The following is a 115,343-nucleotide window of genomic DNA, read 5'->3' on the forward strand; positions in this document are numbered from 1 at the left end:
TCGCAGATTTTTATAACATTGGACAGTGCTTCTCCTTTTTCACAATACACACACTTGTTCATAGATACTCCCACTTTCTCCAAACGTCTTTTTTATAGCATTGATATACCTTATGCTTCTTTTTTCTGCTCCATATGTGATTGCAGCAGCACTGCAAGCAGCAAAATGGTGCCGGTGATAATGTTTTGCCAAAACGCACTGATCGTTCCATTCAGGTTAATGAGATTGCTGATCAGCCCCACAAACATAACCCCAAAGAATACCCCTTCGATTTTGCCAACACCGCCCCGCACCCGGGTGCCGCCGATCACAATAGCTGCCATAATGGTCATCTCCCAGCCAGTGCCTGCTCCGGGCTGTGCTGCGGCAAGACGTCCGGTAACAATGATGCCTGCAATGGCTCCTGCAATGCCGCTGATCATAAAGGCAAGCGTTTTGGAACGGTCTACCCGGACACCCATCATGGCGGCGGCTTCTTCGCTGCCGCCTATGGCGTATAGGGAGCGCCCAAATGAGGTGTTGCGGGTTATAAATATCGATATCAGAATCAGTGCGATAAAGATAGCGGCAGGCATTGGCAAAAATTCGCCAAACACATAACCCCTGCCGATAAATCGCAGTACCTCGGCTTCATCCGCCAGTGGCAGCGATAGTTCGTTGTTCATCAGCAGGGCAAGCCCGCGTATGCCAAGCTGTGTGCCCAGTGTCGCAATAAAAGGCTGCACCTTCAGCTTGGTAATGATCAAGCCGTTCATGATGCCTATAGCCGCTCCCACCGCAAGTGCCGCCAAAATCGATATCCAAAATCCATAAGGGCTGAGCTTTGCCACAATCATACCGCAAAGCGCTGTTGTGGCACCGATAGAAAGATCCCTTGCTCCAATTAAAAACAGAAAATTAACGCCAATCGCCGCAATACCCATCAACGAAGCCTGCCGCAATACGTTGGAAAGATTATTTTCGTACGAAAGAAAGGTCGGCCCAAAAGCAAAGCCTCCAAATATGCACATTGCCAATACCGCAAGCAAGGCCGGCTGACTCATGGCAAAATCTTGTGCACGTTGTGCTATGAGGTCTTTTTTCTTTACTTGTTGCTTCATTTTTTCTTTCACATCCTATGCTGTGCGTTCGCGTTGTATTGCCAATGCACCAATAATAATAACCGCCTTGATCAGGTTAGCCGCAGCAAATGGAATGTTATTCATGTTCACCGTGATCCCGATGAGCACCATAATGATTGCCCCTGCAATGGAACCTACAACATTGGCCATGCCGCCTTTCATAGAGGTACCCCCAATTGCAACCGCTGCAATTGCGTCCAGATCATACATCATACCAAGCTCATTGGGGTCCACTGCGGAGGAACGGGCCAGTTCAATCACACCGCACAGGCTCGCAAGCACAGAGGAGAGCGCATAGGTGATCACAATGATCTTTACAGTATGCAGCCCGGAAAGCCTTGCGGCCCGGGTGTTTTCTCCAATGGATTCAACATAAGTGCCAAAGGTTGTTTTCTTGATGGCAAAAATACTCACAACAGCCACAACAACAAAAAATATACTCTGAATGGGTACGACACCGTTAATGCGGTAGAGTCCCAGCGCAGAGATCACAGGGTATTTTCCCAGAGAAAATACACTGGATTTGGCGATTAAAACGGCGACTCCGCGGATAACAATTTGCATGACAAGAGTAAGTATGACCGGCTGAACATTGTATTTTGCGATCATAACGCCGTTAAACATACCCACTAAAGCGCACACACCCACGGCCACAAACAGCCACAGGAGAAAGTTTCCGCCGGTAGTGGTCATTCCCTGAGCAATGATAACCCCACACAGTGCCATGATAGAGCCGGTAGAAATATCGATGCCCCCAATAGAGATGACCAAAGTCATTCCAATGGCCATACACAGCGGCCCCGCCGATTGCTTAATCACCAGGTACAGTGTATTGATCGATGCAAAATTGGGCGTAAAAATTATATTGAATAAAATCAAACCCAGCAATACTGCCAGAGCGCCGAATTGTATAAAGAACTCCCGCCCGCTCATACGGATCCGGGGCGGGTCCGTCAGTCCCGCCCGCTTTATTGAACTGCCCATTGATTCACCTCCAGATTTGCGCCTTCAGGTGTATCTTCCGGCCCGCTTTCGGCAATTGCCTTCATAATATTCCTTTCAGAAATGGCGTCTCCCACAATTTCCGCCTTCTTTCTGCCTTCCTGCAAAATGACCACCCGATCACATCCCCGCACTAATTCCTCTATTTCTGAAGAAATATACAGCACGCTGATGCCCTGATTGGAAATTTGCTGGATTAGTGCCTCTATTTCTCCTTTAGCGCCAACGTCAATGCCCCGGGTAGGCTCATCCATAATGATCAGCTGCGGCTTTGTTACAAGCCATTTGGACAGCACCACCTTTTGCTGGTTGCCACCGCTCAAATTCTTGATCCTTGTCATGGCAGAGGGAGTGCGGATGTCGATTTTTTTTATGTACTCATTGGCAATTTCCAATTGTTTTGCCCTATTGACAATGCCAAATCGGCTAATTCGGCCCATAACAGTGATAGAAATATTGTCCATGATGCTTAAATTGGGGAAAATCCCCTCAACCTTGCGGTCTTCAGTACAAAAGGCTTCACCTTTTTTTATAGCGTCACTGGGATCTTTAAAACGCACCGCCTGTCCGCCATAGAAGATTTCCCCCTCATACTGAACATCATCACCAAAAATCACCTTGGCAAGCTCGGTGCGGCCGGAGCCAAGCAGACCAGCCAGCCCGACCACTTCCCCTTTGCGGATGATTAAATCCACACCATTGAGGCGGTGCCCGCATTTGATGGCTTTTACTTCACACAAAACTTCCGCCTTTTGCTTTTCTGGCTGGTATTCTTTCTTTTTGTTGACCAGATCGGTTGCGTCCCGACCAATCATTTTGGAGACAAGTTCCAGTTTAGATAGTTCCTTGGCGGGGTAACAGCCAACAAACTCACCGTCCTTCAAAATGGTGATGTTGTCGCATATTCTATACACCTCATCCATGCGGTGGGTAATAAAAACTGTGGAGATACCACGTTCTTTCAAGCCGGTAACCACATCAAACAGAATCTGTGTTTCCCGAGCGTCCAACGAAGAAGTCGCTTCATCCATCACCAAAAGCTTTGTGTCTATGGAAAGTGCCCGGGCAATGGCCACCATCTGCTGGATAGCGGTGCTGTATCGATTGAGAGGCTTGCTTACATCCACATCAACGCCCAGCTCTGCCATGGCCTTTTTCGCATCCGCCCGCATCTTTTTCCAATCGATAGAGCCAAACTTCTTGGGAGCGTTACCAAGATAGATATTTTCTGCAATGCTGAGAAAGGGGCTTAAATTCAACTCTTGGTAGATCGTGCTTATCCCCAGCCGCTGCGCTTCCAGCGGGCTGCCAACATGCACCGGTTCACCCTGAAAAATCATTTCGCCTTCATCTTTCCGATACAGACCAGTGATAATTTTTATCAGTGTGGATTTGCCGGCTCCATTTTCCCCCATTAAGGCCATTATTTCACCCTTATGCACAGAGAATGAAACGTTGGACAGCGCCCTCACACCGGGAAATGACTTGCTTATATTCTTCATTTCCAACAACACAGCGTGTTCCATAAACAACCCTCCCAGAGGATAAGCGAGCAGAATCGCATTTGCAAAAGCTCTGCTCGCTGCCTCGATTTTTTTACCAGTTTTTACCGAGATACTGCTCTACGTTTTCCTTTGTATAGAAGGTGTCGTTGGACCATACAAGCGGTTCAATGGTGTCACCCGCTTCAGCGGCCAGAATCACTTCCAGACATTGCTGGGCATACAACATGTTGTTTTGGGAACATGCCGCAACCTCTCCGCCATTGATGGCCTCAAGCATGTCGTTGCTTCCATCACCCACAGACAGTACCAGGATATCTGTGCCGGGAGTAAGCCCCATGGATTTTATGCCCTGAATGGCGCCAAAGGTCATTTCGTCATTGTGGGTGTACACAGCATCGATTTTGTCACCGTGGGCCTGAATCATGGCCTCCATGGCAGCCTGGGCTTCTGTGCGCATGTTATTCCCAACCTGCGAGGCCAGCAAGACCATATCGGGATGCTCTTCCATCACTTTTTTAAAGCCATTGCTGCGATCCATGGCGGTGGTGGAACCGGGTGAGCCGAAGATTTCCACAACGTTGCATTTTCCGTCCGTTTGCTTAGCCAGCCACTCAGCACACCATTCCCCTTGCGCTATGGCATTGGAGCGAATGGCCGTGAGGTAATCCTCTCCGGCTACCCCGCGGGAGGTGCGGTCAATGAGTATAACAGGCACACCTGCTTTTTTTGCCGCATCCAGTGCGGGAACCAATCCCTCTTCCTCTTTGGGGCACAGGATCAGGTAGTCAATTCCCTGAGCGAGAAGGTCTTCCACATCGGCGTTTTGTTTGTTGGTGTCGTTGTTGGCATCGGTAATCACAATATCAAGACCAGCTGCGCCAAAAATATCCCGCATATCCTGAGATTGTGCAATGCGGCCATTGTTGGTGGTATGTACTTGGGCAAACCCGATTTTCAAGGTTTTTTCTGCGCCGCCATCTGTACTCTGACTGCTGGCGGCGGTAGGCGACGTACTGCTGGGGTTGCTGCTTGCTGTAGTGCCACAAGCGGTCAAACCAAGAACCAGCGCAAGTGCTAACAGGGTGGATGTTGCTTTTTTCATACTGAATCTCCTCTTTTTTTGTGATTTAGAACCGGGAACTTTTGTATAATTGGCCCATTATAAAACGTAAAGCGTTTTTAAATAGAGGCTGATGGGTGTCGGCATACCTCCTGTGTACTGCTGACTATGCAGCAAGGTTAACGCACCTATCTAGCGCTGCACAACATACGCAGCAATTCAAAAATGCTTTATCATTTTTTGGTTAACTGGATATATCTGAGCAAGCAACAGGCGATATAGAAACATAATAAATCCGGTATCCCCCATAGCGATAATATCCATCTTACCCAAACGCTTGTCATGGCTTAAGACTTTGATATATCTTAATAAACGTTTATTTAAATCGACACTATTTTTTAGTTTTTCTTAGATAATTTTAGATAAAATTTAAAAATTCTTGATTTCAGCTTACCATGGTGATTGATATTTTGCAATAAATAATAATCGTTTATCTAATTTATCCTTTTATTCAACAATTTATTTAAACAATTTTTGTGCACATAATTATTAATTTTCTTTTAATTTCACATTATTATTTAAATTACTATCTTTACAGTGGCTTTTGTTCCGTGTATTATAATATAAGATAAACCATTATCCAATTTTTGATTAATAAACGATTATTTAAATCGTCATAAATAAAGGAGTATTCTGCCATGGCCTGCACTTTGAAGGACATTGCCCAACGTGCGGGTGTGTCCACAGTTACTGTACACAAATCCATTTACGGAAAACCCGGCATCGGAGAAGCCACTCGCAAACGGGTGTTAGAAATTGTGAAGGAAATGAACTACTCGGTCAATCCTGTTGCTTCCTCCTTAAAGAGGGATGCACTCAACATTGCGGTTATTTCACCTACACTGGAATCTCAGTTCAATTATTTCTTCAGGGCCATAGATACAGGTATCCAAAACGCCGAAAAAGAGCTGCGCAGTTTCAAGGTATCTGTCTTACGCTATTCCTGCGGGGACACATGGCAAAGCCAGACACGTATTTTAGATGATATTTTGCAGCATAGTGATATTCATGGCGTGGTGATATATTGCTGGGACGATACTAAGCTCAATGCACATTTTGAAAAATTGCATCAAAAAGGCATTCCGGTGATCACATTTCATTCCGACGCCATCAATTCTTGCCGCATTGCCTGTGTATCGGCCCCTAACGAGAACACAGGTTACCTGGCGGCGGAACTGATGAGCCATATCACCCCCCAAGGCGGTCGGATTATTGTTATGGGCGGCAACAAAATGTTAAAGGTACTGCGGGATAATACACTTGGCTTTTATAGCTGCATCCAGCGCTATCGTTCTGATTTGTCCCTTTTGGAGATAAACGATAAAAATTCTCTCGAAAATTTAAAATCTGAACTGAGAAAGCTGTTTTGCGCTTTTGACAATATTGTGGGCGTTTATTGCAACAGTGCCCGTAACAATATACCGCTTTGTGAGGTGCTCCATGAGATGGCCCTTAACAATAAAATCAAGGTCATTTGCAGCGATGTTTTCGAGGAACTGGCTCCCTATTTTGAAGATGGAACCATTACCGCCACTATGTGGCAGGACCCGCAATCGCAATCCTACAAAGCCATAAAGCTCATGTATGAATACCTGACTACCCGTACAAGCTCTACCGATAGAAGCGATGTGCGTATTGGCATTGTGATGAAAAGCAATTTTGTTGATTATTTGGGAACCCCGCTGCCGTCTGCAATGTATATGGAGGGGCTAAAAAAGATCTGATAAGGATGCAAATTATTAAACCATTGAACCAGGATTGCATACTCATTACTGGCTCTATGTTTTTGGGGCAACAAAAGGCGGATAGCCGAAACCATCCGCCTTTTATCCCGTATTTTCAGGTGGCTTATAAAGGGTCTACGCTGTTGCGAACCAGTTCTTTCAGTTCGTCCTTAATTATTCCCTCATTCAGCTGTATGATTTTCTCAGGCTTAGTCGCAATCTCCTTTGCAGAACAGCCTATCGCCCTGGTTTTCCCCTTTTTACGCCGTCACTGGCGCTTTTATACTCCTTGACAGAGGTGTAATGAATAAATGACAAAGGAGGATTTCGCCCGTACTGTTCAGATAAAGGAGAGTATTCGCCAGTATGTGGAGCAGCAGCCGGGTGATACTTTTGCAGATAAGTTTGAAAACATGGAGCGGGAGAAGGAAATAAAAAAAACTGCCGCTCAGAAAGAGCAGCAGCTCAAGCAGTTACAGAATCGGATAGCCAGCTTGCACAGGTAGAACGAAAGCCCATGATGATTCATCTAGCAGTAGATCGGGCAGTGGATACCTGTAAAAATATATAGAGTATGTGGCAGAAGCCTGCCCCAAAGTTCTTTTACAAATAAGCTGTCAATGCACAAAAACATTTATATAACAGGGTTGGGTGTCTAGCCGCACCCTCCCTTTATATACTTGTTATATTGCAAAAAGGCCTATCCGAAGATAGACCTTTCTACAATATAATATGGCTGGGCTAGATGGATTCGAACCATCGAGTGACGGAGTCAAAGTCCGTTGCCTTACCGCTTGGCGATAGCCCATCGAAAACTTTATTTAGATATAAAAAAAGGACAAAAACATGTCCTTTTATCAGCAAATGGGGTGGATAATGAGAATCGAACTCACGACCTCCAGAGCCACAATCTGGCGCTCTAACCAACTGAGCTATATCCACCATAAACTGGCGCGCTGTAAGGGATTCGAACCCCTGGCCTACTGCTTAGAAGGCAGTTGCTCTATCCGACTGAGCTAACAGCGCATATGGCCCTAAAAGACCGTGGAGCGGGTGATGGGAATCGAACCCACGTAACCAGCTTGGAAGGCTGGAATTCTACCATTGAACTACACCCGCAGATAAAGAAGCGCTCTTGCTTCCAGACGACTGCAACGCTAGTTATTATAACTTATAATAAAAAGTTTGTCAACGTGTTTCTGCAAATTCCTTGGTTTGTGCACAAAAGAGTTTAACAATGGTTATTATATGGTATTGACAGCCCTGTGGTTTGGTGATAGTATAGCATCAATCGGCTATACTAACTGTATCTTTATGGAAAACAGCCGTTTGTTTAAACTTTAAAATGACTGCTTAAATCGCTGACAGGGACCTGCGGAAAACCGATTGTTTTTTACCAGAGAGAGCGGTGCTTGGTGAAAGCCGCTTTAAAAAACCTTTTCCGCTTACCACCCTAGAGTGAATGGGAAGCCTTCGGGCGAAAGCATTTCGCATGCCCTGCGTTATCGGGGTTAAAAGTGATGTCTTTCGGGGCATAATTTGGGTGGAACCGTGGAGCTTGACTTCATCCCTTTTGGGATGGGGTTTTTTTGTTTTTTGCCGCTTGAGGAGCCGAAACACAGCAGAGTTTTTCTGCGGGCGGCATTGTTCGGCCATTTTAAACCGAAACTGTTATGAAGGAGAAAGCATAATGATTAAAATCACACTGAAGGATGGAAGCTTTAAGGAATATGACGCCGGCACCACAGTGGGCGAGGTTGCCAAGGCCTTGGGAGCCGGGCTCTATAAGGCCGCCTGCTGCGGAATCGTAAACGGCGAGACTGTGGACCTGCGCACGCCTCTCACTGAGGATTGCGAACTGGCCATTGCCACCTTTGATCAGATCGAAGGCAAAAAGGCATTCTGGCACACCGCCAGCCATGTCATGGCACAGGCTGTCCGCAGGCTGTATCCTGCCGCCAAGCTGGCCATTGGCCCCGCCATCGACAATGGCTTTTACTACGACTTTGATATAGAGACCCCCTTCACCCCCGATGACTTGGAGAAAATTCAGGCCGAGATGGTCAAAATCGTCAAGGAAGCTCTGCCTCTGGAGCGCTTTGAGCTCCCCGCTGGGGAAGCCATCCAGCTGATGAAGGATGAGCCTTATAAGGTAGAGCTGATTGAGGAACACGGCTCCCAAGGCGAGGCCATCAGCTTTTATAAACAGGGTGATTTCACCGACCTGTGCGCCGGCCCTCATCTGCCGGATACCAGCCGGATCAAGGCGATCAAGCTTACCTCCTCCACAGGTGCCTACTGGCGTGGCAGCGAGAAAAACAAAATGCTCTGCCGCATCTACGGCATTGCTTTCCCCAAAGCCAGCCAGCTGACGGAATATCTGGAGATGCTGGAAGAAGCCAAAAAGCGGGATCACCGCAAGCTGGGCAAGGAGCTGGAGCTGTTTACCTTTATGGATGAAGGCCCGGGCTTTCCTTTCTTCCTGCCCAAAGGTATGCTGCTGAAAAATACGCTCATTGATTACTGGCGCCAGCTGCACCGGGATGCCGGCTACAGCGAAATCTCCACTCCTATTATTCTCAGCCAGAACCTGTGGGAAAACAGCGGCCACTGGGGCCACTACCAGAACAATATGTATACCACCACCATCGATGACAGCAACTTCTGCATCAAGCCCATGAACTGCCCAGGCGGTATGCTGGTCTACAAAACTAAGATGCACTCCTATCGTGAGCTGCCTCTGCGTATGGGCGAGCTGGGTCTGGTTCACCGCCATGAGCTTTCCGGCGCTCTCCACGGCCTGATGCGGGTGCGCTGCTTCACACAGGACGATGCCCACATCTTTATGACCAAGGATCAGATTAAGGATGAAATCAAGGGTGTTGTCAACCTGATTGACACCGTTTATAATACCTTCGGTTTTTCTTATCACATTGAGCTTTCCACCCAGCCGGAGGATTCCATGGGCGCCAAGGAAGATTGGGATACCGCTACCGAGGCTTTACGTGAGGCCATTGTGGAAATGGGCTACGATTACAAAATCAACGAAGGCGACGGCGCTTTCTATGGCCCCAAGTTGGATTTCCACCTGACCGACTGCTTGGGAAGAACTTGGCAGTGCGGCACCATCCAGCTGGATTTTCAAATGCCGGAGCGCTTCGATCTGGAATACACCGGCGCAGACGACCAAAAGCACCGCCCCATTATGATTCACCGGGTGGTTTTTGGTTCCATCGAGCGGTTTATCGGTATTCTTACCGAGCATTTCGCCGGAGCCTTCCCTCTCTGGCTGGCACCTGTTCAAATGCGGGTGATGCCCATTGCCGACCGGCACATCGAACACGCACAGAAGGTGATGGCTGCGCTGGAAGCACAGGGTATGCGTGTGGAAATGGATACCCGCAACGAAAAAATCGGCTACAAGATCCGTGAGGGCCAAATGCAGAAGATTCCTTACATGCTGGTGATTGGCGATCAGGAGGTCGAGGCTGATTCGGTGGCAGTCCGCTCCCGTCGGGACGGCGATCGTGGTGCCATGTCGGTATCGGATTTTGCCGCTCTTGCTTTGGAGGAAATCCGCACCAAGGCTATCTAATTTCGTTATGTTGGCAAAAGTCCAAGGCCGCAGGAAAATATCCTGCGGCCTTGGACTGTAGACATAACAGCCTTTAACTTGAAAACCTTATGGTTTTAATGCGTAATTCTTCCGCAGTTGAATTGATTTCGACGCAGGAATCCTACTTTTTGCGCCGGAGCGGTGCAATCCGGGGGGAATATGGGGGGCATTGGATGCCCCCCATAGAGAGTGTAGACTTTTGTCTGCACTCTCAGGCCGCAGGAAAATATCCTGCGGCCTTTTCTTATTCCAGAGCATCTTGGGATTCCAGCTGCCTTTCCAGCCCCACAAAAAAGTCACTGTAGCTGCATTTAAAAAGCATCTTGAGGGCTACAATCAGGCCCACAGGGACATTGAGCCGCTTGAGCTCAATCATGGACAGCCGCGAGCGGGATATATTCAGCCCCATGGTTTGAAGCTGGATGGAAACATAGCTTTGTGTCATTCCGCTGGCTTTCCGCAGCCTCACAATATTATCGGAAATATCCAAATCTGTAATCAAATACTGTCCCATAAAAAGCCCTCCTGATTCCACCTATTGTATAGTCAGTCACGCTTAAAGCTCATATATACAAAAAGATGTGCCTGCCTCACATACAAATGACCATACAAGCAGTTGCATTAAACATCAGTATATGCTAATATGAGAAAAAATATGCCTATGTACATAGGCATTCAGAAGGACATTCAGCCGAATGCATAGGGCTGTTTTTAGTGATCCTGCATGATCGTGTGACCAATCTGAGAATTTCAGCTTTGCTCGTTATGCTGTTCCCGATAAACGCTGCGGTAAAATTGCAGAAGCTGCTCCACCTCTAAAGTGGCGGCCTTCAGTCCACGGCTGACTGCCGAATCGCTCAGCCCCAGCCTGCTGGCTATTTCGGTTTTGCGCAGTCCCTCGCCATAATGCAGATGAACCAGACAGCGCTTGGCATCCGGCAGGCCTTTGACAGCCACTTTGGCAGCTATCCGCAGAGCCTCCAGCTCCTTTGTGTTATCCCGGGAAATCATCCAATCTGGCATCAATCGAGGATCCGTTTTAAGATCTGGCAGCAGCTCAGAGCAATTCATTTCAGGTGAATCGTGGGGATTGGCAGATCGGTTAAATTGGCTTTTCATTTAGGCTCCTTTCCATTGACAATCCATTTTCTTTGGGTTAGACTTTTATTCAAATGAGAAAATATAGTTTTTCAACTCAACTAGGAATATTAAGGTTTGGTTTAAATGCCACACCGACTAAAGCAACAATACTCTTATATATATAAGTATAGTTCGTTTTTTTGGACCAGTCAATTCTATTGCAGTATTTTGTCTGACCAATGACCAAGGAGGGGGTTTTTATGCTGTTTGCACAGGTGCTCGGCAACCTTCTGGAGCAAAAAGAGATTACAGCCTATCGTCTGGCCAAAGAAACAGGTCTTTCTCAAAGCCTGATTTCAGATTGGCGCAAGGGAAAAACCATTCCCAGCAGCGATAAGCTTATGACTTTATCTCGTTTTTTTGGTGTTTCCATCGATTATTTGCTGGATAATCCCCCAGCAGCCTTTCAGCCAACCGAGGCAGTGCGGATTCCTATATACGGCTCAATCTTCTCTGCCGAAACCCTGGGCAGTGGCAAAGGCATCGAGCGCTACATTGACGCCCAAGTGGAAAATCCCGAGGAATATTTCTATCTTTCTATGGCTGGAAGCAGCATGTCCGCTTCTGGAATTTTAAGCAACGCCACCGTTTTGGTTCATCGGCAGGATACAGCCTGCGATGGTCAGATTGTTGCTTGCCTGCCGATGGGAAAAACGGCAACATTTCGCCGTTTCCGCTGTTGCGGCGATGCGGCTCTTCTGCTGCCGGAAGGCGCTCCCGCCGATTCTTTTGTCTGGTCCGGCACTTCACCTGACTTGAGCGAGGCCGCTTTGCTGGGTGTAGCCGTTTCTTCACTGAACCCTCTATAGAAAAAGTAGGTTTCTGCTACAGTTTCAGCCTTCCCTCTCCGATATATGAAATAGGAGGGGGGTTTTCTTATGGACATTAAAAAGATACAATATCCTGGGCAAAGCACCCCGCTTACACAGCCTATGGAAGCATCCTCCACCGAGCAGGAACAGGGGCAATTCAAACAACAGCCTGTTTTGCTTGAAACCGACCAGCTGGCCTCCTTTCAGGATTGGCTGAAAGAAATGGAAGAACGGCAGCTTCAAGCTGATACAGAATGGGAAGCCCTTTACCAAGCCACCAAACGTGAGCTTGCTGCTTCTAAAAGCAATTGGTCGGCTTTGGAGATAAAACCCAAGCCAATCCCTACAACGGTCGGGCTTTCTTCCCGCATCGCAAGCCGTCTGCTTTCAGAGCATGGCTTTCGGGTAGCCGTAACCGCCGCTGAATACAGCGACAGCATCCCGGAAGGGGATGTGATTATCACAGTTCCCATGCCCGGTTCCAGTGCGGCCGAGGGCTCCGGTATTAAGCTGATTGTCAGCAAAGGCCCTGCCCCAAAGGGTCACGAAAAAGCACCCCAGGATTTGCTGGCCTTGGGCGAATTGGGGGGCTCCAAAAAGAAGGATGGAGACGATACCCACAAAATCTACACGCCTTTTCCAAAACCGGCGGAACGCACTTTATCCAATACCGCATCGGAAGAAGCATCCCCGGCAGGTGAAGCCACCATTTCCCCTCAATAGCGGCTTTTCCCTTCTCTACCGGTTAAGCTTCAATCATCGGGCAGATACTGCCGCTTTTTGTAAAACATACATTTTAATACTGAGAGAAGAGGTATGAATGTGACTCCTTCCCCTGATTCTAACAAGAAGGAATCGCTTTTTTCAATGTTAAAGGAATTGCTGCGATTTCGCATTAAAATAAGAAAAATTCATGTAGACAGTATTGAGGATACTCCCCCGAAACGGCGCTCTAAATCTCTTGTCAAGGATGAGAGCAAACAAAACACGGATAGGCAAAAGGAGCAACGGAGCTTTCCCTCAAATCAAAGCCGTGCAGACAATGCTGTGGATACTCCCTTAAAACAACCCATTCAAGCTTCCGATGGGGCTGTGGATAAGCACAACACGGATACACAAAAGGACTTGTCGAATCTTCCTTTAAGCACCATTCAAGCGGGCGATATTAACACCGCTTCTGTAAAGCATCCTTTTAAAGCTTCTGATACAGCCGTGAGTGAGAGCCCAGTTGATACAAAAAAAAGCAAACGGAACTTCTTTCTGAAAAAAGCCCATGTTGAAGATGCTCCTTTGAAACCATTCTTCAACGTTCTTGATCCGGCAGAAAAGGAAAGCAGCGCAGATACTCGAAAAGGCAAAAGAAAAAAAATCTTCAGGCTGGCTATTGGTATAGGCGGGGCTTTGTTGCTGGTTACTTGCGGTACTGCCGCCTTTATGATAATAACGGCCGATACTGCACTGGCCCGATTGGAAAAAGCCAATGAGCTGGTCGAAGAAAATGAGCTGGAAAAAGCAATTCCCGCCTTTAACAAGGTTGTTGAAAAAGACGAGACCATGGTGGAGGCCTATCTGGGTCTGGCTGATGTGGGTCTGGCGCTGGAAGCACCCGAAACCGTAATGGATTCGGTTTCAGCCGGTTATTATGTAACCGGCGATGCCCAGTTAAAGGAGAAGCTGCTCCAATTGGAGGCTTTGGAGGATAATTTAGCCGGGCGGTCCAATACACCCACCATTCCCTCCACTTCCCCGGACATAACAAATTTGGGCGACGAAGCCTCCGAGGAAGAAAGCGTTCCTGTAACCCCGCCGCCACCAACTCCTGTTACAGTCTGGTCAGACAAAGCCTTTGAGCAGATGATTCGGTTGGCTCTGGACAAAGGCCCCAACGAAACCATCACCACCGATGAGCTAGCCGCTATCCGCAGCCTGAAAATTGTCGGGAGCTCCCATGCGGCTGTGAATCAGGTGCTGCAGGTATTCAATTACAGCGGCTATTATATTGTGGAGGGCGTGAAATACGATACACCCGGTGAAATTCGAAATCTGGGGGATTTGGCCTATTTCAAAGGGCTCACTTCTCTGACAATCAGCTACAACAGCATTCAGGATCTTTCCGGGCTGGAAGACCTCAGCTCTTTGACCACTCTGGGGCTGTATAACAACCAGATCACCGATCTTTCGCCCCTTGCCGGCCTTTCCGGGCTGAAATGGCTGTTTCTTTATAACAACGATATTTCCGAGCTTTCCTCTCTAAACCGGCTCACTGCCCTTGAAGAGCTTTGGCTCTCAAACAATCAAATCGCGGATCTCTCACCCATTGCCGGGCTGGCCAATCTGCGCTCCCTGTTTTTGGATGGCAATCAGATTGCGGATTTGGAGCCTCTTGCTCAAATGAGCAATTTAAGGATTTTATCCGCCAATAACAACCAGATCACCCGCATTGATGTTGTGGCAGGGTTGAGCCAGCTGACCGATGTCTCTTTTAAAGGCAACAACATCCTCAATTACGGCCCCACCAAAGCCATTAAGAATGTCAACCAAGACCTTTATTTCGGGATAAAATCATTCTAAAAAGCTTGTTACAGCGCAAAGTCCGGTATCTGCCCTGATTTCAGTGGCAGTGCCGGACTTTTTTATATTTCCGACTAAATTTTAGGGAATTTTCAAGAATCGGCATCACCGCATCGATTCATGGGAAGGATATATACATTCACATATATAGAGGCGGAATATGAGCTGTAATTTTCATCTGCGCACCAGGCTCAGGCAAAAGTAAGTCTTTACTTCCCGGGCGGCTTAGGGTAAAATAGGTGAGAAGAAGCCCGGGCCCGCCTCTGTTCTGCGTGTGCTTTTATAGGAGTGGGTGTATACTGGTATGCCCTTCGGTCAGATTGTCTGCCCGGAGGCAGCGGTTTGCCGCAGCAAGTATAAACAGGCTTGGAAGCAAAAAAATTCCATTAGGATTAGGAGTGGAACTGTGCCGGCAAAATACAAAAGGATTTTGCTCAAACTGAGCGGAGAGGCCCTGGCTGGAGACGGCAAATTTGGCCTTGATTATGATGTGGTTTTCAACATCTGTAAAAGTATTAAGAAATGCGCCGATTTAGGCGTACAAATGGGCATTGTAGTTGGAGGAGGTAACTTCTGGCGGGGCCGTACCAGCGGCAAGATGGACCGCACCCGTGCCGATCATATGGGCATGCTGGCCACTGTGATGAATTCGCTGGCTTTGGCCGATGCTCTGGAATCCCACGGCGTGGATGTCCGGGTGCAGACCGCTATCCCCATGACCACCATTGCAGAGCCCTATATTCGCAACAAGGCGGTTCGCCATATGGAGAAAGGCCGTGTTGTGGTTTTTGGCTGCGGCACCGGCAATCCCTTCTTCTCCACCGATTCCGCCTCCTCCCTGCGTGGATTGGAAATCGAAGCGGATATCATATTCAAAGCCACTCTGGTAGATGGTGTCTACAACAAAGACCCCAACAAATACCCCGATGCAGTTAAGCTGGATAGCCTCACCTTTGGTCAGGTTCTCAGCGAAGGCTTGCAGGTTATGGATTCCACAGCCGCCTCTATGTGCCGGGATAACGGCTTGCCCATCCTGGTTTTCAGCATAAAGGATCCCGATAACATTGTCAGAGCCGTTTGCGGCGAAAATATTGGTACGATTGTGAAGGAGGAAGACAAATGAGCGAATCTGTAAAGCCTTATGAGGAAAAAATGAGTAAGTCCGTCGCCGTTTTGGAGCAGGAGTTTTCCGCCATCCGGGCAGGAAGGGCCAACCCCAGCGTCTTGGATAAGATCACAGTGGATTACTATGGCACCCCCACCCCCATCCAGCAGATGGCCGCCATTTCGGTTGCCGAGGCCCGTATCCTGAATATCCAGCCTTGGGATAAGAGCACTGTCAATATGATTGAAAAGGCAATCCAGAAATCGGATATCGGCATTAACCCCACCAGTGACGGCAACGTGATCCGCATCGCTTTCCCCCCGCTGACTGAGGATCGCCGCAAGGAAATCTGCAAAGAAATAAGCAAGATGGCGGAAGAATCCAAGATTGCCATTCGCTCCATTCGGCGGGATGCCAACGATAAATTCAAGGCCGCTAAGAAAAAGAGTGAACTGACCGAGGATGATGTAAAGGGCCTTGAAAAGGATATTCAAACCCTTACCGACAACTTCATCAAGGAAATTGATAAGCTGGCCCAGAAAAAGGAAAAAGAAATTCTCGAAATCTAATTCTCCTTTGTACATTTTATCCACCGGAAAGGGGCACATCTGTGAATACTTCTCCAAGGCAGCCCGTTAAAATTCCCCGCCACCTCGGTTTAATTATGGATGGCAATGGCCGCTGGGCCAAAAAGAGGGGACTCCCTGTCAAGCTGGGCCACAAAAAAGGCTCGGATACTCTAAAGGTTATTGTAAACCGCTGCCGGGAGCTGGGGATTGAGTATCTCACTGTGTATGCCTTTTCCACCGAAAACTGGAAGCGCCCCAAGGATGAGGTGGAAAGCCTCATGGCCCTTTTGGAGGATTTTCTGCTGAATTGGCGCAAGCTTTATAAAGAAGATAAGCGCCCGGATAAAATCCGCACCATTCTGCTGGGGGATCCGGCGCCTCTTTCCATTCGGCTTCAAGCTCTAACCCGGGAAATTGAAAGCGAAACCGCCGACAATACCGGTTTGACTTTAAACATAGCCTTTAATTATGGTGGACGGGATGAAATTCTCCGTGCCGCAAAGCTGCTCATTAAGGATTGCGGGGAAGGGCTTCTTTCCCCGCTTTCTGTCAATGAGGAAGAACTGAGCCGGCGGCTTTATACGAAAGGCCAGCCGGATGTTGATTTGATTATTCGCCCCAGCGGCGAGCAGCGCCTTTCTAACTTTATGATCTGGCAAAGCGCCTATGCGGAATTTGTCTTTATGGATGTTCTGTGGCCGGATTTCAGCCCTGCACATCTGGATACCGCTTTGGAGGAGTTTGCCTCCCGTGACCGCCGTTTTGGCGGAAGATGATGGCCTTTGCTTTTATTTTGCAAGCCCCGCGGCTTTAAACGCCCTTTTGGATAGATTTTCGGAGCCCCTTGCGGAGGGCTCAGTGGTTTTTGCCGTGTTTCAACCACCTTTTTCGGTGGAAGGAACCTAACTATGTTTCTAAGCAAAGCGGCAAATCCGGACAAGGAAGGTTTGAATAACACAATGAAAACACGCATTATTTCAGCCATGGTGGGTCTTGTGATACTGGCTGTGGTTTTGATTTTTTTTGATACGCTTCTGCTCAATGCCGTGGTGGCTTTCATTTCTCTTATTGCGGTTCATGAGCTTCTGAAAGCGACCGGTATCACCCGGCATCCTGCTCTCACCGCTGTGGGGATTTCTTTGGCCGCAGCTATTCCCATGGCACAGCTTGGTGTTTTTCAGCGGTTTTTACCCGTAGTATTTCTGTTTGTCATCTCTCTCTTCCTGATCTTGTTTCGGCAGCATGCTCTCATCACCATTCAACAGGTAGCCATGACCTTTTTCTTTTCCATGATTATCCCTCTCTTCTTTGTTTGCATCGTCTTTTTCCGGGATCATTACGGGCCCCAGCAAGGGCTTTTCTATGTACTTATTTCCCTCTGTGCCGCATGGCTGTGCGATTCCGGCGCCTATTTTGTGGGCCGTGCCTTCGGCAAACATAAGCTGGCACCCCAAATCAGCCCGAAAAAGACCATCGAAGGCTCGGTGGGCGGCGCTCTTGTGGCCACTCTGCTTGTCTTCCCGGTTTCTTTGGGTTTTCAATGGGGCATGGCGAAGCTGGGCTACAACGTAACCGTGAATTTTCTTGCCCTTGGCATTACCTTTCCTCTTTTCTGCATAGCCGGTATGGTGGGGGATTTATCTCTTTCGGTGATCAAGCGGCAGTTCAACGTGAAGGATTACGGAAAAATTATGCCCGGCCACGGTGGAATTCTGGATCGGTTTGACAGTGTCCTGTTTGTTCTGCCTCTGGTTTATACCGTTTGCGGCTACTGGCCCTTGGTGAGCATGTAAGCAATCGTTACCGGATACCCGAGTACTATTTTTCTATGAAAGCGGATACACTAGATTAGTGTTGTTTTTTTATGCAGGATGCGGCACACCCGCTCAGACATTTGACCCGGCATCAGCAAGGGAGCGATTCCAATGCAAAAGCTTACAATTTTAGGCTCCACCGGCTCCATCGGCACCCAGACCTTGGAGGTGTGCGAGAATCTGGGCTATCAGGCAGCGGCTCTCACCGCACATTCCAATACTGCTTTGCTGGAACAGCAGGCACGGCGCTTTTTGCCTGAGGCCGTTGCTGTAAGCCGCCCGGAGCTTTATCTTGATCTAAAAAGCAGGCTGGCGGATACCTCCACCAAGGTGCTGGCCGGTCAGGAGGCAGTCTGCGAGCTGGCCGCCCAGCCGGAAACCACTCTTGTCAACGCCATTGTGGGCATTGCGGGCCTTCGCCCCACCCTTACAGCGCTGGAGGCGGGCAAAACCGTGGCACTGGCCAACAAAGAAACTCTGGTTGCCGGCGGCGGGCTGGTTTCACAGGCTATTCGGGATTTTGGCGGGCGGGTTCTCCCCATTGACAGCGAGCATTCGGCTATTTTGCAGTGCTTACAGGCCGGGGAACGAAACCAGCTTGAGGGTGTGGTGCTCACCGCTTCCGGCGGCCCTTTTTACGGCAAAACCCGTGCGGAACTGACTGCTGTAACCGTGGAGCAGGCTCTGCGCCACCCCACTTGGTCCATGGGGGCAAAAATCACCATTGACAGCGCCACCCTCATGAACAAAGGGCTGGAATTCATTGAGGCCATGTGGTTTTTTGATCTGCGCCCGGAGCAGATTGAGGTGCTGGTGCATCGGGAAAGTGTCATCCATTCGGCGGTGCTGTTTGCGGATGGCTCTCTCATTGCCCAACTGGGTGTACCGGATATGAAGCTGGCCATTCAATATGCCCTCACCTTCCCCCGGCATCTGCCTCTTGGCGGCAAGCGGCTTTCGCTGGCGGATTATGGGCGGCTCAGCTTCGGTCATGCGGATACCGAAACCTTTGTCTGCCTGAAAGCCTGTATACGGGCCGCCGGGCTGGGAGGCCTTGCCCCCTGTGTGGCAAACGGTGCTAACGAGCAGGCTGTGGCACTTTTTTTAGAAGGTAAAATTTCATTTTTAGAGATCGGCGAATTGGTGTGGGGTGCTGTTGAGGAGGTCAAAACCTTAGATGGGCAAAACCTGTCGGCTGTTGAGCAGGCAGATGCGGCTGCCCGTGAATATGTCAAACAAAAGGTGGGCCAGATATAGATGAATTTTGATTTTTGGGGTATTATCATCGCTATCGCTGTATTCAGCTTCCTCATTTTTATCCATGAGCTGGGGCATTTTCTTGCCGCCCGCTGGGCCGGAGTCCAAGTGAATGAATTTGCCTTGGGTATGGGCCCTGCTCTTTTCAAAAAGGAGCATAAAGGCACTGTCTATGCCCTGCGTGCTTTCCCCATCGGCGGCTTTTGCGCCATGGAGGGCGAGGACAGCGAGGGCGAAACGGAAAACGAAAACGCCTTCGGCAAAAAGCCGGTTTTAAAGCGTATTGTGATTATTGTGGCCGGAGCAACCATGAACCTGCTCCTTGGCTTTTTGGTTCTTACCGGCCTGACTATGCAGCAGCCGCTGATCGGAACCAACCAAATTGCCCAATTTCATGAGAACTCCACCTCAAGCCAGTGGTTACAGGTGGGGGATACAATCAACAAGATCAACTACCATCGGGTTCACACCAACAACGATGTCATTTACGAGCTGGTGCGGGATGCCGACGGCGTTATGGATATACAGGTCACCCGGAATGGGGAGAGTATCCTGCTGGAAGGGGTCACCTTCCGCATGGAAGAAGTGCAGGAAGGCATGCAGGCCATTGATATGGACTTTATCTTTCTCGGCACTCCCGAAAAGACGGTAACCGGCGTTCTTTCCCATTCTCTCAACTGGACCCAATCCCTTGCCAAGCAGATTTGGGGGTCTTTGGTGGATTTGGTGCGTGGTCGGTATAAGATCAACCAGCTTTCCGGCGTGGTGGGGGTCACCTCCGCCATCGGTGAGGCTTCTAAAGTGGGCCTGCGGCCTCTCATGGTCATGGTGGCCTTTATCACCATCAATCTGGGGGTATTCAATCTGCTCCCTCTCCCCGCTTTGGATGGCGGGCGGCTGATTTTCCTGCTTATTGAGCTGGTGGCAAGGCGGCCGGTCAACCCCAAATACGAGGGGCTGGTGCATACAGTGGGGCTGGTTCTGCTCATGTGCCTGATGATTTTTGTAACCTTTAACGATGTTCTGCGGCTGTTCTAGGGGGTATTCTCAATGACCAAGACCGTTGTTGCAGGCGGTGTAAAAATCGGCGGTGAAAGCCCGGTAACCATTCAATCCATGCTGGCTGTGCCCGCCGAGGATGTAGCTGGGAATGTGGCGCAGGCCATCCAGCTGGAGCAGGCTGGCTGCCAGATTCTGCGGGTTGCTATCCCCAATCGGGAAAGCATTCGCCTTATTCCAGCCATCAAGGAGGCTATCTCCATCCCTCTGGTGGCGGATATTCATTTTGATTACCGCCTTGCGCTGGAATCCGTTGCCGCTGGTATTGATAAAATCCGCCTGAACCCCGGCAACATCGGCGGGGAGGATCGGGTGGCACAAGTGGCCAAGGCCTGTGGGCAAAAGGGCATTCCCATCCGCATCGGGGTTAACTCCGGCTCGCTGGAAAAGGAAATTCTGGCAAGGCACGGCAGCCCCACCCCCCAGGCGCTGGTGGAAAGCGCCCTTTTTCATGCTTCCCTGCTGGAAAAGTTTGATTTTGACAGCATTGTGCTTTCCATAAAATCCAGCGATGTGCCTTCTATGATACAGGCCTACCGTTTGGCGGCAGAGCAGTGCGATTATCCACTGCATCTGGGGGTAACTGAGGCAGGAACCAAGCGAATGGGGATTCTGAAATCCGCTGTGGGTATCGGTTCCCTGCTGGTGGATGGCATCGGCAGCACCTTCCGCATTTCTCTCACCGATCACCCGGTGGAGGAAATCAAGGCCGCCAAGGATTTGCTGCTGGCTATCGGGCTGGGGCAAGGCCCCACCATTGTTTCCTGCCCAACCTGCGGGCGCACCCGGGTGGATTTGATTCCCCTCGCCCAACAGGTGGAGACAGCCTTGGAGGGCTGCACCCTTAACATTAAGGTGGCGGTTATGGGCTGTGTAGTCAATGGCCCCGGTGAAGCCCGGGGGGCAGATGTTGGCGTAGCCTGTGGTGACAAGTGCGGCCTGCTTTTCCGCAAAGGAGAAGTGGTCAAAAAGGTTCCTCAGGAGGAAATCCTTCCCGCTTTGATGGAGTTGATTGCCCAAATGGAAAAGGAGCAATAATCCACACGAAGGCTTGTCGGATTTTGATATATTTCCAATTTTATATACTTACAGTATTTATTTTGCAAGAACATTTTAGCCGGGCTTATTTTTCGTTTGGGGCCACGGGCCCCTTATTTTTTTCAAAGAAGGAGTGCAGTGAATTTGGGTACCTTTGGAACGCTCATCGCTGATTATTTGGAAAGACCCCTTTCCCCCGCTTTGGCTGATGCAGAAATCCTACATATAGCGTTGGATCGGGATAAGGCCATTTTGTCTGTTCAAATAAAGCCGGGCAGTCTGGTATCCAAAACTGAGCTAAGCCACATTGCCTCTGTTTTGGGAGATAAGCTCTCTCTCACCGGCTGTACTCTAATCCCCCGGTATGCGCCCCAGCTTTTTCAGGCCTCCTATTTTCAAGACCTCATTGATGCAGTCCGCAAAAAGGGTGTGCCGGTCAACGGCTTTTTTGACGGAGCCGCCGCCTCCTTTGCCGATGATACCCTAACCATTCAGTTGGCAGGAGCGGGAGCAGATTTTTTGGAGGGCCTCAATTGCCCCAAGCTATTGGAGCAGGCCATTAAAGAGGAATTCTCCCGGGCTGTGGCCGTAGTGTTTGTTGCAGGCCAGCAGAGTGAGGAGGAAGACTTCACCCAAGTGCGGGAGGCGGAGATCGCCCAGACCGCCCGGATGCAAATGGCCACCACCCGCAGTGAAAAAGCGGCGGCGGATGCCAAGGGCGGCGGCGAGAAAAAGGCCGCCCCAGTCAGCGTGGTCACCTTTGATGTGGACAAGCTCCCCCTTGACCCGGATTTCATGCAGATCATCAAGGGCAAGGCGATCCGCACCACGCCACTCCCCCTCAACGAGGTTACAGCCGAAAGCGGCACCGTGGCTGTGTGGGGTGAGGTTTTCTCGGTGGATAAACGGGTCACCCGGGATGGCTCCAAGGCCATCTATTCCATGAACTTCACCGATTACACCAGCTCCAACACCCTCAAAATTTTTGAGGAGGTTGCCAAGTGTGAACCACTGGACAGCCTTTCCCCCGGTGCTGTTATTGCCGCCCGTGGCGAAGCCAGCTACGATAAATACGACCGTGAGGTCAACATCCGGGTCAATGATCTGGCTTTGCTGAAAAAGCTGAACGTTACCGATATAGCCCCCGAAAAACGGGTGGAGCTCCACTGCCACAGCAACATGTCCTCCATGGATGGCCTTGCCCCGGTGGAAAAGCTCATCAACCGTGCCTACCAGTGGGGCCACAAAGCCATCGCCATCACCGATCACGGCGTGGTGCAGGCCTTCCCCGAGGCCATGAACGCAGTGGAAGCCATCCGCAAAAAGGGCGGGGACTTCAAGGTTCTGTATGGGGTGGAAAGCTATTTTGTCAACGATATGATTCCCATTGTTGCCGGGCTGGGGGATATCCCCTTTGACGGCACCTTTATTGTATTCGATATAGAAACCACCGGCCTTTCCGCCAACACCGAGCGTATGACTGAAATTGGTGCTGTCCGGGTGGTGAACCGGCAGGTTGAGGAAATTTTCTCCACCTTTGTAGACCCGGAAAAGGCCATTCCCGCCGAGATCAGCCGCCTGACCGGCATCACCGACGAAATGGTCAAGGATGCCCCCAGCGAAAAAGAAGCCATGGAAAAATTCTATGAATTCTGCGGCGGGGATAACGCCATTCTGGTGGCCCACAATGCGGGCTTTGATACCGGGTTTATCGCCAAGGCGGCCGCCCGGTGCGGCATGAGCTACGCCTTCACCTCCATCGATACGGTGCCCATCAGCCGGGCGCTCTATAAGGAGCTGAAAAACCACAAGCTAAATACCGTGGCTAAGCACCTGAAACTGCCGGATTTCAACCATCACCGGGCTTCTGACGATGCCAAGGTGCTGGCCGATATCTTCCTTTTGATGCTGGAGCAGATCAGCGGTGAAACAGGTGCCGGGCATGTTTCTCAGATTAATACGGTGCTTTCCGGCAACGACCCGAAAAAAAGCCCCAGCTTCCACCAGATTCTCATTGCCAAAAACTTGGTGGGGCTGAAAAACCTTTACCGTCTAATTTCCGCCGCCCATCTGGAATATTACCACAAGCGGCCCCGCATTCCCAAAAGCCTGCTGGTGCGCCACCGGGAGGGCCTGCTGGTGGGCAGTGCCTGCGAGGCAGGCGAGCTGTTCCGAGCGGTGGTGGAGGGCAAAAGCTGGAACGCCCTGTGCGAAATCGCCAAGTTTTATGATTTCCTTGAAATCCAGCCCATTGCCAACAACGCTTTTATGCTGCGGGATGGCAAGGTGGACAGCGAAGAAACCCTGCGGGAATACAACCGCACCATCGTTAAGCTGGGGGAACGGCTGAACATTCCCGTTGTAGCCACGGGCGATGTGCACTTTCTGGATAAAAAGGATGCTGTTGGCCGGGAAATCCTCATGACCGGCATGGGCTTTAAGGATGCGGCTCAGCAGTCCCCCCTTTATTTACATACCACACAGGAAATGCTGGATGAATTCGCCTATCTGGGTCAGGAAAAGGCCTTGGAACTGGTGGTGGAAAACCCGGGCAAGCTGGCCGAACTGGTGGAATATTTCAAGCCTATCCCGGATGGCACCTTCACCCCCACCATCGAAGGAGCGGAGGAGGATTTACAGCGCATCACATGGGATAAGGCCCGTGAGGTTTACGGTGACCCTATCCCCGAGATTGTCTCCAAGCGGCTGGATCGGGAACTGGGCTCTATTATCAAGCACGGCTTTTCGGTGCTGTATATGATCGCTCAGAAGCTGGTGCAAAAATCCGAGCAGGATGGCTATTTGGTTGGCTCCCGTGGCTCGGTTGGCTCCTCCTTTGTGGCCACCATGGCGGGCATCTCGGAGGTTAACCCGCTGGCTCCCCATTATGTTTGCCCCAACTGCCGCCACAGCGAATTCATCGAGGATGGCTCGGTGGGCTCCGGCTTTGACCTGCCCGCCAAAAACTGCCCCAAATGCGGCACCCTCTTTAAGCAGGACGGCCACGACATCCCCTTCGAAACCTTTCTGGGCTTCGATGGCGATAAGGCCCCCGATATCGACTTGAACTTTTCCGGTGAATACCAATCCCAAGCCCACAAATACACCGAGGAGCTGTTCGGCTCCTCCCATGTGTTCAAGGCCGGGACGATCTCCACCGTTGCGGATAAAACCGCCTATGGCTTTGTGAAAAAGTATCTGGATGAGCAGGGCCGCATCCTCCACCGGGCGGAGGAAAACCGTCTGGTGCTGGGCTGCACCGGCGTGAAGCGCACCACCGGCCAGCATCCCGGCGGCATGGTGGTTGTTCCGGCGGATTACGAGGTCTATGATTTCACTCCGGTTCAGCACCCGGCGGATGACCCCAACTCGGATGTGATCACCACTCACTTCGACTTCCATTCCCTTCATGATACCATTCTGAAGCTGGATATTCTGGGGCACGACGTGCCGACCCTGTATAAACGGCTGGAGGAAATAACCGGCCTGACCATCGCCGATGTTCCCATGAGCGACCCCAAGGTTTTCAGCCTGTTCACCACCCCGGAGGCGCTGGGGGTTACCGAGGAGGAAATCGACTGCAACACCGGCACCCTTGGCCTGCCGGAAATGGGAACCAGCTTTGTCCGCCAGATGCTGGGTGAAGCACGGCCCAAGAACTTCTCCGACCTTTTGCAGATTTCCGGCCTTTCCCACGGCACCGACGTTTGGCTGGGCAATGCGCAGGATTTGATCCGAAGCGGCACCTGCGATATCTCACAGGTGATCGGTACTCGTGACAGCATCATGACCACTTTGCTCTACAAGGGGCTGGAGCCGAAAATGGCCTTCCAGATCATGGAGATCACCCGTAAGGGCAAGGCGCCCAAGCTGCTGACACAGGATCACATCGACGCCATGCTGAAAAACAATGTGCCCCAGTGGTACATTGACAGCTGTATGAAAATCAAGTATATGTTCCCCAAGGCTCATGCGGCGGCCTATGTTATTGCGGCTATCCGGCTGGGCTGGTTCAAGATTTATCACCCGCTGGCTTTTTATGCCGCTGTTTATACCGTGCGGGGAGCCGATCTGGATGCACAGGCGGCTATTGGCGGCAAAAATGCCGTTGCCCTGAAAATGGATGCTCTGCGCCAGCTGGGCAACGAGCGGACAACCAAGGAAAACGACCAGCTTGCCACCTTGCAGATCATGGCGGAAACGCTGGCACGAGGCATCAAATTTTTGCCGGTGGATTTGTTTATTTCCCACGCCACCCGGTATCAGGTGGAGGATGGCAACATCCGCCTGCCCTTCTCGGCTTTGAAGGGGCTGGGGGAAAACGCCGCCAAAAGCTTGATGGAGGCCGGAAAGCAGGGGCCTTATATTTCTTGTGACGAGGTAATCACCCGGGCGGGCATCTCCAAATCGGTGATGGAAACCCTGCGGGAGGCGGGCAGCCTGGCAGGCCTGCCGGAAAGCAGCCAGATTTCACTGTTTTAGGGCAATTACATGGCACATAGATGCCCCCGGATAGCGCCCCACAGTAAAGAACTACCCTCCCAAAGTCCCGGTGGGACTTTTCGGCAAACTGAGGAATCCCGCGTTTACAGCGTGGGATTCCTTTTTTATCTCTAAGGTTTTTTAGTATAAGCGGTGACCTTCATCCTGATTTCGCCGATAAGGTAAAAAAAGGGGCCTGTTGACACTACCTAAAGCCTCATAGTTTTTGTGTCTGCTGTGCAGCAAAGGGCTTCTTGGAATGAGCGCAAAAAAGCAGGGCAAATTCTTGCCCTGCTTTTTTAGAAGAAGATTCGCCCTAACCGCATGATTATGACCCCATGATAGCAGAGCACTGAACTAGAAAGCGTTATGTCTCTCGCATGCTTAATAGCTTTAATGGCTCGCTTCTCAAGTTGCTTTGAATCCCCACCATAGCAATTGCCGCCGACAAAATAAGAATAAACGATCCGGTTACTACGCAGATTATGGGGTCGGCAGGAGAATCACCTAGTTGTATATCCAGTTTTTTATGAGCGGTATCAGCCCAGCTGCTGTATTCTGTGTTGAATCTTTCGTTTTGCGTTTGGGATGTAAAAAGCTTCATGGCCCTGCCTGACAAAAAATATCCAGCTGAACTGCCTGCTATGGAGCCAAGCAATGCTATTACAAGGATACCCGACAGCAGGGAAAGTGAACACTGTGCCCTGCTCATCCCTAAACAGCGCTCAATGGCTGTGCGTTTTTTCTGCTTGCCGATAAACATCTGACAGAAAAACAGTAAAATGATAGTTGCAATAAACGTTCCCGCAACAAACAGAGCCAACGCAACCCCCTTGATTTTATCCAGCCCCTCTTTTAGCTGTGTATACCCTCTATCGTAAAAGGTAATTTCAAGATCGTCAGCACCTTGCTTTTCCCAAGCCTCCATAAATGGCCCGATGGTTCCGTTGGGAATTTGGAAAACAGTGTTGTAATCCATCATGGGGCCATAATCCAAAATGTTGTTCTCATCACTGTTTTTCACCGATGCGGCGGGAATCACCACCCCATTCGCCGGCATATCGAAACCCGAAGAGCGCGTTACCTTATTGATCTCGTTATAAATTCCAACGATGGTGTATTCGTTCTCCTCAAAAACCTCGTAGCACTTTCCTTGCGCATTTAGGAGGTGATCCGGTATCCCCAGAAGAACGTCACCGGGAGAAAAATCCCGACCGGCCGAGTCTCGGTAATCCGCATAATACAAGGGGAGCGCCAGCTGGTCCCCCACCGAGAAGCCATTGAGACTTGCAAATTCTTGCGTAATCAGGCAAACCCGATCTCCTGTTCTATACTCCTCTTTGGTGATATCTCGCCCTTGGGTAACGTTGGAGTTGCCGTTGTAAAAGGACATCAGCAATTCAGTGCTGTCGGTAGGTATAACGGGAATGGTGTATTCAGCTCGATGCATCGATTTTGCATATTCCAGCCATCTGAGCCCCCTTGGGGTATCATAAAAGCCCTCCGTAACCTCATCCCACGGAGCAGTTATGGCAAAGCTGTCGGGAATGCGTTCCCCGTCTGGGCGGTACTGGGTGGAAGCAATGGCCCATTCCTCATAACGGGGCGAGGCACGATGCTCTCTCAAATTATAATCATAAGCACTGGGGAAAAACTCCCCTGAAAACCGTGGGAAGTCTGCATGCTCCGGCTTCCAATCCAATGCCATAATATAGGTTTTTCCGGCATACAGAGGCAAGGGATCTGGGTTGTAGTGGTCGCACAGCCAAAGGCCCTCCCAGCCATCTACCGGCCTTTCAAAATAAAGTCTCTTTTTTATGTTCATACGCACGGGGTGATCAGGCACACAATCCTCAACCGGTTCCAGCTCCAAAACCGGATAGTTTTCCCGCCACTGTGCAATAAGTGTGACAGACCAATCCTCATTATGTACTTTCCAATCAAAATTATATGCACCATAATAGGGTCTTCGCACCGGAGAATGTATATAATTGGCTCCCTCGAAATGCAGCACATCAACCGGAACTATGGAAGCATATTCTGCTTGAGATCCCCGGGTAATATACTCTTTTTTTTCCGCATCCCATGTTTCACGCTCATAAACCCTTGTTGATTTCTGCCGCACTGTGCCAATGGTAACAAAAACGTCTTCCAATCGCTTTGTGTTTTCCGAGCTGAGCAGATAAAGCCCACCGCCCAGCGAGAGCAGCGAAGCTGCCAATGCAATTAAAACCAAAAACAGTGCCGATCGCACCGGCGTGCGCAGCATCTGCCGTATACTTTTCGCGATGATTCTCATGTGCGCATCGCCCCCGGAGCCTCAACGTGATCGATCCGCAGTTGGCCGTCTCCCATCCAATAGACAGCGTCGGCATGGTTGCCAACATACTGGTTGTGTGTGATCACGATTACCAGGTATCCCCGGTGGTGAGCCAACTCTTTTAACAGCTCCACCACGTTTGCCTCGTTTGCCGAATCAAGGTTACCGGTGGGTTCGTCAGCCAACAATATTTTACCTCCCGCTGCAAGGGCTCGTGCAATCGCAACACGCTGCTGCTCACCGCCACTCATCATGACCGGAAATTGCTTGTAGGATTTCTCGCCAAGGCCTACCTCTGAAATAAGCCGCTTTGCGGTTTCCGCCGCTTCACACTTTTTTTTACCCAATAGTTCCATGGGGTACATTACGTTTTCCAACGCCGTAAGCAGAGGGAAAAGGTTAAAGGATTGATAGACTACCGAGGCCGTTTCAAGCCTATAACGATCACGATTCAGAGAAGCCATTGACCTGCCCTCCACCAATATCTCACCGGAGGTTGGCAGATCCAAACCAGCCAACAGGGATAGAAGTGTGCTTTTTCCGCTGCCGGATGGCCCCATAACAGCATACAGTTTGCCTGCACTGAAATCGCAGCTAACATGCTTGAGCGCTTCAATGGATTGATATTTGCTCTGATATATATATCCGACATCATTTACGGCTAACATATTTTATTCTCCCCTCCGTTACTCTAGGGCTGCGAGAACTGCCATCACGCTGAATCTTCCGATAATCACCAATGCCGCCGCTGTTCCCGCCATATAACAGGCAAAAAACAGAGCCACAACCGTTACCGCCAGGGCCGCACTCATTTGAGCAAAAAGGGTGGCCGCTAGTATACCAAGAGAACTGCCCACTAATTCCAATATAAAGTTTTCCAGAAAAAGCATTGCGAAACACTTTCCGCGGCTCATGCCCATAGAGCGCATAATGGCTATTTCCGGCTTTCTGCTGTTCATCAGCAGGTAAGATACCACAAAACCAACGAGGCCCACTATTACACAAACAAAAGGCGTGAATACCCGCATCAGCGTAATATTATCCATTAGGCGGCTGGCCGCCCGCACAAAGACTTCATCGTTTACTGTCAACGCATTTCCCCTGTGGGAATGTTGAGCCTGAGAGATAACGGGCATAAGCTGTAATTCTTTCATTTGCGCTTTAAAAGCATTGAGTTCTAAAGGATGGGCCACCCGGAACCGTGCCGAATCTGCAAAAAACATGATGCCAGCGTCTTTGTGCAGCCTTTGTATCCACTTAGCCGGGAAAATGATTTGGGAAGGTATGCTTCCATCGGCGGAATCTCCCACATCTCCGCGGCTGCCCACTATTTTCACCTCAAACATTCCCAGCCATTTATAGGTGAGGTCGTATCGATCGTTTGGATAGGTTGCGTAAAATAGCGTCATCCAAACACGGTCGCCAAGCTCAAGATTATTTCTTTCCATATCGCCGTTACGGATAATACACAGGGCTTCCTCACCTTCCAGAAACTCTGGACCTGCGCCATCAATAAAGGTGATATTCTCCGGCAGCAAACCGGGGCAAGCAATGAGCCCATTTGCACCGGCAGCCAAGGGAAAGGTAAGATCGCCTGTCTTCATATCCTGCATACCTTGTTCAGTTATACGCCCTAACGCCACCCCTAACGGTACAGTATAGGCAAGCTCTGTCACATGGGGAGAATCCGTTAAGGTATTGATTACATTTTCCTTAATTAATATTCCCCCGGAATTCATTGTGCCATTGAGGTTGCTGATCCGTGCGTATACCGGCATAGCATCCGGTAGGTTGGCAAGCTGGATCTGGTTGGCCTGCATACTGCCTATGTAAAGAAACAAGAATAATACAATCAGTGTGCAGACAGCCACCATAAGAAGGCTTTTCACCTTGTGCCGTCTCACATTTAATATAGCTTTTTGAAGATAAAACATAATATACCACCCAATCACATTTCAAATACTCTCTGAAAAGGTATGGCGCAGTAGATAAATCTTTTTTGCATGCGTCATTTACGAAAAAGCATTTTTAATTCTAAGATATCTTTATTGTATCATATTAAATAAATATAAACAACAAAATTTGTTAAAATTATTTATAAAAACGACATAATAGTATTGCAATCGAAGCAGTGGGGTTCCAGCCCGCTGTCTGGGCCATAGCTATCGGACTAAAACAGAAGCGAATTTACATTTGTTTCAGCCCGCTTTTTAATATATAATTAAAAAGGTTTGTTAACTTCAATATTGTTTATATAATGAGAAGCTTGCGTAAACGCAGACTTGAGGAGGTCGCCGAATGCAGTATAGAAAAAGCAATTTAAAGGATTGCAAAGCAATTTATTCTTTGATCTGTGATATGGAAAACAAGGAACTTTCTTATGACAGGTTTTGCTCAATCTATCAGGATCAAATAAGTGACCACCACTACTATTGCCTGGTCTGTGAGCACGAAGATGCAGTGGTTGGCGCTTTGAATATGCGGTTTGAATTGCAATTGCATCATACAGAGCAGATCGCAGAAATTCTCGAATTTGCAGTTGCCGCTGAATGCCGTAACAAAGGGATAGGAAACGAAATGTTCGCCCACAGCTGCCGAATTGCAAGAGATAACGGCTGTTCACAAATTGAGGTAGCCTGTAATCAGTTACGCAAAGATACGCATCGCTTTTATATTCGAGAAGATATGCATAACTTTCATTTCAAGTTCTCCAAACGACTGATTGGTGATAACATTCAGCAGAATGCGCTCGGAAGATAAATACACATTTTTGCTGTATGGCAAGCAATCTTCCATTCTATATAAGCGAAAAAAGATGGGGAGTTAATCACTGTTTATTGGCAGCTTGCATTGCAATCCCCCAAAAAGAAAATGCAGCCAGCGAGCCTTGACTTTTTTTACGCGCAGTAGTATCATGAGAGCAATTTGGAACAGAGGCTGTTCCACGGTGGGTAAGGTACATATGGATTGGCATTATATTTTCAAGGAAAAGGTTTCTTAGATGCAATGGAAACGCTTGGAGGTATAGTGTTTTTGCTATTTTTAAGGCTTTTTATTGTGTGTGGGCAATAATCGGATAATCCCCCCGCTAAATTCTTCATTTATAAAAAGAAAGCTTTAATTGAAACAATCTCCTTTATTTATAAGGATATTATTTCAATTTGCATAGAAAGGTGATCAGTCCTTATGGCTATGCCAGTTTGGCTTAAAAAGTTTCAGCAGGCACTTTCCCCCGCGCAAATCATTGCTCTGAGCTTTTTGTTTGTTATCCTCCTTGGCGGGTTTCTTTTATCCTTGCCGATTTCTCACCAAGAAAATGTGGATGTCCCGGTCTTGGATGCTTTCTTCACCGCAGTTTCTGCCGTTTGTGTAACCGGCCTTGTAACCGTGACAACAGCCTCTACTTGGAGCCTTTTTGGAAAGCTGGTCATCCTCTTTTTAATACAGATCGGTGGCCTGAGTTTAATTACTCTGCTAACCTATTTTATGGTCAACTTTGGAAAAAAGGTTTCACTCAAAGACCGGCTCATGATTCAAACAGCTTTTAACCACTCCTCTTTAGGGGGGATGGTCAAAATGGTGCTTCTGGTCATTAAAGGCACCCTTGTTTGTGAAGCGCTTGGCGCGGCGATTCTATTTTTTTCTTTTGCTCATCAGGGTGTTGCTTGGCATAAAGCCTTGTTTTATGGCATCTTCCATGCCATATCGGCTTTTTGCAATGCAGGCTTTGATATAATAGGAGACCAAAGCCTGATTCCCTATTCTGCCAATTTACCCATTAATGTGGTAATCATGGCACTCATTATCATAGGCGGTATCGGATTCACCGTTTGGAAAGACTTTGTAAGCAAAATCATGTACTTCTTTTCTGCCCACATCAAGCAAAGGTATCATTTTTCTCTTCATACAAAGCTGGCGCTAATCACGACCATCGCCCTGATTGTAGGCGGAATGTTATTTTTTCTTATAGCGGAATACAACAATCCCCAAACCATTGGTGGCTTTTCACTGCCGCATAAGCTGTTGGCGGCGCTGTTTCAATCCGTTACGCTTCGAACAGCGGGGTTTGCAACCATTGCACAAAACGGCTTAACAGAAGCCTCTAAGCTGATTTCCAGCTTGTTGATGCTGGTTGGCGGTTCGCCGGGAGGAACGGCAGGCGGTATGAAAACCGTTACGCTGGCTATCATTGTATGCAGCGTTTGGTCCATTATAAAAGGCCGAAAAAACATTGTGGTTCTAAAGCGCACCATATCGGTTATTACCCTTCAAAAATCCCTGACCGTGATTGTGTTGATGCTGCTTCTGTTATTCATCGGAACCGCGATCCTTTCCGCAACAGAAGATCACACCGTATTTCCACACGGCATTTCCGATTTGCTGTTCGAGGTTTCATCGGCGCTGGGAACGGTTGGCCTTACTACAGGCATCACGCCCTACCTTTCGTCAATAGGCAAAAATGTTTTGATGCTGTGCATGTTTATTGGCAGAATCGGCCCCATAACCCTCATTATTTCATTGTCCCACAAAGTTCACAATGGGGATGATTTGTTGGGATACCCTGCTGAAGAAGTCATGATAGGATAAATTTTATTACTCCGAAAGGAACGTCTACCCATGAAGGATCAACTGTTGAACAGCATACAGGTTTCCCCCCATACACAATTTGCCGTGCTGGGCCTGGGAAAATTCGGCCGCAGCATAACCAAAACACTCTATGAAAATGGTCTGAATGTTTTATGCTGTGATTTGGATGAACATAAGGTGCAGGATGCTGCCGGTTATTCAACACATGCCTTCCAAGCTGATGTGTCGGAAAAAGCGGCTCTTGAAAAAATCGGGATCGGCAATTTCGATGTGGTGATCATTGCATTCAGCTCTGATTTTGAAGCAGCGGCTATTACCGCAACCATCGTTAAAGAGATGGGCGTGGGCTTTATTCTGGCAAAGGCCAACGGGCTGCGCCAAAAACAAATATTGGAATCCATCGGGGTTGATCGTGTTGTTCTGCCAGAAAAAGAAATGGGTGAACGAATTGCCTATGGCTTTATCACCAATGATTTGTTGGATTACATCCATCGGTCAGATAAATACGATATTATCGAAATGAAGCCCCTTCCCAAATGGATTGGAATCAGTCTACAAAAGCTTAGATTGCGCCAGACCGAGGGCATCAATATCATTGCTATTATCCGGGATAACGATGTGATGGCGGTTCTTGATGCACAAACAGAGCTGTTTACCACCGATAATCTGATTGTTTTAAAATCAAGACAGTAAGTGCTTGCTGCCAGCCTTTATTCTGGCCTGCCCTCATTAGAAAAATCGGGTTAAAACGGATGCTTTCTGGTATCCTTTTTAGCCCGATAATTCTGCTCTGAGGCAGCCGATACATTGTCTAAGGAGATACCCAATGGAGATTAAAAAGATCGCCCATGCATTTTCAGTGTGCAAACTCAACGATACAGCCGGATTGGACTTCACCCACGAATTTTTCTTCCTGAGCAAAACCGATGAAGAAATATCCCTGGTCTGCCCCACAGAGCATGTGCCCGCCAACACAACCGATCGAGACGATGGATGGAAAGCCTTTCGCATAGAGGGCACCTTGGATTTTTCTCTCATTGGGATTCTGGCCAAGCTTTCGGCTCTATTGGCAGAGAACCAAATCGGTATTTTTGCTATATCCACCTACAACACCGATTATATCCTGACCAAAGCCGAGAATTACTTAAAAGCATTGGCTATACTGGAGCAAGCAGGCTACCAGATTTGCTGAATGCATCCAATTTTCGCATGACCAAAACTGCAGCTAAAGCTACGTAAGTTATGGCTTAATTAAGAGTTGACTTATATATTTAGCAAGGCTATACTGTTAGAGGCTCATTATAGCTGTATAGGATTAAAACCGCAGCGTGGTTTTAAACAGCGGCAATCTGCCGCTAACCGCCTTCATGCTCATCTGCACCCAGTGCGTGTTCCCGGGCAAAGCCTGGGGCTTGAAAATTGCATAACCGTTTTGAAGCTATGTGAGCATAAAAGAAAGGGGTTTTTCTATGGAGCATATGAGGCAACTGAAAGCCTTGGCAGACAGCAGCCGTTACCAGATTATCCAGCTGCTGCTTCAAAAAACCTATTGTGTAAGAGCGTTGGCTAAAAAGCTATCCCTTTCAGCACCGGCCATTTCACAGCACTTAGCTGTCCTCAAGGAAGCCGGACTGATCGACAGCGGCAAACGAGGCTACCACACTCATTACACAGTCAACACCAAGGAACTTAAAGCCCTCTCCGCTGCTATTTGCTGCTTGGCTAAGGTGGAGCCGGACTACTGCAAAAGCAGCAACTGCGATGCTTTTGATGAAAAATTCTGCCAAAAAAAAGAATTCTGACAAGAAAAAAGGAGAAGAAATGCTGAAACGATTTTTATCCTATTACAAACCGCATAAACGCATATTTACACTGGATATGCTGGCTTCGCTGGCCATTGCACTGATTGCCATGGTTTATCCCATTGTCACCCGGCGCATGATGAACGATCTTATACCCAATAAGAATTATTCCATGATTTTGATGTATGGCAGTATGCTTTTGCTGGCTTATATCCTGCGGGCACTGCTGAAATATTTTGTGCAGTATTATGGTCACGTTATGGGTGTTGAAATACAGGCCGAGATGCGCCGGGATATGTTCCGGCATCAGGAAAAGCTGCCCTTTGCTTTCTTTGACAGCCACGAAACCGGCAACCTTATGTCCCGTATGACCAACGACCTGATGGATATTAGTGAGCTTGCCCACCACGGGCCGGAAAACATCATTATTTCCACCATCTCCATTGTGGCATCCTTTCTTTACTTATCCCACATCAACCTGATTTTAACCATCATCATTTTTAGCTGCTTGCCTTTATTGGCTGTGATTTCGGTTCACCTGCACCGCAGAATGCGCAGAGCCTTTGCCGACAGCCGCAAAAGCACTGGTGAAATCAATGCCTCACTGGAAAACAGCATCTCCGGCATTCGGGTTACTAAAGCCTTTACCAATGCCGAAAAAGAGCTGGAAAAGTTTGAAAAAGGCAATACCCGTTTTGTACAGGCCAAGGTGGATGCCTATAAGGCAATGGGGATGTTTTTTTCCTCCACCTCCTTTATCACCGATGTCTTTAACGTGATTGTTCTCATGGCAGGGGGCTTCTTCCTTTACCGCAACCAGATCAGCTTTGGGGATTATTCTGCCTTTATTGTATCCATCAATATTTTCATCACCCCGGTCAACTCGCTGATTCAGTTTATGGAGCAGTATCAGAACGGCATTACCGGCTTTGAGCGCTTTTTGGAAATTATGGATGCCCAGCCCGAATACCAGAATCCCGATGCCACCCCGCTGGAAAATGTGCAGGGTGATATTGTCTTTGAGGGAGTCACCTTCTCCTATGAGCAGGACGAAGCCGTTCTGGACAATCTCAGCCTTCATGTGGAAAGCGGCAAAACCTTGGCACTGGTGGGGCCTTCCGGTGGCGGCAAAACCACCATCTGCCACATCATTCCCAACTTTTATCAGATAGAATCCGGCCGTGTTCTTATTGACGGGCAGGATATCCGCAGCCTCACGCTGGATTCCCTGCGCAAAAACATTGGAATCGTGCAGCAGGATATTTATCTTTTCAACGCCAGCATTCGGGAGAATATCCACTATGGCCGCTTGGATGCCACCGACGAAGAAATTATTGAGGCTGCCAAAATGGCCAACATCCATGACTATATCATGAGCCTTGAGGATGGCTACGACACCCAGATCGGCGAGCGGGGTGCCCGGCTTTCCGGCGGGCAGAAGCAGCGGCTGAGCATCGCCCGGGTATTCCTGAAAAATCCGCCCATCCTGATTCTGGATGAGGCCACCAGCGCACTGGATAACACCACCGAAATCCTCATTCAGGAAGCTCTGGATAAGCTGTGCAAAGGGCGCACCACCATTGTGGTTGCCCACCGCCTTTCCACCATCAAAAACGCCCATGAAATCGCTGTGATTGACAACGGCCACATTGTGGAGCTGGGCACTCATGAGGCCCTTGTGGGGCTGGAGGGTGTTTACAGCAAGCTCTATAACATGCAGTTCCGGGGATAGTAATCAACGCTCCCCCTTGGGAGAAGACATAACTGCCTTTAACTTGAAGGCCTTATGGTTTTGATGCGTGATTCTTCCGAAGTCGAATTGATTTCGACGCAGGAATCCCATTTTTTTGCGCCCGAGCGGCGCAATCCGGGGGGCTATGGGGGGGCATTGGATGCCCCCCATAGAGGGTGTAGACTTTTGTCTACACCCTCAGAAGACCTGTTGAAACCTTGTGTTTCAGCAGGTCTTCTCTTTTTTCTTGGGGAAATATATTTGCCTTGCCAATGGTTATACTAAATCCATGGATAAAAAAGGATGGAATAGGGGGTTGCATGTGAAATCCTTATGGATGAACGATGATCAGGCAGACCACAGCGGCTCTGTGCTGCGGGGCAGCATTGAAACGGATACCGCCATTGTAGGCGGCGGGCTGGCCGGGGTGCTGTGCGCCACCATGCTCCGGGAGCGAGGCATCCCCAGCATTGTGGTGGAGGCCAAGCGGATCGGCATGGGTGTAACCGGCAACACCACAGCCAAGGTTACCGCTCAGCACGGCCTGATTTACCAGCAGGTTGCCAAACAATATGGACTGGGAGCGGCTAAAGCCTATTTGGCCGCCAACCAAGAAGCAGTGGAAAGCTACCGGCGGTTAGCCCAGAACCTGCCCTGTGATTTTGAGGAAAAAACCGCTTATGTTTACAGCCGGGATAACCGGCAAAAGCTGCGGGAAGAGGCAAACATCTACCGGCAAATAGGGGTAGCCCCCATTGTTCAGGAAAAGCCACCCCTCCCCATCCAAACGGTGGGGGCCTTGGGTATGGAAAGACAGGCTCAGTTCCATCCGCTGAAATTTCTCAGAGCTATAGCCGAAGGGCTGGAGATTTATGAAAACACTTTTGCTCGGGAAATTAAGCCGGGCAAAATTCTTACCGACCGAGGCAGCATTTCGGCTCGACGAATTATTCTGGCTACCCATTATCCCATGGTAAATGTGCGGGGGCTTTATTTCATGAAGCTTTATCAGCACCGTTCCTATGTTCTGGCGCTGACCGGAGCAAAAGACCCGGGCGGTATGTATATCGATGAGCAGGAAGGCGGGCTTTCCTTCCGCACCTACAAGGATTACCTGCTTCTGGGGGGCGGTGGTCACCAGACCGGCAAGAAGGGTGGCGGCTGGGATACTCTCCGGCAGGTAGCCCGCACGGCCTATCCCGGTGCGCAGGAGGAGTATGCCTGGGCCACCCAGGACTGCATGACACTGGATGCCATACCCTATATCGGCAGGCACCGAAAAAACAACCGAGAGCTTTATGTGACAACCGGCTTTAACAAATGGGGCATGACCGGCTCCATGGCGGCGGCAAAGCTGCTCAGTGATTTGATTGCCGAAGGGTCAAGCCGCTATGAGGCTCTCTTCTCCCCTTCCCGCTCTATGCTGCACCCACAGCTTTTCCTGAATATGGGGCAGGCTGCGGCGGGGCTGCTCACCTTCGGGAAAAAGTGCCCCCATATGGGCTGTACCCTGAAATGGAATTCCATGGAGCATACATGGGATTGCCCCTGCCACGGCTCCCGCTTTGATAAAGCAGGCAACCTAATCGATAATCCTGCCAAAAGGGGGCTTCACATTGAGTAGCTTTTTTCAGGGATGGTACTTCAAGCATCAAAAGGATGCGGAAACCCTTTCGATTATAGCAGGCCGGGCCGAGGAAAGCGCCTTTATGCAGGTCATCACACAGGAGGGCTCCTACCGTGTGCCCTATCCCCTCTCGGCATACCGCAAGGAAAGATCCCTCTGGCTGGCGGGGAACTATTTTTCCCCCAGCGGTATTCATCTCGCAGTCAGCCATAAAGATCTGGAGCTGACCGGCACTCTGCGATACACCGATCTCTCCCCTGCCGAGGGCGATATCATGGGGCCTTTCCGGTTTTTGCCCATGCAGTGCAGGCACGTTGTCATCAGTATGAACCATACTCTGACCGGAAAGCTCCGCCTCAATGGCCGTGAGCTTGATTTTACCGGAGGCAGGGGCTATATCGAAGGCGATTCCGGGCACTCCTTCCCCAAAAGCTACACATGGGTTCAGTGCAACCATTTCAAGCAAAACTGCTCCATTATGGCCTCGGTGGCCCACATTCCCTTTGCCGGGTCTTGGTTTTGGGGCTGTATCTGTGTAGTCTGGCTGGATGGCGTGCAGTATCGCTTGGCCACCTACCGGGGCGCGGAAATTAAGTGGCGAGATCATGAACAGCTTTGGCTTACACAAAAGGATTTGAGCCTGAAAATCCGCTTCTTGGAGCCTGCCGCCGGGCATGTGCTGGATGCACCCTTTGAGGGAAAAATGGATCGGCTGATTCGAGAAACACCCGCTACTCCTGCTTCTTTTGAATTCAAGCAGGGTGACCAAATCCTTTTTGAAGAGGAAAGCAAATTTGCCAGCTTTGAACACGTTTTATACTAAAAACGAAAGGAGCCGACTCTATGCAGCCACAGCCCCACGAAACCTTCCCCGCCCAGCATCAGAACCGGCAGCCCGGCCGGGAATCCGAAATGAACCCACAGCCTCAATACGATAACCCGGCCTATAAAGCCGCCGGCAAGCTGAGCGGCAAAAAGGCCCTCATAACAGGAGGCGACAGCGGAATCGGACGGGCAGTAGCGGTGGCATATGCCAAGGAAGGCGCCGACATCGCCATTGTTCATCTCTGCGAAAACCAGGATGCCGCCGACACAGCCCGTGCTGTAGAAAACCTTGGCCGAAAATGTGCGGTAATCCAAGCTGACCTGCGTGTGGAACAGAACGCTTTCCTAGCTACCCGGCAGGCAGTCGATGCATTGGGCACAGTGGATATCCTGATCAACAACGCAGCGGTTCAATACCCGCAGAACAGTATACTGGATATTACCAAGGAACAGCTTCTGAGCACCTTTGAAAGCAATTTCTTCTCCTGCTTCTATATGACCAAGGCGGCTTTGCCTCACCTTTCCAGCGGATGCACCATCATCAACACCGCCTCCATTACAGCCTTTGAAGGCAAGCCTACCCTCATCGATTATTCATCCACCAAGGGAGCCATTGTTTCCTTCACCCGTTCGATGGCTCTTTCCCTCATGGGGCTAGGAATCCGTGTCAATGCGGTGGCGCCCGGCCCGGTGTGGACTCCCCTGATTCCGGCCAGCTTCTCCCCACAGGAGGTGCAGACCTTTGGCTCCACCAGCCCCATGCAACGGGCCGCTCAGCCCTATGAGCTTGCGCCGGTTTATGTATTTTTGGGGTGTGAGGATTCCTCCAATGTATCCGGTCAGGTTTTTCATGTAAACAGCGGCACCATCATCAACTAGCTTCCAAATTCACTGCTTCACCTGAGCGCATTCCTTTCAAGCCCTAAGCGGCAGCTATTTTTTCCATCTAAAAAAACTCCACCCATATGGGCGGAGTTTTCTTGTATGGTCACCGTTGCTGTCAGCCTATACGGGTGCCTCTTTTGCCGATGCACAGGTATTGATAGCGTGCCGTATCCAGTGTGGCGGTAAGAACCGATTCAGGAGTGCTGTTCCGTTGTATCTGCTTTGCCAGTGCCTCCAGCAGAATCGGGCTGTTTCGGCTGAACAGGGGCTGTCTGCTAACGGAGGCGAAAAGCTTTGCAAGGTGCTTCTCCACCTCCGCAGGGTTTAAATAGCAAAGCCGCTCCTGTGCAATGGGAAAGCCTAACGCAGAAAACCACTGGTAATTCACGGCACACAGCGCATTGGAAAGTGAAAACAACAGCACCCCTCCCGGTTTGAGGCGCTTATGCAGCAGACCCAGCAGCCGTTTCCAACCGGCATATTGCTCCAAAGGGGAGGAGACATAAATATAATCGTACCGCTGATTTTCAAAGCCTTCGTGAAGGAAATCCAGCAGCTGCTGCTCGTGGCTGACAAACAGTGATTGATCACAAACAGCCTCCATATCCTCCCGGTACTGCTTCTGGGATGTGATGCCGTGCAGTGTGCAGGCAATTCCCCTTGACCGCAGCAGGTTGGATACCTGCAAGATCGTATCCCCAAAGCCGCAATCCACTCCCAAAACAGCGGCCGGGGTATTGACGGACGAAATGGTGGGCCAGATCTGATTCATCCCTATATAATCGTAATAAGCGCCGTTTTCCCATGGGTCCACCCCATGCTTCTCTACAAACATGCGGCGGCCTTTTTCCAGCGAGTTTTCCTGCAATTGTGCCTGCCTGCCGGTGACACTTCCATAGTGATGGCAAAATACATTGCGGCAAAGCATCTGCTTATAGCCCGCCCGACGGGCCCGAAGAGAAAAATCATCGTCCCAGAATTCCATTGTTTCAAAAAAGCGATCTGCAAAGCCGATTCGATTGAGCTTTTCGATGTCGTATACCGCAATAACCGGCATAATCCGGGCTCGCCGCTCCCACTTTTGCGGGTCGCTGTGGTTGTAAGACTCCGCAAACCGGGTCATTTCCTCCATGGTCTGGTAGTGCTCGGGGATTCCCTGCATATTGGATACATTGGGGGTGGTGGGTGTGGCGCTGACAATGGTGCTATCCGATTTCAGGCACTGCAAAAGCAGGGTAAGCCAATCCTTGGTGACAACGGTATCATTGCTGACAAAGGCGGCATAACGCCCCTCACAAACCCGGAAAGCGGCGGAAAACATAATCATGCGGACATTTTCTTTAAAGTGCAGCACCTTGGCCCCGGGGATGGATTCAAAGTAGACTTGGGTCTCATCCTGGCTGCCGTGATTGATGAGAATCAGCTCGTAGGAAAGATTGGTGTCGGTTTCCCGCAGGATGCTTTCCACGCACTGCCGGGTATATTCCAGCTTATCCTTTGCCGGAACAAAGATGGATACCTCCAGCGGCTTTTGCCTGCGGGCATAAAAGGTGTTGGCATGGTTGGGGGCGAATTCCTCCCGGTAATACCGGTGCATCCTTTTGGGATAAGGGCGCACATAAGCCCGGAAATAGATTTCCTCCCGCAGCTCCTGCAAAAAGCAGGGCAGCTGCAATGCGATCAAGCTCTTGGCGCTCGCTTCCTGCTCCTGCTGAAGGTTGAGGCGAATTTTTTCTAAGGTAAAGTGTACATTTTCCAGCTGGTTTTTCCAGACAGCTTCACCCTCAAGGTTTGGCAGGTGGCTGGCAATTTGCTCCGCCTCCTCCAGTTTTGTGGAAATTTGGATGGGAATTTCCACATCACAGGGGCTTTCTTTCCAGTCATCCGCCAGCTCCAGCATAGTGGCAAAGGCCTTCATAAGCTCAGTTCCCTGCACATCGGAGGCAAAGCGATAGGAAGGGGCTGTTTCTTGAATCATAACACTTTCTCCTTGCTGTATCGTTGTGATTGCTGTGGGGCTTACAGTATGAAAGCGTCCCCTTCCCGGTATTCCCGGAAGGATTGAAGCTCTAAATCCCGTTGGGAGAGGATCACCTGCTCCACCTGTTCCAAGGGCCACTCAATCCCCAGCTCCGGATCATCCCAGCGGATACCGGTATCCGCCTCGGGAAGAAAATCCCCGGCACACTGGTAGCCCACCAGAGCCTTTTGAGAAAGCACCAGAAAGCCATGGGCAAAGCCGGGAGGAATATACAGGGAAAGGCGATTGTCATAGCTCAGCTCATACCCTTCCCACTGGCCAAAGGTGGGGGAGCTTTTGCGGATATCCACAGCCACATCAAAAATGCGGCCCTGCAAAACACGAACCAGCTTTGCCTGAGGTGCCCGGTGCTGGAAATGCAGCCCCCGCACCACCCCATGGCGTGAAAAAGTCTCAAAGGTTTCAGAAAGCACCATAGCGGCACCCGACTGGGCAAAAATCCGGCGTTCAAAGCCTTTTTGAAAATAGCCTCGCTCATCTTCCGAGAAAAAAGCGGTAATCAAATACACCCCGGGTAAACGTCCTTTTTCAAACGAGATAGGCGGCATCAAATCATCCCTCCAAAGGACCGTTTTGTTCAAGAATCCAATCCATGGTACGGCACAGCCCCTGTTCAAAGGAAATCTCCGGAATAAATCCGGTATCCTCCCGCAGGTCAGCTGTATCAAAGGCCTGCAAGGGCAGGCTGACACCTTCAAAGGGAGCCTGCCCAAAGGAGGCGGACGCTTTTGGCGCCAGAAGCGCAAGCATCTGCTGAATAAATTCCCACAAGGGCTTTGCCTGACCGCTTCCAATGACATATTGGCAGAAGGGCCTTCCCCTTTGCCCCAGCAGCCGCAGAGCACGGGCTGCATCCTGCACATGAATAAAGTCGTAGTTCTGCGATGCCTTTGAGAACACCAAGGGCTCACCCATAGCTATTTTTCGCAGAGTGGTGTTTAGAAAGCGTGGGGAGCTTTCCCCCTCACCATAGGCATTGGTCAGAATGGGCCAGATGTGGCCAATTCCCCGCTCCACAGCGGCGGCTTCGCTGAAAAGGTGAGCCGCCAGCTTAGCAGAGGCATAGGCATGCCCCGGGCCGGGGCGTATCCCCCGCTCCTCCGATACGGCAAGAGCTTCCTTTTCCATAATGCTGCCTGCACCTATAAAGACTTGGCAGCCCAGCTTCGCCGCTGTATGAACAGCCTCTGCCGTATGCGCCGCATTGTCCATTTGAAGGCGAATATCCCGGCGGCTCTCCCCCGCTGTTCCTTCCCAGGCCAAATGATAGAAGCAATCCCATTCTCCCCGCACCAAAGCAGGGAGACCGTGCAGATTGGATAATTCCAACGCCACTGTCTGAAGAAGAGGATGTTCCGGAGCCTGCCTGCCCTCTCGAACCACAGCCAGAACCGGGATGCCGCAGGCAAGCAATTCGGCCACCAAAGCCCGGCCTACAAAACCGCCTGCGCCGGTAACCACTGCCCCCCGCATCAGAACCCCTCCGCCAGCGCCCGCCCCACGGTCTGGGCCATCACTTGCAGGTGCTTCTCCTCCAGCCCGGGATATACCCCGATCCAGAAGGAATCGTGAAGCACCCGCTCGGTTTCGGTCAGCTCCCCCACCACCCGGTAATGGGAAGTCCCCCGAATGTGATCAAAGCAAGGGTGCTTAATGATGTTGCCTGCAAAAAGGGTGCGGGTCTGGATGCCATGCTCTTCCAGATAGCCGGTAACCTGATTCCGAATAACACCTTCCCGGCAGGTCATGAGATATCCAAACCAGCTGGGCCGGGAATCCGGGCAGGGCCGGGGCAGAATCAGCCGGTGTGCATAAGGGGTGAGCAGCTCCTCCAGCCGGGCAAAATTTCCCCGGCGGCGCTGGACAAAATCCGGCAGCTTTTCCAGCTGGGCCACACCAATAGAGGCCTGTAAATCGGTGGCCTTTAAATTGTAGCCAAGGTGAGAATAGACATACTTATGATCATATCCCAGCGGCAGCTGGCCGAACTGGCGGCTGAACCGGCATCCGCAGCAGTTATCCTGCCCGGAAGCGCAAATACAATCCCGCCCCCAATCCCGCAGGGAACGTATAACCTTATGCAGCAACGGGTTGGAGGTATAAACCGCTCCCCCCTCCCCCATGGTGATGTGGTGGGGCGGGTAAAAGCTGGAGGTTCCAATATCCCCCATACTGCCGGTTTTGCCCCACGCCCCATCCAGACAGTATTCACTGCCCAGAGCATCGCAGTTATCTTCAATGAGCCAAAGATTGTTCCGGTCACAGAAAGCCTTGACAGCCGCTATATTAAAGGGGTTACCCAGTGTATGGGCTGCCATCACCGCCCGGGTTTTAGGGGTAAGCGCTTCTTCCAGCTGGGTGACATCAAGATTATATTGCCCCGGGGTCAAGTCGATGAAAACCGGCACCGCTCCGTATTGCAGAATGGGTGCAACAGTAGTGGGAAAACAGGCCGCCACCGTGATCACCTCATCGCCGGGCAGAATGCGCCGCTCCTTTAGCAAGGGGGAGGTCAGCGCCATAAAAGCCAGCAGGTTGGCTGAGGATCCAGAATTAACCAGACTGCAAAAACGTACCCCCAGATACTTCGCCAGCTCTTTTTCAAAGCGATCGGTATACTCTCCTGAGGTCAGCCAGAAATCCAGAGCGCCGTCTGTCAGGTTTTGCATTTCTTTCTGGTCATAGACTCGGGATGCATAGGGAATTCGAGTCGTTTTGATTCCTTTTTTTTGATGAAAGGCTGTATAATACTCCCCCACTGCTTCCAAAATCTTTTGCTTTGCCTGCTCCTGTGTAAGATTTTCCAGCATAGCTTAGGCTCCCTCCTCCATAAATTCTTGGATTTGGCGGTCCATCATAGCTGGGATATCCCCAGCCGCAAAATATTCCCGTGTCCATTCCACTGTTTTTTCCACAGCCTTTTTAATATCCCAGCGAGGCTTCCAGCCAAATGCAGAGCGGAGCAGAGAGCAATCCAGCCGCAAAAAATTCGCCTCAGGGAAAGCATCCTGCCGGGAAAGGGCCTCCCACCGGGCATCTTGCCCCCAATCCTTGCAAAACAGTTCTGCCAATGTCTGATTGTTTACACACCCTTCATCCCCGGGGCCTATGTTGTAACAGCCCGCTTTGGCAGGCTGCTGCGCCTGCTCCGCCGCCACCAGCAGATAGGCGTAAAGAGGTTCCAGCACGTGCTGATAAGGGCGGGTGGAGCGCGGATTGCGCAGCAAAACCGGCTGCTTCGCCTGCACCGCCCGCACACAATCGGGAATCAGGCGGTTTTCTGCAAAATCGCCGCCGCCGATTACATTGCCTGCCCGCATGGTGGAAACGGCAGGCCCGCCATCCGAAAAATATGTATCCCGAAAACAGTGGGTTACCAGCTCTGAACAGGATTTGCTGTTGGAATAGGGATCGTGGCCATCCAGTGTGTCGGTTTCCCGGTAGCCCCAACACCATTCCTTGTTTTGATAGACCTTATCGGTGGTGACATTGATAAAGGAACCGGCCCATTTCATCCGGCGCAGGCATTCCAGCAGCTTGACCGTGCCCATTACATTAACCTCGTAGGTTTCAAGGGGATTTTTAAACCCCTCCTGCACCAAGGGCTGGGCCGCAAGGTGCAGCACCACCTCCGGGCGGGCGGCTTTCAGCGCTTTGGAGAGCGTGTCCATATCCCGGATATCCCCCATCACAGAACAAATTTCCCTTTCCAGCCCGGACAACTCAAAAAGATTTTCCCCCTCCGGTGCCAAGGCGTAGCCAGTTACCTGAGCCCCAAGCCCCACTAGCATCCGGCAGAGCCACGAGCCTTTAAACCCGGTATGCCCGGTTACAAAAACCCGCTTGCCGCTGTAGAATTTTTCTAGTTCCAAAGCTTCCAAGGCGCACCTCCTGTTTCCCATAGCTGTTCCAAATGGGCTTTATCCCGCTGGGTATCCATACACTGCCAGAAGCCGGTGTGTTTATAGGCGGCTAATTGGCGTTCACGAGCCAGATTTTTCAGCGGCTCTCTTTCAAATATACTCTCGTCGCCGCCAATATATTCAAATACCTGAGGCTCCAGCACCATAAACCCGCCGTTGATCCAGCCCATATCCACAGCGGATTTTTCCCGAAAGGCTGTGATCTCGTCCTCCTCAATATCGGCCATTCCAAAGCGCCCCTCCGGCTGCACCACCGTAATGGTTGCCAGCTTTCCCTTTTCCTGATGAAAAGCCAGCAGTTTTTGGATATCCACATCCGAAACGCCGTCTCCATAGGTCACCATAAAAGGCTGGTTTTCCGTGTATTCCCGGATGCGCCGGATACGCCCGCCGGTCATGGTATGCAGGCCGGTGTCAATGAGCGTGACCTTCCACGGCTCCGCTGCGCTGGTATGGATCTCCATGGAGTTTCCATCCCGGTAATCAAAGGTGACATCGCACTGGTGGAGAAAATAATCGGCAAAATAGCGCTTGATCACCTCTGCCTTATAGCCGCAGCAAATGATGAATTCATGAAAGCCGTGGGCCGCATAGCTTTTCATAATATGCCAGAGAATGGGCTTTCCTCCTATCTCGATCATGGGCTTGGGCCGCAGATGGGATTCCTCAGCAATACGGGTTCCAAAGCCACCGGCCAGCAATACAACTTTCATTCTCTATGCCTCCGTTCTGCCTGATGAACAGGCTCTTTGCAGGTTAATCTGCCTGATTCAATTTATGCATAAGTTCTCTTCTCTGTGAAAATGCCTTGTACATTCGGAGGGTTCTTCGCAGGCCCTAAGATTTTAAGGTTATTTTAATTTGCCCCGTTTATTCTGAACACATAGTCGAAAAAAGCGGCTTTAGATGCATAGAGCAGGGGGTAACAATCTTTGACACAAAAGCTAAATAAGCCTATACGCAAAAAGGTGATCAGCCTTTCGGCCATCGCACTGGCTGGCGGCCTGGTGGCACTTTCCGCCTTCACCTTCGGCAATCAAAAGGAAGAAACAACCGAAACAGTTTATCGGGAAAATACAGTAACCAGAGGCGATCTGGTTGTGGGTGTAACCGAATCGGCCACGGCCACACTCAAAACCCACAACATCACCTTTGATACCTCTGCGGAGATTGAGGAAGTCTTTGTCAAGGCGGGGCAAAGAGTTTCGGAGGGAGACCCCATTGTGAGCCTTTCGCTTGAAAGCCTTCAGGAAAATTATGAATCGCTGCAAACGGATTATAAAAAGCTCCAGTTGGAATATGAGCAAGCCAAAGTTGATCAGCAGCTGGGCCAGATCGAGGCTAAGCAGACCTACGATAGCGCTGTGGCCAAATCCGGCAACGCCGATTCTACATACAGCCTGACCATTGAAAAGCTGGAGCTGGCAATCACCCGGGCTAAAACCTCCATGTCTGAAATCCGCACCAAAATTCGCTCCTATACCAAGGCCATCAACGACATGGACGATGGCTACTACGATGATCTGGACGATGCCAAGGAAGAATATGAAGCCGTTAAGGCAGAGCTTACAGCGGCTAAAAAAGAGCTGCTCAAAGCAACCGATCAGGATGAGATCGATGCCCTTTCTGAAAAGGTTAACGACCTTGAAGCAGCGACCGATTATGCCGAGGCAGTCTATGAAGGCCTCAGCGATGAGGTTACCACCGATTATTCCAACATGACCACAGAGGAATTGATCTCCAAACGCCAGACCGCCAAGGAAGATTTGGAGGATGCCTATACCTCGCTGGAAGAGGCAGAAAACAATCTGGAGCTGAAAAAGCTGGAGGCGGAGCAAACCAAGGATAATACCCTCAGCTCCGGCGATAATGCCCAGATTGTTTATGATATGACCCTTTCACAGCTGCAAAATTCGCTCACCAGCAAGGAGCTGTCTTTGAATAGCGCCAAGAAATCTTTGGATGAGGTTGCGGCCTATCTGAATAATGGGGTTCTCACGGCACCCTGTGATGGTGTGGTAGCCTCGGTCAGCTATTCAGCCGGTGATACCGCCCCCGCAAACAACGCAATTGCGGTGATTTCCGACAGCAGCAATGTGTTTGTGTATGTCTCGGTGGCACAGGATGATATTTCCAGCATTTCGCTGGGTCAGGAAGCTACACTGACCATGGATGCCTTTGAGGATGAAACCTTCACCGGCATTATCGACAGTATCTCCACCACACCGGCCCGAAGTGCCTCCGGCACGGCCAGCTACAATGTAACGGTAAAAGTGGAGGGTGATGTTGCTCAGATTTTTGAGGGCATGACCGGCTCCCTGACCTTGATTACACGGCAGCAGCAGAATGTTCTGTATGTCTCCAACCGTACCGTATATGAAAAGGACGGCCAGCAATATGTCAAAGTAAAAACCGAAAGCGGCGAAATCAGCGAAGCTTTGGTGGAAACCGGCTTTTCGGATGGTCGGAACGTAGAAATCACTTCTGGACTTGAAGAAGGGCAGACTGTCCTGATTGAAAGTCAGGTGGTGTCCGCCCAATGACCTTCTCAGAGATTTTCCACTTGGTATGGCTGAATATTATCGAGAACAAATTCAAGGTTGTGCTCACATCCATCGGCATCATTGTCGGTTCCGCTACCATTGTGCTGGTTATTGCAGTGGGCCGGGGCGGCCGTATGGATGTGGAGGATCAGTTTAAAAACCTCAACGCCGCATCCATTGAAATTTCCACCACCTCCACCTCCTCCGGCAGAGCTGGTGGAGGTGGTATGCCGGGTGGCGGCGGAGGTGGAGGTATGGCCAGAGGGGGCAGCGGCGGCGGAGCCCGAACCGGCGGTGCCAATCCGGGCGGCGGCGGTATGGAGGGTGGCCCGCCTATGATGGATTTCTTTGGCAGCTTCCGTGAAGTTGCCGCTACCCTGACCTATGAGGATGCAGAGGATATCCAGCTGTTTATCTCTAATGTTTCAGCGGCAACTATATCCGCCTCCACCAAAAGTGATGTGCTGGGCGGCAATCTGGAAGAAGCCGAGGAACACACCATCGCCGGGGTGAAGCCCGAATATGCCCAGATCAGCAACCTGAGCCTGTATATCGGCGATTTTATCACCAGCGATGATGAAGAAAACAAGGCTAAAAACTGTGTGTTGGGCTATGAGCTGGCTTTGAAACTGTTTGATACGGTAGCCGAAGCCTATGACAGCGTGATCACCATCAACGATGTCAGCTTTGTGGTCAGCGGTATCTTGCAGGAAATGGGCACGGTTTCTTCCGGCATCAGCCCCGATGAGGCGGTGTATATCCCTTATTCCGCAGCAGAGAAATACATCCTCAGCCGGGATGCTTCCCCGCAGCTAACCGTGGTTGCGGCCAATGTAAGCGATGTGGAAAAAGTCAGCGAAAATGTAAAAATTCTTCTGGATGAAAACTACCCCGGTGCACCCTTCACTATTTCGGATGCGGGCAGCAAGATGGAGGCAGCCGCAAAATCTTCCGAGACCCTCTCCATGCTGCTGGGCGCTGTGGCTCTCATTGTATTTTTGGTGGGCGGCATCGGCATCATGAACGTTTTGTTTGTATCGGTCAAAGAGCGTACCAAGGAAATCGGCATCCTGAAAGCCTTGGGAATGTCCCGCAAAGACGTGCTGCTGGAATTTTTGCTGGAGGCTACTATGATCAGCGTGTTCGGGGGCGCAGCCGGAGTGGCCCTGAGCCTTGGGGTGATTCCCATTGCCCGCACCTTTGGTGTGCGTATGGAGCCTATCTTCTATGGCTATTTAATCGCTTTTCTTTTTGCGGTTGCTACCGGCACCATTTTCGGTTTTTATCCTGCTAATAAAGCATCAACTTTAGTACCTGTGGAGGCACTCAATCATGAATAAAAAATGCAGAGCATTTCTTGGTCTTTCCATCGCCGTTCTACTGCTTTCTACCGGCTGCTCCACCGGGGCCCAGCCCCAGGAGGCACAGTCTTCCCAACAGGCCACCAAGCAGATATACGGCAAAATCACCACCATCAACGGCAACGAGATCACCTTAAAGGTGGGAACCCTGCGCCAGCAGCAAAGGCAAGGTCCAGAAGGCGAGGGTGAGCGCTCCCGCCCGGACCGCAGTCAGGAAAATGCCTCTGGTTCGGAGGAGGTAGCTGGGCAGGATGAAAGCAGACCCGAGGGCTCCCGCCCCAGTGGCAGCCGGCCGGAAGGCGCAGGCGGTGAAGGCAGGCAGGGCCGCCCCGGAGGAAACGTTCAGGCCGATGCTTCCGGCGAGGAACAGCCGGCCAGCCCGGATGGACAGCAAGCAGTTCCTGAAGACGGTGAGCAAGGCGGCCCCGAGGGCGGCCAAGGCAGGCCGGGTGGTCAGGGTGGCCCCGGTGGCGGTCAAGGCGGGATGCGCAATACCGTGAAGCTGGAATATACCGGTGAAGAAACCACTTGGCTCATTCCTGTTTCTGCCACCATCACAGCCGGTGAGGGCGACAGCGCCAGTGAAGTTCGTTTCACCCAGCTTGCCGTGGATAACATTGTCTGCCTGACTGTGCCGGAGGAAGACCCCGCTTCCATTCTCTCCGTTCAGGTGTTACAATAATGGGAGAGGCAACCACACAGTCTGTCATCCAAATGGAGGGCATCTGCAAGGGGTATCAAATGGGTGCTCAAGCCTTGCAGGTGCTCAAGAACATCGATTTTCATGTGCAGGAGGGGGAATTTGTGGCTGTGCTTGGCCCTTCCGGGTCAGGAAAATCCACCCTCATGAATATTATCGGCTGCATGGATACAGCGGATACCGGTGAATATTTCATCTCAGGCAGCGCAGTCCATGCCATGTCGCAGGCAGAGCTGGCCAATTTGCGCAACGCCAAAATCGGGTTTATTTTTCAGAAATACCATTTGATCCCCCAATATTCTGTTTTGCAAAACATCATCATGCCGCTGCTGATTCGGGGCATTCCCCGCAGGCAGGCCCAGCAGGACGCCATGGAAACCATTGAAATGCTCGGCATGCAGGAACGCCTTGCCCACAAGCCCTCGGAGCTTTCCGGCGGCCAGCAGCAGCGTGTTGCAGTGGCCCGAGCCTTGGTGGGGCACCCCCGCCTGCTTCTGGCCGATGAACCCACCGGTGCGCTGGATTCCACAACCGGGCAGGATGTTTTGGGGCTTTTCAAAAAACTGAACCAAGCGGGGCATACTATTATTATGATCACCCATGATCTCACAGTAGCGGCTCATGCTCAGCGCATTGTCAAGATCATTGACGGCGAGCTTTTTATTTAAAAACAGTTTGGCTAATCATCGGTACCCCCGGAGAGAGGAGAGCGGTCTATGCGTGCGTTGGTTATTGAGGACGATGTCCACCTTTCGGACGCAATCTGCACCAGTATCGCCGAATTGGCGGAAACCCAGCAAGCCTTTGACGGTGACGAAGGGCTTTTTCAAGCCATGCAGAATATTTTTGATATCATCATTCTGGATATTATGCTGCCCGGTATGAATGGCTACGAGGTGCTCAGCGCCCTGCGCCGGGGAGGTATTTCCACCCCCGTTCTGATCCTCACCGCCAAGGATGGGCTGGATGATAAAATCAAAGGCTTTCAGCTGGGTGCAGATGATTATTTGCCCAAGCCCTTTCACCGGGAAGAGCTTCTCCTGCGATTGGAGGCAATTCTGCGCCGCACCAGCAGCGGCTTCCGGGAACACAGCCTTATTTTCAAGGAGCTGGCTCTCGATCCGCTTACCCGTGCTGTCACCATCGGCGGCGAGGCGGTGGAGCTGCACGGCAAGCAGTTTGATATTCTTGAATACCTGATCGCAAACCAGAATATCATCCTCACCCGGGAGCAAATTTTTGATCGGGTGTGGGGCTTTGATTCCGAAACCGGCACCAATGTGCTGGAGGTTTACGCCAGCAATCTGCGCAAGACCCTCAAGCTCTACGGCTACGACCGCTATATCCAGACTGTCCGGGGTATGGGTTATATCCTGCGTGACCGGGGGGATGAGCATGCGTGATACGGTGGCGAGAAAGCAGCAGCTCAAGCATACCCTCTATAATTTTATCGCTTTTTCTTTTATCTTCGCCGTATTTGGGCTGATTCTGTTTTTCCAGCTCCAAACCTCCATCTTCTCCAAGATTGACCGGGATTTGGAGAGGGCCCACAGCGAAATTCTGGATCGAGCGGATTTTATTGAGGATCAGACCACTTTCGATTTTGATGCTGCCAACAAGCTTCACGGAGAACCCCCGCAAGGGCGGCGGGGCCTGATGATTCCGCCCCGCATCACACCCATTGTGCGGGATAGCAGCGGCACCATCCAAAACCAGCGCTCGCTGGGCCGCATTTTCTATGAAAGTGATTTGGCCTTGCTTTCCTTCAGCCCTGCCATGGGCGAAAAGCCCATGACTATCCGGCTGGAGAATCAGTTTTATTACCGCTGCATCACCTTCCCTGTAACAGACAGTCAGGGTGTGCAGTATTATGTTCAGCTGGTATCCAACGTGGATGGCGAGCGCAGTGTTGTGGATCACTTTCTGCGCTGGCTGTTGATCTGTCTGGGTGTGTTCATCCCGCTGTCTATCGGGGCCAGCTATGTTCTTTCTCAGCAAACCATGCGCCCTGTCCTTGAAGCGTGGAAAAGGCAGACTGAATTTGTTCAGGATGCCTCCCATGAGCTGCGCACCCCTCTCACTGTGATACAAAACAAGCTGGAAACCCTGCTCACCATGCCGGATGCCCGCATTTTGGAACAATCGGGCAGCATCGTGCTTTCGCTGACCGAGACCCGCCGCCTCACCAAGCTCACCGCAGACCTGATGACACTGGCCCGTTCCGACAGCGGCCAGACCATGCTGGAAAAGGAAACTCTTCAGCTGGATGAAATTGCAGCCACCGTTGCCGAGCCTTATATCGAGCTGGCGGAGCTGCAAAGCAAAGTCATGGAGCTTCAGCTTGGCTTTGGGGGTTCTCTTTGCGCTGACCGTGGGCGTATCCAGCAGCTCTTGGTGATTCTCATGGATAATGCCCTCAAATACACCGAGCAGGGCGATACCATCACAGTCAGCACCCGGGGGGATGGCAACTGGGTTTCCATTCAAGTGCGTGACACCGGCATCGGCATCAGCGAAGCGGGGCGCAGCCGGGTGTTTGACCGTTTTTACCGGGAGGATAAAGCCCGTTCCCGTGCGGGGGGCGGCACCGGGCTGGGGCTTTCCATCGCCAAGTGGATTGTGGAGCAGCATGTAGGCTCTATTAAAATTGAAGCCAATTACCCAAAAGGAACGGCTGTTACCGTTAAGCTGCCACACTAAAATCTTAGAAATACAGAAAAAGCTGTTGACAAATCGGATGCGATGACATATAATACCAACAAATTAAGAAACCTTTGAGCAAGAAAAGTAGGATTAATCGGGTGTATCCAGAGAGTTGCCTATTGGTGCGAAGGCAGCAGCACAGATTCTTTTGAATGGTCTTGCGAGGGCGGCTTGAAACCTTTTTGGGAGTAGACGCTGACGGGATCCCCTGCCGTTATCAGTGGGGTGCATATGATGGTATGCAAAATGAGTGGATGAATTTATTTTCATCAATTTGGGTGGTATCGCAGAAGCCTTCAAGCTTTTGTCCCTGTATGGGGACAAAGGCTTTTTTATTACCCAAAAACACTCGCAAAATAAATAGAAAGGAGTTTTCATCCCATCGATTGATGAAACCAAGGTGAAGTTTATGATGGTTCCAAGCTGTGAGAGAATTGAGGAGCTGGCTAAGGAATACCCCGTTGTCCCTGTCTGCAAAGAGCTGTATGCGGATATCATCACCCCCATTGCACTGCTGCGAAAGCTTGCCCAGAGCAGCAAACGGTATTTTCTGCTGGAAAGTGTTGAGGGCGGCGAGCGCTGGAGCCGCTATTCCTTTTTGGGCTTTGACCCGGTTCTGCGAATCACCTGCAAAAACGGAGTGGTTTCGATCACGGGGGAGAAAATTGAAACCTTTCAGACCGATCACCCGCTGGAAGCGGTGCGCAGCCTGATGAAGAGGTACCGTGCGCCCCAGATTCCCGGCCTGCCTCCCTTTTCCGGCGGCCTTGTGGGGTATTTTGCCTATTCCATGATGGGCTACGCCGAACCAACCCTGCACATCAAGGAAGGCGAGCTCAATGATTTTGATCTGCTGCTGTATGACAAGGTCATCGCCTTCGACCAGCTGCGGCAGAAAATCTGCGTCGTGGTCAACATGAAAACCGATAAGCTGATGGAAAACTACGGTAAAGCCTCCGGTGAGGTGGAGCGCATCATCCGCATGATTCAGGAGCCCTCCTCCCTGCCCGCCATTTCCATAGACAGCGCTGTGGACTTCCACTGCAATGTAACCAAAGAGGAATACTGCCAGCTGGTGGAACGAACGAAAGAATACATACGCAGCGGGGATATTTTTCAGGCGGTGATTTCCCGCCGGTTCCAAAGCCCTTATACCGGCAGTCTGCTCAGCGCCTACCGTGTTCTGCGCACCACCAACCCCTCTCCCTACATGGTTTACCTAAATATCGATGGCACCGAGGTGGTCAGCGCCTCCCCAGAAACACTGGTACGCTTGCAGGATGGCCGCCTCACCACCTTCCCGGTGGCCGGTTCACGGCCAAGGGGAGCCACCGAGCAGCAGGATAGAGAGCTGGAAGCCGAGCTTCTGGCAGACCAAAAGGAACTGGCGGAACACAATATGCTGGTGGATTTAGCCCGAAACGATCTGGGGCGCATCTCCAAGTTTTCCACGGTGGAGGTCACCCGCTACCAGATGATCCACCGCTATTCCAAGATCATGCACATCACCTCCTGCGTGGAGGGAAATATCCGGGAAGATCGGGATGCCTGCGATGCCATTGAGGCTGTACTCCCCGCCGGAACCCTTTCGGGTGCTCCTAAAATCCGGGCCTGCGAAATCATTGAGGAAATGGAAGCCGAACCAAGAGGCATCTATGGCGGGGCGCTGGGCTACCTTGATTTTTCCGGCAATCTGGATACCTGCATTGCCATCCGCATGGCGGTAAATCACGGCGGAACGGTTACTGTTCAGGCAGGAGGCGGCATCGTAGCCGACAGCGTGCCGGAGATGGAATACGAAGAGGCAGGCAACAAGGCCCAAGCCATTATTAACGCCATTATGCAGGCCGGGGAGGTGGATCGCTGATGATACTGCTTATTGATAATTACGACAGCTTTTCCTACAATCTGGTGCAGGTCACCGGTGGCCTGAACCCGGATATTCAGGTGGTGCGCAACGATAAAACCACCCCCCAGCAGATTCGGGAGCAAAACCCCAGCCACATCATTCTTTCCCCCGGCCCGGGGTATCCGGCGGATGCGGGCATCTGCGAGGATGTCATCCGGGAGCTGGGCGGCGAAATCCCCATTCTGGGGGTATGCCTTGGGCATCAGGCAATCTGCGAGGCCTTCGGTGGTGAAATCATCCGGGCAAGGCAGCTGATGCACGGCAAACAGAGCCGCATCCGTCTGGATACAGCCTGCCCCCTCTTTCAGGGACTCCCCGAGGAAATCATGGCCGCCCGCTATCACTCGCTGGTGGCAAGAGCGGATGCCATTCCCACTGAGCTGGAGGTCATCTCCACAGAACCGGGCGGCGAGGTTATGGCGGTTCGCCACCGCAACTACAACATTTACGGGCTGCAATTTCACCCAGAATCCATTCTCACCCCACAGGGTGAAACCATCATCCGCAATTTCTTGAATATGGAGGGCGGCACGCATGATTAAACAGGCAATCAGTCAGGCCATTCAGGGCAATCATCTCACCTATGAAGAAGCAAGGCTTTCCATGCAGGAGATCATGCAGGGTGAGGCAACACAGGCTCAAATCGCCGCTTTTCTCACCGCTTTGCGGATGAAGGGCGAAACCATTGATGAAATCACGGCCTGCGCCAGTGTCATGCGGGAGTGCGGCGCCAAGCTGGCTCAACAGGGCGACCTGCTGGAGGTTGTGGGCACCGGCGGAGACGAGGCCTATACTTTCAACATTTCCACCGTATCCGCTTTTGTAACAGCGGCGGCTGGGGTTCGGGTGGCAAAGCACGGCAACCGCAGTGTATCCAGCAAATGCGGAGCGGCCGATGTTCTGGAGGCTTTAGGCGCAAAACTGGATTTAACCGCCGAGCAAAGCGCATGTGTGCTGGAAAAAACGGGTATCTGCTTTTTGTTTGCACCGGTCTATCACGCCTCCATGAAGCACGCCGCCCCGGTGCGCCGGGAAATGGGCGCCCGCACCATCTTTAACATTCTGGGGCCCATGGCCAACCCCGCCAGTGCCACGATCCAGCTCTTGGGGGTTTACGATGAAAAGCTGGTGGAGCCTCTTGCACAGGTACTGGCCAATCTGGGGGTTAAGCGGGCCATGGTCGTCCATGGCAACGATGGTCTGGATGAAATCTCCCTGCACGCCCCCACCACGGTCTGCGAGGTGAATGCCGGCTCCTTCAAAAGCTATACCCTGGACCCCCGAGAGTTTGGCTTTGCGCTTTGTCCCTCCGAGGAGCTGACCGGTGGCGATGCGGCACAAAACGCCGAGATTGCCCTGCACATTTTGGAGGGAGAGCCGGGAGCCAAGCGGAATGTGGTGCTGCTGAACGCAGGGGCCTGCCTTTATCTGGCGGGCTGTGCCGAGGATTTAAAAAGCGGTGTGGCTTTGGCTGGCGAAATGATCGACAGCGGCAAGGCTTTGGAAACCTTGCAGGCCTTTATAGCGGCCACAAAGGAGGCACAGCCGTGATACTGGAAAAAATCGCCGCCGCCACAAAACTGCGAGTAAATCAGGCGAAAAAAAAGCGCCCCCTCGAAGTGGTTCGGGAACAGGCACTTGCCCTGCCGGCCGCTTCCCTCCCTTTTGAGCAGGCATTGGGCAGACCGGGAATCTCCTTTATTTGCGAGGTAAAGAAAGCTTCTCCCTCCAAGGGTTTGATTGCCCGGGAGTTCCCCTATGTGCAGATTGCCAAGGATTATGAAGCCGCCGGAGCGGCGGCTGTTTCGGTGCTCACGGAGCCCTTTTTCTTTCAGGGAAGCGACCGGTATCTCACCGAAATCAGCCGAAACATCTCACTGCCTATTCTACGGAAGGATTTCACAGTGGATGAATACCAGCTTTACGAAGCCAAGCTAATTGGAGCGGATGCCATCCTGCTCATCTGCGCTCTTCTGGATACCGATACCCTGCGGCAGTATCTTGCAATCTGCCGTACACTCGGCCTTTCGGCGCTGGTGGAGGCCCACACCCCCGAGGAGATAGAGTCCGCCCTTGAGGCGGGGGCTTCCATCATCGGGGTCAACAACCGGAACCTGAAAACCTTTCAGGTGGATTTGAGCATTTCCCAAGAACTGCGCACACTGGTGCCCTCGGAGATTCTGTTTGTGGCGGAAAGCGGTGTGCATACAGCACAAGATGTGGCCGCACTTTCCACCGCACAGGTGGATGCCATTCTGCTGGGAGAAGCCCTCATGCGCAGTCACGATAAGGCCGCCAAGCTGGCCGACCTGCGGGAAGGGATTGCAGTATGACCAAAGTCAAGTTCTGCGGCCTTCGCCGCATGGAGGATATCCAAGCGGCAAACGCCCTTTTGCCCGATTATATTGGCTTTGTTTTTGCCCCCAGTCCCCGGCAGGTTACTCCAGAGCTGGCAAAAAGCCTTCGGCAAAAGCTGGATCGCTCCATTGCTTCGGTAGGCGTATTCGTGGATGCGGCTATTGAGGATATTGCCGCCCTGTGTGAAAGCGGGGTCATCACCCACATTCAGCTCCACGGCCACGAGGATGAAGCCTATCTCACACAGCTCAGGAGCCGGATAAAGGCTCCCATCATCAAGGCGATACGGGTGCAGAGCCGGGAGCAGGTGCTGGCCGCTCAGGCGCTCCCTTGCGAATATCTCCTTCTGGATTCCTATCATGATAAGAAAATGGGCGGGAGCGGCAAGGCTCTTGATCTCAGCTTGATTCCACCCTTAACCAAGCCCTTTTTTTTGGCAGGGGGATTGGATGCAGGCAATGTAAAAGAGCGTATCGCCGCCTGCCGCCCCTATGGCGTGGATGTGAGCAGCGGTGTGGAAACAGCAGGCTTTAAAGACCCTGAAAAGATGCGAGAATTTATAAATGCGGTATACTCATATAGCTTAAAAACAAGGAGTGAAGTATCGTGAAAAAAGGACGTTTTGGCCAGCATGGCGGCCAATTTATTCCCGAAACCCTGATGAACGCTGTCATCGAGTTGGAAGAAGCCTATGAGGGCTTTCGCCGTGACCCTGCCTTCATACAGGAGCTGGATGCGCTGTTAAACCAATATGCCGGCCGACCCTCCCTGCTCTATTTTGCGGAGAAAATGACCCGGGAGCTGGGCGGAGCCAAAATCTACCTCAAGCGGGAGGATCTCAACCACACAGGCTCCCACAAAATCAACAATGTGCTGGGGCAAGTGCTTATGGCCAAGAAAATGGGCAAGACCCGGGTCATCGCCGAAACCGGAGCCGGTCAGCATGGGGTTGCCACCGCCACCGCCGCCGCGCTCATGGATATGGAATGTGAAGTGTTCATGGGCAAGGAGGATACCGACCGGCAGGCCCTGAATGTTTACCGCATGGAGCTGCTGGGAGCCAAGGTTCACCCGGTGACCAGCGGCACCCAAACCCTCAAGGATGCAGTCAACGAAACCATGCGGGAATGGACCTCCCGTTTAGAGGATACCCACTATGTGCTGGGCTCGGTCATGGGGCCTCACCCCTTCCCCACCATTGTGCGGGATTTCCAGAGTGTTATCGGCCGGGAGGTGCGGGCGCAAATGCTGGAGCGGGAGGGAAAGCTCCCGGATACCCTCATTGCCTGTGTAGGCGGCGGCAGCAACGCCATGGGGCTGTTCTACGAATTTTTGGAGGATTCGTCCGTTGCGCTGATTGGCTGTGAGGCGGCGGGGCTGGGTGTGGATACCCCCCAGAATGCAGCCACCGTTGCCAACGGAACGCAGGGAATCTTCCATGGCATGAAATCCTATTTCTGTCAGGATGAATACGGGCAGATTGCACCGGTCTATTCCATCTCTGCGGGGCTGGATTATCCCGGGATCGGGCCGGAGCACGCAAACCTTTACGACATGGGGCGGGCCAAATATGTCCCGGTTACCGACGACGAAGCGGTGGATGCCTTTGAGTATCTTTCCCGCACTGAGGGCATCATCCCGGCTATTGAAAGCGCCCATGCCGTGGCCTATGCCCAAAAGCTGGCCCCAACCATGGGCCGGGAGCAAATCATAGTGGTGAATCTATCCGGGCGGGGCGACAAGGATGTGGCCGCCATCGCCCGCTACAGGGGGAAAAAGCTTTATGAATAACATACAGAAAGCCTTTGCAGCCGGAAAAGCCTTTATACCCTTTCTCACAGCGGGAGACCCCTCCCTTGCGGTAACCGAGCGCTTGGTGATCGCTATGGCCGAAGAAGGAGCCGATCTCATTGAGCTGGGTATCCCTTTTTCTGACCCGGTGGCCGAGGGTCCGGTGATTCAGCGGGCGGATGAAAGAGCCCTTTTAGCTGGAACCACCTTGGATGGCATCTTTGAAATGGTCAGCCGGGTGCGGGAACAGTCCGCCATCCCCTTGGCCTTCATGACCTACATCAACCCTGTGTTTGTCTATGGGGCTGAGAAATTTTTCAGCCGGTGCGCCGACTGCGGCGTGGGTGCGGTGATTGTGCCTGATCTGCCTTTTGAGGAACGGGAGGAGCTTCTCTCCTTTAGCCGATCCCACAATGTGGCGCTGATTCCGCTGATTGCCCCCACCTCCAAGGAGCGCATCCGGGCTATTGCCCGGGAGGCAGAAGGCTTTGTCTACTGCGTTTCCTCCATGGGGGTTACCGGGGTGCGGGAGAATATCAAAACCGATCTTGCCGGTATGGTTCAGCTTGTAAAAGAGGAGCAGGATATTCCCTGTGCCATTGGCTTTGGTATCTCCACCCCAGAGCAGGCCGCCGAAATCGGGCAATATGGTGATGGCGTGATCGTGGGCAGCGCCATTGTAAAGCTCATTGAGCAGTATGGTGAAGGAGCCGAACCCCATGTTCGTACCTATGCCGCACAAATGAAGGCGGCCGTTTCGGCGGCGAAGCAGCCTGTATAAGGCTGCCTTGCTATCTCTCTGCTAATTGGATATACTGAGTCAAAACCGCCCGCTAAGCCGGGGATTGTCAACACAAAGCAAAAGCCCGGCCAACAGGTTCAATCCTGTAGGCCGGGCTTTTTGGTGTGCTTCTATTCGTCTGCTTGATCCAGCTTTCGGGCAAGGCCGGTGATTTCACTGTAAAGAGAAAAGGCGGCGGCCGGGGCATAGCCATAGATCAGGAACACATCCAATACAAAAGGCGAATAGGGCAGACCTGTCAGCTCCCGGGCAAACGCCATCCCAGCAATCTCGCTGAGACTGCGAATGGTGGAGCGGTTATGGAGTGGCCACGGCGCCCAAAGCTCCACCTTGCGGGTACGGGTGAAAATTTCGGATTTGTTTTTTTCTTCCACCACATGGAACAGCTCGTGGGCAAGGAGGATATCTTCTACCGTAATGTTGCCCATAATCTGGCGTACCTGACTATCCTCCAGCACCTGTTCCGCCTTTTCCAAGCCGTGGCGGAAGATGGAGATGGTGCCCGGGGGCGCGAACTGGGCGAAGGTCACCCGGTCGGTTCCAGTAGGCTGACTGGGTTTTTCCACCTTGATATCCAACGCCTTGGCTATAGCCTGTGGACTGCTGGTTCCATGTTCCTTTGCAGTAGACTGGGCATATTCCCGCCCGCACTGGCCTGCCTGCTGGGTGAGGGTATCCATCTTTTCGGGGGAAAACTTACCCCGCAAGGGGTCACGGGAAAAGGCATACCGGCCAAAGACACGATCGTCCAGCTGAATCAGCTCTGCCAGCATCTCCCCAATAGGGGGGATGCTTTCCGGCGAAGGGGGTGGGGCAGGTGTTTGCGGTTTGCCCAGAAAGGCTTCAAGCAGCCGCTGGAGAGTTCTTTCCTCGCTCATATCTGGTTAATGGCGCCCACAACCAGGATATCCACATCCGGTTCCAGATCGGCCACCTCCAGATCCATGAGCATATAAATCTGCTCCAAATCAATGGAGCCTGCAAAATCCATCACCCGGGCGCCAATGCACAGGTAATAATCTGGGCGCAGAATGCTGTCGGTCTTAAAGGTGGAAAGCTTCTCCCACATGGTTTTGACCACTTCACGGTAATCGGTGGCCTTGACTGACACAGCCTGGGCATCTGCCCGCTGCACCTTGATAAATCCCTTTTTATCCATAATGCGCACCATCTGCTGATCGCCCCGCTTGCAGCCGAATACATAACAGTATTTGGTTTCGCAAAGCTTCTCCACCTCGGCCGCCTTAATCTCGGGGCCAAAATCAGCCCGGGCCAGCTCCTTTGCCTCCTCTTCGGAGCATTCCTTGAGCAGGTCGGTGGTTTTCACCTCGGTGGAGCCCATAGCGATGGCGGTTACCTTAGAAGTCTGGGGATCAATCTCAATGTGTACCTCCACGCTTTCCGGGTCGGCTCCGCTGCCGATGGCCTTGTCGATGGCCTCCTTCTTAATGCTGGTGATATCCTGCTGGGAGGGGTTGGGTATGATGCGCTCCACCACATCCCGCACCATAGCCAGCGCAACACCAATGGAAGAGATAACCTCGGCGTTTTCGGGAATGCTGTAGCGCAGCTTCATTTTATCGGCGCTGTAGCAAATCAGAGAGGCCGCTCCCCCGCCTACACCCACCAGAGAAATCTGGTCGTGCTCCAGCCGGTATTTCTGAGCCAAATCCAGAATGACCGGCTCAATTTTTTCGTGGGCCTTTTGGAGAATCTGGGCGGCAACCTCCTCCACCGAAATCCCCAGATGGTCGGCCAAGGGCTGCATGGCCTTGCGAGCGGAGTTTACATTGCCGTAGGAAAAATGCTCCGGCTTCACCAGCCCCAGCACGTTGGCGGCACAGCTGTTGGTAATGGTCACCCGCTTGCCACTGGCAAGGCGGATGGCTACATAGTCATCGGGATCGCCCTTGCGGGGCGAGAAAAACTCCAGCTTGGGGTCTACAATCTCCGATTCATCGGTAAACACCGCATAATCCATACCGGCAATGTGAGCGCTTCGGGGGCCAACATCCACCACCTGCTTCTGGTTGGCCCGCACCATGCTGCCGCCGGCAACACCCAGCACCCGCACATCCAGCGAGCTGATGTAGGTGCTGTGCCCACCTACCACCGAGTAATCGATGGCCGGGCGGCCGTTTTTGATAACGCCAATGTTGGTGGAGGTGCCGCCCACCTCAAAATACACGCCGTTGGAGGCCCGCAGATACATGAGCGAACCCATAACGCTGGCCGCCGGGCCGGAAAGCATGGTCAGCACCGGGCGCTTTTTCATCTCGGAGCAATCCATAACGCCGCCATCGCCCCGCATGATCATCAGCGGCACCGTTACCCCCGCCTCCCGGACGCTGGATTCTGTGGAATTGGCTGTATCCAGCATCTTCGGCAGTATGCTGGCGTTGATAGCCGCTGTACGGGTACGGCGGGTCAGGCCGTAAAGCTTGGTGATATCCGAAGCAATGGTGGTGAACAGCCCCATCTCCTGGGCAATGCGGTGGATGTGCTCTTCTTCTGCAATGCTGTCTACCCCAAAAGCCATGGAGGAAACAATCACGTTGGCTCCCTGCGCTTTTAGCTCGTTAACCGTTTTGCGAATCAGCTCATCCTCCAGCTGCTTTTTCTTCAGGAAGGTGTTGCAGATAGAAATTTTCCGCCCGGTTCCCAAATCGATGTCATCCAACCGGGTCTGCCGCTTGGCGAGCCAGCCTTCGAGGCCGCCGCCCGCCACACCAATCACACCTACTTTAGCCACATCGCCTTCCAGCAGGGCATTGGTGGCTTGGGTGGTGCTGTGGGCTACGAACACAACATCATCGGGCGAAATTCCGTTTTGGGCCATACAATTTTGAAAGGCCTCCACCACACCAGCCGCTACACCTTTTTCATGGGAGTGGGTGGTTTTGACCGAGGATTTTCCGATTATCTGATGGGTGCTGTTATCCAGTGCAACAGCCTTGGTGTGGGTGCCGCCCACATCAATGCCCATGCGTACAAGTCTCTTAGACATTTTGTTTCCCCCAAAGTTTTGTGGTATATCCGACCGTTTCCAGTGGAATCCGTCGGAAAGCCAAAAGTGCCGGAAGCATGGGAGGAATCCCACGCCTCCGGCAAAATCGCTGATACAAAGTACTGCTCTAGGCCGGGATAGGCACTAAGCCGTTGCCGAACACCAAAAATGTAACAATATATAGGAGTATGGAAACGATGATGCCATTGGGCACCGTATACCGCAGCAAATCTTTGCCTTCCACCTTGGTGTAGGCAAGACCCCAAGCCACCCAAGACTGGGTGATACAGCTGCCAACGTTCATGGTAATGGTTGGAATAGCAAAGCAGGCATACAGGAAAGGAACGGTAAAGGCCGAGATGCCCAAATTGCTGACCACACCCAAGGTTGCGGCGCCGCAGCCAACCAGAGTCATAGGGCCACGGAACAGGCCCAATGGGGATAGAATTGCGAACAGGATGCAGAGCACAAGGGTGGTTTTTGGCATAACAGGGCCAACAACCGCTTTAAAGTAAGGTGCGCAAAGCTCGGCGGCTTTGTTAAACATAGGCAGAGTCAGCAGAAAGCCGATGAGGGGCGCAGTATCCACAACGCCATCGTAATACATTTTATTAACAAGCTGGCAGCTTTCTTTAAAGTGTTTGAGTTTGCCGCAAACAAACAAAGCGAAAAAGCCGCAAAGCACAAAGCCCAGGATAACAGGAATTTTCAGGAAGATGACACCCAGCACAGGAAGAATAGGGGTGATCAGGGCAATACCGGGAACCTGCTTGGTATCCTCCACCTGCCCGGTCTGGGCAGCCCAGCTGTGAACCGGCTTCTTGGCCTTTAAATAGAAGGCTGTGCCGATTGTGGTAACCAGCAGCATGATGATAATTGCATAGATTCCCCACTTCTGAACATACCAGGTGAAGCTGAATTCAGGCATTTGATCAGCCGCAAGGTGAAATGCCCTATACTGCGCAAAATAAACAGGATTCATGTAGCTGCCTGCGCCTACCGCACCCACAAAGGTAAACAGGGCGAGAGGCTTGGGGATGCCCAGAGACATCAGGATAGGCAGCACAATAACACCGATAGCAATAACAGGCCCAGCGCCTGTCATAGAGGTAAAAATAACGGTAGTTACAAAATTCAGCAGAGATACGGTAATAATAGGACGGTCACCGCCCAATTCAACCGTCTTGCGAATGATGGTGGCTGCAATGCCGGTTTCCATAAGCACCCGACCAAACCAGGCACCCCACAGCACATTGACCAGAATGGTGCCCCAGCCCTCTGGCGCACTCTGAAATATCTTAGCAAGAGAAGCCGCTAGTGCCTCCCACGAGGCGATGCCGGCAATGCCGTTTGCCTCCAAAAAGGCGGGACTGGAAATCTGATTGCCAATCAGCGGCAGGGCAGTCCATAGAAAAGACATGATCAGGAATCCGATCATCAGATTGTGGCCCTTGAAGCAGTAGTAGGCTAACCAGAAGAAAGAAATAAGCAACAGTATACCAATTAGATATTCCACAAAAAAAGCCTCCTCAATATATTTTTGTATTAGTCGAAGCAGGGGCCCCTGCCTGCGCTATTACCTAAGCGGTTCTTTCCGGGGAGTGCTTTGCAAACGGGTTTATACCGGCACCTTGATGACCAGCTTTTTCACCTTTTCGGGCTGCCCCGCCATGCACCGGGGTTTATGGGCATCCTCGGGAGCCACAAGGGCAAACTGGCCTTCCTTTAAAAGAATATAGCCGCAATACGCCGGCTCCTTATAGAAAGCCATATCTTTTTCGCTGTCATAAGGGGTCTGGATTTCCAGCTCAGAGCGGTCGGCAATACCAAACAGCTCTTGGCCCGAAACCATATACTGAATATCAAAAAAGCGCTCGTGGGTTTCAAACTTGCCCGTGTTGGGGGGGATTGTATCGTATTCCTGCACCTGAACGGTGATATCCTCGGTGAGCTTGATAGCCCCTTCCGGCAGATCAGCCAGATCGCTTCTGCGGAGGAACTCATAGCAGATTTTGAATTTCTCCTCCAAGTAATTGTATTTTTCCGCTAAGGCAATGGATGTATAAAGCATTTTTCTTCCTCCTGTATAATAAAGTTTCGTTTTATAGCCACTAAACTTGAAAACGAAACCATCGTTTTCAAAAGCAAGCTCTGCTTGCTTTGCACCAAAGGCGCAGTTTTGCCTCTTAGTATGCCATTCTGCCGCTATAGGCTTAGGTGCTTTCCCGAATCACCAGCTGACATGGAATCACACAAGGGTCCAGCAGGGTTTCACCATCCAGCAGGCGCTTGAGAAGATTAGCCGCCGCCGCTCCGCTTTCCTTAGCCCGGTTATCGATGCTGGTGAGGCTGGGCCGGGAAAGCTGGGCATAGATGGAGTTGTTGATCCCCATAACCGAAACATCCTTCGGAACCTCATAGCCCATTTCCAACAGGGCATACATCCCGGTGACAGCAAGCAAATCCTTGGTATAAATCAGTGCATCGGTTCTGGGGGCCATTCGCATCAGCTCCTTGGTCGCAGCCGAAACCCCATCCAGTTCGCTGGAAATCGAATATTCGGTGATCTCGTTTTCCAGCCCATTGCGGCGCATACCCTCCCGGTAGCCCTGCCGTTTTCTTTTTTCACTCACAGTATCCTCATCGAAAATCAGCACAAGCTTTTTTCGGCCCCGCTCCCGCACCAGATAATTCACAGCCTCCACATAGGCGGCCTCCTCGCTGGTGAGCACACAGGCAAAATTGGGATGGGGCAGCAATGCGTTGACAATGGCACAAGGGAAATCGATCCCTTTATCCTCAATCTGCTTGCGGCAGTCGGGATCGGCAAAAATAGAGCCTACAAACACAATGCCATCCACCTGCCGGGTAACCAGCATCTCAAGATAATCGCCAAACCTCTTTTTTTTGCCGCCCAGATTGCAGACAATGGCGCTGTAGCCATATTGGCTCATGGCACGCTCCACTTCATAAACAATATTGGCGTGGTGATTATCCCGTATATCCACCGACATAATGCCAATGGTTTTTGTGGTTTTGCTGGCAAGCCCTCTGGCAAGCTGGCTGGGGGAATAACCGTATTCATCCAAAATGTTCTGAATATGCTGTTTGGTCTTTTCGCTGACTTCACCTTTTTTGTTGAGAACCCGGGAAACAGTTGTAATGGATACCCCGGCTTTTTGCGCTATGTCGTAGATGGTTAACGCCATTCGGGGTACCTCTGCCGGTATTCTCTGAGTAAGTCATCCACAATTTTCACATTGTTGGCGGCGCTTTGCATATCCGCCCCTGAGGGAACTGCGCCAGTCATCTCATTGACAATCCGCTGGATATAAGGCTGGGCCACATGCTCCGGCTCAGGGAAATCCAGAAGCTCTTCCCTGCCCTGCACCGTTACCCGCACCGGGCCGTAAAAGAGGCCGGTTGTGCGGATGTGGCCTTTTTCACCCACAATCAGCATTTCTTCCTCGTTGTGATCGGCCACATAGCACCACATTCCGCTGACCACCACACCGCTTTCACACCGCATCACAGCGCTGAGGGTATCCTCCACCGGATAGAACCCGCCCAAATTATCCGCCACACCCTGCACATGCGTGATTTTCCCGAAAAGAAAATCCACCACATCCAGAACATGGGTGGCCATATCCACAAATTTGCCGCCAAAGGTAGCACTGGGTGTTAGCCGCCAAGGGAGGTTTTCCCGATCCAGATCGGTTGCCTCCAGCTCCATAAAATGGGAAAGGCGGACAAACCGAATGCTTCCCAGCGCACCGGAATCAATCAGCTCCTTGATTTTCAGGTACTTTTCCATACCCCGGCGATAAAAGGCCACATAAACAGGGAGCCGTGCCTTTCCGGCCGCTTCCATGACTTCTAAGCATTCTTCATATCGCAAGGCCATGGGCTTTTCTATGTAGGGGATTTTGCCTGCCCCAAGGCACCGCAGGGCGTATTCTTTGTGAAAGCGCGGCGGTGTCGGCAGATAAACCGCTGTAATTTCTGGATCATTCAAAATATTCTCCACGGTTCGGGCAACAACCGGTACCCCGTGGCGGCGGGCATAGTCACAAGCTTTTTCATAGTCAAGATCGTAAACCGCTTTCAGCCGGGAGTTTGCTGACTTATAAAGCCCGGGGCCGCTCTTTTTTTCGGTAACCGCACCGCATCCCACCATGCCCCAGCATACTTCATTCATATCCATCTTCCTCCGTGTTGAGAGATCTCTCCGAAAACGCTTTCAATTATTATATTTATTGGACTTGCCACGGCAGAACCGAAAATAGCCTGTATAGTCAATAAACTTGAAAACGAAACCATCGTTTTCACAAGCAGGCTTTGCTTGCCTTGCGCCAAAACCGCAGTTTTGCCTCTTAATATGCCATTTTCCCGCTTCTCCAAAGCGAGAGAACACAGCGGAATGCTGTGTTCTTGAGAGCAAGCGCACTTGTTTTCAAGTTCGATTCCTATAAAAACATAGAATAAATGCTCTTTACAGCAATGGATTCTTCTGCATTCCCTGTTTCCGAAAGCGCTTTCGTTTTTTTCTGTATTTAAAATATAGCACAGCCCTCCTTACTATACAATCCACATATAACAAAAAAATAGTTTATATTTGTTGTTTAATATTTATAAATAAGGCTATAAATTCGTAAATTTTAGTTTTTTATTTTCCGCATTCAAAATTTTTTATACTGTTTTTTAGATATTTTTTATTGGTACAAATTCTTATTTTATTTATAAAAGGTTTTATTGGATAGAAAAAAAGCCCGAACCCCACACAATGGAAAAGTGAAGGATTCAAGCCTTTTAATATTCGATGCAATATGTAGTGCATGAAGATCTGCCAATACAAAAGTAAGAGCCGTGTGTTAATATAAATTACGGATTACATTGAAGATGCAAAAGCCCAAGACAATAACCTGCACCCCATTAAAGCAAATTTCCACTGTTTTTTCCGGCAGTTTTTTGTTCAGCCACGAGCCGATAAACCCGCCCAGAATGGCTCCGATAATCATAACGGGGATCTTAGAAAGATCATACACAGCAAACCCCGTGGCTACACCAACTGAAATCAGCTTGGAAATCTGGGCAAAAAGAATGGTAATAATAGAATAGACTGTCGCTGTTTTGGTATTGAAGGCAAAGACAAAAATTAGCAAAGCCACATTGATAGGCCCACCGCCAATCCCCAAAAAGGAGGAAAGAAACCCAAGAAACACACCGGTCAAGCCAGAGGCAATCATTCCGGTTGCCCCCAGCATTTTTATCCTGTTTTTATAGAGCATATAAACAAACACGCCGATAACCAAAAGAGCCAGCACAATGTTCTGGACTGCCAAAACCATACGGTTACTGCCCAGCTGCCGGATAATGGCGGAAAGAATCTGCTGGCCGATGTTTCCGCCCAGCACCGAACCAAGCGATAACGGCAAGGCAATTTTGAAGTTGATCGCGGCCTTCTGCCGCATCTGCCGGATAATGGAAACAATAGCCATGGCAAATACAGTAAAGCAGGATAATATCCCGATGGTAGCCGCATCATAGTCCCCCAGCACATCCAGCACCGGTTTAATGATGACACCGCCCCCCATACCGGTCATGGCACCTGCTGTGGTGGCCGCAATGGAAATGAGAAAATAAACAATATGCTCCAAGGCCGATCTTTCCTCCCTATATTTTTCGGATGTGCAACCCAATTTAAGTGAGCTTTGCGCAGCTTTCACGCTTAATGAGGCTAAAGGGAATCACAATTTTCACCGGTACCTGGTGCCCACCCTGAATGCGATCCAGCAGCGTTTTCACTGTGAAATGCCCCAAATCCTCCCGGGGTATATGGATGCTGGTGAGCATCGGGGTGCTGTATTGGCAAAGCTCGATGTTATCGATGCTGATCACCGAAATATCCCCCGGAATCTGGAGGCCTTTTTCCCGCAGGGCCTTGATTACACCGATAGCCGTGATATCGTTGGCACAAAACAGAGCCGTGGGGCGTTTTTCCGAGCGAAGAAGCTTGAGGCCGCTTTGATAGCCGCCCTGAATGGATTGGCTGGTGTTGAAAATCCACTGGTGCTCAATAGGGTGCCCAAGCTCCTTCACCGCATCATAGTAGCCCCGGTAGCGTGCCTCTTCCGATTGCTCCCCAATATACCCGATGCGGCTGTGCCCCAGCTGGCTCAAAACCTGCACTGCATGGCGGGCCGCCTCATAACCATCACAAATCACCTGATCACAGCTGTTATCCCGCAGGCTGTTGAGCCCCACCATCACAATGTTTTTGCATTGTCCCCGAATGTGGGCCAGCAGGCCTTTTGAGCAGCGCCCCAAAATAATCACGCCATCCGAAGGGGGCACTTCTGGGAAAACAGGCAGCTTGCCCTCTTCCACTGCGGGAAAAACGCCGGTAATTCGGCAGGCCTGCTGGATGCATTTCTGCTCTATAATGCGGTAAAGCTCCGAGAAAAACTGCCCGGATTCACTGTCACTGGTGCGGGCAAAGATACAGGTAATCACCGGCACAGCCCCGGTTTGCCGGGAGAGGCTTCCCTTTTTCAGACCTTGTGCATTGCTGTTTGGGATATAGCCTGTCTCATGCACCTTTTGCCAGATTTTATCCGCAACCTGAGCGCTGGCCGCGTGGCTCTTGTTCCCGTTGACTACCCGGGAAACAGTGGAGACCGATACACCGCACAGACTTGCCAGCTCTTTCAGGGTCATGATATTTTCTCCTTGCGTTTTAAGCATAGTATAACACAAAGGCATCGCTTTCATTTGTTTTTTAACGCAAACGTTTGCATAATTTTCTGAACTAAAAAAAAATGGATATGGTATGATGGAATCAATCAAGCTGGAACCGAATTAGGTTTCAGCCAGCACAATGTAATACCCGCTCTCAGGGGCGAAAAACTACAAATATACTCAAACAGATTAAAAACCAAAAGAAGTTTTCAATCATCGGGTAAAACCCGATGCGCAAAGCGCTATTTGAGTATGTAGTAAGAATAGGCCGCTTTGCGGCCTGCGGCCCTTGGCCGCATAAATAAAACTACATTTTATTTCTATTCAACTATAAAACAGGAGGGTATGTTCTATGAAGTACATCTTTCTCAACCTCAAGCGGTTTGATATTCCCAAGGAATTGGGCGGGGTCAACAGCATTGCTCCCATGAAAAACTGGGCAAGCTATATTGTGAGCAACACACAAAATCAGCTGGCCAAATACAATCAGGACGAAGTGGAATTCGTGGTGTATTTTCCCGAAGCGCACCTGATCGGGGCGGTGGATGCACTCTGTGAAAACAGCCCTCTCAAGATCGGCTGTCAGGGTGTTTTCCGGGATGATACAGCGGTAGGCGGCAATTTTGGCGCTTTCACCAGCAACCGTACAGCCAACGCTGCAAAGGCCATTGGATGCGGCGGCACAATGATTGGCCACTGCGAAGAACGCCGGGATAAAATGGGCATTTTGCAGGAGGCCGGTGCTACCGATCCAGATGCAGTCAATCGTTTGCTTAACAAAGAGATTAAGTGTGCCACCCAAGCAGGGCTTTATGTGCTCTACTGCATCGGCGAAACTGCCGAAGAACAGCCCCACTGGCAGGAAACCCTGAAAAAACAGCTCGAGATCGGGCTGGAGGGCGTGGATACCAGCAAGGTGGTAATCGCCTATGAGCCGGTCTGGGCCATCGGGCCGGGCAAAACACCCCCGGATGCCGACTATATCCAGATGATCGCCAAGTTTGTCAAGGAAACCACCCATGGTCTCTCGGTGGTCTATGGCGGCGGTCTTAAGGTGGAAAACGCCGAAATGCTGGCTTCGATTCCTGAAATAGACGGCGGCCTTATCGCTCTTACCCGTTTTTCCGGTGAGATCGGTTTTTATCCCGATGAGTACTTGGAAATCATCCGCACTTACTTGGGCAAGTAACCCAACGATTTATAAAAACAGAAAGGACTGTGCTGTATGAAGCTGTCATTTGAATATGGGCAGGGCACCATGGATGCCAATCTCCCTGATTCCACCGATGTATTTGTCCCCGGCGAAACCGTTCCCGATCCTCCCTGTATCCCTGAGGAGCAGCTGGTGGAGAAAACCCGAGAGTCTATCCTGAATCCTGTGGGCATCGAGCCCCTTTCCAAGCTGGGCTTTAAAGGTGCCAAGTGCGTTATAATCTTCCCTGACCGTGTCAAGGGAGGCGAGCAGCCCACCGCTCATCGGAAGGTTTCCATCCCCATTGTTCTGGAGGAGCTTTATAAGACCGGCGTGGAGAAAAAGAATATTATGCTCATCTGCTCCAACGGCCTCCACAGAAAGAACACCAAGCAGGAAATCCAAAACGTTCTGGGCGAGGAGCTCTTCAACGAGTTCTGGTATAGCCACCAGATTCTTAACCACGACAGTGAGGATTATGACCACCTTGTGGATTTGGGCACAACCGAGCGGGGCGACCCGGTTCTCATGAACAAATATGTTTTTGATTCCGATGTGGCTGTGCTGATCGGGCATACCCAAGGCAACCCTTACGGCGGCTATTCAGGCGGCTATAAGCACTGCACCACCGGCATCACCCATTGGCGCTCCATTGCCTCTCATCATGTGCCGGAGGTTATGCACCGGAAGGATTTTACCCCGGTCAGCAGCAATTCCCTTATGCGCACCAAGTTTGATGAAATCGGCGAATACATGGAAGAAAAAATGGGCAAAAAATTCTTCTGCTGTGACGCTGTGCTGGATACCAAGTCTCGTCAAATTGAAATCAACAGCGGCTGCGCCAAGGATATCCAGCCTATTTCATGGAAAACAGCCGACAAGCGCACCTATGTGCACTGGGCAGAGAAAAAATACGACATTATGGTTTTTGGTATGCCCCAGTTCTTCCATTATGGCGATGGCATGGGCACCAATCCCATTATGATGATGCAGGCCCTTTCGGCTCAGATCATCCGGCATAAGCGGGTTATGAGCGATAAGTGCGTCATCATCTGCTCCTCTGCCTGCAACGGCTATTTCCACGATGAGCTGTTCACCGGCTACCGCAAGGTTTACGAAATGTTCCAGCACGACCATATGGATACACTGGCGGATATGAACCGCTACGGCGAATATTTTGCCACCAACGAGGAATACATCCGCATGTACCGCCACTGCAACGCCTTCCATCCCTTCCATGCCTTTTCCATGATCAGCTGTGGTCATATTGCTGAGATGAACACCTCCGCTATCTATATTGTAGGTGCCGAAGAGCCGGGCTACGCCAGATCAATGGGGCTGAAAACCAGAGCCACCTTTGAGGAAGCTCTCACCGATGCTATGAAAAAATACACCGGCCCCAACCCCAATATTTTGGCTCTGCCCCGCACCTTTAAGACTGCCGCTGTGCATCTGTGCATGAAGAATCAGACACAAGGAAATTATGGCGTGGATTTCTGCCACGGTGTATAATCTCCTTCGCAGCAAGATTTAAAATTGTAAAGCACCTGTGTATTTTAAAAAATACACAGGTGCTTTTTTGTAACCCATAGATTTACCCACAGGTCGATTTATGATACAATAACAAAACTGAATATTTATTAAAATCAAGGCACAATGGCCTATCAATCAGCCTTCATACTTTCTGGCAAAAAAAGCTTCGTATATAGGCTGGCAATATGCTTATAGTAATGAAGGACATCTTTATGGAAGGAACGGAATACGGAATGATGAAAAAATTCGCAGCAGCTTTTTGCGCTTTTATGATATTGCTTACCGGCTGTCGAAGCCGTGAAAATAATCCCGCACAGGAGAGCTCCATCGGCCAGAACTCTGTCATTGCAAGCCAGCTGGAAGCCATTGAAGCGACCACCATGCCGGAGCATTCGGTTCAGGAGTTCGGCGAACCGGAGGCAATCATGGAATATGGGGGCTATTTTGCCTGCAAGGTGCTTTATCCTGTAACCGGTATTCCGGAAGTGGATAAAGTAATTGCCAAGTGGGCTAAAGGGCTCTACGAGGATGTTTCTGAGCAGGTGAAGGAAATACGAAAGACCCTGAAGGATGCCACCGGCACCCTGACAGTCAACTACAATTCCTACCGCATCGGTGAGCGTTTCGCCAGTGTGGAAGAGCTTGGTTTTTACACCTACAACGGTTTGGCGCATCCTGTGGAGCCAGTTAAAGTGTTTAACATTGATCTCAAAGAAAAGCGCATTATCTCGGGTAAGGAGCTTTTCACATCCCAAGGCACCGAAACAGTCTTAAAGATGCTGGCGGATAAAATACTGGAAACCGATGCCTCCCTTGCCTCTTTTGTGGAAGAAATGAACCCCCAATGGCTGGAAAATGCCCTTCTTAAGCCCGATGGCATCGAAATTATATTGGAGCGTGGAGGCTATCTTCCCGGCTATCTGGGCACACAGCGTTTTTTCTTTTCTTATGAGGAGCTGGGTGATTCCCTTGCTTTTGCCAGTGAGCTGGGGCTCACCTCCTCCAGCTCAGAAAATGAAGCCGCCGAACCAGCCCGGGCTCCCGCCTCTCAGGCGGAAATAGACCCGGAAAAACCCATGCTGGCCCTTACCTTCGATGATGGGCCCAGTGCGTCAACGGCACGCATCCTGAGCCTCTTGGAGCAAAATGGGGCGCGGGCTACTTTTTTTGTCATTGGCAACAGCGTCCAGAATCGGGCGGAGGTGATTCGCCAGATTGTGGAGCAGGGCAGTGAGGTTGCCAACCATACATGGAACCATTTGGAGCTGACCCGCCTTTCTGAAGAAGAGATGAAACAAGAGGTGCAGTCCACCAACGATCTTGTGGAGAAAATTACCGGGGTGCGGCCTATTTTTTTGCGTCCTCCTTATGGCTCTTTTAATGCTCAAGTGAAGCAAAATGCCGCCAATATGGGAATCCCCATGGTTAAATGGTCGGTGGATACCTTAGACTGGGAAAGCCAGAACGCAAAGAAGGTTCACGATGCCATTATGCGGGATGCTAAAAACGGAAGCATTATTTTATGCCATGACCTTTATTCTTCCACCGGGGAAGCTATGGAAACGGTGATTCCAGAACTGATTGCCCAAGGCTATCAGCTGGTGACCGTTTCAGAGCTGCTGGAACACTCCCAAGAAAGCATAGAGGCTGGAATGGTCTATTACAGCACAACCCTAAAAAAATAGTGTAAACATATAGAGCCACTTTTACCCACAAAAAAACCACCTTCCGGTGGTTTTTTCTTATACTGTCTTGTTTATTTGGCATCCTTACGCAAGGCGGCACGGCGGATTTTGCCGCTGATGGTTTTGGGCAGCTCCTCCACAAATTCCACAATACGGGGATATTTATAGGGTGCCGTCTGTTTTTTCACATAGGCTTGCAGCTCTTTAATCAGGTCGCTGCTCTGTTGATAGGCCTTGGTCAGCACAATAGTGGCCTTAACCACAGTGCCGCGAACCGGGTCGGGAGCACCGGTTACGGCACACTCCATAACCGCCGGATGCTCCATAAGCACACTTTCAATTTCAAAGGGCCCGATGCGATAGCCGGAAGCCTTGATGATATCGTCGGTGCGGCCTACATACCACAGGTAGCCGTTCTCATCCTTCCAAGCGGTATCGCCTGTATGATAAATGCCATCGTGCCAAACCTGACGGGTCAGCTTTTCATCCTTGTAATAGCCTCTGTAAAGGCCAACCATGGGCTTGCCTTCGGGCGCACGGATCACAAGCTCCCCTACCTCGCCGGGAGGCACAGGCATACCGTCCTCATCCACCAAATCCATGTTATAAAGAGGCGAGGGCTTGCCCATAGAGCCGGGAATTGGCTCGGTTCCCACCGTGTTCAGCGCCATGACCGTGGTTTCGGTCTGGCCAAAGGCTTCCATCAGCCGCAGGCCAGTCATTTCATAAAACTTATTGTAGACCTCGGGGTTCAGTGCTTCACCTGCTGTGGTGGCGTATTTGACTGAGGAAAAATCATAATCCCCCAGCCCTTCCTTGATGAAAAAGCGGTAAATGGTGGGCGGTGCGCAAAAGCTGGTCACCTTGTATTTGGCAATGCGGGAGAGCAGCTCCCCGGGAACAAACTTATCCATATCATAGACAAAAATGGCCGCAGCCGCAAACCATTGGCCATACAGCTTGCCCCAAACCGATTTAGCCCAACCGGTTTCGGAAACAGTGAGATGCAGGCCATCCGCCTGTACATTGTGCCAGTATTTGGCGGTGAGAATATGAGCGATGGGATAGGTGTGGTCATGGTAAACCATTTTGGGATAGCCGGTTGTGCCCGAGGTAAAATACAGCAGCAGGCTATCCTCTGTGCTGGTGGGAACACGCTCCAGAGAAGGCTCTTGGGCCGCCATCTCACTGTCAAAGCTGATCCAACCCTCACGGTCACCCCGAACCACAAAGCGGGCTTTCAGCCCCTTGTAGCTTTGGGCAGCCTCCTCCACGGCGGCGGTAACCTCTCCTTCCGCTGTGGCAACAATATGGCTGATTTCCGCCGCCTCGAAGCGGTAGATATAATCCTTAACGGTCAGCAGGTTGGTGGCCGGCACACCCACAGCACCCAGCTTGTGGAGAGCCAGCACAGCAAACCAGAACTGGTAATGGCGCTTGAGCACCAGCATCACCTTATCACCCCGGCCAATGCCATGTTTCTGGAAAAGGCGGGCTGTCTGGTCGCTGTAGGTTTTCATTTCCCCATAGGTAAAGACATGCTCTTCACCATGATCGTTGCACCAGACCATGGCCCGGCGGCCCGGCTCACGGCGGGCAATCTCATCCACTACATCGTAAGCAAAGTTGAAGCCCTCGGGAACCACCGGCTCAAAGCCGCAGAGGATCCCCTTTTCATCAAAAGTCTCTTTACAGAACTGCTTATAGAAATGCTCCATTGCACTCATTGTTATTTCTCTCCCTCATCTTCATCGGCCGGCTTCACAACCATGGCCAGAAATTGGCAGTCACGGCCCCCGGTGGCAATCATGCCGTGGGGATGGCCGGAATCGTAGTAGACACTGTCCCCTTCACCTAAAACCTCAATATGATCGCCCAGCTGAACTTTCAGCGAGCCCTTGAGAACATAATCCATTTCCTGCCCCTTGTGGGTGGAAAGGGCAATGGGTGCGCTTTGCTCCGCTTCAAAATAGGGCGCGGTTACCAAAAAGGGTTCAATCATTTTGTTTTTCATATTGTAGGCCAAATGATGGTAAGAAAATCCTTGCCGCCGGTGCATGGGCAGGCCCTTGCCACTGCGCACAATGCTATAGAAGGAAAGCTTAGGAGGCTCGCCGCTGAGCAATTCCACAACATCCACGCCCAAGATATTGGCGCAGTCATACAAAAAGGTAAAGCCAAAATCCTTTTCGCCGCTTTCATACTGCTGGTATTGAGCAAGGGAAACATGGGTTTTTTCAGCCATTTCCGCCTGTTCAATCTCCAGAATTTCCCGCAGGCCCCGTATACGCTGGGCAATTTCCATAATTCGAGTATCCATCCGCTGTTCCTCCTGTTTTAATTCGGTTTTTACCCCTTCTTTGTATGAAACTTCGCCGCTGCTCTTCCGGTTGGAAAAGCAAGCAAAACAATGCAAAAAAACCCATCCCATAATCATGGGACGAGTCTTAAAAAGCTCCGTGTTACCACCCAAATTGCACAGGCATCCAGCACCTGTACCACTCATTCCGGATTCAAACAAATCCTCGACCTCTAACGCTGTCTTTGCGGAGGAAGTTACTCACCAAATGGCTTTGAATCCTCGGCTCAAGGGTGATGCCTGCATTCCATCCGCTGTCGGCTCGCACCAGCCGCCGACTCTCTGAAAACGAATAACGGAATCAACCGTCCCTCTCATTGCCTTTTTCTATATTATGTAGCCATTATATGCAATATCATTTTATTTGTCAACTATTTTTTGCAGAAGTGCCTCAATATCTTCTACTAAAATATCTGCACCACTTCCAAGCAGCTCATCCGCATCCCGAAAGCCCCAGAGAACCCCCACAGCCGTTAAACCAGCATTTTTAGCGGTTTGCATATCCACACCGGAATCCCCAATATAAATGGTTTCCTCAGCGGTAGCCCCCAACTCCTTCATAATATCAAAAACTACGGTAGGATCGGGTTTTTTAGGATATTCATTGCGTTGGCCATAGACCACATCCACAAGCCCGGGAAAATAGTTCTCCACAAGCCCCACTGTGAACTGATGAGCCTTATTGGATAAAACCGCCACCTTTACCCCTTGGGTATTCAAGCTGCGAAGCATCGATTTAACCCCATCATAGGGAGCTGTGTAATCCTTGGAATGCTTGGTATAGTAATCATCAAAATAAGCCTTGACCCGCTCCAGCAGTTCCTTATCCTCCCGATAATCGGCAGGCACAATGTTCTTGATCAGGTTGAACACACCGTTACCCACAAAATGCTTGTAGGCCTGCTCCATATGCACCGGAAAGCGTGCCTGAAAGAGAGCATAGTTGCAGGCGACTGCCAAATCGGTGAGGGTGTTGAGCAAGGTACCGTCTAAATCGAAGACCGCCAGCTTATACATTGATACTCCTCTTATCAGAAAATTCGGGCCCAGCCGAGAAATAACGGGCACGCATCCGCTTGATGCACATTCCCAGCAGCGCAACGCTGATAATCACATCCAAGAAGGTTCCTGTGATAATGGTTTCTAAAAAAGTGATGTTAAAAGGCGAGGTTACAGCGGTATAAATCAAATTGAAAAGAATCGCCACTGTGTTAAAAAGATAAAACATGGTCATCTGCCGCAGCAAAATCACGCCGATAAACTTTTTAACAACAAGATAAAGGCCAAACACAATCATAGCGCTGGTAACCACCAAAACCGGAATTGGAAGGTTGGTTTTATCCGCCGACAAAAGATAAATCATATCGGCAAAGCGCACAGCCGTCAACACCGCTGTGAGATAATACAGTACAGATTTAAGCAAACTTGATCCCCGCTTTCTCTCGATGTGACCAGCCCCTAGGAGCCGGAAGAGTGTGCAGAAAAAACAGCTGGCCTTTCAGTAAAATGCCATGTTTTCCTGACTTTGAGTGTAAATCTTAGGCTATTATAGCACAAAACCGGGCCGCTGCCAAGTATAAGGCGCTGTGCCCTTGCCTGGTTTGCTGTGACCGGGAAAAAAGCGGCCTGATTTGTAATCGAAGGGTACAAGTCCAAAACAGCGTGAAGAAAGGCTTTTCCCTCTGCTGCCACAGTGGGCAGTCGCCTTGCTTCTACATTATTTGTCATCATTTTGTAACCGTCTGGCCTGTATATTTTCGACTATTTTCGCCTGCATTTACTTTACGGGGAGTATTCCCTATTTTTTGGAAAGCATACGCTTGAGATAAGCACCGGTATAGGATTTTTCACATTTTGCCACCTGCTCCGGGGTTCCCTGGGCAACAATTTCGCCGCCCGCATTGCCTCCCTCGGGGCCTAAATCGATGACATAATCCGCTGTTTTAATCACATCCAGATTGTGTTCGATGAGAATAACCGTGTTGCCGCTTTCCACAAACTGCTGGAGCACCTGAATCAGCTTGTGCACGTCGGCGCTGTGGAGGCCGGTGGTGGGCTCATCCAATATATAGACCGTGCGCCCGGTGGGCCGCTTGGAAAGCTCGGTAGCCAGCTTGACCCGCTGGGCCTCGCCTCCGGAAAGAGTGGTGGAGGACTGGCCGATTTTGATGTAACCCAAGCCCACGTCGTAAAGGGTTTCCAGCTTACGGCGGATTTTAGGAATGTTCTCAAAAAAGGCCATTCCCTCCTCCACCGTCATTTCCAGCACATCGTGGATGGTTTTGCCCTTGTATTTGACCTCGAGGGTTTCCCGGTTATACCGCTTGCCCTTGCAAACCTCGCAGGGAACAAAAACATCGGGCAGGAAGTGCATCTCAATTTTCAGGATGCCATCCCCCTCACAGGCCTCACAGCGGCCCCCCTTCACATTAAAGGAGAAGCGCCCCGGCCCATAGCCACGCATTTTGGCGTCGTTGGTCTGGGAGTAGACTGTGCGGATATCGGTGAACATGCCGGTATAGGTGGCGGGGTTGGAGCGTGGGGTGCGCCCAATGGGAGATTGATCAATGTTGATGACCTTATCCAGCTCCTCCAGCCCTTGGATGCTGTCGTGCTTGCCGGCAAACAGTTTAGCCCGGTTCAGATCAGCGGCCAGCTTTTTGTAGAGAATTTCGTTAACCAGCGAGGATTTGCCCGAACCGGAAACCCCGGTTACTGCCGTCAGAGTGCCCAAGGGGAACTTGACGCTGATGTTCTGGAGGTTGTTTTCCCGGGCGCCAACCACCGTAATAAACTTTCCGTTGCCCTGGCGGCGGATTTCCGGCACCTCAATGCGCTTGGTACCGCTGAGATACTGGCCGGTCAAAGATTCCTTGCAGGCCTTGATATCCTCGATGGTGCCGGCGCAAACCACCTCACCACCGTGAACACCGGCGGCGGGGCCGATATCCACAATGTAATCGGCGGCATACATGGTATCCTCATCGTGCTCCACCACAATCAGGGTGTTGCCCAAATCCCGCAGGTTTTTCAGGGCGGCAATGAGCCGGTCGTTATCCTTCTGGTGCAGGCCGATGCTGGGCTCATCCAGAATATAGAGCACCCCCATGAGGGAAGAGCCGATCTGGGTGGCCAGCCGGATGCGCTGGCTTTCGCCGCCGGAAAGAGAGCCGGAAGCCCGGAACAGGGTCAGATAGCCCAGCCCCACCCCTTTGAGGAAGGTGAGCCGCTCGCTGATCTCCTTGAGGATTTCCTTGGCGATCATCATTTCCCGGTCGGTAAGGCGAATATTTTTCACAAACCCCACCGCTTCATCAATGGAAAGGCGGCAGAACTCCATAATATTCTTATTGGCTACGGTCACAGCCAGCGATTCTTTTTTCAGGCGGTTGCCGTGGCAGTCAGGGCATTCCACCAGCTTCATAGTGGAGGCAATTTCCTCCCGCATCCAGTCACTGCTGGTTTCTTTGTAGCGGCGCTCTAAATTGTTGACAATACCCTCAAAGCTGGTTGTGTAGGTGCCATTCATTACACCATTATCCCGGCGCATTTTCAGCTTCTCCCCCTTGTTGCCGTAAAGAAGGATATCCACAGCCTCCTTGGGCAAATCCTTCACCGGAACAGACAGGGAAAAGTTATAGTGCTTGGCAAGGGCCTCATAATACATCTGGGCAAGGCCGCCCTCGGCATAGTACCAGCCGCTGGCCCGAATGGCCCCTTCCTTGATGGTCAGGTTCTTGTTGGGGATGATCATTTCCGGGTCCACCTTCTGGAAGGTTCCCAGACCGGTGCACTTTTCACAGGCACCGGCCGGGTTGTTGAAGGAAAACATCCGGGGCACCAGCTCTTCCACGCTGATGCCGTGCTCCGGGCAGGCGTAGTTCTGAGAAAAAAGGATTTCCTCCCCATCCACCACATCCAACAGCACAAGACCGCCCGAGATGCCCAAAGCGGTTTCCAGCGAATCGGTGAGGCGGGTTCCCAGCTCCGTGCCGATGACCAGCCGATCCACCACAATTTCTATGGAGTGCTTTTTGTTTTTATCCAGGGTGATTTCTTCGGAAAGGTCAAAGAGACTGCCATCCACCCGAACACGGGCAAAACCGGCACGGCGGGCTCGATCCAGCTCCTTGGCATGCTGGCCCTTGCGGGCCCGAACCACCGGCGCCATCACCTGAATCCGGGTCTTTTCAGGCAGGGCCATCACCTGATCCACCATCTGGTCGATGGTCTGCTGGGCAATGGGGCGGCCGCAGACCGGGCAGTGAGGCACGCCAATGCGGGCATACAGCAGGCGCAGGTAATCGTAAATTTCCGTCACCGTTCCCACAGTGGAGCGGGGGTTTTTGGATGTGGTTTTCTGATCGATGGAAATCGCCGGGGAAAGCCCCTCGATGCTATCCACCTTGGGCTTGCTCATTTGGCCCAGAAACTGCCGGGCATAGCTGGAAAGGCTCTCCACATACCGGCGCTGGCCGTCGGCATAGATGGTATCAAAAGCCAGCGAGCTTTTGCCCGAACCGGAAAGGCCGGTGAAAACAATGAACTTATCCCGGGGTATCTCAAGGTCAATGCCCTTGAGGTTGTTTTCCCGGGCTCCTTTGATGATGATTTTATCCTTTGCCAATGCCATTATAAAAGACCATTCCTTTCAGATCGATTCGGGTACAAGAAGACTATGAAAAGGAATGGTCTTCTTGTGCGTCAATCGCGGTTTCCGCCACAGGCGGAGAGCGATTGGCACATGATAGTCGGCGTGGTTTTTCACGCTGACTCCGTGGGGACTGCCTGTCCCTGTTTTCTTTCCGGGCATCCGATGCAGAAGGGTGGCTTCCCCACACGGTATCAAACTCCCCTGCTATACCTCTTAATCAATAAAAATCAGTATAGCACAAAAAGAACATACATTCAACATTTCCGATCTTTTTTCGTAATTCCTCACAGGCGAAGTTATTTCGCCTAAGGCTTCTATAGCTCACCTCAGCAGCCGAGAGGCTTATAGTGGGGGTTAGTCTTTTCCCTGCTTGAGGCGGTCAATTTTATCCCGCAGATAGGCGGCGTGTTCAAATTCAAGCAGCTTGGCGGCATCCTTCATCTGCTGGGTCAGCTGGCGTATGGTGGTCTCCCGCTCCAATGCCGAAAGCTTGCGGCCTTTTTTGCCGCCTTTCTTTCCGGAATCCTCCTTGGCGGAGATTTCCAAAATCTCTCGCACCTGCTTCTTGATGGTCTGAGGCACAATTCCATGCTCCTCATTGTAGCGCTGCTGAATTTCCCGGCGGCGGTAGGTTTCGGAGATAGCGTATTCCATGGAATCGGTCACCTTATCGGCATACATGATAACCTTGCCCTGTGCGTTTCGGGCGGCACGGCCGATGGTCTGAATCAGGGAGGTGCCGCTACGCAGAAAGCCCTCTTTATCCGCATCAAAAATAGCCACCAGCGAAACCTCGGGAATATCAAGGCCCTCTCGCAGTAGGTTGATGCCCACCAGCACATCGAATTCGCCCAAGCGCAGGTCACGGATGATCTCCATACGCTCCATAGTATCCACATCGTGGTGCATATAACGGATGCGGATGCCCAGGTTTTCCAGAAAGGCGGTTAAATCCTCTGCCATCTTCTTGGTGAGGGTGGTGATGAGCACTCGCTCCCCCAAAGGGGCACGGATGTTGATTTCCGAAAGGATGTTATCGATCTGCCCCTCTACCGGGCGCACCTCAATTTCAGGGTCTACAAGGCCGGTGGGGCGGATAATCTGCTCCACAATCTGCGCGCTGCGCTCCCGCTCCAAGGGGCCGGGTGTGGCGCTGACAAACACCGCCTGATTGATCTTGGAGTAAAACTCATCAAAGTTCAGGGGGCGGTTATCGAAGGCGGAGGGCAGGCGGAAGCCGTAATCCACCAAATTCTGCTTTCTGGCCCGGTCACCGCCGGACATACCCCGAATCTGAGGGAGCGTTACATGGGATTCATCCACAAACAGCAAGAAATCCTCGGGGAAGTAATCGAACAGCGTAAAAGGCTGTATCCCGGCGGGGCGGCCTGCCAGCACCCGGGAATAGTTCTCGATGCCGCTGCAAAAGCCGATCTCCTGCAGCATTTCCATATCGTAGTTGGTGCGCTCCTCAATGCGCTGGGCCTCAATGAGCTTGTCCCGCTCCTTAAACCACCGCACACGTTCTTCCATTTCCTCCCGCAGGGAGACAATCCCGGTGCGTACCTTTTCCGGTGGGATAATATAATGAGAGGCAGGATAAACGGCCGTGTGGGAGACTACACTTTGAGTCTGGCCGGTCAGGGTGTGGATAATGCTGATGCGGTCAATCACATCACCGAAAAACTCCACCCGAATAGCGCTTTCTCCCCAGTAGGCCGGGAACACCTCCACAATATCGCCCCGAACACGGAACTTATTGCGGACGAAGTTGATGTCGTTGCGCTCGTATTGAATTTCCACCAGCTTGCGGATCAGGTCATCCCGCTTCTTTTCCATGCCGGTGCGCAGAGAGACCACCATGTTTCGGTAATCGATGGGGTCACCCAATGTGTAAATGCAGGATACGCTGGAAACGATGATCACATCCCGCCGCTCGGAAAGGGCAGAGGTGGCGGAATGGCGAAGCTTTTCGATCTCCTCGTTGATGCTGGAATCCTTGGCTATATAAGTATCGGTGTGAGCGATATAGGCTTCCGGCTGGTAGTAATCGTAGTAAGAAACAAAATACTCCACCGCATTTTCCGGGAAAAACTCCTTGAATTCCGAGCAGAGCTGAGCGGCCAGCGTTTTGTTGTGAGCCAGCACCAAGGTAGGCCGGTTGGCTCTGGCAATCACGTTGGCCATGGTAAAGGTTTTGCCCGAGCCGGTTACACCCATAAGGGCCTGCTCGCGGCGCCCTTGCTCCAGCCCCTCGCAGAGCTTATCGATAGCGGCAGGCTGATCGCCTGTGGGCTTATATTCAGATACCAGCTTAAATTGATCCATAGCACCTATCCTTTCCTCGGCACGCCCGGTCGGCCCAAACGCCCAAAAAGAAACAACTGTTCACCACCCAATATCTTACCACATCCCTGAAAAAATTACAATCCCATCCCCTGCGTTCCCAGTAGTTGACAGGCGGCTTCGGGATTAACCCAATAAAATCTATTCCCTCTTCGCTCAATGATATGGCTCTGAACCAGATAAAAAAGCAGAGCATGGCTGCTTTCAATCCATACTCTGCTCCATTATTCAGTTTAACCTCTCAGTAAATCTCGATCTGTGCGGAGGGGGAACCCAGCATATTCTGCTCCATCAACAGGATATCCTGCTTGAGGCAGTTCTGAGCGGTATACAGCTCACTGCGCTCCAAAGAGCTGATGATATGATCGTGGAAATGCTCCCGGGCTGAAACCACAAGCTGCCTCTGCTCTCGGAAGAGCTGGGCATAGGCTCGGGTACAGGCCGCCAGGTCCCGCTCTAAGGCGGCTGTAACCTGTGCATTGCCCCCGCATTCATTCAGGCGCAGGTGAAAGGTGATGTTGTTGTTCCATGCAGTCCAAACATCCCGGGTTTCAATATCAACAAGGCGGGCCTTATTCATTTCTTTGAATTCCCGGATTTTCTCCTCAGTCAGGTTCGCCAATACATTGGGCAGGCTGGAAAGCTCCAAAAACAGCCGCAGCTCGGTGAGATCATGAATGTTTTTTGCGCTGATCTGGATGACCTGATAGCCGCAGCGGGGTATGCAGCGAAGCACCCCCTCGTGAGAAAGCTGAACCAGCGCCTCACGCACCGGTGCTTTGCTAACGCCGAAGGTTTCAATCATCTGCTTTTCGGTGAAGATCACTTCGGGAACCAGCTCACCGGCGCAAATTTTCTCCACAATCTGCTGATAAACATAGTTTTTTAAGGAGCTCACATAGCCTTCTTTTTTCAGATCGCTCCCGCTGCGGGGCATAGCTGGTTTCTGGGGGCTCTCCTCCTGCTGGGGGAACATACCATCCTTTTGGTCAGGCATTGTGTTTACACTCCTTTTTTCGGCCAAGCTGCCTTCATTGCAAAAAAACCCCCACTCAGCACTGCCCGGCGCCGCAAAGGCGCTCATGGCAGAACAAAGGAGCGGGGGATCCGGGTCAATTCTCACTCAGCCATACCGGCTAGAAACGCATTGTAAAAATTGCGCTCAAGCTGGCGGTATTCCTGTACCTTGGTGTTCACCTTTTCGCCGGAAAGCTTATCCAGATAGGTGAGCGCCTTTTTAACCGCCGCCACTGCACTTTCCTTGGTGCTTCCCAAAACGTCGGCACTTCCGGTGGAAGATTTCTGCTGCGCTTGTATCGCAAATAGAGAAGAAAGATAAGCGCTGGATTCCAGCTTATCCACACCAGTGGTCTTCACTGCCATATTCCAGACATCCTTGACCTCCTGTGTGGCTTTCGGCCCCAAGGAAATCAAATTCAACTTGCCGGTGCTCTGAAATTGGGCTGTATCTGCCCAACTGCTATCGGTAGAATCCTCGGTGGACCATAGGGAAGCTTTGTTACTGGAGGCCACCCCTGTCCGCCCGGTCATTTTTTCCATTTTATGCTTGTAGTGCTGCTGTTCCAGCTGCGAGAAACGGTTGTTGATCATATTCGCTTACTCCTTGTGTCAATACTGCCAGCTGATGAAATGCTAGTCACACACTAACTATTTTACTGCTAAAAAAATAAAATGTCAAGATTCCCTTTAATCACGCTGAGAAATGATGTTGGCCGCCAGATAGAGGCAGGCAACAAGCAGCATAATATTCTCACCCCTGCGAAAGACCAAAAGAAGGCTGATGCCAAACAGAGGAGCCAGCACCAGCACCGATACCGCCCGGGAAATCCGGTGGGAAAGCCCCGGCCCCCAAAGGCGCTGGGTCAGCAGCCGCATCACCTGCCCGCCATCCAGATTACCGATGGGCAGCAGGTTGAACAGCCCGGTCACCAGATTCACCGCCACCATAAACTGCACCCGCAAAGAGGGAAAGGCCCATGCATAAAGAGCCGCCGCTGCCAGCAGGTTCACCGCCGGCCCCGCAAGGTGCAGCAAAATTTCGCCGCCATAGCTCAGGCTCCTCTGGCGGCTGCGCTGTATATCAATGGAAAAAAGCCCCAGTGAAACTGCCTCCACCGGAACTTTCCAAAAAGCCATTATCAGCAAATGCCCGCACTCATGAATCAGAATCGGCACGGCGATATACAAAAGCAAAAATCCCCGGTTGACCAGTGCGGCAAAAGCCAGCAAAGCAAAAAACCAGAAGCTCAGCCTCCAGCGAACCTTTAAGAGAGTAAATTCCAAAAGCTAATTCCTCCGCTATACTGTTTTCAGTCTTGCTCCGGCACTGGGCGTATATTTTTCTCCAACGACCAGACCGGGTCGGTGAAGACCTCCCGCACCAGCACGGAAAAATGCAGGTGAGGCCCGGTGGAAACCCCGGTGTTGCCCACTGTGGCAACCCGCTCCCCTTGGCGCAGCACCATCCCCTCCTTGACCAAAACTTCCGAGCAGTGGGAATAGGAGGTGGAAAGGGTTTCGCTGTGGTTAATCACCACATAATTGCCATAAACAGGAGATTGGCCGACCTCACCCACTGTACCGGGGAGAGCGGCCAATATATCGGTGCCTTCCGGCGCCGCAATATCCACTCCATTGTGAAAATCCGTGGTTCCGCTGATGGGATGATACCGATAGCTGTAAGGCGACGTAATCACCCCGGTTACCGGCGGCTTCATAAGCGCTGTCAGCGCCACGGGAGCCACGGTGCAGCCTGCCGGAGGCGAAAGCCCGCCGCCGTCATCCCACTGAACCTCCACCGGGTACCACCCGCCCTGCCCGCCTGCACCCCCAGGGTTCAGATAATTATACGGGGGGCCCGCAGCGGCGGAAGATACAGAGGCTTCTTCCTCTGGCTGATCCTTTCGGGTGAGCCATTCATCAAAGCCCTCCCTTATATTTTGCAGGTTCTCAGGCCAATTGCGGAAATATTCCAACGCCTGCTGATTTTGCCCGGTATCCGAAAGCATAACGGAAAACTGCCCCTTGATTTGTGCATAGCGGGTTCCGTCCACCCGCTTCAGGATGCTGGCGGCCAACACCACCAACAGGCAGATAATCAGCTGAACGGTCAGCATTGCCACCAAGGTATCCTCGGCAGGCTCCTTCACCCGGCGATTCTCCCGGGAACGCATTCTTCCATCTCGATAGCCGGATGACATCCGCTTCTTCCCCCTCCCCAAACTTTACAACCCGAAAAATGCAAAAGCAAATGTGCTTTCGCCTTCTAACTATCTCTATTCGGACAAAGCTATAAAAATTCCCGAAGTTTCACACAAAGGAGAGCTTTTTGGGAAAAAGCAAGCCCCTTTACAGGCACATATAGAAAGAACCGACCAAGCCTTTTCCGGCTTGATCGGTTCTGTTTTTGTCAGTTCTGGCTGGTAGGAGCGGTTTCACCTGTGTGGGAGGCTGCATCCTCCCCGGAGCTTTCCTCCCCGCCTGCCTCAAAGCTGCTTCCAGCCTCCAGCATGGCCCAGTATTCCTCAAGGGTCAGGCCTCTCTCCCGCAGAAGCAGAGCGGTTTCCTCCCCTACATAGCGATAATGCCACGGCTCGAACATTACCCCTGTAATGGTGGATTTATCCTTGGGATACCGCAGAATAAAGCCATACTTATAGGCGTTTTCCAGCAGCCATTTTGCAGCTGGGGTATCGGCAAAGCCATCGTTGAGCATCTGGTATTCCGGCTCCACAATATCCACAGCCAAGCCTGTGTGATGTTCGCTGGTTCCCGGCCTTGCCACAGCGGTGGCGGCCAGTACCTGTGCCTCTTCCTCGCTTTTTCCATCACTTATATGTTGCGCAACTTGCTTATCGAATAGTTTTTGCTGATAATCAACGGGCCGGTAGCCGGAGCAGATCATCAGAGCAATACCATCCCTTTTGGCTTCGGCAAACATCCGCTTAATGCTGTCCGAAATACGGGAATCCACCTGATAGGTGCCATCCACCAAATCCAGCTCAGGCGGTTCAAAGCCTTCCGGCAGTGGATTTTCAGAATTCACCAGCAACAACCGCCAATCGTCGGTGCTTACCGCTTGCACCGGCTCAGGCTCGGGTTCTGGTTCCGGTTCTGGAATTGAGCTGGAAGGCTCCTCCGGCAAAGAAGAAGATACTTCCTCCGGTGGCTTTTCCGATTGGAACAGCCCGGTCAAGCGGAGTATTCCCCACGCTCCAAGGCCCAAAAGGGCGATCAGCAAAACAATCAACATCAGCCTGCGAGCTGCAAATTTTGGCTCAATACGCTTTGGTACCTGTCTTCTTGCCATACAAAACCCCGCTTTGTACGCTTTGCGCTTTTAATAGTATTGCCACGGCTCTCACCGTTCGTTTCTTATTGAAGCACACCCCTTTCCAATTGTCAAGAATTGTCGGGTTGCACCAAAAATCCCCATCATTTTTATTCGCTGGTTCTGCTCCCATTGCCGCAAAAATATGCTATACTATAGTAACCAAGCTCGAACACGGCACAATGCTGTGTTCTCCCGCTTTTCCAACGCGGGAGAATGGCATACTAAGAGGCAAAGACTGTGCCTTTGGCGCAGACAGCGGTATTCCTTCGCCGAAATCAATTGGACTGCGGAAAAACTGCGAATGACAGAATTGTTCTTGCGAAAATCCCGAGTGAAATCGACATGCTGGGGAGCGTTTGTAAAAGCGCTCCCTTTGTTTATAGGAAGGCGGTGAAACCATTTGGATTGTATGGTCGTAAATCTGGAGGCAGGAATGCCCACAGTGGCAGCGGCCCGCATCAAGCTGGATCAGGCTCTGCGCACCGCCAAGGCCCGGCGGGCTCCCGCCCTAAAAATCATCCACGGTTACGGCTCCACCGGTAAGGGGGGCGCAATTGGCCGGGATGTACGCCAGTATCTGGGCACCAAGGTGCGCTCCGGTCAACTGCAGGGCTTTGTGGGGGGCGAGGATTTTTCCCCCTTTGACTCTACAGCCCGCAAGCTGGTGGAGGCCTGCCCGACACTGACCAAAGACCGGGACTACACCCGGGGCAATCACGGCATTACCATGGTTTTGCTGTAACTCCCCTGGTTCTCAAGCTCTGCCCCTTGGGCACAAAAATGCGGCCTTATTCTTTTGCTGGTTATCCCAATAGTTGAGGTGAGTTTTATGGCTTTTCTGCGTAAACATTGGTGGCTCCTTTGCCTGACGCCGGCAGGGCTGCTTCTTACATATCTGGCGAGCCTTGGCAGCGGGTGGGTGGAGCGCTTTTATGCCCAAGGGGTGTATGTGGCCTTCGCCCGCATTGTAGGCGGGGCATTTTCGTTGGTGCCCTTTTCAGTGGCGGAATGTATTGTGGTGGGCGGCTCCTGTGTGCTGGTGGGCTGGCTGATTTCCACCGTACGCCGGGCCATTACCCAGAAGGAAGGGCGCTGGGAGGTTCTGTTGACCTTCCTTTTCAAGGTGCTCTCCATTGCCAGTGTAATCTATTTTATCTTTGTCCTGTTCTGCGGCATCAACTACAGCCGCCCTTCCTTCCGGGAGCAGAGCGGGCTGCCGGTTCGGCCTTCCTCCTCCCAGGAGCTGGCGGCTCTTTGCGCCGAACTGGTGGAGCAGGCAAACCTTTATCGCCCCCAGTGTGCCTCTTATCCCGATGGCACCGCCGCTTTGGCGCAGGGCACATGGGAAACAGCATCCCTAATGCCCGGGGCCTATGAGGGTGTTGCCCAAAGCTACCCGATTCTGGGAGGCTGGGCCCCCCGGGTCAAGCCGGTTCGTTGGTCACAGGGCATGTCTTATCTGAACATCACAGGCGTGTTCACCCCGTTCACCTTTGAAGCCAATGTCAACACCCATGTTCCCTCCTATACCCTGCCGGCAACCATGGCCCATGAGCTGGCTCATTACAAGGGCTTTATGCGGGAAGAAGAAGCCAACTTCATCGGGTATCTGGCCTGTGTTCAATCTGGGCGGCCTGATTTTGCCTACAGCGGGGTCATGCTGGCCCTTTCCCACAGCGGCAATCAGCTGTATTCTTCGGATAAGGATGCCTACTGGCAGGTAATGGAGCCTCTCTCTCCTCTAGTTCGGCAGGATATGGAGGCCAGCGCCGCTTACTGGCGGCAGTATGAAGGCCCGGTAGCAGAGGTTTCCACCAAGGTGAACGATGTGTATCTGCGCTCCAACCGGCAAAGCTCAGGGGTAAAGAGCTATGGCCAGATGGTGGATCTTCTTCTGGCGGATTATCGCCAGCGCCATGATCTTGCATAAAGCTGTGGTAGCTCGTGTATAAGGGCGGCTATAGCGAAAACAGTATATTTTAAAAAGGTGTGAACCGAGTGCGTGTTATTGTAATTGATGGACAGGGCGGCGGTCTTGGACGAAGCCTGGTGGAAAAGCTGGTTCCCATTGTGGGAAACGGCCATCGGCTGACTGTATACGGAACCAATTCCATGGCCACTGTGGCGATGCTCAAGGCGGGTGCCAACGAGGGTGCCACCGGCGAAAATGCCATTGTGGTGGGTGCCGCTCAGGCGGATATTATTGTGGGGGCTGTGGGCATTCTGCTGGCGGATTCCATGCTGGGAGAGCTGACCCCTTCCATGGCCCGCGCCATTGCGGATAGCCGGGGAACCAAGGTTTTGGTGCCTCTGAACCGGTGCGGCGTTGTGGTTGCAGGTGTCAGCCCCGAAAAAACCGTAGCCCAGCTGGTAACGGATGCCGCGGAGACCGTTGCCTGTATGCTGAAATAAACACACCGTTTCTGTATTGGTAATGTTTTCTTGCGACAAAAAGGGCTGACATTGGGCAGCCTTGCGTAGTATAATATAGGTAGAAATATAAAGGGGGCTTTTCCCCTTTCTTCGGGCAAAAGCAGAAAGAATTCTTTCGTGTGCCGCTCGCTGTTTATTATAACCTCATCCTCTGATGAAACCGAAGTTTTCGGGATAACTGTGACGGACGCAACCATGAACCAAGCCTAAGATTTAAATATAGCTTAATTTCGGATCTGGGGGGTACCAAGGGGGAACAAAGCGCTTGCATTTTCTGCGGAAAATGTATAGGTGGCTTGCGCTAAGCTCCAGCCACAAAGCGCCTTATGGGGGAACCAGTTCCCCCATAAACCCCCTCTGGCCTCCGGCGGGGCAAGAGCAAATAGCCTTTTTTCTTTTCATCCATTCTTTTTCTCCTAAAAAGAATGGATGCGCCAGCCGCACGGCATGAGTGCGGAAGTGAAGAATATCCGCTTTATAAAGTCATAGGGAAATGTTGTTGCTATTATATTAATAACAGCAACTGTGATATTGACTCACCCTATACAATAAGGGAGGTGGCGTGAATGAAAAAACTGTTTACCCTATTTATGGTGGCTCTGCTGCTTGGTGCAGCCGCCCTTTTTCCTTCTGCCACCGTTTCCCGCCCGGTAGGGCTGAATCCCGGTTATTGGAAGGCTTCGGGGCATTCGATTCGAGTTCTTAACCGCTCAGGTCAGCCTGCCCCCAAAGAAACAAGCCTGCTGGAACCCGGAGACCGCATTCAAATTTCCCTCTTGCCTGAAATGTTTGTGGATAGCCGCGGTCTTCCTCTGAAAGCTCTCACTTTGGCACAGCTTAAGGCCGGTAGGATCGAACCGAGAATTATTCTTTTACAAGGGCAAAACAGGTTAAAATCCTCCGGTTTGGCACGAGGCCCGGAGGGTGTGCCCTGTATTGAGCTGGCTTTTGCCGATCCGCTGCTCAGTGTATCCGCCGAGCCATTTTCGGTCACGGTTCAGCTGCAAATTGCCGGTGAGGCACAGGCGGCTGCCCAACTGAACCTGACCGGCGAAATAGCCAACCCACAGGTGGAAATTACAGAATCCAACACCTTGGTGGATCTTTCCTCCGGTTTGGTGGGAATCGCCTCACAGGATGTGCGGGATATCGAGATCCAGCTTGGTGAAGGAATTTCTCTCCTCACAGATCTGCGGGAAGGGCAGCAGGTCTACGCCATCGCCCGCCCACAGGAGCTGGCCCCCGAGCTTTTGGAGCGTTACCCTTCTTTGGAGGGAGCCTACTCTGTAGACACAATCAATTTAGAGCAGGTCAATGCCCTTCTTTTTACTTTACCCCAGCGTTTCTATGTTTACAGCAGGGCTGGCAGCTACTGCGGCACCACCGATAATCCCGTGGCTTTGGAAGGTTTCTATTATCTTTCCTCCACCCGGTTGAATGCCTTATCCCTGCCCGAATGATATGCGGATACTTTGTATTTTTCACAGCCCTCCCGCTTGTTTGGGAGGGCTGTTTCCTTTGCTTTTAGCCGCTCATGCGTGCAGCATCTTATGGTGGGCACAAGTCCTCATTATTTTGGGCAAAATGACCCTAATTACCATTGCACCACAAAGCAAAATCATATATAATCGACCATAAAGAATGTGACCGGTTTTCTGCTGCCGCTTCTGGCTCCGGGTCTCAATTGGGAATGAGGGATGCATCGATGAAAGCTGTATTGAGGCAGCAAAAAATCCTTTTTTTATCTGTTCTGGTCATACTTTTGCTGGCGGGGTTGGCCCTCTTCGCTGTAGGAGATGTTATAGCTTCGGCCCGGCCGGCTCCCCTTGACAGCCAGTATGGAGCTGGCGGTGCTTTGCTTTTTCCTATTCTCAATGGGTTCTCTTACATATTGGCTGTTCTCTGGCTGGCGGCTGGCGGGGGCATTCTGTATCTGCTGGCCCGGTATTTTAAAAAGCAGCGGCTTATGCTTCAAAATTGGGAGGAGGCTCTTGCCCAGTGGAAGCAAGGCAACACCGCATCCCCTCTGCCGGAGGAGATAGGCTCCATCGGCCAGCAGCTCAACGAGCTTGCGGCATCTATGGATCAAGCCATACAAGAGAATCGCCGCCAACGGGATACTCTGCTGTGCATCTTGCAGGAAAGCTGCCACGAAGCGCTGGATTGGGTGCACAGCATGAAAACCTACAATGAGATTCTCGCTGAGGAATGGCGCCAAAACCGGGCTGTTCCTGAGTTTCTGGCCAGAAGTGACCGGGAGCTTCAGCGCTTTGACCGTTCCTTAGAGGAGCTCAAAAAAATGATTCAGTTGGAATCGGGGGCCGCACCCATGCACTTTGTCACCCTGAATTTAAGGTGGCTGCTGGATGAAATTCTTCGCCCGTTCCATGTTTTGGCCAGAAAAAAGGGGCTTCAGCTGATGATTGCCTGCCCGGATACCCTCCCGGTGGACTGCGATGAGGAATGGACCTCTGCGGCCATCCGCACCCTGCTGGAATATGCTTTAAACTGCGTGGACCGGGGTGATACGGTGGCGCTGAGCTGCCGTGTGTTGGGTGAAGAGATCGCTTTGGAGCTTACCTTTTCGGGCCGGGGCATTTCGCAGGAGGATCTCCCCCATATTTTTGACCGCTACTATCAGGGCCGCCAAGGTGCTGTTCTTCAATCCACCGGCCTCGAGCTGGCCCTTGCCCAAACCATTGTCAACTGCCACGGCGGCACCCTCCGGGCCGAAAGTTCCCCCGAAGCAGGCGGTTGCTTTGCCCTGCATCTGCCCGGTGCTTTACCGGTGCCGGCATATTAATATCTCGACAATATACACAAGGCCCCCGATTGCACCGCTCCGGCGCAAAAGAGGGATTCCTGCGCCGAAATAAATTCCACTGGGTCAGAATTCGCATCAAAACCATAAGGTCTTTAAGTTACAGGCAGTTATGTCTACAGTCTGAAAGAGCCCCAGCCTTACAGGCCGGGGCTTTTATTTGTTCAAATGGCAGAAATGTCGTAATCATTCGTATGTACGGCACCGGAGCACTGAATGTTATTTGCCCAGCAGAATAGGTTGGAGCTGCTGGTCTGTCAGTGCACTTTCCAGTGTCTGGGGAATCTTTGTAAAATCCGAGACAACCGAACGCGGTTTTGCCTGTGCGTCATCCTGCGCCATGGGAACAAAATAGATATTCTTATAGTTGAGCAGCTGCCCCATATTTTTGGCAGAGCCACCCAATGCATCGTTGGTGGAAGGAGCCAGCACCAGCGGCCTTGCATTGCGCAGGTGGGATTTTGCAGCCATGCAGACACAGGTATCGGTGATGCTGTTTGCAAGCTTTGCCAGTGTGTTGCCGGTGCAGGGGGCTATAATCATAATATCAAACATTTTGGTGGGCCCCACCGGCTCGGTCTCCACAATGGTGGAAAGCACCCGGTGCCCGGTCATTCCTTCCAACTGATTGATAAAGTCACTGGCCCGGCCAAAGCGGGTATCGGTTACGCTTGCATATTCGGACATAATGGGCCAGACATCGTAGCCCTTTGAAACCAGCTTGCCAATTTCTGTAATCACCTGGTTAAAGGTGCAGAAGGAGCCAGTCAGAGCGAAACCCACTTTGATCTTATCCATGATGCGTTCCCCTTTCGGTAAGTATGTTGGTTACAGTATCCAATATGATTTCCCCAGCCGTAATGGGGGCGGTCTTTCCCGGCAAAGATAAGGCCCATATGGTTTTGATGCCCAGATTCTTAGCTGTTTCAAAATCCACGCCGCCGGGCTTTGAGGCCAGATCAATGACAAGGCAGGAGCTTTTAAGGCGGCTCAGCTCTTTTTCTCCCAGAATGCGGGTAGGAACGGTATTGACCAGCAAATCCACATCTTCCAGCGAATCGCTGAGCTGCTCCATGGGAACGGGCAGTGCCTTGCTCACTTGAATCCACGCCAAGTCGCTGTATTTGCGGGCGGCTACCCGCACCTGCGCTCCAAAGGCCTGCAGCAAACGGGCCAGCACCTTGGAGATTCGCCCATAGCCTGTAATCAGGCACACCTGCCCATAAAGAGTGGTGGGCAGCTCCCGCAGGGCAATCTCAATGGTTCCTTCTGCGGTGGGCCAGGCATTGCGCACCGCAAACTCCTCCCGGCAAAAAAAATCCAGCAGTTCAATGCCTTTTTTAGCCGCTTCCTCCATCAGCGAGGCAGGTATCATCCCTCCGAGAACAGCGGCTGTGGGCGGTATCCAGTAAAGGCATTGTTCAAAACTGATGGATTGGTTTGTCAGCGGTGTGTTTATGTATCCATCCGTACCCAGCAGCGGAAGCGGAAAGATGACGATGTCACATTTAGGCAGAACACCCTCTAAAGCGTTGGAGCGGATAACACCTTTTGGAAAATTCATATCCGATTCCATAAACATAGCGTAGACCGTGTTCTTTTTTTCAGGCTGAGCCAGCAGCCCCGCTAAATGTGTCTGGCGTAAATCTCCGCCTATAACGGCGATGGTTTTATTTTTCACTAAGCACTCCCCCTATTTTAGACTAACGATCGGTTGCATAGTAGAATCCGTTGCTTATGGCCATGTGGTATATCTTATGATTCCATGGCCATCTCTGCATTAACGAGCCCTCCTTCAAGCAGCCGCACGTAAAATCGGGCGGCTGCTTGAAGGTTTTCATGGTGAATTTCGTTCTCTATAAACCGGGCTTGGTAATTCATCCTATGTTATTTCGGGCTTTTTCGTGCGCTGTCCCATGCTGTTTGGGCGTTATTTTCTAAAAAACCATCAATCTGGAAAACAGTCTTCTTTCTCTGGTGGAATTGCTTGCTCAACCGCTTTTCCTCGTCCTTCCTGCACAGAAAAAACCACCCTGTTGTTTTACAGAGTGGTTTAAATCGAAGGCAGTATGCAGGATTATGTGCAGGGCAAGGCTTTCGGCCTCATTCTATTTAGTGCACCTGAAATAGGCCATTGCCTTTTCATGGTGCAGTTCCACCCGAGAATAAAGGGAGGCCAGCTTGGCTTTTAGCTCCTCAAGCGTTTGGAAGGGCGGTGTAAACCACCCCTTTTTAGCCAGAAAGCGGTTCACAATAAAATCCGCTGGCCCATACTGCCCCTTAATATAAAAGCAGCCGCAAAAGACCCCGCCTTTTTTCAGAACACGGGCCGTTTCGGAAAAAGCCTTTTCCTTGTCAGGGAAAGCGTGAAACCCGTTCATAGAAAGCACAGCATCAAAGGTTTCTGCTTCAAAGGGGAGGCTCCCCACATCCCCCTGTATACAGGTAACATTTTTGACCTGCCCGTGAAAGAACCGTCTTTTGGCCTGCGCCAGCATATCCTCCGAATAATCCAGACAGGTAATGGAGGCCTTGGGTACCGCCTGATATTTTTCCAGTGTAAAGACACCTGTCCCCACCGGAACATCCAGCAGCTTGCCAGAAAAATCCGATGGAATGGCCGCCAGCACCCGGGAGGCGATTTGGATATCGTCCACGCCGCCCCAAAACAGCTTGATATAAAGCTTTGACCACCACCTGCTCTGGGTCAGGGTGGCATCGTATATATTCTTAGAAGATGCATAGGCTTTTTTGATTGAACGCTCCACACCGATACTTCCTTTCAGATGGCTCTATGGAGCCTTTCCTTAATACTATCATAAAAACCACGCCAGGTTCAATTGATTTTAAACTTTAAGGCCAGTATGTTCAAAAAATCCACCCTGCGCAGCTGCACAGAGTGGATTTTATCGAAACCAAAAACTCTATTTGTATTCTATGCCGCCCAGTCTCCCCAATGGCCGCTGGGGAAAACCAACACATTCTCTCCGTTGGAAAGCTTGCCCTGCCAGCCACCTGCCTGTGAAACCCAAGTCAAATCAGAAGAAAGGCCAAGCTCCCCAATTGTATCAAGGGGCTTATAGCGTGGCTCGCTGAACCCGATGTATTGCAGATATACCCCGGAGATGCGGGCTCCCTCGTAAGAAAGAGCGGAACTTGCCGAAATACACCGGAGAAAATTGGCTTCCGCCGCCGTGTAATCCGAAATATACTGGGTGAGCAGCCAGCGAACATTTTCCAGCTTTTTGCTCACGGGCGAAACCGCACCGTCCTTGCTCAGATACTGCTTAAGCCCCATTCCATCCCGGTTGCTCACAAAGCCATAGGCAAAGGTCTCGGCAAAATCCTCCGGGAAGCTGGTTGCCGCATAGCCGGAAACATACGCGGTTTTATCCGGCGATTCGTAGGAAGCTATATTGCCGTAGGAAAAACCGCTGCTCACCGATTTCCACTGCGCCTCCAGCTGATCATAGCCATACCGGTCGGTGCACATAAACTGGAAGGCATGCCCCAGCTCATGCAGAATGGTTACAGGGGTATCCCCTGCCATTTCTCCGCTTTGGCCGCCATAGGGTATGTAAAGCTCTATGCGGGAGCTTTCCAGCTCAAAACCCGCTTGGGTGATTCCGCCATCCTCGCCGATCATACTGGCGGATGAAAAACCATAGGCAAAGGTCAGGCGGTGATTGTTTCGTTGCTGGTAATAAGCAGAGATTTCGCGCACGGCTTGGGGTGTCACATATTCCAGCGCCTTATCCAGCGTATTCAGCTGTGCCAAGGTGATGCCGGGGACCTCCTGCCCCTGAGAATTGGTTACAAATGGATATTCAATGAAAATACCATATTTTTGTTCAAGCTGTGATGTCCTCTCCCAAACATCCGATGAGGAATCAGCAAAAGCTGAAACCGAAAGGCTCAGCATTAAAATAACGATCAGAAAAGGTACTGTGCATTTGCGAAAAAAAGTCATTTCATCCATCCTCTCTGCCTGTACAATTTAATATGTATGAAAACTCCCCTGTGTCACTATCATAATACACCAAATTGCAATTGGCAACCCCCGGGGGCTATTTGTAATATTGGGAAATATTATGCGTCTCCTCTTGACCCGAATAGGCTAGTATCTGCAATAAGAATCCAAATTTGTTCATAAAAGAGCTAAAAATTTTATTAATAAAAGCATCTCAAAATTCATTTCAAGGTCACCAAATATTCATGTAAATGCTCTATACTATAGTCACAGAACCTCTGATTTCTATATTTACCGTAGGTTTTGTTGATGAAATGAGACTTTGAAAAAAGAGCCTGCTAAAATCACATGGAAGCTTTCGGTGTATTTTACCGACTCTTTCTTAAAAAAACATAAAATTACTGCCGTGGAGGTGTAGTCCGGTCGTGGTTAAAACAGAGGAAATACGGTATCAAAGCGCAAACGGCGTGGATGTGATTGCCGCCACCGCTTGGCAGCCCACCTGCCAGCCGATACGGGGCATTGTGCAGATCAGCCACAGCCTGCATGAATACATTGAGCTTTATTCCGATTTTGCAAACTATCTGGCGGAGCGGGGTTATATTGTCTGTGGGGAGGATCATCTGGGTCACGGACGAAGCGCCCGTGATGCGGAATCCCTTGGGTTTTCCAGCGAAAGCGGTGGTGCTGTTCATGTGGTTCGGGATACCCGCAGGCTTTACCGGCTGATGAAGCAAAGCTGGCCCAATATTCCTTATTTTATGCTTGGGCAGGGCACCGGCGGCTTTATCGTAAGGCTATATATGACCAAATACAAGGAAAGCCTTGATGGCTGCCTTTTGGGCGCTTCTCAGATCAATGTGTTTCGGCGCCCTTTTATGGAGCATCGGATTAAAACAGTTATTGATAAGCATGGAATCCATTACCGGACAGAAGAGCTTCTGGATTGTTTAAATATGAACTGCTACTGTCAGGATCAGCGAAAAAACAGCCAGGAGTGGCTCAGCCGTGATCCGGTGGCACTGGAGGCCTTTTTGGAAGATAAATGGTGCAACTTTGTGCCCACAGCCGCGGTGTATCGGGATATGCTCTCTTTGCTGCTGGGGGTTTCGTGGCGCAACTGGGCCCGATGCCTGCCCAAGGATTTGCCCCTTATGCTGTTTTCTGGGGATAAAGACCCTTTTTCCCGGTTTGGAAAGGCCACCCGGACCATTACCTCTCTTCTCGAAAAAAGCGGCCTGATGGACCTGACCACCATTATTTACCGAGGCGGCTCCCATGCCTTTTGGATGGAAGTGAATCGGGAGCAGATTTTTGCGGATATCGTCAACTGGCTGAATCAGCACACCGCCGCACCTTCACAGGAGACTGCGGAAAACCAGCCCGCCGCCAGCATATAGAATACCGAGCGCAACTCCTTTTGGGGTTGTGCTCGGTATTTAGATATAACGGTCATCAAATAGCAGACACCTAGATTTAGATTCGTAATTCTTCCGAAGTCGAATTGATTTCGACGAAGGAATACCACTTTTTGCGCCAAAGTGGCGCAATCCGGGGGAATATGGGGGCATTGGATGCCCCCATAGAGGGTGTAGACTTTCGTCTACACCCTCAGCACAGCTTCTTTGAGGGGCTGTGCTTTTTTATTGGCAGTATGAAGACCGGACATGGATTTTTAGGGTTTGATCCAAAGTTCAGGCAAAAAGCGGCCTCAGCCGGAATAGAATATAGCATAGAGCCAACTGATAAATGGTTTGGAGGCCTTGTATTCTATTTGGAAAGGCGGTTGCTCGGATGCAGATTTATGTTGTCCAGCGTGGGGATACCCTAGCGGGTATCGCCCGGAATTTCGGCGTTTCCCCCGCAAAGCTTATCACCGACAATGGATTGGAAAATCAAAACAACCTTGTGGTGGGGCAGGCTTTGCTCATTCAGTTCCCAGCGGTGATCCACACGGTTATGCCCGGCGATACCCTCTATGGCATTGCACGGGAATACGGCACCACAGTAATTTCCCTGCTGCAAAATAACCCCTATCTGGCCTCTGAGCCTATTTTGCAGCCCGGCCAGCAGATTACAGTTTCTTATCGGGGGGCAAAGCTGGGGGAGATTTTTGTCAACGGCTATGCCTATCCCCACATCAACCGGAACGTGATTCTGCGGGTGCTCCCATTTCTTACCAACCTGACCATTTTCGGCTACGGCTTTACCGAGGATGGCGATCTCATCGAAACACCGGATGACCAGCTGATTCAGCTGGCAATCCAATTTCAGGTTGCCCCCATTATGCTGCTTTCCTCTATCACAGAAGAGGGTAATTTCAGCAGTGAGCGGGCCAGCCTGCTTTTCCAGAATGTCATCCTGCAAAATCGGGTCATTGACCGTATCTTAGAAAAAATGCGCGAAAAGGGCTATATGGGGCTGGATGTGGATTTTGAATTTATACAGGCCACCGACCGGGAAGCCTTCATTGGTTTTGTGCAGAACATTACCACCCGGCTCAATGCCGAGGGCTATACAGTTAACGTGGATTTGGCACCCAAGGTTTCGCCTGATCAACCGGGGCTTTTATATCAGGGCCACGACTACCCGGCACTGGGGGCCGCCGCCAACACAGTTCTGCTGATGACCTATGAGTGGGGTTATACCTATGGCCCGCCTATGGCTGTGGCTCCCATTCCGCAGGTGCGTCAGGTGGTGGATTATGCCCTAACGGCTATTCCTGCCTATAAAATGCTGATGGGTATTCCCAATTATGGCTACAACTGGATTCTGCCCTTTGAGCAAGGGGTAACCGCCGCCACAACCATCGGCAACCAGTATGCCGTGCAGATCGCCGCCCAATATGGAGCGGAAATCCGATTTGATACCACCGCCCAATCCCCCTTCTTTGAATACACCGATGGAAGCGGGCGGGCTCATGCGGTTTGGTTCGAGGATGTCCGCAGCATTCAGGCAAAGCTGAACCTGATTCTGGAGAAAAAGCTCCTTGGTGCAGGCTACTGGAACACTATGCGGCCTTTTGCCCAAAACTGGGCCTTAATCAACGCCATGTTTTATATCCGCAAAGTGACCCGCCAAATGTAAGCAAACGTTTATTGTGCATGTTGAGAAATTTAATTTCACCGATTCATTGACAGCTTCTTTGAATTTGACTATAATCGAGGCATAGACCCAAAACTCTCCTAAAAAGGTCTATGGTACATAAGAAATTTTATTTTTTAGTCAAACTTGAAAGGGGCTGTTTAGTATGCTGCTGAATATGCGTGACCTTCTGGCTGTGGCAAACAAAAACAATTTTGCGGTTCCTGCTTTCAACATCAGCGATTATTCCATGTTTAAAGGAATCATGGAAGTCTCGGAAGAAATGCACTCCCCTGTTATCATTGCCATTCATCCCGATGAACTGCGGCATATCGGGGCGGATCTTTTGCCCGCTATCGTGCAAAGAACCCGGAAATCTGCTATTCCTGCCTGCATCCACATGGATCACGGCGCCACCTTTGGCCAGATTATGGAGGCCATCCAATGCGGCTTTACCTCGGTGATGATCGATGGCTCCTCTCTTTCCTTTGGGGAGAACATTGCCATTTGCCAAAAGGTGGTGGAGGCCGCCCATACGGTGGATGTCTCGGTGGAGGGTGAGCTGGGAACCATCGGCTCCACCGATCGGGAAGCCGAATACGGCACCAACGAAATTATCTACACCAACCCGGCCGATGCGGTGGAATTTGTAAAGGCCACCGGGGTGGATACACTGGCCATTGCCATCGGCACCTCTCACGGGCTGTATCCCCAAGGGATGATTCCCAAACTGCGGTTGGAACTGCTCCGGGAAATCAAAGAAAAGGTTTCCATCCCTCTGGTGCTGCACGGCGGCTCCGGCAACCCGGATGAGGAAATCAGCCGTTCCGTTACCTTTGGTATCAACAAAATCAACATTTCCAGCGATATCAAGGCAGCCTATTACATAAAAATGCGGGAGGTGCTTTCCGATGCGGGTCTGCGTGAACCCAACACCATTCAGCCGCCTTGTATCGCCGCTATGCAGGAAGTTGCCCGCCATAAAATTCAGCTTTTCGAGGCGGCTCAAAAGGCCTCTCTCTACTGAACAGTGACAAGCCTGCCCCGGTCTAATTTCAAAACCGGGGCAATATACTCATAGAGGAACCAACTATTTCACTTGCAAGGAAGATGAAAAATGCAGCCTATTTCCCAACGGTCGGTTCTGGAGGTTATACGAGAGCAATACCATCAGGTTTTTTCAGCCGAAAGAAAGGTAGCGGATTATATCCTCCAAAACCCACAGACCGCCATAAACGCCAATGTTTCGGAACTGGCCCGGGAAAGCGGGGTCAGCGATGCAACCATTGTGCGGTTCTGCAAGCATGTGGGCTACGAAGGTTATTACCAGATGAAAATCTATCTTGCCCGGGATCTGGGCCGCCAGCAGAGCACCGAGGCTTATTTAGAGAGTGTCCCCGAGGATACAGCGGCAGGGTATCTGCAAAAGCTGGCAGCGGGCATTGCAGCAATCGGCCAGCGCCTCAGCCAAGAGAAGCTGGAAAAATGCGTGGAGCTGATTCGTGCCTGCCCGCAGGTGCATCTGGCGGCGGTGGGCAACACCAGCCCTCTGGCGCAGTATATGGGCTTTCGCCTTGGCAGGCTGGGGATACGCAGCACCTACAATATGGTGCCAGAATGCATGATGAACCATGTGAATCTGGCCGGAAGCGGCGATATTCTCATTGCTATTTCTCAATCTGGCAGCTCCAAGCAGGTGATACAGGCCATGGAGCTGGCAAAGGAAAAAGGGCTTGTGACTGTTGCCATTTCCGCCCACGACTGCTCCCCTGTTTCTGCCTTGGCGGATTATCTGTTTTCCTCCGGTATGGGGGAGGGTTCACTTTCCGGCGATAAAAACTATTCCTATATCCGAGAAATGTCTATTATCGAAACGCTGCTGCGTTTTGTAGCCAACCGGGAGCAGATTGCCGCCAGCGGCGCCGACAATCCGGAAATCATCATGTCTGAGCTAAAGCTCTGAGTGAAACACGGCAACGGGCAAGGCCCGTGAATATGGGAGGGATGATCTGTGAAACGTTCGCACATCAACACTGTCATCAGGGATATGGAAAAGCTGCTGGAAGAGCTGCATTTCGCCCCGCCGCCTTTTGCCCGCTGGAGCCCGAAGGATTGGGCGGATAAAGGCCGGGAATACGATGAAATCCGTGATAACAAGCTGGGTTGGGATATCACCGACTATGGCTTGGGGCAGTTTGATAAAATCGGCTTTTCATTGCTGACCATCCGCAATGGCAATCAGCTTCTGCCACAATACCCCAAAACCTACGCCGAAAAGCTGCTGATGCTCTATGAAGGGCAGACCGCACCTCTCCATTACCACTGGAACAAGATGGAGGATATTATAAACCGGGGCGGCAACGAGGTTTATATCACCGTTTACAACGGCGCCGAGGATGGCTCCCGGCTGGATACCGATGTATTGGTCAGCACCGATGGCAAGCTTTCGGTGGTAAAAGCCGGAACCAAAATCCGCCTTTGCCCCGGGGAAAGCATCACCATTACACCTTATCTCTACCACGATTTTCAGGTTCCCGAAACAGGCGGCCCTGTGCTGCTGGGTGAAGTCTCCATGTGCAATGACGATGAAAACGACAACCGCTTTTATGAGCCCATCGGGCGCTTTCCCGCCATTGAAGAAGATGAGGCCCCTTATCGGCTTCTGTGCACAGAATACCCTGGCCCACTTCACTAATCGGATTCTTTGATCCATCTCTCCCTTTTAACCTTTTGGCCTGAAAACAGTGGATAAATGCAAATTTCCACACTGTTTCGGGCCACTTTTGCGTTAAAGGCACAGAAAACCGCACAATTTACCCTTCCGCTGAATATGCTTAACTAAATGGAATTATCAGACAGGTGGGGTGGCAGGGTGAGAAAACCAGTTCGGCGGTGGCGTTCCCGGGATCGGATTCATACAGCCCGGCAATGGATTCTGCTTTTTATGATCGGTGTGCTGATTGCCGGCTTTGTTATACTGGAAGGCCGCTTGCGTGCCGTTATCGAAACGGTGGCCGAGCATCAGGCCCGGGTATTTGCTGTGAAAACCATCAACGATGCCATGCTGGAGCAGCTGGAAGCAGACGATATTTCTTATAGCTCGTTGGTGGATATCACCAAGAATGATTTGGGCGAAATCACCTCCATCCAGACCAACATGGTGGCTGTGAACACGCTGAAAGCACAGGTCACCGAAAAGGTGCTGGCGGCGGTCCACGATCAGGAAAAGCTGCGGGTCTACATTCCCATAGGAACCCTGCTGGGCTCACAGCTTACTTCCGGGCTTGGCCCCGAGCTGGAGATTAAGGTGATCCCCACCGGGTATGTGCAGACAGAACTGCAAAATGAATTTACACAGGCCGGTATCAACCAGACCCTCCACCAAATTATCTTACAGGTCAGCTTTCAGATTTCGGTGCTGGTTCCCGGCTATACCATCCAGTCGGAGGTGGTCACCAACTACTGTGTGGCCGAAACCGTTATAGTGGGCAAAATTCCCGATACAGTGGTGGATTTAGGCGGCCAGAGCCGGCCCACCCTTTCCCCCATACTGCCGCCTGTGGCTTCTTAATTTTCAACCGACCCGGCTTTTCTTTGTGGAAAATTCGGGTCGGTTTTGTTATGCCTACAGACAAATCGAGACTACATGTTTCCCCCAATTTCGTGTTAAAATATGGTATACTATCTGGAAAGCAATGATTGTATCATAAAATTGCTTTCCATGGTTTTATCAATCTACAATTCAATACTTCCGCACTCATGCCGTGCGGCGGGCACATCCTTTCTCCACGATGAGAAAGGATGCAAAGAATCGCCAAGGGGGCGCTCCCCCTTGGTACCCCCCAGAGTCGTAATATAGCAGTGTGTGAATTTTTACCTTTCGGTCGCACTGATGCCGTGCAGGCAACGACTTTCTTTTTGGCAGAAAAAGAAAGTCATCAAAGAAAAAAGCCTTCCTTGGCAACAGTGGAGGCCCTTTTCTCCCGTGGTTGTAAGACGGATGGTATTTTTGGCATACTAGCTTTAAACAGATAAAACCCCTGAACATACTGGAAAAAGAGGATTTTTATGGATTTAGAAAAAGCAAGCCAGCAGATTACAGAGCTTCGTAAAACGCTGGAGTACCATATGCACCTTTACTACGATCTGGATAGCCCTGAGCTGGAGGACTATGAATACGACCGTCTGCTTCACCAGCTTCTGGAGCTGGAGGAGCAGTTCCCCGAGCTGCAAACCCCCGATTCTCCCACAGTAAGGGTGGGCGGCAAAGCCACCAATACCTTTGCCCCGGTACCCCATACGGTGCAGATGGGCTCCTTGCAGGATGTGTTTGATCTGGAGGAGCTGGGGGCCTTTGACCGGCGAGTGCGGGAAAAGGTGGAAAGTCCCCGCTATGTGGTGGAGCCCAAAATCGATGGGCTTTCGGTATCGCTGGAATACCGTGACGGCCTGCTGGTACGGGGCTCCACCCGGGGTGATGGCCTTGTGGGCGAGGATGTCACCGCCAATCTGAAAACCATACAAGCTATTCCTCTGCGTCTCCGGGAACCTGTGCCTTTTTTGGAGGTGCGGGGCGAAGTCTTTATGCCTCGGGAATCCTTTGAGCAGCTGGTTCAGCAGCAGGAGCTGGAGGAACAGCAGCCCTTTAAAAATCCCCGCAATGCGGCGGCGGGCTCTCTCCGGCAAAAGAATGCCGCCATTACCGCTCAGCGCAAGCTTTCCATCTATGTGTTCAACATTCAGCAGATTGAAGGGAGGGCGCTTTCCGGCCATAAAGAATCGCTGGATTTTCTGGCGGAGCTTGGCTTTCAGGTATCCCCTTCCTACCGGGTGTTTGACAGCATACAGGCGGTGATCGGGGGGGTAGAGGCCATCGGCGAAAGCCGGGGCAAGCTTTCCTTTGATATTGACGGCGCTGTAGTCAAGGTGGATGACTTTGATCAGCGGATCACTCTGGGCAGCACCTCCAAGTTCCCCAAATGGGCAGTTGCCTACAAATATCCCCCTGAGGAAAAAGAAACCATCTTGCTGGAAATTCAGGTGCAGGTGGGCCGCACCGGGGTGCTCACCCCCACCGCCGTTTTTTCACCCATTACGCTGGCGGGCACCACGGTTACCCGGGCTGTGCTCCACAATCAGGATTACATCACCCAAAAGGGGATTTCGGTGGGCGATACCATCGTGGTCCGCAAGGCCGGGGATATCATCCCCGAGGTGGTAGGGGTAGCCTTACATCAGGAAGGAGCTGAGGTTTACCAGCTGCCCGGGCATTGCCCTTCCTGCGGGGCGCAGGTTGTGCGGCTGGAGGAGGAAGCGGCTCTGCGCTGCCCCAATCTGGAATGCCCCGCACAGCTTCTGCGCAATCTGATTCACTTTGCCTCCCGGGGCGCCATGGATATTGAGGGTATGGGGCCCGCAGTGGTGGAAAATCTGGTGGGTGCCGGGATGGTTTCCTCCCCTGCCGATCTTTACTTTTTGACCTTGGAGCAGCTCCTCACGCTGGAGCGCATGGCGCAAAAAAGCGCCCAGAACCTTCTGGACGCCATTGAGGCTTCTAAAAAACAGGACCTGAGCCGTTTGCTTTTCGCTTTGGGTATTCGCAACATCGGCCAGCGGGCGGCCCAGCTTTTGACCCGACGCTTTGGAACTATGACTGCACTGATGGCCGCCGGTCAGGAGGAAATTTCTCTTATTGACGGGCTAGGTGGGGTTATGGCAAAAAATGTATCTGACTTCTTTGCAGCCGCAGGCAACCAGCATCTCATTGCCCGGCTGGAGGAGGCCGGGGTGAATATGGTGGGGCTGGAAGCGGTATCCTCCGATAAGCTGGCCGGGATGACCTTTGTTCTCACCGGCACTCTGCCCACGCTGACAAGGGACGATGCTAAAAAACGAATTGAGGATGCGGGCGGTAAGGTAACCTCCAGCGTTTCCAAAAAGACAGGCTATGTTGTGGCCGGTGAAGAGGCGGGCAGCAAGCTGACTAAGGCCCAATCCCTTGGCATCACGATACTGGATGAAGCACAGCTTCTGGCTTTGCTGGAAGGTTAATCCGCCGAATGGTTTCCTATTTTTCCAAAAGCATGGCAAGGGTTGGGCTTTCTTTCCTATAAGGTTTGCCGCTCACATCACTGAATAGCTCAAACTTTCTAAACCCTGCTTCATGCACCTCTTTTGTAAGGGTTTCCGGCGTGTAGCAGCAATTCCATATGCAGTATTCTTTGATTGCGCTCTCGGTGATGACAGCGATTTTCTCCAGTGTTCTATGGTCGGGATACCTGTATTGTGCATTCAATAACAGGTATTTTTCCGCACTCCAAAAGCCCCCTTCTTCGCATACCTGCCAAGTCTTTAATTCTTCAAATTCGTTATACTTGACCATGGAGAACACATCCAAAATCAGTTTTCCGCCACTTTTTAGGCTATGGTATATTTTTCGCAGTATAGCCGCTCTGTTTTCGGTTGACAGAGCTCCATAGTCGCAGTAAATAAACGCTGCCAAATCAAAGGCATTGTCATAATCCATTTTCAGATAATCCTGATAAATATAGGCTATATCCAAGCCCTGTCTGGCAGCGGAGCCAGCAGCATATTCTATGGATCGCTTTGAAAAATCAAGGCCGGTTACTTGATAGCCGGATTGGCAGAACCGTTCGGCATACAGCCCCGGCCCACAGCCGATATCCAGCACTTGTGGATACCGGGAGGGTGGCGTGATTTCTCGAATCCATTTCACCGACTGCTCAATAAAGCGCAGATTCCGGCTTGCACCTTCGTATTCCGGGTCAAGATGCGCTTTGAGCAGATGCATTGAAATGTGCTCATCGTCCCAGAAATTGGCCTCACTTTGCTTATAAAGCACAGGCCGCTCCAAGCTCTCAAAGATATTGTTATACATAAAAAGCACTCCTTTTGCTGCAAAATAAAAAAGCCGTAGATTTTACTCTACGGCTTCTCTTCTTGCGGTGAAGATCCGTTTAAGAGTAAAATAAAACCAAACAGCAGGCACAAAAACAAAACCTTCAAGCGGTTGCTTTTCACCTATTGCGTTGATTTTATCCACTCTTTTCCAGCCGCATCCACACCACCGATTTTGTGGTGTCGGGCACGCCGGATATTCATCACCTTTTTGTTAAATTGTATCTCTATTTTATACCGTATGGCTCTGCATGTCAACGGAGATTATCTTGCCGAAGCCGCCGGGAGCATCCTTCAGCATAGGTTCGGCTCACACAGCCAGCGATTTCACAAAAGCCACGCCGATGGCCGCCCATTCCCGCACCCAATAGGCAGGCAGCAGTCCCCACGGTGTCTTGGAGGAAAGGGCAATGCCCTCCAGCCCCGCCATTTTGGCGTAGATGCCTGCTCGAAGCTGGTGAAAGCCATCGGTGACAATCACCACCGACTGGGTTCCCTCCGGCAGCAGAGCGGCCGCAAAAGCCAGATTCTGCTGGGTGTTCACCGATTGATCCTCCTGCAAAATCCGGTGAGGGGCAACCCCCGCCCGCTCCAGATAGGCCGCCATAATGCTGGCCTCGGTGTATTCCTCATCCGCCCCCTGTCCGCCGGTAACCACACAAGGAAGCTGGGGATTTTCCAAAAGATAAGCCGCAGCTTTATCCAGCCGCCGCCCCAACACCAAAGTGGGTTGGTCGCCCCGGATTTTGCCGCCCAGCACTACCACGCCATCCACCGGCTGATGGGTGACCTGATTGCGCCAACCGGCCTCCCCCATCCGCATGCTTAAAAAAGCGGCACCAATCAGCCCCACCGCCATAAAAGGCAGCAAAATATGCCGGAGCCTCGCCCAATCCTCCCACTTATAAACCAGCAGAAGGAAGAAAAGCCCGGCTACTGCCAAAGCCGTAACCCCTTGGTTGAAAACGCCATAGAAAAACAAGGGAATCACGGCAAATAACAGGCAAAATACCCCTGCCCCTAAAAAAAGCTGCTTCATAAAAAGCCTCCCGCCGCTTTAGTATACACAAGAGTATAGCAGTTTTTGCCTGTGCAGACAACCGCAGTGGCTTGGTAGCCAGAAAAACAGAGCGTTAACAAATTGTAAAGATTAGCCAAAACCGAAGAAAAATTAAAAATCCCTCTTGATTTTTTAGAAAAATCGGGTACAATAAGTATTAGCACTCATGATATTGGAGTGCTAAATTAAACAATACATTTTTAAAATAATAGTAGGAGGAATGGACATGACAATCAAGCCACTTGCTGACCGTGTTGTAATCAAGATGGTGGAAGCGGATGAAAAAACCAAGGGTGGAATCATTCTGGCAGGCTCCGCTAAGGAAAAGCCCCAGGTAGCCGAGGTAGTAGCAGTTGGCCCCGGCGGATTGGTTGACGGCAAGGATGTGGACATGTATGTGGATGTGGGCGATAAAATCCTCATCAGCAAATATGCCGGCACCGAGGTCAAAATTGATGGTGAGGATTACACCATCCTTCGGCAGTCTGATATTCTCGCAATTGTTGAATAAATAAAATTTTAAGATTTGGAGGAAGATACTCTATGGCAAAGCAGATTATTTATGGCGAAGAAGCCCGCAAGGCTCTTCAGGCCGGTATTGACAAGCTCAGCGATACTGTAAAAATCACTTTGGGACCCAAGGGCCGCAATGTTGTTCTGGATAAGAAATTTGGTTCTCCCCTCATCACCAACGATGGTGTAACCATCGCCAAGGATATTGAGCTGGAAGACGCTTTTGAGAACATGGGCGCTCAAATGGTCAAGGAAGTTGCTACCAAGACCAACGATGCCGCAGGTGATGGCACCACCACCGCTACTTTGCTGGCTCAGGCTCTGGTTCGGGAAGGCATGAAGAATGTTGCCGCCGGTGCCAACCCCATGGATCTGAAAAGAGGCATTCAGCTGGCTGTTGATTCCGCTGTGGATGCAATCAAAGCAAACTCCCAGAAAGTTTCCGGCAATGCCGACATTGCCCGTGTCGCCACCGTTTCTTCCGGCGACGAAGTAATCGGCAAGCTGGTTGCCGAAGCAATGGATAAGGTCACCGCCGATGGTGTTATTACCATTGAGGAATCCAAAACTGCCGAAACCTACACCGATGTTGTGGAAGGCATGCAGTTTGACCGTGGCTACATCTCCCCCTACATGGTTACCGACACCGACAAGATGGAGGCCGTTATCGACGACGCCTACATCCTGATCACCGATAAGAAAATCAGCAACATTCAGGAAATTCTCCCCCTGCTGGAGCAGATTGTTCAGGGCGGCAAAAAGCTGGTTATCATCGCTGAGGATATCGAAGGCGAAGCACTGGCTACTCTGCTGGTCAACCGTCTGCGCGGCACCTTTACCTGCGTTGGTGTCAAGGCCCCCGGCTTCGGCGATCGCAGAAAAGAAATGCTCAAGGATATTGCCACCCTCACCGGCGGCCAGGTCATCAGCGAAGAGCTGGGTCTTGATCTGAAAGAAGCTACCCTCGAAGATCTGGGCCGTGCCCATCAGGTTGTGATCCAGAAGGAAAACACCGTTATCGTAGATGGCGAAGGCGACAAAGCCGCCATTGCCGACCGCATCAAGCAGATTCGCACCGAAATGGAGCTTTCCACCAGCGAATTTGACACCGAGAAGCTGCAGGAGCGTTTGGCTAAGCTGGCCGGCGGTGTTGCTGTTATCAAGGTTGGTGCTGCTACCGAGATCGAAATGAAAGAGAAGAAGCTCCGCATTGAAGATGCTCTGGCTGCCACCAAGGCCGCTGTTGAAGAAGGCATCAATGCAGGCGGCGGTACTGCTTTCCTCAACGCCATTCCCGTTGTTGAGAAGATCATTGAATCCGCTGAGGGCGATCAGAAAACCGGTGCTAAAATCGTTCGCAGAGCTTTGGAAGAGCCCGCTCGCCAGATCGCTGCCAACGCCGGGCTGGAAGGCTCTGTGATCATCGACAAAATTCTGGCCAACGGCAAGGTCGGCTTCGGCTTTGACGCTCAGAAGGAAGTCTATGGCGATATGATTGCCGCCGGCATCGTAGACCCTGCCAAGGTTACCCGCAGTGCTCTCCAGAATGCTGCTTCTGTTGCCAGCATGGTGCTGACCACTGAATCCCTTGTTTCCGATATTAAGGAAGAGAATGCCGCACCTGCAATGCCCAACCCCGGCATGGGCGGTATGTACTAAGCCGCTGAACTCAAACCTAAAAGTCTTTTCCTTTCAGGAACCCGCCGATTGTAACGGCGGGTTCTTTTTCGCTATAAAGCCTTGTTTCACCTGTATTTTATTCAAAATCGTTTGACAGAATCAGGTGCTTGGTGTATAATGAGAAAGCAATTTTGTGGGACAAGGGAATTCATATTCCGGTGAACTGCAGATTGTTGTTTTATGATCAGGCAATTTTGCCCTTGTATATGCGCCCGTAGCGCAGTTGGATAGCGCGTTAGACTCCGACTCTAAAGGTCGCTGGTTCGAATCCAGTCGGGCGTACCAAATGAACAAGCTAAAACAGATGCGAAATCGCATTTGTTTTAGCCTGTTTTTTTATAAAAACCATATGACCTTCAATATAAGTTCGGCTACGAATTAATTCTATACATTTTTGGTGATCACGCCGTTTTCTGCATTGACATAATGATTATGCCATGGTAAAGTAAGCTAAAGAAAGAGGGAGTGTATTGATGTCGGTCATGCAGTAAGGATTTATGTTAAGCACATAAGGTGAGCAGTTTTTCTGCTCTTGTTTGTGTTGCAAAAACTGCCTTACAGATTGAATCGATATCCATTTCTTATAATGGTGTGATTTGTAGCGCAGTGAAATACTGCGCTTTTTTGTTTTCTTTCTATAAGGCAAAATTAGAAAGGAAGATTGTTATGTATTCATTTACAAACCAGTTTATGTTAAGCGATAAAAATGTGGATTTCTTGAGATCCAATATGATGGGGCCAAACGCCCTGCGAGTGGCAGAAGAAATGGCCTCACACCTGACCATTAAAGAAGATATGCGAATCCTTGATCTTGGCTGCGGCTGCGGTCTTTCCACGCTTTTGTTGGCCAAGAAATATGGTGCTTCTGTCTTTGCCGCCGATCTTTGGATTTCACCCACCGAAAACTATGAACGTTTTCAGTCTATCGGGATTGCGGATAGGGCCGTTCCAATTTCCGTGGATGCAACCAAAGGATTGCCTTTTGCGAACGGGTATTTTGACCTGCTTTTCACCGTGGATGCTTACCATTATTTTGGCTGCACAGAGGAAATGCTCCCATCACTCATGCCATTCGTAAAAAAAGGGGGCTATATCGCTGTGTCAATCCCCGGGCTGAAATATGAATTTGGAAGCAATGTGCCCGAGGAAATGCAGCCGTTCTGGAATGATGAAGTAGCGAGGACAATACGCTCAATTGATTGGTGGAAAGATTTATGGCTGAAAACAAGTGGCTTAGAAATTGTAGATATTTGTGAAATGGCTTGCTGCAAGCAGGCGTGGAGCGAATGGCTGACCGCCTATCATCCCGTTGTTGCCGGCGATATCAAAATGATGCAGGCCGAGGGTGGCAAGTATTTTAATTTGATTCAATTTATAGCTAAAGTGATTTAAGTACGTTTTGTATTTCGCCAAGAAGCCGATTCGTTTTCAGAATCGGCTTCTTCTATTTATCAAATAAATAAATTTCAAATCGGCAAGCCACTTGTTTCGCTTTTTTGTATATATTTTGCTTATATTGCCAATTTCCTATTTTTTATTGGTATAGACTGCCCTTGTTTAATGCATACGCTATAAGCTATAATGGAATGTGTTTTGAGACCCTCAATTGCAGGTATATAGGTGTATAGCACCAAACATCCCAATTTATTAGGATAAGAATTGGCTTTATGGCATCTGCTTGCCCACGAAAGAGAGTCAGCCATTCCCACTGGATTTTTATATTTTATAGGAAGTGTTTTTAATGAATCCCAGCAAAACCAAGTCCTTAGCCTATCTTTTTCTTATTATTACCACCAGTGCATGGGGCAGCCTGTATGTAGTGAGCAAATATCTTTTAACCTCTGTTGAGCCATTTACCGTTCTTTTTGCACGTTATCTTACCTCCGGGATTGTTCTTTACATACTCTACAAAAAGAAAAATCCGCAAAAAATTGAGCGTCAGGATATTAAATGGATTGTTTTTATCGGCGTTGTGGGCTATTTTGTCACCATGAGTGCGCAGCTTGTGGGGACAAAACTGTTGGGAGCCAGCCTTGCATCCCTGCTGAATGCGCTGAACCCCATTTCCATGATTATCTTTGCCTTGGTGTTTCTGAAAGAAAAAATCACCCTGACTAAGATTATATCCGTCACCTCGGCCATTATTGGTGTATATATTATCCTTGGGGGCGGAATTCAGGGTGGCGCAGTGCTCGGTGTAATTGCTTGCCTGCTGGCGGTGGTCTCATGGTCGCTCACCTCGATTTTTGCTAAAAAGCTTTCAGCAAAATATGAGCCAATGACGATAACCGCCCATGGGGTTTTGGTTGCGTTTGTTTGCACAATTCCTTTCACGGCCTATGAGCTGGCCACCGGCCCCCAAACCAATCTTTTGCAGCCGGGCACCCTGCTGGGGCTCCTTTATCTGGGGCTTGTCTGCACAGCTCTGACAAACGTATTGTGGAACAAGAGCCTCTCAATGATCGAAGCCGGGCGCTGTGCGCTGTTCTATCCTCTCCAGCCTATGGTGGCCGCCTTATTGGGCTTTTTCTTTTTACATGAATCCATTGGCCTGACCTTTATTCTGGGAGCCGCACTGATCTTGGGCGGCGTTATTTTCAGTGTAGTTGCTGATCGAAAACAACCCGTACCCGATATGCAGGAAAATCAGGAGTAATTTCGAGAGAATGGTCTCATCGGCCATCATTAACTTATAAAAAATATCCGTGTAAGCCCAAATATAGCGGCTTACACGGATATTTTCATTTTGATCAATTACAGCCTGACAACGATTGGCAAAAATACTGATTTTGCTACACACAAATATGGCACGCAACCTGATGATCGGGTCCCAACATTTTCGGCTCCGGCTTCTGACAGGTACACCGCTCTAATTTTTGCGGGCACCGGCCTGCAAAGGGACAGCTCTCCAAAGTCTCCATGGGGCTTGGCGGTTCCCCCTCCAGAAGGCGAATTTCCGCCTTCTGGTCACCATACACATCAAATGCAGCACTGAGCAGCGCTTTGGTATAGGGGTGCGCCGCCTGCTGCACCAAACTTTCACTATCCAAAAGCTCAACCATATGACCCAGATACATCACCGCTATCCTCTGACTCACACTGCGCACCAAGGCAAGATCATGGCCGATAAACAGGCTGGTGATCTGCTTTTCCTCCTGCAAGCGCACAAGCAGCCGTGCCACCTGATTTTGTATGGATACATCCAAAGCGCCTGTGGCCTCATCGCAGATCAGCACATCGGGAGAAATAATCAAGGCTCTGGCAATGGCAACACGCTGGAGCTGCCCACCCGAAAGCTGGTGGGGCAACCGGCTGAGAAACTCCTCAGGCAGGCCTACCCGCTCCAGCATACCGGATGCTGAGTGCATAGCCTGCTTTTTTGAAAGGTGCCGGTAATTCACCAGCGGCTCACAAAGGTAACGGCCGATTTTCATACGAGGGCTAAAGGAGGAGGCCGGGTCTTGGAAGACCATTTGAATTCGGCTGCGGAAAGCACGGCGCTCTGAGCCACGCAGTGCCCCAATATCCTGACCTTCCAGCAGAACACGGCCGGAAGTAGGCGAAAGGCTCCCGGCTGCCATTTTGGCCAGTGTGCTTTTGCCGCATCCGCTCTCCCCTACAATCCCCAGACACTCCCCCCGCCGCAGACTCAGCGAAACACCGTTGACAGCATGAAGCCATCTTCCCCTTATGGGGAACTCCTTGGAAAGCTCTGTTATTTGCAGAAAGGGTTCATCTTGCAAGACGTTTTCCTCCCATTTTAGGCACTGCTTCCAGCAAAGAGCGGGTATAGGCCTCTTTGGGGTGAAAAATCACCTGATCTCTTGTCCCCCACTCCACAAGCCTGCCCGCATGCATCACACCGATTTTATCCGAAAGGTAGGAGGCAACACCCATATTGTGTGTCACCAAAACCATGGTGGTGGCAAAATTTTCCTGAAGCTGCCGCATTTCATGGACAACCTGTGCCTGAATGGTCACATCCAATGCACTGGTGGGTTCATCCGCCAGCAAAAGCTGGGGTTGGGCGGTCATGGCCATGGCAATGCCAACCCGCTGTTTCATGCCGCCGCTCAGCTCCATGGGATAAGAATGCAGAATGCGCTCCACATCGGTGAGGTGCATGGCCCGAAGCATTCTCTCGGCTATTTCCCGGCAGAGACCGGAAGGGCACCGTGGCTTGTGTATCCGAATCAGCTCCCGGTATTGGGCCTCAATCCGCTGAATAGGGTCCAGCGAGCGGCCGGGGTCCTGAAAAATCATGGTGATGTCCTTGCCCCGAAGGGTGCGCAAAGAGGACTCGTCCGCTATGGCGATATCGGTCTCCTGAAACCAGATATGCCCGCCTGTGATGCACCCGCCTGACGGCAGAATACCCATAATGGCACGCAGAAGCGTTGTTTTGCCACTGCCGCTTTCACCCACCAAGCTGACAATCTCACCTTTTTCCACCGAAAAGGATACCCCATCCACCGCCGGCACACCTTTTGCATAGGCAATGCTGCAATTTTCAACCCGAAGAATGCTCATAGCAATCAGGCGGGCAGCTTGAGTTCGTTGGTGATCAAATAATAATCAATGGGGAAAATAGTCACATTGGCAACCTTGTTTGTATTGACCAGCGTTACATTATCGTTGGCATACATCCAAACACAGGGGCTTTCATCGGCCAGTATCTGCTGTGCTTCCACAAAACAGTCAAGGCGCTCCTGCTGATCGAAGGCCAAATCCAGCTTGCCCATAACTGCATCAAAGGCCGGGCTGCTGTATTTGCCGTAGTTATCTGTTCCTTCGGTGCCCCAGCGCTCCATTAGGTATTTCTGGCCGTCTCCTGCGTTCACAGTCTGCCATCCGGCCGAAACCAGAATGTCAAATTCACCGCTGGCACGCTTATCTTTGATATTTTCCAGCATTTCAATTTCAATGCCCACACCCATGGCCTGCCACATATCCTGCAAGGCTTCGGATACAATGGGGAATGCCGAGCTGACAAGAGAAATAGTCAGCACCAGCTTGCTGCCGTCTTTTTCGACAATACCATCTCCATCGCTATCGGTATAACCGGCCTGCGCAAGAAGTGCCTTGGCCTTTTCCAAATCGTAGGTCTGGCCGTTCACCTTATCGGAGTTGTAGCCTACGGTGGAGGGGAATG

Annotated in this window: 100 protein-coding genes, 5 tRNA genes and 1 other annotated feature (2 of these 106 only partly in view); of the genes, 56 read left to right on the top strand and 49 right to left on the bottom strand. The window is 51.1% G+C overall.

Going from position 1 to position 115,343, the window contains the following annotated elements:
• The 5 genes from U6B65_07385 to U6B65_07405 all read right to left on the bottom strand — a co-directional run.
• Window positions 1–62, bottom strand: the 5' end (the start) of a protein-coding gene (locus tag U6B65_07385) for an HIT family protein (protein ID WRS26181.1). It extends 352 nt beyond the left edge of the window; 62 of the gene's 414 nt are visible here — the first part of the coding sequence; the start codon lies at window positions 60–62; its stop codon lies off the left edge, out of view.
• A gap of 48 nt (window positions 63–110) precedes the next feature.
• Entirely contained in the window at window positions 111–1,100 is a 990-nt protein-coding gene (locus U6B65_07390; protein ID WRS26182.1) for an ABC transporter permease, read from the bottom strand.
• A gap of 15 nt (window positions 1,101–1,115) precedes the next feature.
• Window positions 1,116–2,105 carry an ABC transporter permease gene (locus tag U6B65_07395; GenBank protein ID WRS26183.1) on the bottom strand — a complete coding sequence of 330 codons (990 nt, stop codon included), beginning with the start codon at window positions 2,103–2,105 and terminating at the stop codon, window positions 1,116–1,118.
• Complete coding sequence (locus tag U6B65_07400) at window positions 2,090–3,649, bottom strand: sugar ABC transporter ATP-binding protein (GenBank protein WRS26184.1); 1,560 nt, start codon at window positions 3,647–3,649, stop codon at window positions 2,090–2,092. The genes U6B65_07395 and U6B65_07400 overlap by 16 nt, the downstream gene beginning before the upstream one ends.
• 70 nt (window positions 3,650–3,719) lie before the next feature.
• Entirely contained in the window at window positions 3,720–4,730 is a 1,011-nt protein-coding gene (locus U6B65_07405) for an ABC transporter substrate-binding protein (protein ID WRS26185.1), read from the bottom strand.
• Window positions 4,731–5,386: 656 nt separating this feature from the next.
• Between U6B65_07405 and U6B65_07410 the strand changes: the two genes are divergently transcribed.
• On the top strand, window positions 5,387–6,472 hold the full coding sequence (locus tag U6B65_07410) for a LacI family DNA-binding transcriptional regulator (GenBank protein ID WRS26186.1): 1,086 nt from the start codon (window positions 5,387–5,389) through the stop codon (window positions 6,470–6,472).
• 311 nt (window positions 6,473–6,783) lie between these two features.
• A complete protein-coding gene (locus U6B65_07415; GenBank protein ID WRS26187.1) occupies window positions 6,784–6,978 on the top strand; it encodes a hypothetical protein in 195 nt (64 codons plus the stop codon).
• A gap of 227 nt (window positions 6,979–7,205) precedes the next feature.
• Here the strand turns inward: U6B65_07415 and U6B65_07420 are convergent.
• The 4 genes from U6B65_07420 to U6B65_07435 all read right to left on the bottom strand — a co-directional run bounded on the left by U6B65_07420 (window position 7,206) and on the right by U6B65_07435 (window position 7,591).
• Window positions 7,206–7,280: transfer RNA gene (locus tag U6B65_07420), tRNA-Gln, on the bottom strand.
• 57 nt (window positions 7,281–7,337) lie between these two features.
• Window positions 7,338–7,414, bottom strand: a tRNA-His gene (locus U6B65_07425).
• 7 nt (window positions 7,415–7,421) lie between these two features.
• Window positions 7,422–7,498: transfer RNA gene (locus U6B65_07430), tRNA-Arg, on the bottom strand.
• Between the two features lie 19 nt (window positions 7,499–7,517).
• Window positions 7,518–7,591: transfer RNA gene (locus tag U6B65_07435), tRNA-Gly, on the bottom strand.
• Between the two features lie 571 nt (window positions 7,592–8,162).
• On the opposite strand from U6B65_07435, the gene thrS reads away from it, so the two are divergent.
• Window positions 8,163–10,067 carry a threonine--tRNA ligase gene (thrS, locus tag U6B65_07440; protein ID WRS26188.1) on the top strand — a complete coding sequence of 635 codons (1,905 nt, stop codon included), beginning with the start codon at window positions 8,163–8,165 and terminating at the stop codon, window positions 10,065–10,067.
• Window positions 10,068–10,332: 265 nt separating this feature from the next.
• Here the strand turns inward: thrS and U6B65_07445 are convergent, their stop codons facing one another.
• Both U6B65_07445 and U6B65_07450 read right to left on the bottom strand, forming a co-directional pair.
• Entirely contained in the window at window positions 10,333–10,602 is a 270-nt protein-coding gene (locus U6B65_07445; protein WRS26189.1) for a helix-turn-helix transcriptional regulator, read from the bottom strand.
• Between the two features lie 236 nt (window positions 10,603–10,838).
• Window positions 10,839–11,207 (bottom strand): hypothetical protein, encoded by a 369-nt coding sequence (locus tag U6B65_07450; GenBank protein WRS26190.1) that lies wholly within the window; start codon window positions 11,205–11,207, stop codon window positions 10,839–10,841.
• Window positions 11,208–11,428: 221 nt separating this feature from the next.
• Here U6B65_07450 and U6B65_07455 point away from each other — a divergent pair, with 221 nt between their 5' ends.
• The 11 genes from U6B65_07455 (at window position 11,429) to U6B65_07505 (ending at window position 25,935) form a co-directional block, all read left to right on the top strand.
• Window positions 11,429–12,037, top strand: a complete 609-nt coding sequence (locus U6B65_07455; protein WRS26191.1) for a helix-turn-helix domain-containing protein — start codon at window positions 11,429–11,431, stop codon at window positions 12,035–12,037.
• Window positions 12,038–12,106: 69 nt separating this feature from the next.
• The gene (locus U6B65_07460) at window positions 12,107–12,763 is read left to right on the top strand and encodes a PASTA domain-containing protein (GenBank protein ID WRS26192.1); all 657 of its coding nucleotides are present in this window, start codon (window positions 12,107–12,109) and stop codon (window positions 12,761–12,763) included.
• A gap of 144 nt (window positions 12,764–12,907) precedes the next feature.
• Entirely contained in the window at window positions 12,908–14,611 is a 1,704-nt protein-coding gene (locus tag U6B65_07465; GenBank protein ID WRS26193.1) for a leucine-rich repeat domain-containing protein, read from the top strand.
• Window positions 14,612–15,017: 406 nt separating this feature from the next.
• Window positions 15,018–15,734 (top strand): UMP kinase, encoded by a 717-nt coding sequence (gene pyrH / locus U6B65_07470; GenBank protein WRS26194.1) that lies wholly within the window; start codon window positions 15,018–15,020, stop codon window positions 15,732–15,734.
• On the top strand, window positions 15,731–16,285 hold the full coding sequence (gene frr / locus U6B65_07475) for a ribosome recycling factor (GenBank protein WRS26195.1): 555 nt from the start codon (window positions 15,731–15,733) through the stop codon (window positions 16,283–16,285). The genes pyrH and frr overlap by 4 nt, the downstream gene beginning before the upstream one ends.
• 41 nt (window positions 16,286–16,326) lie before the next feature.
• The gene (gene uppS, locus U6B65_07480; GenBank protein ID WRS26196.1) at window positions 16,327–17,061 is read left to right on the top strand and encodes a polyprenyl diphosphate synthase; all 735 of its coding nucleotides are present in this window, start codon (window positions 16,327–16,329) and stop codon (window positions 17,059–17,061) included.
• Between the two features lie 183 nt (window positions 17,062–17,244).
• The gene (locus U6B65_07485; GenBank protein WRS26197.1) at window positions 17,245–18,078 is read left to right on the top strand and encodes a phosphatidate cytidylyltransferase; all 834 of its coding nucleotides are present in this window, start codon (window positions 17,245–17,247) and stop codon (window positions 18,076–18,078) included.
• Window positions 18,079–18,210: 132 nt separating this feature from the next.
• The gene (gene dxr / locus U6B65_07490) at window positions 18,211–19,356 is read left to right on the top strand and encodes a 1-deoxy-D-xylulose-5-phosphate reductoisomerase (protein WRS26198.1); all 1,146 of its coding nucleotides are present in this window, start codon (window positions 18,211–18,213) and stop codon (window positions 19,354–19,356) included.
• Entirely contained in the window at window positions 19,357–20,394 is a 1,038-nt protein-coding gene (locus tag U6B65_07495; GenBank protein WRS26199.1) for a site-2 protease family protein, read from the top strand. It abuts the gene before it with no gap.
• A gap of 12 nt (window positions 20,395–20,406) precedes the next feature.
• Window positions 20,407–21,453, top strand: coding sequence for a flavodoxin-dependent (E)-4-hydroxy-3-methylbut-2-enyl-diphosphate synthase (gene ispG / locus U6B65_07500; GenBank protein ID WRS26200.1), 1,047 nt, complete (start codon window positions 20,407–20,409; stop codon window positions 21,451–21,453).
• Window positions 21,454–21,591: 138 nt separating this feature from the next.
• Window positions 21,592–25,935 carry a PolC-type DNA polymerase III gene (locus U6B65_07505; protein WRS26201.1) on the top strand — a complete coding sequence of 1,448 codons (4,344 nt, stop codon included), beginning with the start codon at window positions 21,592–21,594 and terminating at the stop codon, window positions 25,933–25,935.
• A gap of 367 nt (window positions 25,936–26,302) precedes the next feature.
• Here the strand turns inward: U6B65_07505 and U6B65_07510 are convergent, their stop codons facing one another.
• The 3 genes from U6B65_07510 to U6B65_07520 are packed head-to-tail and all read right to left on the bottom strand — an operon-like array spanning window position 26,303 to window position 30,144.
• Window positions 26,303–28,234, bottom strand: coding sequence for an ABC transporter permease (locus U6B65_07510; GenBank protein WRS26202.1), 1,932 nt, complete (start codon window positions 28,232–28,234; stop codon window positions 26,303–26,305).
• Complete coding sequence (locus tag U6B65_07515) at window positions 28,231–28,923, bottom strand: ABC transporter ATP-binding protein (protein WRS26203.1); 693 nt, start codon at window positions 28,921–28,923, stop codon at window positions 28,231–28,233. Before U6B65_07515 ends, U6B65_07510 begins: the two co-directional genes overlap by 4 nt.
• Before the next feature lie 18 nt (window positions 28,924–28,941).
• Complete coding sequence (locus U6B65_07520; GenBank protein WRS26204.1) at window positions 28,942–30,144, bottom strand: ABC transporter permease; 1,203 nt, start codon at window positions 30,142–30,144, stop codon at window positions 28,942–28,944.
• 409 nt (window positions 30,145–30,553) lie between these two features.
• Between U6B65_07520 and U6B65_07525 the strand changes: the two genes are divergently transcribed.
• The 9 genes from U6B65_07525 to U6B65_07565 all read left to right on the top strand — a co-directional run bounded on the left by U6B65_07525 (window position 30,554) and on the right by U6B65_07565 (window position 39,707).
• The gene (locus U6B65_07525) at window positions 30,554–31,015 is read left to right on the top strand and encodes a GNAT family N-acetyltransferase (protein WRS26205.1); all 462 of its coding nucleotides are present in this window, start codon (window positions 30,554–30,556) and stop codon (window positions 31,013–31,015) included.
• Between the two features lie 426 nt (window positions 31,016–31,441).
• Complete coding sequence (locus U6B65_07530) at window positions 31,442–32,842, top strand: potassium transporter TrkG (GenBank protein WRS26206.1); 1,401 nt, start codon at window positions 31,442–31,444, stop codon at window positions 32,840–32,842.
• A 30-nt stretch (window positions 32,843–32,872) separates the two neighbouring features.
• Window positions 32,873–33,535 carry a TrkA family potassium uptake protein gene (locus U6B65_07535; protein WRS26207.1) on the top strand — a complete coding sequence of 221 codons (663 nt, stop codon included), beginning with the start codon at window positions 32,873–32,875 and terminating at the stop codon, window positions 33,533–33,535.
• Between the two features lie 133 nt (window positions 33,536–33,668).
• Window positions 33,669–34,034, top strand: coding sequence for an ACT domain-containing protein (locus U6B65_07540; protein WRS26208.1), 366 nt, complete (start codon window positions 33,669–33,671; stop codon window positions 34,032–34,034).
• 277 nt (window positions 34,035–34,311) lie between these two features.
• Window positions 34,312–34,644, top strand: a complete 333-nt coding sequence (locus U6B65_07545) for a metalloregulator ArsR/SmtB family transcription factor (GenBank protein ID WRS26209.1) — start codon at window positions 34,312–34,314, stop codon at window positions 34,642–34,644.
• A 19-nt stretch (window positions 34,645–34,663) separates the two neighbouring features.
• Window positions 34,664–36,376: an ABC transporter ATP-binding protein gene (locus U6B65_07550; protein ID WRS26210.1), complete on the top strand. Its 1,713-nt coding sequence runs from the start codon at window positions 34,664–34,666 to the stop codon at window positions 36,374–36,376.
• Between the two features lie 322 nt (window positions 36,377–36,698).
• Window positions 36,699–38,000 carry an FAD-dependent oxidoreductase gene (locus U6B65_07555; protein ID WRS26211.1) on the top strand — a complete coding sequence of 434 codons (1,302 nt, stop codon included), beginning with the start codon at window positions 36,699–36,701 and terminating at the stop codon, window positions 37,998–38,000.
• On the top strand, window positions 37,993–38,826 hold the full coding sequence (locus U6B65_07560; GenBank protein ID WRS26212.1) for a tocopherol cyclase family protein: 834 nt from the start codon (window positions 37,993–37,995) through the stop codon (window positions 38,824–38,826). The genes U6B65_07555 and U6B65_07560 overlap by 8 nt, the downstream gene beginning before the upstream one ends.
• A gap of 20 nt (window positions 38,827–38,846) precedes the next feature.
• Window positions 38,847–39,707 carry an SDR family oxidoreductase gene (locus U6B65_07565; GenBank protein WRS26213.1) on the top strand — a complete coding sequence of 287 codons (861 nt, stop codon included), beginning with the start codon at window positions 38,847–38,849 and terminating at the stop codon, window positions 39,705–39,707.
• A 121-nt stretch (window positions 39,708–39,828) separates the two neighbouring features.
• On the opposite strand, the gene U6B65_07570 is transcribed toward U6B65_07565, so the two are convergent.
• The 6 genes from U6B65_07570 to rfbF are packed head-to-tail and all read right to left on the bottom strand — an operon-like array spanning window position 39,829 to window position 46,390.
• A complete protein-coding gene (locus U6B65_07570; protein WRS26214.1) occupies window positions 39,829–41,691 on the bottom strand; it encodes a glycosyltransferase in 1,863 nt (620 codons plus the stop codon).
• Window positions 41,692–41,732: 41 nt separating this feature from the next.
• Window positions 41,733–42,302, bottom strand: a complete 570-nt coding sequence (gene rfbC / locus U6B65_07575; GenBank protein WRS26215.1) for a dTDP-4-dehydrorhamnose 3,5-epimerase — start codon at window positions 42,300–42,302, stop codon at window positions 41,733–41,735.
• A 4-nt stretch (window positions 42,303–42,306) separates the two neighbouring features.
• Window positions 42,307–43,227: an NAD(P)-dependent oxidoreductase gene (locus U6B65_07580; GenBank protein ID WRS26216.1), complete on the bottom strand. Its 921-nt coding sequence runs from the start codon at window positions 43,225–43,227 to the stop codon at window positions 42,307–42,309.
• Window positions 43,227–44,564: a lipopolysaccharide biosynthesis protein RfbH gene (gene rfbH / locus U6B65_07585; protein ID WRS26217.1), complete on the bottom strand. Its 1,338-nt coding sequence runs from the start codon at window positions 44,562–44,564 to the stop codon at window positions 43,227–43,229. Before rfbH ends, U6B65_07580 begins: the two co-directional genes overlap by 1 nt.
• 3 nt (window positions 44,565–44,567) lie before the next feature.
• Window positions 44,568–45,626 carry a CDP-glucose 4,6-dehydratase gene (gene rfbG / locus U6B65_07590; GenBank protein ID WRS28923.1) on the bottom strand — a complete coding sequence of 353 codons (1,059 nt, stop codon included), beginning with the start codon at window positions 45,624–45,626 and terminating at the stop codon, window positions 44,568–44,570.
• The gene (gene rfbF / locus U6B65_07595; protein ID WRS26218.1) at window positions 45,617–46,390 is read right to left on the bottom strand and encodes a glucose-1-phosphate cytidylyltransferase; all 774 of its coding nucleotides are present in this window, start codon (window positions 46,388–46,390) and stop codon (window positions 45,617–45,619) included. Before rfbF ends, rfbG begins: the two co-directional genes overlap by 10 nt.
• Before the next feature lie 219 nt (window positions 46,391–46,609).
• Here rfbF and U6B65_07600 point away from each other — a divergent pair, with 219 nt between their 5' ends.
• The 13 genes from U6B65_07600 (at window position 46,610) to trpA (ending at window position 59,823) form a co-directional block, all read left to right on the top strand.
• Complete coding sequence (locus U6B65_07600) at window positions 46,610–48,220, top strand: efflux RND transporter periplasmic adaptor subunit (GenBank protein WRS26219.1); 1,611 nt, start codon at window positions 46,610–46,612, stop codon at window positions 48,218–48,220.
• On the top strand, window positions 48,217–49,560 hold the full coding sequence (locus U6B65_07605; protein ID WRS26220.1) for an ABC transporter permease: 1,344 nt from the start codon (window positions 48,217–48,219) through the stop codon (window positions 49,558–49,560). Before U6B65_07600 ends, U6B65_07605 begins: the two co-directional genes overlap by 4 nt.
• Window positions 49,553–50,263: a hypothetical protein gene (locus U6B65_07610; protein WRS26221.1), complete on the top strand. Its 711-nt coding sequence runs from the start codon at window positions 49,553–49,555 to the stop codon at window positions 50,261–50,263. The genes U6B65_07605 and U6B65_07610 overlap by 8 nt, the downstream gene beginning before the upstream one ends.
• Entirely contained in the window at window positions 50,263–50,949 is a 687-nt protein-coding gene (locus U6B65_07615) for an ABC transporter ATP-binding protein (protein WRS26222.1), read from the top strand. Before U6B65_07610 ends, U6B65_07615 begins: the two co-directional genes overlap by 1 nt.
• 48 nt (window positions 50,950–50,997) lie before the next feature.
• Window positions 50,998–51,684: a response regulator transcription factor gene (locus U6B65_07620; GenBank protein ID WRS26223.1), complete on the top strand. Its 687-nt coding sequence runs from the start codon at window positions 50,998–51,000 to the stop codon at window positions 51,682–51,684.
• Window positions 51,677–52,981: a HAMP domain-containing sensor histidine kinase gene (locus U6B65_07625; GenBank protein WRS26224.1), complete on the top strand. Its 1,305-nt coding sequence runs from the start codon at window positions 51,677–51,679 to the stop codon at window positions 52,979–52,981. Before U6B65_07620 ends, U6B65_07625 begins: the two co-directional genes overlap by 8 nt.
• A gap of 65 nt (window positions 52,982–53,046) precedes the next feature.
• Window positions 53,047–53,299, top strand: a binding site (T-box leader).
• Window positions 53,300–53,393: 94 nt separating this feature from the next.
• Window positions 53,394–54,851 (top strand): anthranilate synthase component I, encoded by a 1,458-nt coding sequence (gene trpE / locus U6B65_07630; GenBank protein ID WRS26225.1) that lies wholly within the window; start codon window positions 53,394–53,396, stop codon window positions 54,849–54,851.
• Window positions 54,851–55,435, top strand: coding sequence for an aminodeoxychorismate/anthranilate synthase component II (locus U6B65_07635; protein ID WRS26226.1), 585 nt, complete (start codon window positions 54,851–54,853; stop codon window positions 55,433–55,435). The genes trpE and U6B65_07635 overlap by 1 nt, the downstream gene beginning before the upstream one ends.
• Window positions 55,428–56,444: an anthranilate phosphoribosyltransferase gene (gene trpD / locus U6B65_07640; GenBank protein ID WRS26227.1), complete on the top strand. Its 1,017-nt coding sequence runs from the start codon at window positions 55,428–55,430 to the stop codon at window positions 56,442–56,444. The genes U6B65_07635 and trpD overlap by 8 nt, the downstream gene beginning before the upstream one ends.
• Entirely contained in the window at window positions 56,441–57,226 is a 786-nt protein-coding gene (trpC, locus tag U6B65_07645) for an indole-3-glycerol phosphate synthase TrpC (GenBank protein ID WRS26228.1), read from the top strand. Before trpD ends, trpC begins: the two co-directional genes overlap by 4 nt.
• The gene (locus U6B65_07650) at window positions 57,223–57,861 is read left to right on the top strand and encodes a phosphoribosylanthranilate isomerase (GenBank protein ID WRS26229.1); all 639 of its coding nucleotides are present in this window, start codon (window positions 57,223–57,225) and stop codon (window positions 57,859–57,861) included. The genes trpC and U6B65_07650 overlap by 4 nt, the downstream gene beginning before the upstream one ends.
• On the top strand, window positions 57,858–59,042 hold the full coding sequence (gene trpB / locus U6B65_07655; GenBank protein WRS26230.1) for a tryptophan synthase subunit beta: 1,185 nt from the start codon (window positions 57,858–57,860) through the stop codon (window positions 59,040–59,042). Before U6B65_07650 ends, trpB begins: the two co-directional genes overlap by 4 nt.
• Window positions 59,035–59,823, top strand: a complete 789-nt coding sequence (gene trpA, locus U6B65_07660; GenBank protein WRS26231.1) for a tryptophan synthase subunit alpha — start codon at window positions 59,035–59,037, stop codon at window positions 59,821–59,823. Before trpB ends, trpA begins: the two co-directional genes overlap by 8 nt.
• Window positions 59,824–59,954: 131 nt before the next feature.
• Here the strand turns inward: trpA and U6B65_07665 are convergent, their stop codons facing one another.
• The 8 genes from U6B65_07665 to U6B65_07700 all read right to left on the bottom strand — a co-directional run bounded on the left by U6B65_07665 (window position 59,955) and on the right by U6B65_07700 (window position 69,568).
• Complete coding sequence (locus tag U6B65_07665; GenBank protein ID WRS26232.1) at window positions 59,955–60,722, bottom strand: hypothetical protein; 768 nt, start codon at window positions 60,720–60,722, stop codon at window positions 59,955–59,957.
• Entirely contained in the window at window positions 60,719–62,851 is a 2,133-nt protein-coding gene (locus U6B65_07670) for a hydantoinase/oxoprolinase family protein (protein ID WRS26233.1), read from the bottom strand. The genes U6B65_07665 and U6B65_07670 overlap by 4 nt, the downstream gene beginning before the upstream one ends.
• A gap of 127 nt (window positions 62,852–62,978) precedes the next feature.
• Window positions 62,979–64,367 (bottom strand): citrate transporter, encoded by a 1,389-nt coding sequence (locus U6B65_07675; protein WRS26234.1) that lies wholly within the window; start codon window positions 64,365–64,367, stop codon window positions 62,979–62,981.
• Window positions 64,368–64,469: 102 nt separating this feature from the next.
• Window positions 64,470–64,922, bottom strand: coding sequence for a YhcH/YjgK/YiaL family protein (locus tag U6B65_07680; GenBank protein WRS26235.1), 453 nt, complete (start codon window positions 64,920–64,922; stop codon window positions 64,470–64,472).
• 142 nt (window positions 64,923–65,064) lie between these two features.
• Complete coding sequence (locus U6B65_07685) at window positions 65,065–66,060, bottom strand: LacI family DNA-binding transcriptional regulator (GenBank protein ID WRS26236.1); 996 nt, start codon at window positions 66,058–66,060, stop codon at window positions 65,065–65,067.
• Window positions 66,051–67,049, bottom strand: a complete 999-nt coding sequence (locus U6B65_07690) for a Gfo/Idh/MocA family oxidoreductase (protein WRS26237.1) — start codon at window positions 67,047–67,049, stop codon at window positions 66,051–66,053. The genes U6B65_07685 and U6B65_07690 overlap by 10 nt, the downstream gene beginning before the upstream one ends.
• A 673-nt stretch (window positions 67,050–67,722) precedes the next feature.
• Window positions 67,723–68,508 (bottom strand): sulfite exporter TauE/SafE family protein, encoded by a 786-nt coding sequence (locus U6B65_07695; GenBank protein ID WRS26238.1) that lies wholly within the window; start codon window positions 68,506–68,508, stop codon window positions 67,723–67,725.
• 43 nt (window positions 68,509–68,551) lie between these two features.
• Complete coding sequence (locus U6B65_07700; GenBank protein WRS26239.1) at window positions 68,552–69,568, bottom strand: LacI family DNA-binding transcriptional regulator; 1,017 nt, start codon at window positions 69,566–69,568, stop codon at window positions 68,552–68,554.
• Window positions 69,569–69,941: 373 nt separating this feature from the next.
• Here U6B65_07700 and U6B65_07705 point away from each other — a divergent pair, with 373 nt between their 5' ends.
• From U6B65_07705 to U6B65_07715, 3 genes are all read left to right on the top strand, one after another.
• The gene (locus tag U6B65_07705) at window positions 69,942–70,778 is read left to right on the top strand and encodes a triose-phosphate isomerase family protein (GenBank protein ID WRS26240.1); all 837 of its coding nucleotides are present in this window, start codon (window positions 69,942–69,944) and stop codon (window positions 70,776–70,778) included.
• A gap of 36 nt (window positions 70,779–70,814) precedes the next feature.
• Complete coding sequence (locus tag U6B65_07710; protein WRS26241.1) at window positions 70,815–72,293, top strand: lactate racemase domain-containing protein; 1,479 nt, start codon at window positions 70,815–70,817, stop codon at window positions 72,291–72,293.
• A gap of 233 nt (window positions 72,294–72,526) precedes the next feature.
• Window positions 72,527–73,999, top strand: a complete 1,473-nt coding sequence (locus tag U6B65_07715) for a polysaccharide deacetylase family protein (GenBank protein WRS26242.1) — start codon at window positions 72,527–72,529, stop codon at window positions 73,997–73,999.
• 71 nt (window positions 74,000–74,070) lie between these two features.
• Here U6B65_07715 and U6B65_07720 read toward each other — a convergent pair whose 3' ends face one another.
• From U6B65_07720 to U6B65_07770, 11 genes are all read right to left on the bottom strand, one after another.
• A complete protein-coding gene (locus U6B65_07720) occupies window positions 74,071–75,726 on the bottom strand; it encodes an AMP-binding protein (GenBank protein ID WRS26243.1) in 1,656 nt (551 codons plus the stop codon).
• Window positions 75,727–75,728: 2 nt separating this feature from the next.
• Window positions 75,729–76,319, bottom strand: coding sequence for an XRE family transcriptional regulator (locus tag U6B65_07725; protein WRS26244.1), 591 nt, complete (start codon window positions 76,317–76,319; stop codon window positions 75,729–75,731).
• A gap of 399 nt (window positions 76,320–76,718) precedes the next feature.
• On the bottom strand, window positions 76,719–77,375 hold the full coding sequence (locus U6B65_07730) for an HAD family hydrolase (GenBank protein ID WRS26245.1): 657 nt from the start codon (window positions 77,373–77,375) through the stop codon (window positions 76,719–76,721).
• Window positions 77,368–77,781 carry a hypothetical protein gene (locus U6B65_07735; protein ID WRS26246.1) on the bottom strand — a complete coding sequence of 138 codons (414 nt, stop codon included), beginning with the start codon at window positions 77,779–77,781 and terminating at the stop codon, window positions 77,368–77,370. Before U6B65_07735 ends, U6B65_07730 begins: the two co-directional genes overlap by 8 nt.
• A gap of 375 nt (window positions 77,782–78,156) precedes the next feature.
• Window positions 78,157–80,985, bottom strand: a complete 2,829-nt coding sequence (gene uvrA / locus U6B65_07740; protein WRS28924.1) for an excinuclease ABC subunit UvrA — start codon at window positions 80,983–80,985, stop codon at window positions 78,157–78,159.
• A gap of 381 nt (window positions 80,986–81,366) precedes the next feature.
• Entirely contained in the window at window positions 81,367–83,340 is a 1,974-nt protein-coding gene (uvrB, locus tag U6B65_07745) for an excinuclease ABC subunit UvrB (GenBank protein ID WRS26247.1), read from the bottom strand.
• A 259-nt stretch (window positions 83,341–83,599) separates the two neighbouring features.
• Entirely contained in the window at window positions 83,600–84,355 is a 756-nt protein-coding gene (locus U6B65_07750) for a GntR family transcriptional regulator (GenBank protein WRS26248.1), read from the bottom strand.
• Between the two features lie 122 nt (window positions 84,356–84,477).
• Window positions 84,478–84,969: a hypothetical protein gene (locus U6B65_07755; GenBank protein WRS26249.1), complete on the bottom strand. Its 492-nt coding sequence runs from the start codon at window positions 84,967–84,969 to the stop codon at window positions 84,478–84,480.
• Window positions 84,970–85,065: 96 nt separating this feature from the next.
• Window positions 85,066–85,662 (bottom strand): site-2 protease family protein, encoded by a 597-nt coding sequence (locus U6B65_07760; protein WRS26250.1) that lies wholly within the window; start codon window positions 85,660–85,662, stop codon window positions 85,066–85,068.
• A gap of 26 nt (window positions 85,663–85,688) precedes the next feature.
• A complete protein-coding gene (locus U6B65_07765; protein ID WRS26251.1) occupies window positions 85,689–86,579 on the bottom strand; it encodes a M23 family metallopeptidase in 891 nt (296 codons plus the stop codon).
• Between the two features lie 209 nt (window positions 86,580–86,788).
• Window positions 86,789–87,688: a M15 family metallopeptidase gene (locus U6B65_07770; GenBank protein ID WRS26252.1), complete on the bottom strand. Its 900-nt coding sequence runs from the start codon at window positions 87,686–87,688 to the stop codon at window positions 86,789–86,791.
• 433 nt (window positions 87,689–88,121) lie between these two features.
• Between U6B65_07770 and U6B65_07775 the strand changes: the two genes are divergently transcribed.
• From U6B65_07775 to U6B65_07795, 5 genes are all read left to right on the top strand, one after another.
• A complete protein-coding gene (locus U6B65_07775; protein WRS28925.1) occupies window positions 88,122–88,454 on the top strand; it encodes a Smr/MutS family protein in 333 nt (110 codons plus the stop codon).
• An 87-nt stretch (window positions 88,455–88,541) separates the two neighbouring features.
• Entirely contained in the window at window positions 88,542–89,642 is a 1,101-nt protein-coding gene (locus U6B65_07780) for a DUF3810 domain-containing protein (protein WRS26253.1), read from the top strand.
• Window positions 89,643–89,710: 68 nt separating this feature from the next.
• Complete coding sequence (locus U6B65_07785) at window positions 89,711–90,124, top strand: DUF3842 family protein (GenBank protein ID WRS26254.1); 414 nt, start codon at window positions 89,711–89,713, stop codon at window positions 90,122–90,124.
• Window positions 90,125–90,711: 587 nt separating this feature from the next.
• The gene (locus U6B65_07790; GenBank protein WRS26255.1) at window positions 90,712–91,605 is read left to right on the top strand and encodes a hypothetical protein; all 894 of its coding nucleotides are present in this window, start codon (window positions 90,712–90,714) and stop codon (window positions 91,603–91,605) included.
• A 245-nt stretch (window positions 91,606–91,850) separates the two neighbouring features.
• Window positions 91,851–92,948, top strand: a complete 1,098-nt coding sequence (locus U6B65_07795) for a HAMP domain-containing sensor histidine kinase (protein ID WRS26256.1) — start codon at window positions 91,851–91,853, stop codon at window positions 92,946–92,948.
• Window positions 92,949–93,185: 237 nt separating this feature from the next.
• Here U6B65_07795 and U6B65_07800 read toward each other — a convergent pair whose 3' ends face one another.
• From U6B65_07800 to U6B65_07815, 4 genes are all read right to left on the bottom strand, one after another.
• Window positions 93,186–93,764: a dipicolinate synthase subunit B gene (locus U6B65_07800; protein ID WRS26257.1), complete on the bottom strand. Its 579-nt coding sequence runs from the start codon at window positions 93,762–93,764 to the stop codon at window positions 93,186–93,188.
• Entirely contained in the window at window positions 93,757–94,647 is an 891-nt protein-coding gene (gene dpsA / locus U6B65_07805; protein ID WRS26258.1) for a dipicolinate synthase subunit DpsA, read from the bottom strand. Before dpsA ends, U6B65_07800 begins: the two co-directional genes overlap by 8 nt.
• Before the next feature lie 427 nt (window positions 94,648–95,074).
• Entirely contained in the window at window positions 95,075–95,734 is a 660-nt protein-coding gene (locus tag U6B65_07810) for a class I SAM-dependent methyltransferase (GenBank protein ID WRS26259.1), read from the bottom strand.
• A gap of 167 nt (window positions 95,735–95,901) precedes the next feature.
• Window positions 95,902–96,936, bottom strand: a complete 1,035-nt coding sequence (locus U6B65_07815) for a hypothetical protein (protein WRS26260.1) — start codon at window positions 96,934–96,936, stop codon at window positions 95,902–95,904.
• A gap of 425 nt (window positions 96,937–97,361) precedes the next feature.
• Here U6B65_07815 and U6B65_07820 point away from each other — a divergent pair, with 425 nt between their 5' ends.
• The 7 genes from U6B65_07820 to ligA all read left to right on the top strand — a co-directional run bounded on the left by U6B65_07820 (window position 97,362) and on the right by ligA (window position 106,071).
• The gene (locus U6B65_07820; protein WRS26261.1) at window positions 97,362–98,336 is read left to right on the top strand and encodes an alpha/beta hydrolase; all 975 of its coding nucleotides are present in this window, start codon (window positions 97,362–97,364) and stop codon (window positions 98,334–98,336) included.
• Window positions 98,337–98,730: 394 nt separating this feature from the next.
• On the top strand, window positions 98,731–100,023 hold the full coding sequence (locus U6B65_07825; protein WRS26262.1) for a LysM peptidoglycan-binding domain-containing protein: 1,293 nt from the start codon (window positions 98,731–98,733) through the stop codon (window positions 100,021–100,023).
• A 163-nt stretch (window positions 100,024–100,186) separates the two neighbouring features.
• Complete coding sequence (locus U6B65_07830) at window positions 100,187–101,047, top strand: ketose-bisphosphate aldolase (GenBank protein WRS26263.1); 861 nt, start codon at window positions 100,187–100,189, stop codon at window positions 101,045–101,047.
• Between the two features lie 90 nt (window positions 101,048–101,137).
• Complete coding sequence (locus U6B65_07835) at window positions 101,138–101,983, top strand: MurR/RpiR family transcriptional regulator (GenBank protein ID WRS26264.1); 846 nt, start codon at window positions 101,138–101,140, stop codon at window positions 101,981–101,983.
• A gap of 48 nt (window positions 101,984–102,031) precedes the next feature.
• Entirely contained in the window at window positions 102,032–102,715 is a 684-nt protein-coding gene (locus U6B65_07840) for a D-lyxose/D-mannose family sugar isomerase (GenBank protein WRS26265.1), read from the top strand.
• Between the two features lie 177 nt (window positions 102,716–102,892).
• Entirely contained in the window at window positions 102,893–103,591 is a 699-nt protein-coding gene (gene yunB, locus U6B65_07845; protein WRS26266.1) for a sporulation protein YunB, read from the top strand.
• A 497-nt stretch (window positions 103,592–104,088) separates the two neighbouring features.
• On the top strand, window positions 104,089–106,071 hold the full coding sequence (gene ligA / locus U6B65_07850; GenBank protein ID WRS26267.1) for an NAD-dependent DNA ligase LigA: 1,983 nt from the start codon (window positions 104,089–104,091) through the stop codon (window positions 106,069–106,071).
• 16 nt (window positions 106,072–106,087) lie between these two features.
• Here the strand turns inward: ligA and U6B65_07855 are convergent, their stop codons facing one another.
• The 3 genes from U6B65_07855 to U6B65_07865 all read right to left on the bottom strand — a co-directional run bounded on the left by U6B65_07855 (window position 106,088) and on the right by U6B65_07865 (window position 107,977).
• On the bottom strand, window positions 106,088–106,918 hold the full coding sequence (locus U6B65_07855) for a methyltransferase domain-containing protein (protein ID WRS26268.1): 831 nt from the start codon (window positions 106,916–106,918) through the stop codon (window positions 106,088–106,090).
• Window positions 106,919–106,960: 42 nt separating this feature from the next.
• Window positions 106,961–107,083, bottom strand: a complete 123-nt coding sequence (locus tag U6B65_07860; GenBank protein WRS26269.1) for a hypothetical protein — start codon at window positions 107,081–107,083, stop codon at window positions 106,961–106,963.
• A gap of 165 nt (window positions 107,084–107,248) precedes the next feature.
• Window positions 107,249–107,977, bottom strand: coding sequence for a YdcF family protein (locus U6B65_07865; protein WRS26270.1), 729 nt, complete (start codon window positions 107,975–107,977; stop codon window positions 107,249–107,251).
• Window positions 107,978–108,224: 247 nt separating this feature from the next.
• Here U6B65_07865 and U6B65_07870 point away from each other — a divergent pair, with 247 nt between their 5' ends.
• From U6B65_07870 to U6B65_07890, 5 genes are all read left to right on the top strand, one after another.
• A complete protein-coding gene (locus U6B65_07870; GenBank protein WRS26271.1) occupies window positions 108,225–108,509 on the top strand; it encodes a co-chaperone GroES in 285 nt (94 codons plus the stop codon).
• Window positions 108,510–108,541: 32 nt separating this feature from the next.
• Window positions 108,542–110,170: a chaperonin GroEL gene (gene groL, locus U6B65_07875; protein WRS26272.1), complete on the top strand. Its 1,629-nt coding sequence runs from the start codon at window positions 108,542–108,544 to the stop codon at window positions 110,168–110,170.
• Between the two features lie 229 nt (window positions 110,171–110,399).
• Window positions 110,400–110,476: transfer RNA gene (locus U6B65_07880), tRNA-Arg, on the top strand.
• Between the two features lie 381 nt (window positions 110,477–110,857).
• Window positions 110,858–111,583 carry a methyltransferase domain-containing protein gene (locus U6B65_07885; protein WRS26273.1) on the top strand — a complete coding sequence of 242 codons (726 nt, stop codon included), beginning with the start codon at window positions 110,858–110,860 and terminating at the stop codon, window positions 111,581–111,583.
• Between the two features lie 349 nt (window positions 111,584–111,932).
• On the top strand, window positions 111,933–112,847 hold the full coding sequence (locus tag U6B65_07890; protein ID WRS26274.1) for a DMT family transporter: 915 nt from the start codon (window positions 111,933–111,935) through the stop codon (window positions 112,845–112,847).
• Between the two features lie 136 nt (window positions 112,848–112,983).
• Here U6B65_07890 and U6B65_07895 read toward each other — a convergent pair whose 3' ends face one another.
• The 3 genes in view from U6B65_07895 to U6B65_07905 are tightly spaced (at most 5 nt apart) and all read right to left on the bottom strand, a layout consistent with a single transcriptional unit that may run on beyond the window.
• The gene (locus U6B65_07895) at window positions 112,984–113,934 is read right to left on the bottom strand and encodes an ABC transporter ATP-binding protein (protein ID WRS26275.1); all 951 of its coding nucleotides are present in this window, start codon (window positions 113,932–113,934) and stop codon (window positions 112,984–112,986) included.
• Entirely contained in the window at window positions 113,924–114,721 is a 798-nt protein-coding gene (locus U6B65_07900) for an ABC transporter ATP-binding protein (GenBank protein ID WRS26276.1), read from the bottom strand. The genes U6B65_07895 and U6B65_07900 overlap by 11 nt, the downstream gene beginning before the upstream one ends.
• 5 nt (window positions 114,722–114,726) lie before the next feature.
• Window positions 114,727–115,343: the final stretch of an ABC transporter substrate-binding protein gene (locus tag U6B65_07905; protein WRS26277.1), read on the bottom strand. It continues 973 nt past the right edge of the window; 617 of the gene's 1,590 nt are visible here — the last part of the coding sequence; its start codon lies off the right edge, out of view; its stop codon occupies window positions 114,727–114,729.

The organism is Oscillospiraceae bacterium MB08-C2-2 (assembly GCA_035621215.1).
GTDB lineage: Bacteria > Bacillota > Clostridia > Oscillospirales > Ruminococcaceae > WRAV01.

What these genes read in the sequence shown, in the direction of transcription:
- U6B65_07855 (WRS26268.1), bottom strand. Translation starts at nt 106,918, where the DNA reads ATGTATAACAATATCTTTGAGAGCTTGGAGCGGCCTGTGCTTTATAAG.
- U6B65_07615 (WRS26222.1), top strand. Translation starts at nt 50,263, where the DNA reads ATGGGAGAGGCAACCACACAGTCTGTCATCCAAATGGAGGGCATCTGC.
- ispG (WRS26200.1), top strand. Translation starts at nt 20,407, where the DNA reads ATGACCAAGACCGTTGTTGCAGGCGGTGTAAAAATCGGCGGTGAAAGC.
- rfbF (WRS26218.1), bottom strand. Translation starts at nt 46,390, where the DNA reads ATGAAAGTTGTATTGCTGGCCGGTGGCTTTGGAACCCGTATTGCTGAG.
- rfbC (WRS26215.1), bottom strand. Translation starts at nt 42,302, where the DNA reads ATGCCGCCTATCTCGTTTGAAAAAGGACGTTTACCCGGGGTGTATTTG.
- U6B65_07455 (WRS26191.1), top strand. Translation starts at nt 11,429, where the DNA reads ATGCTGTTTGCACAGGTGCTCGGCAACCTTCTGGAGCAAAAAGAGATT.
- trpD (WRS26227.1), top strand. Translation starts at nt 55,428, where the DNA reads ATGATTAAACAGGCAATCAGTCAGGCCATTCAGGGCAATCATCTCACC.
- U6B65_07565 (WRS26213.1), top strand. Translation starts at nt 38,847, where the DNA reads ATGCAGCCACAGCCCCACGAAACCTTCCCCGCCCAGCATCAGAACCGG.
- U6B65_07870 (WRS26271.1), top strand. Translation starts at nt 108,225, where the DNA reads ATGACAATCAAGCCACTTGCTGACCGTGTTGTAATCAAGATGGTGGAA.
- U6B65_07710 (WRS26241.1), top strand. Translation starts at nt 70,815, where the DNA reads ATGAAGCTGTCATTTGAATATGGGCAGGGCACCATGGATGCCAATCTC.
- U6B65_07780 (WRS26253.1), top strand. Translation starts at nt 88,542, where the DNA reads ATGGCTTTTCTGCGTAAACATTGGTGGCTCCTTTGCCTGACGCCGGCA.
- dxr (WRS26198.1), top strand. Translation starts at nt 18,211, where the DNA reads ATGCAAAAGCTTACAATTTTAGGCTCCACCGGCTCCATCGGCACCCAG.
- U6B65_07795 (WRS26256.1), top strand. Translation starts at nt 91,851, where the DNA reads ATGAAAGCTGTATTGAGGCAGCAAAAAATCCTTTTTTTATCTGTTCTG.
- U6B65_07610 (WRS26221.1), top strand. Translation starts at nt 49,553, where the DNA reads ATGAATAAAAAATGCAGAGCATTTCTTGGTCTTTCCATCGCCGTTCTA.
- U6B65_07460 (WRS26192.1), top strand. Translation starts at nt 12,107, where the DNA reads ATGGACATTAAAAAGATACAATATCCTGGGCAAAGCACCCCGCTTACA.
- U6B65_07580 (WRS26216.1), bottom strand. Translation starts at nt 43,227, where the DNA reads ATGCGGGGGGCAGTGGTTACCGGCGCAGGCGGTTTTGTAGGCCGGGCT.
- trpA (WRS26231.1), top strand. Translation starts at nt 59,035, where the DNA reads ATGAATAACATACAGAAAGCCTTTGCAGCCGGAAAAGCCTTTATACCC.
- U6B65_07890 (WRS26274.1), top strand. Translation starts at nt 111,933, where the DNA reads ATGAATCCCAGCAAAACCAAGTCCTTAGCCTATCTTTTTCTTATTATT.
- uvrB (WRS26247.1), bottom strand. Translation starts at nt 83,340, where the DNA reads ATGGATCAATTTAAGCTGGTATCTGAATATAAGCCCACAGGCGATCAG.
- U6B65_07700 (WRS26239.1), bottom strand. Translation starts at nt 69,568, where the DNA reads ATGACCCTGAAAGAGCTGGCAAGTCTGTGCGGTGTATCGGTCTCCACT.
- U6B65_07800 (WRS26257.1), bottom strand. Translation starts at nt 93,764, where the DNA reads ATGGATAAGATCAAAGTGGGTTTCGCTCTGACTGGCTCCTTCTGCACC.
- thrS (WRS26188.1), top strand. Translation starts at nt 8,163, where the DNA reads ATGATTAAAATCACACTGAAGGATGGAAGCTTTAAGGAATATGACGCC.
- U6B65_07685 (WRS26236.1), bottom strand. Translation starts at nt 66,060, where the DNA reads ATGGCGTTAACCATCTACGACATAGCGCAAAAAGCCGGGGTATCCATT.
- U6B65_07410 (WRS26186.1), top strand. Translation starts at nt 5,387, where the DNA reads ATGGCCTGCACTTTGAAGGACATTGCCCAACGTGCGGGTGTGTCCACA.
- U6B65_07885 (WRS26273.1), top strand. Translation starts at nt 110,858, where the DNA reads ATGTATTCATTTACAAACCAGTTTATGTTAAGCGATAAAAATGTGGAT.
- U6B65_07625 (WRS26224.1), top strand. Translation starts at nt 51,677, where the DNA reads ATGCGTGATACGGTGGCGAGAAAGCAGCAGCTCAAGCATACCCTCTAT.
- U6B65_07530 (WRS26206.1), top strand. Translation starts at nt 31,442, where the DNA reads ATGGCTATGCCAGTTTGGCTTAAAAAGTTTCAGCAGGCACTTTCCCCC.
- U6B65_07705 (WRS26240.1), top strand. Translation starts at nt 69,942, where the DNA reads ATGAAGTACATCTTTCTCAACCTCAAGCGGTTTGATATTCCCAAGGAA.
- U6B65_07445 (WRS26189.1), bottom strand. Translation starts at nt 10,602, where the DNA reads ATGGGACAGTATTTGATTACAGATTTGGATATTTCCGATAATATTGTG.
- U6B65_07720 (WRS26243.1), bottom strand. Translation starts at nt 75,726, where the DNA reads ATGAGTGCAATGGAGCATTTCTATAAGCAGTTCTGTAAAGAGACTTTT.
- U6B65_07415 (WRS26187.1), top strand. Translation starts at nt 6,784, where the DNA reads ATGACAAAGGAGGATTTCGCCCGTACTGTTCAGATAAAGGAGAGTATT.
- U6B65_07775 (WRS28925.1), top strand. Translation starts at nt 88,122, where the DNA reads ATGGTCGTAAATCTGGAGGCAGGAATGCCCACAGTGGCAGCGGCCCGC.
- U6B65_07830 (WRS26263.1), top strand. Translation starts at nt 100,187, where the DNA reads ATGCTGCTGAATATGCGTGACCTTCTGGCTGTGGCAAACAAAAACAAT.
- U6B65_07815 (WRS26260.1), bottom strand. Translation starts at nt 96,936, where the DNA reads ATGACTTTTTTTCGCAAATGCACAGTACCTTTTCTGATCGTTATTTTA.
- rfbH (WRS26217.1), bottom strand. Translation starts at nt 44,564, where the DNA reads ATGCTGGAAAATCTTACACAGGAGCAGGCAAAGCAAAAGATTTTGGAA.
- U6B65_07540 (WRS26208.1), top strand. Translation starts at nt 33,669, where the DNA reads ATGGAGATTAAAAAGATCGCCCATGCATTTTCAGTGTGCAAACTCAAC.
- U6B65_07680 (WRS26235.1), bottom strand. Translation starts at nt 64,922, where the DNA reads ATGCTTTATACATCCATTGCCTTAGCGGAAAAATACAATTACTTGGAG.
- U6B65_07495 (WRS26199.1), top strand. Translation starts at nt 19,357, where the DNA reads ATGAATTTTGATTTTTGGGGTATTATCATCGCTATCGCTGTATTCAGC.
- U6B65_07670 (WRS26233.1), bottom strand. Translation starts at nt 62,851, where the DNA reads ATGTCTAAGAGACTTGTACGCATGGGCATTGATGTGGGCGGCACCCAC.
- U6B65_07765 (WRS26251.1), bottom strand. Translation starts at nt 86,579, where the DNA reads ATGTCATCCGGCTATCGAGATGGAAGAATGCGTTCCCGGGAGAATCGC.
- trpE (WRS26225.1), top strand. Translation starts at nt 53,394, where the DNA reads ATGATGGTTCCAAGCTGTGAGAGAATTGAGGAGCTGGCTAAGGAATAC.
- U6B65_07755 (WRS26249.1), bottom strand. Translation starts at nt 84,969, where the DNA reads ATGATCAACAACCGTTTCTCGCAGCTGGAACAGCAGCACTACAAGCAT.
- U6B65_07485 (WRS26197.1), top strand. Translation starts at nt 17,245, where the DNA reads ATGAAAACACGCATTATTTCAGCCATGGTGGGTCTTGTGATACTGGCT.
- U6B65_07550 (WRS26210.1), top strand. Translation starts at nt 34,664, where the DNA reads ATGCTGAAACGATTTTTATCCTATTACAAACCGCATAAACGCATATTT.
- groL (WRS26272.1), top strand. Translation starts at nt 108,542, where the DNA reads ATGGCAAAGCAGATTATTTATGGCGAAGAAGCCCGCAAGGCTCTTCAG.
- U6B65_07730 (WRS26245.1), bottom strand. Translation starts at nt 77,375, where the DNA reads ATGTATAAGCTGGCGGTCTTCGATTTAGACGGTACCTTGCTCAACACC.
- U6B65_07570 (WRS26214.1), bottom strand. Translation starts at nt 41,691, where the DNA reads ATGATTCAAGAAACAGCCCCTTCCTATCGCTTTGCCTCCGATGTGCAG.
- U6B65_07535 (WRS26207.1), top strand. Translation starts at nt 32,873, where the DNA reads ATGAAGGATCAACTGTTGAACAGCATACAGGTTTCCCCCCATACACAA.
- U6B65_07510 (WRS26202.1), bottom strand. Translation starts at nt 28,234, where the DNA reads ATGAGAATCATCGCGAAAAGTATACGGCAGATGCTGCGCACGCCGGTG.
- U6B65_07665 (WRS26232.1), bottom strand. Translation starts at nt 60,722, where the DNA reads ATGAGCGAGGAAAGAACTCTCCAGCGGCTGCTTGAAGCCTTTCTGGGC.
- U6B65_07725 (WRS26244.1), bottom strand. Translation starts at nt 76,319, where the DNA reads ATGGATACTCGAATTATGGAAATTGCCCAGCGTATACGGGGCCTGCGG.
- U6B65_07390 (WRS26182.1), bottom strand. Translation starts at nt 1,100, where the DNA reads ATGAAGCAACAAGTAAAGAAAAAAGACCTCATAGCACAACGTGCACAA.
- U6B65_07900 (WRS26276.1), bottom strand. Translation starts at nt 114,721, where the DNA reads ATGAGCATTCTTCGGGTTGAAAATTGCAGCATTGCCTATGCAAAAGGT.
- U6B65_07545 (WRS26209.1), top strand. Translation starts at nt 34,312, where the DNA reads ATGGAGCATATGAGGCAACTGAAAGCCTTGGCAGACAGCAGCCGTTAC.
- U6B65_07515 (WRS26203.1), bottom strand. Translation starts at nt 28,923, where the DNA reads ATGTTAGCCGTAAATGATGTCGGATATATATATCAGAGCAAATATCAA.
- U6B65_07790 (WRS26255.1), top strand. Translation starts at nt 90,712, where the DNA reads ATGAAAAAACTGTTTACCCTATTTATGGTGGCTCTGCTGCTTGGTGCA.
- U6B65_07635 (WRS26226.1), top strand. Translation starts at nt 54,851, where the DNA reads ATGATACTGCTTATTGATAATTACGACAGCTTTTCCTACAATCTGGTG.
- U6B65_07450 (WRS26190.1), bottom strand. Translation starts at nt 11,207, where the DNA reads ATGAAAAGCCAATTTAACCGATCTGCCAATCCCCACGATTCACCTGAA.
- U6B65_07650 (WRS26229.1), top strand. Translation starts at nt 57,223, where the DNA reads ATGACCAAAGTCAAGTTCTGCGGCCTTCGCCGCATGGAGGATATCCAA.
- U6B65_07865 (WRS26270.1), bottom strand. Translation starts at nt 107,977, where the DNA reads ATGAAGCAGCTTTTTTTAGGGGCAGGGGTATTTTGCCTGTTATTTGCC.
- U6B65_07715 (WRS26242.1), top strand. Translation starts at nt 72,527, where the DNA reads ATGGAAGGAACGGAATACGGAATGATGAAAAAATTCGCAGCAGCTTTT.
- U6B65_07835 (WRS26264.1), top strand. Translation starts at nt 101,138, where the DNA reads ATGCAGCCTATTTCCCAACGGTCGGTTCTGGAGGTTATACGAGAGCAA.
- U6B65_07395 (WRS26183.1), bottom strand. Translation starts at nt 2,105, where the DNA reads ATGGGCAGTTCAATAAAGCGGGCGGGACTGACGGACCCGCCCCGGATC.
- frr (WRS26195.1), top strand. Translation starts at nt 15,731, where the DNA reads ATGAGCGAATCTGTAAAGCCTTATGAGGAAAAAATGAGTAAGTCCGTC.
- U6B65_07405 (WRS26185.1), bottom strand. Translation starts at nt 4,730, where the DNA reads ATGAAAAAAGCAACATCCACCCTGTTAGCACTTGCGCTGGTTCTTGGT.
- U6B65_07825 (WRS26262.1), top strand. Translation starts at nt 98,731, where the DNA reads ATGCAGATTTATGTTGTCCAGCGTGGGGATACCCTAGCGGGTATCGCC.
- U6B65_07525 (WRS26205.1), top strand. Translation starts at nt 30,554, where the DNA reads ATGCAGTATAGAAAAAGCAATTTAAAGGATTGCAAAGCAATTTATTCT.
- U6B65_07605 (WRS26220.1), top strand. Translation starts at nt 48,217, where the DNA reads ATGACCTTCTCAGAGATTTTCCACTTGGTATGGCTGAATATTATCGAG.
- ligA (WRS26267.1), top strand. Translation starts at nt 104,089, where the DNA reads ATGGATTTAGAAAAAGCAAGCCAGCAGATTACAGAGCTTCGTAAAACG.
- U6B65_07770 (WRS26252.1), bottom strand. Translation starts at nt 87,688, where the DNA reads ATGGCAAGAAGACAGGTACCAAAGCGTATTGAGCCAAAATTTGCAGCT.
- U6B65_07620 (WRS26223.1), top strand. Translation starts at nt 50,998, where the DNA reads ATGCGTGCGTTGGTTATTGAGGACGATGTCCACCTTTCGGACGCAATC.
- U6B65_07400 (WRS26184.1), bottom strand. Translation starts at nt 3,649, where the DNA reads ATGGAACACGCTGTGTTGTTGGAAATGAAGAATATAAGCAAGTCATTT.
- U6B65_07465 (WRS26193.1), top strand. Translation starts at nt 12,908, where the DNA reads ATGTTAAAGGAATTGCTGCGATTTCGCATTAAAATAAGAAAAATTCAT.
- U6B65_07750 (WRS26248.1), bottom strand. Translation starts at nt 84,355, where the DNA reads ATGCCTGACCAAAAGGATGGTATGTTCCCCCAGCAGGAGGAGAGCCCC.
- U6B65_07690 (WRS26237.1), bottom strand. Translation starts at nt 67,049, where the DNA reads ATGAATGAAGTATGCTGGGGCATGGTGGGATGCGGTGCGGTTACCGAA.